Raw genomic sequence first — 110,551 nt, 5'->3', positions numbered from 1 at the left:
AAGCTGGGCATCAAGGATGTCCGGATCAAGGAGACCGCCGATTCCAGCGGCACCGTCGGCTCGCTGGTCGCCGACATCGACTGGAACACCGACGGCATCCGTCAGACCGTGGCCGACATGGTGCAGCTGCCGTTCATCGGCTCGGCGATCTCTGATGTGAAGACCAACCCGTCCAACGGCACCATCCAACTCAAGGGCCTGCTCGGCACCATCACCGCCAAGCCCACGGTGGTGAACAAGGGCATCTCGCTGCAGATCGTCGACCTGAGCGCGATCGGCATGTCCTGGCCGCGGGAGACCCTGCAGCCGATCCTGGACAAGTTCACGGCCCAGATCACCGAGAACTACCCGATGGGCATCCACGCCGACAGCGTGCAGGTGACCGACAACGGCGTGCTGGCGAAGTTCTCGACGACGAATGCGTCGATGCCCAAGCCCGCCGACGACCCCTGCTTCGGCAAGATCTGACGAGGCCGCACCGGGCCTAACCGGTGAGGCCGTCGAGCACCGCCCGGGTGCCCGACAGGCCGAGCCGGGTGGCCCCGGCGTCGAGCATCGCCACGGCCGCCTCGGCGGTCCGGATGCCGCCGCTGGCCTTGACCCCGACGCCGTCTCCGACCGCGCGGGCCATCAGTTCGACGGCCCGGGTGGAGGCACCGCCGCTGGGATGGAAGCCGGTGGAGGTCTTGACGAAGTCGGCCCCGGCGCTGACGGCCGCCCGGCAGACGTCCTGCAACAACTCCTCGCCCGCGAATTCCAGCAGCGCCGCGGACTCGACGATCACCTTGAGCGTGGCGCTGGGTACGGCGGCCCGCACCGCGGCGATCTCGGCCGCGGTGGCGCCCAGATCCTTGGTCAGCGCGGTTCCGACGTCGATCACCATGTCGATCTCGCCGGCACCTGCGGCCACGGCCAACTGCGATTCGCGGGCCTTGATCTCGGCCACGTGCTTGCCCGACGGGAAGCCGGAAACCGCGGCCACCGCCAGGTGGGGCGGAGCCGCCGCGGCCGCGGCGGCCACCAGCGACGGCGACACGCACACCGAGAAAACACCGAGGTCGACGGCCTCGGCCACCAGCTTCTCGACGTCGGCCACGGTGGCCTCGGGTTTGAGCAGGGTGTGGTCGACCAGCGCCGCCACCTGGGCGCGCGGGTAGCCGCCCATCAGAACGGTTCCTCGCTGCCGCCGGGATTGCATCCGCTGGCCAGCATCACCTCAGGGGCGACCTCGGGCCGCCACGGCTCCAGGTTCCAGCTGGTCTTGCCGGGCTCGGCGAGTTCGGCGAACGTCCAGTGGCACAGGAACTGCTCGCGCATCCCGGGCAGGTCGGCGTCCGGGGACAGGCTCAGCACCTCGGCCCAGGCCTGATCGGCCTGGGCTGCGCTGCCGGGCTGGTGGGTCAATGCGCGGGCCGCGTCGGTGGGATACACGCGCAGGCTCGACAGGTCGCCCCATTTGGCCCATTCGACGTGGTCGACGTACACGTGGTCGCCGGAGCCGGGGTCGGCGGCCGCGTCGGGAGCCCAGATCAGTACCGCGCCCAGCGCGATACCTGCCGCGCCGAGCGCGGCCAGTGGTGAGCGCATCGGGTCAGCGTGACTTTCCCTGGATGTCGAGCAGTTTCGGCCGCACGTCGACGAGGTAGATCCCGGCGGCGCAGGCGCAGATCGCGGCGCCGAAGGCGTCGCGCAGCAGCAGGGCCAGCAGCAGGCTCACTCCGAGGATCGCCAGCCACACCGGCTTCGTCAGCTTGCCCGTCGCCGTATAGGCATCCGGGCGCTGCACGGCGGCGTGCACGAACGCGTAGACACCCACGCAGAAGACGAGGACGACCAGTACAAAGACAATGACGCCCGCAAGGTTGGCAAGTTGCACCTCACCAGCCTATGCGGGCGTCATCACTGACGTCGACCGACAGGGCTCAGGTCCCCGTAGACATCACGGTCGACACCGGTATTACTTCTGGGTGACCTTCTTGGCCGGGGCGGCCGTGGTCTTCTTGGCAGCCGGAGCGGCCTTCTTGGCCGGAGCAGCCGGGGCGGCCTTCTTGGCGGCGGGGGCAGCCTTCTTGGCCGGAGCAGCAACCTTCGCCGCGGCGGTGTCGGTGGCCTTCTCGACCTTCTTGGGCAGCTCCACGCCGACCAGCTTGGCGGCGCGCTCGCCGACCGCGCGGGTCTGCGAGGCCACGGTGCCCAGCGCATCCTGGGTCAGCTCGGTGACCTGGTCGGTGTAGCCCTCGACCCGGCTGGCGGCTTCCTCGATGGCCGGCTGGTTGCGCAGGCGCTCCAGCGCCGCCTCGCCGCGCTCGACGAGCTTGTTGTAGGTGGCGGTGGCCTGATCGGCGTAGCCCTCGGCGGCCTTGCGCAGCTCGTCAGAGGACAGCTTGTCGCGCAGCTCGTCGAACTGGGCCGGCAGGTCTTCCTGCAGCTTGGTCAGGCGGGCGCGGCCTTCCTCGACGCGAGCCTCGGCGTCGGTACGCGCACCCTCGGCACGCTCACGCAGGCTGGCGACGATCTCGTTGACCGTGGCCAGGGCCAGGTCAGCGGCACCGACGGCGGCAAGCAGCGGGGCCTTGAGGTCTTCGATGGTGGGCTGAGTCTTCTCGGTCATGCGAATTCCTTTCTCAGGATGGGCTTTTCGTGCGAATGGTTATCGGGCAGCTGGTGAGGTGTCAGTCAGTGGTCGGCTCCTCACCGGCTTCGGCTTCGTTCTGCTGCCGAAACGATGTGTAGATATCGAGCAGCACCTGCTTCTGTCGCTCGGTGATCCCCACGTCGTTGACGATGGCGTCGCGGACCTCGCTGGGCTCGCTGGGCTCCAAGATCCCGGCGCGCACATAGAGGACTTCCGCAGACACCCGAAGCGCCTTCGCGATCTGGTTGAGCACGTCGGCGGAGGGTTTCCGCAATCCCCGTTCGATCTGGCTCAGATAGGGATTGCTGACGCCGGCCTTCTCGGCCAACTGCCGCACCGATACCTGCGCCGCCTCACGCTGGGCCCGGATGAAACTTCCGATGTCCTGCGCAGCGTTGGAGACGACAGCCGCGAGATTTTCGTCTTGCGCCATGTCCTTCCCCCTCGTAGGCCGTGTATCCGTTAACGACAAAATTCACGCTACGACGGGGTGCTAACTTTTGCAAGCACTAGTTAGCGCAGGTCAGAAGAGTAGTTGGGCTATCGAATAGATGATCAGACCGGCCAACGAGCCAACCACCGTGCCGTTGATCCGGATGAACTGCAGGTCACGGCCCACATGGAGCTCGATCCGGCGGCTCGCCTCGTCCGCATCCCAGCGCTCGATGGTCTCGGTGATGATTGCTGTGATCTCGGTCCCATACTCGGCGACCAGGTGTTTTGCCCCCCGAATGATCCAACTGTCGACCTTGTCGCGTAGCTCGGAGTCGTCACGCAACGACTCACCGATGCGCATCACCGAGTCGGCGATCCGGGTCCGCAGGGCCGAGGACGGGTCATCCACCGACTCGAGGATGATCCGCTTGGCGGCCGCCCACGCGGTCTCGGCCGCCCGGGCCACCTCGTCGCGGCCCATGAGCTGCTCCTTGACGTTCTCCGCTCGCTGAATCGTCGCCTCGTCGTGCTGCAGGTCGTCGGCGAACTCGAACAGGAACCTCGTGGCCGAACGCCGCAGCTCGTGGTCGGGGTTGCGGCGCACCTTGTCGGTGAAGTCCATCAGCTCGCGGTGGATCCGTTCCCCCACCAGGTGGTCCACCCAGCGCGGCGACCAGGTCGGCGAATCGCGCTCGATGACGCGTTCGATGACCTCGCCGGAGTTCAGCGACCACTGGAACGCGCGGTCGCACAGCAGCTGGATCAGCGCTTCCTGACGTCCCTCCTGCAGCAGCGTCGACAGCACCCGGCCGATCGGCGGGCCCCACTTCGGTTCGGCGATGCGCTTGACGATCATCCGGTCCAGCACGTGCTGAACGTCCTCGTCGCGCAGCATCTCCACGCCGACCCGCAGCACGGTCGACGCCTCGGCGGCCACCCGCTCGGCGTGCGAACGGTCGGACAGCCACTTACCGAACCGGCCCGCCACCTGGGCATCGTGCAGCTTGTTCGCGATCACCTCGGGAGACATGAAGTTCTCCCGGACGAACGTGCCCAGACCCTCCCCCAGCTGGTCCTTCTTGCGTTTGATGATCGCTGTGTGCGGGATCGGCACCCCGAGCGGATGCTTGAACAGGGCGGTCACCGCGAACCAGTCGGCGAGCGCGCCGACCATGCCGGCCTCGGCGGCAGCCCGCACGTAGCCCACCCAACCGGCGGCGCCCCGCGATTGCGCCCAGGTGCACAACAGGAAGATCACCGTCGCGCCGACCAGGAAGCCCAGCGCGACCAGCTTCATCCTCCGCAAACCCCGCTGGCGCTCGGCGTCGGCAGCGCTGTCCGCACCGGCCAGCGTCTCGGCAAAACTTGGCCGCGCGCCCGTAAGCGGGCGGGCTCCGGCGTCGGTTCGATGTGCCACCTTTCCATCTTGCGCTATCGCCGCGACTGACGGTCTGACCCACGGACCGGTATCCGCAGATTCGCCGTAGTATCAAGTGGAACTAGGGAATGGGACTACTGCGACTGTGGCACAGCAGACTCCGCCGGTGACGGTGAAGACCGATGGACGCAAGCGGCGTTGGCACCAGCACAAGGTGGAGCGGCGCAACGAGTTGGTCGACGGCACCCTCGAAGCGATCCGACGCCAGGGCAGCAACGTCAGCATGGACGAGATCGCCGCCGAGATCGGCGTGTCCAAGACTGTGCTGTACCGCTACTTCGTCGACAAGAACGACCTCACCACCGCAGTGATGATGCGGTTCGCCCAGACCACCCTGATCCCCAATATGGCTGCGGCACTGTCCTCGAACCTCGACGGTTTCGCACTCACCCGCGAGATCATCAAGGTGTACGTGGAAACGGTTGCGGCCGAACCGGAGATCTATCCGTTCGTGATGGCGAACAACTCGGCGAGCAAGAGCAAAGCCGTCGCCGATTCCGAGCAGATCATCGCCCGCATGCTGGCCGTCATGCTGCGCCGCCGGATGGCCCAGGTCGGCATGGACACCCGCGGCGCGGAAGCGTGGGCATTTCACACCGTCGGCGGTGTCCAGCTGGCCACCCACTCCTGGATGTCGAATCCGCGGATGACCGCCGACGAACTGATCGACTACCTGACCATGCTGTCCTGGAACGCGCTCTGCGGCATCGTCGAAGTGGGCGGCTCGCTGGAAAAGTTCAACTCACTGCCGCACCCGTCGCCGGTTTTGCCGCCGCAACTGCTTGACTGAGCGGGTGAGCGACAGAGATCTGCCTGCCCTGTGGACCCACGAACCACATGACCAGCTGGCTTTCCGCCCGGGCGACGAGGTCGCGCGAATCGACACCAACAGCACGCCGGGATTCCGCGGGAACAAGAGCGATGCACCCACCCTGCAGACCGAACGGAATCTGCGGCTCGCCTCGCTGCAGGAAATGCTCTACGCCCGCAGCAAGAGTGGCGACGACAACCGCTCGGTGCTGCTGATCCTGCAGGGCATGGACACCGCCGGCAAGGGTGGGATCGTCAAACATGTTGTGGGAGCGGCAAACCCACAGGGGATCCGGTACACCAGCTTCGGCAAGCCGACCGAGGAGGAGCGGGCCCACCACTACCTGTGGCGGATCCGCAACGCACTGCCGCCTGCCGGACACATCGGGGTGTTCGATCGCTCGCACTACGAGGACGTTCTCATCGTCCGCGTGCACAACCTGGTGCCGCCGGACGTCTGGGGCGCGCGCTACGACGAGATCAACGCCTTCGAACGCGAATTGGTCGATGCCGGCACCACACTGGTGAAGGTCGCCATGTTCGTCTCGCTGGCCGAGCAGAAGGCGCGCCTGTCCGAACGGCTGGAGCGGCCCGACAAGTATTGGAAGTACAACCCGGCCGACATCGACGAGCGGCTGCTGTGGCCCAAGTACCAGGAGGCCTACCAGGCCATGCTGGAGAAGACGTCGACCGATTACGCGCCATGGCACATCGTGCCGTGCGACAGGAAGTGGTACAGCCGCCTGGCCATCACCGAGCTGCTCATCGAGGCACTCAAGGGCCTCAACATGTCGTGGCCGCCGCCGGACTTCGACGTCGAGGCGGAGAAGAAGCGGCTGGCTTCCGCCTGAGCACTACTTAAAGCGCCGAGGGTGCACCCAGATCGCGATTTGTGTTGATCTCGCGATCTGAGCGCACCCTCGGCGCTTTTGGAAAGAACTACTTGACCAGCGTGAACTGGCCGATGTTGGTGATGCCGCGACGGAAGAAGTCGGCGCAACCGGTCAGGTACTTCATGAACCGGTCGTAGACCTCCTGGCCCTGCAGGGCGATGGCCTCGTCCTTGGCCGCCTCCAGGTTGGTCGCCCACATGTCCAGCGTGCGCGCGTAGTGCGGACGCAGCAGGTGGATGCGCTCCAGCTTGAAGCCCGAGCCGTCGGCGAGCTTCTCGATGTCCTCGACCGCAGGCAGCTGCCCACCGGGGAAGATCTCCTCACCGATGAACTTCATGAACTTCAGGTCGCTGATCGTCAGCTTGATGTTGTTCTCACGGAAGAACTGCTGGGTGTGCGCCAGGATCGTGTGCAGCAGCATCCGTCCGCCGTTGTCCGGCAGGATGCTGTAGGCGCGCTCGAAGAAGATCGGGTAGCGCTCCTGCTTGAAGGCTTCGAACGCGCCGATCGAGACGATGCGGTCGACGGGCTCGTTGAATTCTTCCCAGCCCTGCAGCCGGATCTCGATGTTGCGGTTGGTGTCGACCTTGGCCAGCCGCTTGCGGGCGTATTCCGACTGCTCCTTGCTCAGCGTGATACCGATGACGTTGACGTCGTGGTTGATCAACGCGCGCTCAAGGCAACCGCCCCAGCCGCAGCCGATGTCGAGCAGCGTCATACCCGGCTTGAGGTCGAGCTTGCCCAGCGCGAGGTCGAACTTGGCGTTCTGCGACTCCTCGAGGTTCATGTCCTCGCGCTCGTAGTAACCGCAGGTGTAACCCATGGTCGGCCCGAGGAAGAGTGCATAGAACTCATTCGAGATGTCGTAGATCGACTGCGACTCCTCGTAGTACGGAGCAAGATCGGACTCGACGTTAGACATGCGAAAAATTACCTCTTTGCGTTTTCTGCTGCTGACGACCGCTAGTTGCGGGCCGACACGTGTTCTTACATGCAGACTCTATAGAGCGAGCCAACAGGCCCTACTGTGGGTAGACTAGCTAAGCCTCGGCCATAGTGCCAGCGCGGGTCGATTCAGTACTTGTAGAAGCCCTGGCCCGATTTTTTGCCCAGTTGCCCGGCCTCCACCATGCGCAGCAGGAGCGGCGGCGCGGCGTACAAAGGCTCTTTGAACTCGTCAAACATCTTGTCAGCGATGAGCTTTAGGGTGTCCAAACCGACCAGATCGGACAGCCGCAGCGGCCCCATGGGGTGGGACAGTCCGGCCACCACAGCCTTGTCGACATCGTCAATTGTGGCAAAGCCACCCTCGACCATTCGGACCGCCGCCAAGAGGTACGGAACCAGCAACGCGTTGACCACGAAACCGGACCGGTCAGCACAACGGACAACCTGTTTTCCGAGAACCGTGCTGGCGAATTCCTCGACGCGCGCGGCGGCGGCCTCGTCGGTGGTCAGGGCACTGATCAATTCGACCAGCGGCAACACCGGAACCGGGTTGAAGAAGTGCAGACCGAGAACCCTGGCAGGATTCTGGGTAGCTGCTGCGAGTTTCATGATCGGGATGCTGGACGTGTTCGACGCCAGCACCGCATCGGGGTCGGTGACGATGCGATCCAGGTCGGCGAAGATCTTGGTCTTGACGGCCTCGTCCTCGATCACGGCCTCGATGACCAGCTGCCGATCGGCCAGATCGGCGAGTGTGGTGGTGAACTTCAGCTTGCCCAGCGCGGCGTCCTTCTCCCCCTCGGTGATCTTGCCCGCACTGACTCCGCGCTCGAGGGACTTGGTGATCCGGTTGCGTCCGGCGGTCACGAAGGCGTCGGCGGTGTCGAACACCAGCACGTCCACGCCCGCGCGCGCGGACACCTCGGCGATCCCGCCACCCATCTGGCCGGCGCCGATCACACCTACTCGTTCAATTTGATTGCTCACGACTTCACTCTCTCAATACGCGGACATGCGACAGGCCCCGCCCAAGAATTCTGAGCGGGGCCTGCTGCTGTCAAGCCGCTGGATTTAGTGGAACTGGCCCTCTTCGGTGGAACCGGCCAGCGCGGTGGTCGAGCTGTTCGGGTCCACGGTGGTGGCGATCCGGTCGAAGTAGCCGGCGCCAACCTCGCGCTGGTGCTTGGTGGCGGTGTAACCGCGCTCCTCGGCGGCGAACTCGCGCTCCTGCAGCTCGACGTAGGCCTTCATCTGCTCGCGGGCGTAGCCGTGGGCCAGGTCGAACATCGAGTAGTTGAGGGCGTGGAAGCCGGCCAGCGTGATGAACTGGAACTTGAAGCCCATCGCGCCCAGCTCGCGCTGGAACTTGGCGATGGTGTCGTCGTCCAGGTGCTGCTTCCAGTTGAAGGACGGCGAGCAGTTGTAGGACAGCATCTGGTCCGGGAACTCGCTCTTGACGCCCTCGGCGAACTTCTTGGCCAGCTCCAGGTCCGGGGTGCCGGTCTCCATCCAGATCAGGTCCGCGTACGGCGCGTAGGCCTTGGCGCGGGCGATGCACGGCTCCAGGCCGTTCTGCACCCGGTAGAAGCCCTCGTTGGTGCGCTCACCGGTGATGAACGGGCGGTCGCGCTCGTCCACATCGGAGGTGATCAGGGTGGCGGCCTCGGCGTCGGTGCGCGCGATGACCAGGGTCGGCACGTCGGCGACGTCAGCGGCCAGGCGGGCCGAGGTCAGGGTGCGGATGTGCTGCTGGGTGGGGATCAGCACCTTGCCACCGAGGTGGCCGCACTTCTTCTCCGAGGCCAGCTGGTCTTCCCAGTGCGAACCGGCGACACCGGCGGCGATCATGGCCTTCTGGAGCTCGTAGACGTTGAGCGCACCACCGAAGCCGGCCTCACCGTCGGCGACGATCGGGGCGAGCCAGTTCTCGACCGAGGTGTCGCCCTCGACCTTGGCGATCTGGTCGGCGCGCATCAGCGCGTTGTTGATGCGGCGGACGACCTGCGGCACCGAGTTGGCCGGGTAGAGGCTCTGGTCGGGGTAGGTGTGGCCGGACAGGTTGGCGTCACCGGCGACCTGCCACCCGGACAGGTAGATGGCCTTGAGGCCCGCGCGGACCTGCTGCACGGCCTGGTTACCGGTCAGCGCGCCGAGCGCGTTGACGAAGTCCATGTCGTGGAGCTGCTCCCACAGCACCTCGGCGCCGCGGCGGGCCAGGGTGTTCTCCTCGACGACGGAGCCCTGCAGGGCAACCACGTCGGCCGGGGTGTAGGTACGGGTGATGCCCTTCCAGCGGGGGTTGTGATCCCAATCGTGCTGGATCTGCTCCGGTGACTTGGGGGTGCCCACGGTCGACATAGGACTGCTCCTTCGGTTTGTTTCAGTCGCCTTGCTCCACCGCCGTGTCGTTCGCCTTGTTAATTGCTAACGCCGTGGCAGCTTCACTGATGTGCTAACCCGACGATGGCACAGCACATATCCGCAGGTCCACCCGTTTCAGTTGCCAAGTTTCGCCAAAGCGCTTAGTTAACTTGCAAAGGTTGCGAAGAAATATGATGGCTGTACCGGTTCAGAAGCTACCGACGAGTAGCCCAAAGGTGCAGGTCAGTACGCTCGTACTGTTAAACCGAGAGGGGTCAGAGCGAGAACAGTGATGCGATCGCTTTTGTCTCGTCGCCGACGGCATATGTGAGCGTTCTAACAGTGCGATCGGAGAGCTCTTCGCCGAATTTGTCGGTCGATCCGGCCGGGTGAACATGCGACAGGATCTCGAGCTTCTCGCCGAGGGCCACCGCGGCGTCGTGCTCGATGGTCACCCGCAGCGGCTTCTCCAGCAGCTCGGGATGGGAGTACAGGTAGTCCTCGACCACCGTCCAGTAGACCGAGTTGTTCATGTGATCGAACAGGTCGATGTCGGACACCCGCACCGGGTACTCGCGGATCTCGGCCGCATCCTCACGACTGCCGGCCTTCAGGTAGGACTTCCAGCGCAGACGGGATTCGTCGGTGGTGCGCCGCAGGCCCGACAGGAAGTCGTCGGAGATCCGGGAGGGGCCCTGCGTCTCCCGGTTGATGTGGATCCAGAACGCCTCGGACTCCATCAACCCGCCCTTGCGGCCGTCGATACGCACCCGCATCTCGCACCACCGGTTGGACGTACCCGAACACCACCGCCGCATCCGCAGGATGTCGCCGCCCTCGATGGGCCGGATCAGATCGATCATCGTGCGGCGGACGATCCATGCGGGGTGGACGTCCTCGTAGCCCATCTCCCGCAGCTGGTCCTGGCCGACGTCCTGAATGTGCCGGCAGGCGCCGTCGAACCGCAGTCGGCCGGCGCGGTCGACGTCGGCCATCCGCAGCGGCCATTCCCGGTCGAAGACATCGGGATGGGGATCGGGCACCGGCATCATCACCTTGTTCAGCCCGGTGGTCGAATTCTGCGCGGTTCCCGTCATGGTCATCTCCAGTCACTGTCGTCTGAGCCGATCATGCCAGGCAGCCCGATGCTGTCAGTAGTGACCGAACTGCCAAGAATGCAAAGACGGCCTTCGCACCCTTGTTAGGCTGTTTGACGTGGCAAAAACGTTCGTGGGGTCGCGGGTGCGGCAACTACGGAGCGAGCGTGGTTTCAGCCAGGCGGCGCTGGCCCAGATGCTGGAGATCTCCCCCAGTTATCTCAACCAGATCGAGCACGACGTACGCCCGCTGACCGTGGCGGTGCTGCTGCGCATCACCGAGGTGTTCGGGGTGGACGCGACGTTCTTCGCCTCCCACGACGACACCCGGCTGGTCGCCGAGATGCGCGAGGTCACGATGGACCGCGACCTCGGCGCGGACATGGACGTCGCCGAAGTCGCCGACATGGTCGCGGCGTATCCGAACTTCGCCCGCGCGATGGTCAACCTGCACCGTCGTTACCGGCTGACCACCACGCAATTGGCGGCCGCCACCGAGGACCGCTATTCCGACGGCAGCGGTAGCGGTTCGATCACCATGCCGCACGAGGAAGTGCGCGACTACTTCTACCAACGGCAGAACTATCTGCACGAACTCGACACCGCCGCCGAGGATCTGACCGCCAAGATCCGCATGCACCGCGGTGATCTGGCCGGGGAGCTGGCCAACCGGATGACCACGGTGCACGGCGTACGGATCGTGCGGCGCATCGACCTGGGCGACACCGTGCTGCACCGCTACGACCCGGCCACCAAGACCCTGGAGATGGGCAACCATCTCTCCAGCGGCCAGCAGGTCTTCAAGATGGCGGCCGAACTGGCCTTCCTGGAGTTCGGCGACCTCATCGACAAGATGGTCGACGAGGGCATGTTCACCAGCGACGAATCCCGCACCCTGGCCCGCCTCGGGCTGGCCAATTACTTCGCCGCGGCCACCGTCCTCCCCTACCGCCAGTTCCACGATGTGACGGAGAACTTCCGCTACGACGTGGAACGGCTGTCGGCGTTCTACTCGGTGAGCTACGAGACCATCGCGCACCGGCTGTCCACCCTGCAGCGCCCGTCGATGCGCGGAGTCCCGTTCTCCTTCGTCCGGGTCGACCGCGCGGGCAACATGTCAAAGCGCCAGTCCGCCACCGGCTTTCACTTCTCGTCTTCGGGAGGCACCTGCCCGCTGTGGAACGTCTACGAGACCTTCGGCAATCCCGGCAAGATCGGCGTGCAGATCGCCCAGATGCCCGACGGCCGCAACTACATGTGGGTGGCCCGCACCGTGGAGCGACGCGCGTCGCGCTACGGGCAGCCCGGCAAGACCTTTGCCATCGGGCTGGGATGCGAACTGCGCCATGCCCATCGGCTGGTGTACTCCGAGGGGCTGGACCTTTCCGGCGAGGTGGCCACGCCCATCGGCTCGGGCTGCCGCGTGTGTGAACGCGACAATTGCCCGCAACGCGCGTTCCCGGCGCTCGGCAAGGCGCTGGACCTCAACGAGCACCGCTCGACGGTGTCGCCGTACCTGGTGCGGCAGCCGTAGCCGCTGATATCCCACCGTTTTCTGCGCAGTGGTCGCTCGATGAACACCACCACCTGTGCCAGACTCGGCTGGGTGAGTGCACTCGAGCCGGCCCGCATCGCACCCGGCGGATTCCGTGAGCTGGGCCCGGTCAACTGGGCCATCGCCAAGCTGGGCGCCAGGGCCATCCGGGCGCCCCGTTTCACCTTGATGAACGTGCTGGGCCAGCACAAGCTGCTGTTCCTGGCGTGGCTGCCGTACTCCGGGCTGCTGCTCGGCCCCCTCGGCAAGATTCCGCGTCAGGACGCCGAGCTCGTCATCCTGCGGGTGGGACATCTGCGCGATTGCGAATACGAGTTGCAGCAGCACCGCCGGCTGGCCCGCAGCCGCGGCGTGGATGCCGAGACCCAGGCCCGCATCTTCGAGGGTCCCGACGCCGAGGGCCTGACCGACCGGCAGCGGGTTCTGGTCACCGCGACCGACGAGTTCGTCGTCACCCGGTCCATCTCGGCGGAGACCTGGGCCGCGCTCTCCGCGATTCTCACGAAGCAGCAGATCATCGAATTCTGCATGCTGGCAAGCCAATACGATGGCCTGGCCGCCACGATGACGACGCTGCGGATCCCGCTGGACTTCCCGGACTAGCAGTCGCCGCTAGCCAGAACGCACGGTTTCTCGGTCGGACGTGGTCTTGGCGTTGCAGGCCTCGCTCAAGGAGCGGCCGGCCGTTTCCACGCCCCACGCCACGGTGACGGCCAGCCCGACGAATGAGATGACCGCCCCGGCCAGCAGCACCCAGTTGACGCCCTTGTCGAGGGCGAACGGCATCAGGTAGACGGCCACCGCCGCACCGATCCGGCTGGCCGCAGTGCCGATGCCGACGGCCGTGGCGCGCACCTCCGTCGGGAACAACTCGTTGGGATAGACGATCTCGAGGAAGTTCGACGCCCCGGACAGCAGCGCGAAGGCGCACACGGCGGTGAAGACGATCATCACCGGCAGTCCGGGTATCAGACCCGCGATGCCCCAGATGATCCCGATACCGGCGAAGGTGTAGATCAGCAGGGCCTTGCGGCCGATCCGGTCGACCAGGAACAGCCCAGGGATGCCGCCGACCACGAACAGCGCGGCGAGGAACACCTCGGCGCCGTTACCGGTGATGCCGACCTCGCCCAGGATGTCGAAGGAGAACGAGTAGATGGACAGCAGCGGGATCACCTGACACATCCAGAACAGGCTGACGAACAGCGTCCGCTTCAGGTAGGGCGGCTTGAACACCGACCGCAACGTCGCGCGTTCCGCCGGCTCCGGCTCACCGAGATCCTCCACCCCGTAGTCGGGTCCGAAGACCTGCTTGATGGCTCGGTCGGCTTCCTCGACCCGTCCCTTGCTGATCAGCCATCGCGGCGATTCCGGTGTCCCCAATCGCAGGAACAGCGTGACGAGTGCGAAGACGGCCGGGCTGGCCAGCATCCACCGCCAGGCATTGTCGCCGGCCAGGTGCGTGCACACCATTGCCACGGCCGGGGCGGCAGTCGCACCGACGGCCCACACGACGAATGTCGCGCCGAGCATGCGGCCGCGATACTTGGCGGGCAGGTATTCGGCGAGCAGTGAGGTGGCTATCGGATAGTCGGCGCCGATCGCCATGCCGATGAGGAATCTCAGCAGGATCAGTTGCCAGACCTCGGTGGCGAACATGCAGCCCACCGAAAAGACGGCCAGGGCAAGCAGATCCAGGATGTACATCATGTGGCGGCCGACCTTGTCGGTCACCCAGCCGAACAGGCCGCCGCCGACGAAGATCCCGACGAGGACCGCGGCGGCGATCATCCCCTTGTCGGCTGTCGTGACGTCGAACGACGTGCTCATGGTGGCCCAGGTGAACCCGATGATCGCAATGGCATAGCCGTCGATGAACGGTCCGCCCGACGAGTACAGCGTCAGTTTCTTGTGGAATGCCGTCAGCGGCGCGTCATCGATCAGTCCACTGCTAGATGCCATTGGGTTCCCTGTGCTGCCGATGTGGACGGGCCGCGGCCCGATCTGTTCACATCGACATTCGTCCAGGGTCCGCCGGTCCTGCAGAGGAAAATCGCTCGAAACGCGCGCCCTGTCGTTGTGCGATCACACAAACCTAGAGGTACGTAACTCCGAGCAACACGAGCGAGAACAGCACCGGGGACACCGGCAGTGCCCACAGGAACGCCGCCCACGTATGTGATTTCTGCTGGTACTTCCGCCAGCCGAAGTATCCACCCGCGGCGCCGCCGATGAGCGACAGGCCTGCGACCAGCAGCACCCAGATGTTCACCCGGGAGCCCTCGGTCGCCAACGTGATGGCGGCCAGCCACAGAATGTGGCCGACCACCAATCCGGCTATGCCGGCGACGATTTCGTTTCTCAAAAGTTGATCATGTGGCCGGCCAGACCGTGGAAGCACTCCTGCAGCGCCTCCGACAGGGTCGGGTGGGTGTGCACGTTGCGGGCCAGCTCGTTGGCTGTCAGATCCCACTTCTGCGCCAGCGTCAGCTCGGGCAGCAGCTCGGACACGTCGGGCCCGATCAGGTGTCCACCGATCAGCTCGAGGTGCTTCTTGTCCGCGATGAGCTTCACGAAGCCGGTCGGGTCGGCCAGGCCGTGGGCCTTGCCGTTGGCGGTGAACGGGAACTTGGCGACGACAACGTCGTATCCCTCGGCCTTGGCCTGCTCTTCGGTCAGGCCGAAGCTCGCCACCTGCGGCTGGCAGAACGTCGCGCGCGGCATCATCCGGTAGTCGCCGAGCGCGAGAGTCTCGGCGCCGCCGATGGTTTCGGCTGCGACGACGCCCTGCGCCTCGGCGACGTGGGCCAGCTGCAGCTTGCTGGTGACGTCACCGATGGCGTAGATGCCCGGCACATTGGTGCGCATGTAGTCGTCGATCGCGATGGCCCCGCGGTCGGTGAGTGCGACACCGGCGGCCTCCAGGCCAAAGCCCTCGACATTGGGCGCGAAGCCGATGGCCTCCAGCACCTTGTCGGCCTTGAGCTCTTCGGTGTTGCCGTCCTTGCTGACCGTGACCTTGACCGTCGAACCATCATCCACGATGCCCTCGACCTTGGTCCCGGTGAGGATCTTCACGCCGAGCTTCTTGTACTGCTTCTCGATCTCCTTGGAGACCTCGGCGTCCTCGTTCGGCAGGGCGCGCGGCAGGAACTCGACGATGGTGACGTCGACGCCGTAGTTCTTCAGCACGTAGGCGAACTCCATGCCGATCGCGCCCGCGCCGGCGATGATGATCGAGCCCGGCAGGTCGCGCGAGAGAATCTGGGTTTCGTAGGTGACCACGTTGTCGGACAGCGAGGTACCCGGAACCAGGCGGGTCGACGATCCGGTCGCGATGATCGCGTTGTCGAAGGTCAGCTCCTCGGTGCCGCCCTCGTTGAGCTTGACCGTCATCGACTTGGGCCCGGTGAAGGTGCCGTAGCCGTGGACCTCGGTGATCTTGTTCTTCTTCATCAAGAAGTGCACGCCGGCGACGCGGCCGTCGGCGACCTTGCGGCTGCGATCGAAGGCGGCACCGTAGTCGAAGGTGGCCTCACCGCTGATGCCGAAGGTCTTGGCTTCCTTGTTGAAGATGTGCGCGAGTTCCGCATTGCGCAGCAACGCCTTGGACGGGATACACCCGACATTGAGGCACACGCCACCCCAGTATTTGGGTTCGACAATGGCGGTGCTCAGGCCCAGTTGGGCGGCACGAATGGCCGCGACGTATCCACCGGGGCCAGCTCCGAGAACGACGACGTCAAAGTGGGTCACGACCCCACCCTAGTGGTCGGCGCAATGGTCCTACCGGGCGATCCAGCCGAACACGTAGGCGCCGTAGAAAACCGCGGCGGCGGCCATCGCCGCCAGCGGCGCCGACATCAGTGCGATGGCCAGGGCCGATATCAGGGGTTTGCGCTGGGCGGTCGACGCCACCAGGGCGCCGACCGTGGTCGCGACGATGTAGCCGAGTACGACGAACACCGGCCAGGTCTTGTCCGCCGATTGGTACCAGTAGTAGTACAGGCCTGCCCCCGCGGCCGCGGAGACGAACCACACCCCGGCCAGTACCCCGACGAACGTCCACCACTTCATGGACAGATAGGTCCCCTCCACCACGATGGGTGGGACCGGAGCGGGCAGCGGTGCCGAGGGCGCGTCGTCGGAGGCCGTCTCGTCCGGGGTCATGTCTTCCGCGGACGTCGTCTGGAGCGACAGCTCCTCGTCGAGGATCTCGTTCTCCCCCGTGTCGAACAACGGGGCGAAGTCCGCGGTGGAGGTGTCGACGTTCTCAGGCATGGGTTGCCACCTGGATGATCGCGAGAGCGGCGAACCAGCCGGGCGCGATGGCCAGTACCGCCGCGCCGAGCGCGGTAACCCACCGCCGCCCCGAAACCAGGACGGTCAATACTCCGAGGGCACCGGGTACCCCGAGAACGAGCGCGATCACCACGTCGGGCCTGACAGTTACCGTCACCAGCAATGTCGTGGCGATCCCCGCCAGCAGCCCGACCGCTACGCCGACCAACATGACGCTGGTCAGCAGCCACGCCCGTGGCAGCGGAATCACTCTTCGACGATAACGCCGCGACGCCTTACGTCGGCGTCACCGGCACGGCGCGTCCCCCTGGAACCGGGCAGGCGTCGGCGGCTTCCTCGACGATGTGGCTGCCGGTATCGGGCGGTCGGGCACCGGCGCTGTACTGCGCGCCGGTTACCGGGGGCTGCTCGGTCAGCAGGTCGTTCTCGGCGTCGGTGAAGGCCCGGCCGCGGGACAGGAACCGCATCCCTTCGGGTGCCTCCAGACTGAAACCACCGCCGCGGCCTGCGACGACGTCGATCACCAACTGGGTGTGCTTCCACGCCTCGAACTGTGGGCCGGAGATCCACACCGGCACCCCGGCGCCACCCACGTCGAGAACCGCCAGCAGGACATCGCGGTCACCGACGATGAACTCACCGTCGGGGTAGCACATCGGCGAGGAGCCGTCACAGCAGCCGCCGGACTGGTGGAACATCAGCGCACCGTGGCGCTGCTGTAGCCGCGACAGCAGATCGGCGGCGGCCGCGGTGATCAGGGCCCGCGCCGGTGCCTGGCCCATCACGTCCTCGTTTCTTCGGCCATTGGTGTAGTTCAGCTCACAGTACGCGCGCGGTAACAATGTGGGGGTGACGAAGGACCCTTACCTGTGGCTTGAGGACATCACCGGCGACGACGCGTTGGCGTGGGTGCGGGCGCACAACGAGCCGACGATCGAGGAGTTGAGCGGCGAGCGTTTCGACGCGATGCGCTCCGAGGTGTTGGAGATCCTCGACACCGATGCGCGGATCCCGTATCCGGGCCGGCGCGGTGAGTACCTGTACAACTTCTGGCGCGACGAGGCCAACCCGCGCGGCCTGTGGCGGCGCACCACGTTGGAGAGTTACCGGACCGACGATCCGGACTGGGACGTGATCCTGGACCTGGACGAGTTGGCCCGTTTCGAGGACGAGAACTGGGTGTGGGCCGGGCCCGAGGTGATCGAGCCGGACCACACCCTGGCCATGATCAGCCTGTCCCGAGGCGGTGCCGATGCCACCGTGGTCCGCGAGTTCGACATGCGGACACGGGAATTCGTCTCCGGCGGATTCGAGCTGGCCGAAGCGAAGTCATCGGTGTCCTGGGAGGACGAGGACACCCTGCTGGTGTGCACCGACTTCGGCGAAGGATCGATGACCGAGTCCGGTTATCCGCGTATCGCCAAGCGCTGGCGCCGCGGTGAGCCGTTGGCCGACGCCGAGACGGTGTATGAGGCCGAACCGACCGACGTCCGGGTGATCGCGTCGATCGACCGGACCCCGGGCTTCGAGCACACCCGCCTGGGCCGCTACACCGACTTCTACCACCGCATCCGTTACGAGGTGCGTGACGGCGAGCTCATCGAGCTTCAGGTGCCGACCGACTCGTCACTGTCGCTGCACCGCGAGTGGCTGCTGATCTCGCTGCGAACCGACTGGCAGGTGGGTGAGGTCACCTACCCCGCAGGTGCGCTGTTGGGCACCAAGTTCGATGATTTTCTCGACGGCACAGCAGATCTCGCGATGATCTACGAGCCGGACGAGCACAGCAGCCTGTCGAGTGTGCAGTGGACCAAAGAGAAGCTGATCCTCATCACCCTGCGGGATGTCGCCAGCCACGTCGAGGTCGTCACCCCCGGGACGTGGGAGCGCAGGGACGCACCGGACATTCCGCCGGCGACGGACACCATCGTCGTCGACATCGACCACTTCGGCGACGAGGTGTTCTACAACTCAAGCGGGTTCACCGCTCCCTCGCGGCTGCTGTACGGCACCGCGGGCGGCCCGCTCGTCGAGGTCAAGTCCGCACCGGCGTTCTACGACGCCGACGGCATCGGCGTCGAGCAGTTCTTCGCCACGTCCAAGGACGGCACGAAGGTCCCGTATTTCGTCGTCGGACGCCGCGAGCAACCGAGCCCGACCTACCTCTACGGCTATGGGGGATTTCAGAACTCGTTGACCCCGGGCTACATCGGCGGGGTCGGCCGGGCCTGGCTGGAGCGCGGTGGCACCTACGTGCAGGCCAACATCCGCGGCGGCGGCGAGTACGGCCCGGGCTGGCACAAACAGGCGATGCGGGAGAACCGCCACCTGGTGTACGAGGATTTCGCCGCCGTCGCCGCGGATCTCGTGCACCGTGGCATCACCACCGTCGAGCAGCTCGGTGCCGGCGGCGGCAGCAACGGCGGACTGCTGATGGGCGTGATGCTGACGCGGTACCCGGAGCTGTTCGGGGCACTGGTGTGCAGTGTTCCGTTGCTGGACATGAAGCGTTTCCACCTGCTGCTCGCGGGCGCGTCATGGGTGGCCGAGTACGGCAATCCCGACGATCCGGCTGACTGGGAGTTCATGTCGAAATATTCTCCCTACCAGAATATTTCAGACTCTGCGAAGTATCCGCCGATCCTGATCACCACCTCGACCCGTGATGACCGGGTGCACCCCGGGCATGCCAGGAAGATGACGGCCGCCCTCGAGGAGGCCGGGCACCGGGTGCTGTACTACGAGAACATCGAGGGTGGCCACGGCGGCGCGGCCGACAACAAGCAGTCCGCGTTCAAGGCGGCGCTGACCTACGAGTTCCTCTGGCAGACCATCGGCTCCTAGCCCAGCACGCCCCGTCCGGCGATCATCGGCAGGTCCAGGAAGGTCCGGATTCCGGGAGCGGCCGCACACACCGGCGCGATGGCGTGCACCGCATGCATCGCGGTGCCCAGGCAGCCCTGCTCGGTCTCGTCTTCACCGTGGGTGGCGATCTGGGATTTGAGCTCCATCGACGGGTTGCCCTCGACGGTGACGTGCCAGCCGCGCCCGGACGGCCAGTCGGGCGCCTGATCGTCGCCGAGCCGGGTGATGTGTTCGACGGTCAGCGCGGGCCGCCCGTTGACGACTGCGGTGTAGGAAAACCGTTGCGCTGACACGGTTCCGGCCTCGACGCGGCCGGATTTGATGTCGAACGCCTCGGTCGCGACGGCCACCCGGCGGTCGAAGACGAAGTCATCGATGGTGGCGCCGAGTCCTTCGGCCAGCAGCATCAGTGGCGCCTTGAAGGTCAGCCCGGCCAGTGCGGGATCGGCCATCGGCACCGGCTCGTCGGGACTCTTGCCGAAGCCCATGATGTCGAACATCATCTCGGGGCTGTCGTAGGTGCTGTAGTCCATCAACTCCTGCACCAGCAGGGTGTCGATCCGCTGGAACAGCCCGGACATGGTCAACGGCAGAACCTCCGCGGCCCAACCGGGTTCGATACCTGTGGCATGAAATGAGGACTGCCCCTGGACGCGGGCTGCTTCCAGTTTGTCCACCACGCGCTGCCCCATGCTCAACGGGTAGATCAGCCCGGTGACGGCGGTGGACACCACGTTCTTGCCCGAGCCCAGCAGGCGGCAGATGTCGTCGACCGCGCCCATCGGGTTCATCTCGCCCTGCGGCATGTACAGGACACAGTCGGCGTCGGTCGCCACGATCTCGTCCCGATCGGCGGTGGCGGCGACGCCGATGTCGCCGATGCCGCAGATTTCTCCGACGTCGCGACCGGCCTTGGCATCGCTGTAGACCAGGGCGCCGACCAGCTCGAGTTCGGGGTGGGCCTCGACCGCCGCCACCGCATGCTTGCCAACGGATCCGGTGGCCCACTGAATGACGCGCAGCATGCTGTGGACATTACTGTAACAACGACAGTTGGGTTGCCGGATCGGCCAGACCTCAATCCCGGCGGCGCAGCCCACCGAGCAGCGCCACGATGATCCCGAACACCACCAGCGCGCCGCCGGCGGCCAGGGTGAGGTTGAGCCATTGGTGCAGGCTGTCGATCGCGTGACCGGCCATGGCGTCGGCGATCTGGCGGATGTCCCCGCTGGTGTGGTTGAGGGCCTCGTTGAGATAGCGCCGGCCCACCTCCAAGCCCGCCCACCCGGCGGCACCCACCAGTAACGCGGAAATCCCCAGTGCGGCAATGGTTTTACCGCGGGCGCGGGCGGCGGCCAGCGTCAGCAGGGCGAAAACGCCGGCCAGCACCGTCACGCCCACACTGACCCATGGGCCCCACACGGCCAGCGGACGCAGGATCCCTGGTCGCAGACTGTCCGGCGCCGACGAGGCGATGGGAACCGTAAGCGTCTGTGGCACTTCGATACCGAAGTTGGTCAGGGTTTCGTGGAACGAGGCATCCGAGAGCATCGGTGCCACATCGATCACCCAACTGCCGTTCTCGTTCCGCGACAACCGGTCGGTGAACATCCAGGTGTGTGCGAGTTGATTGGCCAGCGCGAACTGCCCGGGGAAGTCCGGGCCCGTGGTGTAGGCACCCGCCGCGGCACGGATCCGCCGCGAGTCCACGTCTGCCCCGTTCTGCGCGGCCAGGGATTGCACCTGGGTGGTGAGTTCACCGGCCACCGCCTGCTGCAACTGCGGATCCTCCGCCGCGGCCGCCGCGAACGCCGAGTAGCCCTGCTGGTCGATGATGTTCTTCTGCACCCACGCCGACGGCACCGCCGCAGCGAGCAGGATCGTCGTCAGCACCCACAGGAACAGCGTCATGACGAAGCGCACGCCGTCCTCCTAGTTCTCGGGCGGCGGCCAGACTGCTCAGTCCGACAGGGCACGCCCCACGATCAGCGGATCGGCGTGGCCGACCACGTCAAAATCCTTGTTGTCGTAGTCGAACTTACCGAGAACATGGCGCATGGCGTTGATGCGGGCGCGTTTCTTGTCGTTGCTCTTGACCACGGTCCAGGGCGCCATCTCGGTGTCGGTCCAGGCGAACATGTCTTCCTTGGCCGCGGTGTAGTCCTCCCATTTGTCCAGCGACGCGAGGTCGGTGGGTGAGAGTTTCCACTGCCGCACCGGGTCGACCTGGCGGATGGTGAACCGGGTGCGCTGCTCGGATTGCGTGACGGAGAACCACAGCTTGGTGAGGCTGATGCCGTCGTTGACCAGCATCTGCTCGAACAACGGGGCCTGGCGGATGAATTCGGCGTGCTGCTTGGGCGAGCAGTAGCCCATCACGCGCTCCACTCCGGCGCGGTTGTACCAGGAGCGGTCGAACAGCACGATCTCACCGGCAGCGGGCAGGTGCTGCACGTAGCGCTGGAAGTACCACTGGGTGCGTTCTTTTTCGGTCGGCTTCTCCAGGGCGACCACCCGGGCCCCGCGGGGGTTGAGGTGCTCCATGAACCGCTTGATGGTGCCGCCCTTGCCGGCCGCGTCGCGTCCCTCGAAGACGATGACGTGCCGCAGCCCGTTGCCCTGGCTCCACTTCTGCAGCTTCAGCAGTTCGATCTGCAGCAGCCGCTTCTGCTCCTCGTACTCTTGGCGCGACATGCGGTCCTCGTACGGGTAGTTCTCCCGCCAGGTGTCCACGACCTCGCCGCCGGGTTCCAGCAGCAGTTCAGGGTCGTCATCGTCGTCGTCACGGACCGTGTAGCCGGTGATGTCCAGAGTCACCGGCCGACGGTATCCACCCCGGCGAACACGAAGGTGTCGCCGGGGTGAACGGCTGGTACGTCGTTACTTGGCCTTACGGCGCGGACGAGCCAATGCCAGCTTGGTCAGGAGCTTGTTCATCCTGACGATGGCCTTCTCCGAGTTGTTGTAGTAGCTGCCACCGGCGCCGACGCTGGTGCGCGGCACCACCACGGTCTCCTGCTTGCAGAACTTGCGCACCCCGTCGATTCCGCCGAAGCGGGCGCCGATGCCCGAGGTCTTCCAGCCGCCCATCGGCGCCGTCGTGCACATCAGGTTGGAGATCACGTCGTTGACGTTGACCGCACCGCAATCGAGCTGCAGCGCAATGGCCTTGGCCCGCTCGACGTCCTTGGAGAACACCGAGGCGCTCAGGCCGTAGGCGCTGTCGTTGGCCAGCCGGACGGCTTCCTCGACCGAGGACACCCGCATGATCGGCAGGGTCGGTCCGAACGTCTCCTGGGTCATGCACGCCATCGAGTGGTCGACGTCGACGAGCACGGTCGGCTCGAAGAAGCTGCCTCCGCCCTCGGGGCGCTTGCCGCCGGTCAGCGCCTTTGCGCCGGCGGCGAGGGCCTCGTTGACGTGCCGTTCGGTGATCGCGACCTGGCTGTCGTCGATCTGGGAACCGAAGTGGTAGCCCTCCCCGGTGCCCATCTTGAGGTTCTCGACAGCTTTGACGGTGGCGGCGACGAACTGGTCGTAGACCGGATCGAGCACGTAGACCCGCTCGACGGAGACGCAGGTCTGGCCCGCGTTGAACATCGCACCCCACACAGCGGCGTTGGCGGCCAGCTCGACGTCGGCGTCCTCGAGCACGATCATCGGGTCCTTGCCGCCGAGCTCCAGGCTCACCGGGGTCAGGCGACGCGCGGCGCGTTCCATCACCTTGGCGCCGGTCGCGCAGGAGCCGGTGAACTGGATGTAGTCGGCGTTGTCGATGACGGCCTCGGACACCGCGCGGGCGCCTTGCGCCAGGGCGAACACCTCGGGGGCACCGGAATCCAGCCAACCGCGCAGCAGCACCTCAGCAGTGAGCGGGGTGCGCTCGGACGGCTTGAGCAGCACCGCGCACCCGGCGGCCAGGGCGCCGATGGCATCCATCATCGCGTTGGCCACGGGGTAGTTCCACGGCGCGATGATCCCGACCACGGGACGCGGCCGGTAGTGCACCGAGATCTTCTTGATGGACATGATGGGCAGCGCGGCGGGTCGCGAGTCCGGCGCCATCGCCTGCTCGACGACCTTGATGTAGTACGACAGGATCATGATCAGCAGCGGGACCTCTTGCGCGGCGTCCATGGCCGACTTGCCGGTCTCGGCGATCAGGAGTTTTTCGATCTCGTCGCGGTGGTCCCCCAGCCACACCGCGTAGCGGGACAGCACCTTGGCGCGGCCTTTGGCGCCGCGTGCCTCCCACTCCCTCTGCGCTTCCCGCAGCCCGGCCGCGATACGCGGCACGTCGGCCGCGTCGGTCCAGGTCACCTGGCCGGCGACGGCACCGGTGGCGGGGTTGTGAATAGTGCCGGAACCCGTGAACTCTCCGGTCAGAGCTACATCTGGCGTCGCAGTCATGGGCCTATGTTAACCACCGTGTGTGACGCACGTCGCACCGGGGTTGACACCTGTCAAGTGAACGACAGCAACGGTGGCCCGATCACGCGCCCCAGATCAAATGCGACGGCGTGTGACGACCCCCCAAGTCGCCACACGCCGCCTCTCCCCCGAAACTTCAGTCCTCTGAGCTCGCCTTCTTCGGGCTGAGCTTCTTGGCCGTCTTTTCGGCGGCTTGCTTGACCTTCTTCACAACCCGGTCCACGTTCGCCTTGGCCTTGTCCGCCCGTTTCCCGGCCTTGTCCTTGGTGTCGTTGAGCTGGGCGTTGAGGGTGGTGACGTGAGGCTTGAGGTTGTTCGCCTTCGAGTCGGTGTCGGACTTGTCGTCGGTGGCCGACAGCAGCTGGCTCCGGTTGAGATTGTTGGTGATCACGTTGCCGGTGCTGTCCACTTTGTCTCCGACGCCGAGCACCTTGGCGGCGGCAACCCGGACGGAATCGCGTGCACCGATCAGTTGCGTGTTGCGGAACTGCATCAGGGCGCCATCGCCGGTCGGGTCGGTCGGGTCGTGATTCGTGCCGCCACCGAGCGACACCGGGAGCGCTTCGGCAAGCCCCTCGATGACCGGATCCGCGGCCCACATCGGGGCGTCGATGTACTCCTTCACAGCCTTGTAGACCTCAAGGTTGTCGCCGGACGCCATCGCCTGCGCGACGGCCACCAGGCCGACCGCCCCGAGCACGACGCCGTTGACGCTGCGCACCGCCGACTCCTGCACGCCGCCGGCGAGTTCCGCGGCGTAGTTGTCGTTGAGCACTGTCGGGCTTACCCCGAGCGCTCCGGCGACCTGGGCATTGACGGCATCCCGGAACCCGAGGAGTTCGTTGTTGCGGAACTGCATGAAGGCGCCGTCTCCGGCCGAGGTGTTGGTCACGTGATCCGAGCCCCCGCCGAACCCTTCGGGCAACGTGATCGCGATCGCCTCGATGACGGGATCGGCGACGTACACCGGCGAGTCGACGATCTGCCGGATCTGTGAGTACAGCCTCGCGTTGTCGCCGGCCGCGAGCTGCGCGGCAAGGACCAGCGGGACGAACGGCGCCTGCACGAGCTGATCGGCCAGACGTTGAGCGGCCAGGAACGCCAATCCCGCTTGATTCATGCCGGTGAAGTCGGCCATCAGCGCGGCCTGGGCATCGACGACGCGCGGCGGCGTAGGCGTCGACGCCACCACCGGAGTGATCGCGATGGCGCCGGCGCCGGCAATGGCAACGCACGCGGTCAGGCCGCTCGAGACACGACTGTTCATAGATGAAACCCCCTCGTTGACTTGCGATTTGGGCTGGCCGTCGGCCCGCTCCCGCAGCAAATTACGCCGACGAAAACGATTTCTCAGGTTTTTCTCAGGGTGTCTTTGCGTATGCAACTAAGCGGTCGTTCAGCACTGTTGCCGCAACGTCTCAGATGTAGCCATCAAGCCAGCTCACCCATCGATCTTGAAGTTTGCTACCGCACCGAAGGGAAAGCGAAAGTCTTGCAGCACGCAACCGTGCGGGTCGGCCAGCTCATTCGAATGATCAAGTGATACTTGGCAGTTAGGCCGCCGCCGAAATTCAAGATCACCGACACTCACGGCGTCGTGATCGTGATTTGTGTGACGCAAGTTGCCGATACGCCAAAAAGTCCGGACCAGACAGGTGATCGCTCAGCGAAAATCCGGAGAGGCGCTGCTCACCTGGTCGCCCTGCCCATCACCTGCGAAAACCGCGGCGGTGCACACCACCGAAGTGCCCAGCAACACTCCGCCGACGGTGTCCGTGAAGTAGTGAAAAGTCATTGCCAGGCCGACCATGCCGAGCAGGATGGCGCCCGCCGCGAGGACAAGCGACCACAGCCCCACGCCTGCCACCAGGACGAGCAGCCCCGCCACCACCACGAGGAAGGTGGTGTGGCCGCTGGGGTAGGCCAGCGCACCCCCCTTCTCCCTGCCGAAGATGGGCTTGCAGACCCGCACGATGGCGATGGCCACCAGGGGGCTCACCACCATGGCGAGCGCCAGCCGCTTCCGGTGCTGCCGGATGGCCACGACGATGCCGACGAGCAACGCGACAATCAGCACCGCCGGTGTGGTGATGCCGAGGAAAACCGTCGCACGCGAACCCAAGTCGCTGCCGAGCCGTTGAAACCAGCTGTCGACCGGTTGCGGTGCGCCGCGGACCGCCCAGCCGAGCAGCACCATCCCGGTGACGCCGATCAGCGGCCACCACCGGGTGATCAAGGGATGATGCCGCGCAGGTACGCCGCCTGGCCGAGATGCTGAGCGCAGTCGTCGATGATGCTGACCAACCGCGCGCTCGCCGTCACCGGCGGATCCCATCGCGTATCGACGATGCGGCCGAGATCTTCGGAGGTCACGCCGGCGATGTAGGCCAGCGTCACCTTGTGCACCGCCAGGTAGTACCCCGCCAGCAGTTCGGCGGATGCGTGCACCTTCGCAACGTCGTCGGGGGTGTGCCCGTACCCGATGTCACCGGCCGGCAGGTCCAGCCCGAACCGGTCCTTCCAGCCATCACGCGTCCAGACCTGCTCGATGCCGGCGACGTCACACAACTGCAGGTCCTGGCAGCGGGCGCTGTGCCAGATCAGCCACGCGATGCTGTTGGCCTGCGGGGTGGGGCGGTAACTCGAGACCTCTTCTGTCAGCCCATCGGTGAGATCGTCGACATGCTCGATGAGCCGGGTGAACGCGTCGCGCAGCAATTCTCGGACGGCATCGGAATCAGCGGCAGCCATGACCTCGACGCTACTCGCGAACCGCCCCGGCACCGTCCCGACTACGATCACGGGCATGCCGTTGAATACCGGCGACGTGTTCGCCGGGTACACGATTCAGCGTCTACTCGGCTCAGGCGGCATGGGCGAGGTGTATCTGGCGCAGCATCCGCGCCTACCCCGCGAAGACGCGCTCAAGATCCTGCCGGCCTCGCTCACCGGCGACGCCCAGTACCGTGACCGGTTCAACCGCGAAGCCGACATCGCCTCCTCGCTCTGGCATCCCCACATCGTGGGCCTGCACGATCGCGGCGAGTACGAGGGGCAGCTGTGGATCGCGATGGACTACGTCGACGGCACCGACGCCGCCCGGTACGTACGCGATCGGCACCCCTCCGGCATGCCCCTGCCCGAGGCCGTCGAGATCGTCACCGCGATCGCCGAAGCTCTCGACTACGCACACGACCGCCACCTGTTACACCGCGACGTCAAGCCCGCCAACATCCTGCTGACCGGGCCGGAAGTCGCTCGCCGACGAATTCTGTTGGCCGACTTCGGTGTTGCTCGCCGGATCGACGACATCAGCGGGATCACCGCCACCAACATGGCCGTCGGCTCGATGGCCTACTCCGCCCCCGAGCAGCTCCTGGGGCAGACGATGGACGGACGGGCCGACCAATACGCCTTGGCGGCCAGTGCATTTCAGCTCCTGGCCGGGCATTCGCCGTTCCACCATTCCAATCCCGCCGTGGTCATCAGCAAGCAACTCAACGAGCTCCCGCCCAGCCTGCGCAGCAATCGTCCCGAACTGGCCTACCTGGACGAGGTGATGCTCAAGGGCATGGCCAAGGACCGCGACGGCCGCTATGCGCGGTGCGGCGATTTCGCGAAGGCGCTCGCCGACGCCCGCGCGACCGCCCCGGTCACGCAGCGCCCGCCCACGGTGCAGCCGGTGTCGCCGCGACCGGTGTCGACGGAACCCCCGCGGGTCTTCACGGCTCCGGCCTTCACGGCACCCGGGCCCCCGGTGGTCAGCGCGCCGCACCAGTCCCCCACCTGGTCGGGCCCCAGCCCGATCCCTCAACCCCGCCACCCCCAGAAGCCCACCGCCGCAAGGCGTGTGGTGCCGGGTGTGCTGGCGGTACTGCTGGTGTGTGCCCTCGGCTTCGCGATCAGCCAGTTCGTCCGGGCCGCCCCGGCGCCGCGCAGCACACCGTCGTGGCAGCCGTACCTCGACGCAGCTCAGACCTTCGCGCTGCACACCGTCACCGTCAGCGCCGACACGGCCGACAGCGATCTCCAGGCGATCATGGACGGCGCCACCGATGAGTTTCGCGCCGACCTGAAGAGCCAGGCGCCGCAGATCAAACGCAAGGCCCAGGAACTGGGCGTCAAGACCGACGGGACGGTCACGGGGGCCGGCGTCGAATCGCTGTTCTCCGATGAAGCGGTCGTGCTCGTCACCGTCGACACCAAGGTGACCGTCACGAGCAACCGGGTCGGCGTGGTCTCACTGCAACGGGTGCGGGTCACCGTCGAACATGTCGACGGCGCCTACAAGGCCTCGAAGCTGGAGTTCGTGAACTGATGGGGACACGCACACGCGGCTGGACGCTGCTGGTCGCCGGCCTCGTCGTCGGCATCATCGTCGCCATCGGCCTGGGTTCCTGGCAGCTGTCGGTCAAGAGCCGGCCGGCGCCCGCGCCCGTCGCCGACGACGACCATGCGCGCGAGCAGGTCACCGAGTTCGTGGCCACCAACGTGGTCAAGGTGCTGAGCTTCACTCCCACGACCAGCCGGGGTGACATCGATACGGTCAGCGAACTGCTGACCGGCTCGGCGGTCGACGACTACCGCAAGACGATCCGCACGAAGCCGGACAACGTCACCCAGACCGCGACGGTCCGTAACACCGGCGTGGAGTCGCTGTCTGCCGACGAGGCCATGGTGGTGGCGTTCGTCGACCAGAAGACCGAGACCGCGGGTGGCGGCGAACCGACCAAGGACGCGCTGGCGTACCGGGTCAGCCTCACCCGCGTCGACGGTGACTGGCTGATCTCGGAGCTGGAGCAGCTCTAGCGGCTACTGCGCGGCGGCTCCGTGGAACACCGCCTCGACGTTGTTACCGTCGGGATCGCGGACGAACGCGCCGTAATAGCCCGGGTGGTACTCGGGCCACAGACGTGGCGCGTGCAGCGACTCGGCCCCCAGTTTCAGCGCGGCGTCATAGAACGCCTGGACCGCATCGGTGTCGGCCGCATGGAACGCCACATGGATCTCCCGGTTGGGCCCGCCGGCCTCGCCGGCGCTGGCGTCGGCGATCCAGAAGTCGGGCTTGCCTTCACTGCCGTAGCCGATGGCCACGCCGTAGTCCATCTGCCGGGAGTAGCCCAGGACACCCAGCACGGTGTCGTAGAACTCGCTGGCCTTGGTGAAATCGGTGCAGTTGATGCCGAAGTGATCGATCACTCGCTGATCCTGGCACGGCCCACCGACAAAGCCGCGAAGTGTCACGAATTTCGGCCAACCCCATGGGCATTCACAGCTGGGAGTCGTAGGTTAGTTAGATGAGCTACGACCTGTGTATCCGCGGCGGCACCATCGTCGATGGCCTGGGTGGCGAGCCCTACGTGGGCGATGTCGCGGTGCGCGACGGCGTCATCGTCGAGATCGGGTCCGTGGCCGGGACCGCCGACCGCGAGATCGATGCCACCGGGCTCTTGGTCACCCCCGGTTTCGTCGACCTGCACACGCACTACGACGGTCAGGCGATCTGGTCGGACCGGCTCAACCCGTCCTCGGCGCACGGGGTCACCACGGCCGTGATGGGCAACTGCGGCGTCGGGTTCGCTCCGTGCCGCCCCGACGATCACGACGTGCTGGTCGACGTGATGGCCGGTGTGGAGGACATCCCCGGGGTCGTCATGGTCGACGGTCTGCCGTGGACGTGGGAGACGTTCCCCGAGTTCCTCGACGCCTTGGGGTCCCGCCGGCTCGACATCGACGTGGCGGCGTTCCTGCCGCACTCCCCGCTGCGGGTGTACGTGATGGGCCGGCGCGGCGTCGACCGGGAACCGGCCACGACCGAGGATCTGGCGCTCATGCGCAAGCTCGCCGCCGAGGCCGTGAACTGCGGAGCACTGGGATTCGCCTCGTCGAGGCTGACGATCCACAAGACCGAGAGCGGCAGGCCGATTCCCAGTTACGACGCCGGCTACGCGGAGATCGAGGCGATCGCCCGGGGCGTGGACGACGCCGGTGGCGGCCTGATCCAGTTCGTGCCCGATCTGGTCGCGGGCGACTACGAACCGGCACTGCAGACGGTTTTCGACGTCGCCGCCGACGTGGGCTTGCCCGTCACGTTCACGCTGGCGATCGGCAATGCCGGGCCGCCGTTCTTCGAGGACGCGCTGCGGATGGTGGAGAAGGCAAACAACAACGGCGGCAGTATCTCTGCACAGATCTTTCCCCGGCCGATCGGGCTGGTGCTCGGCCTAGAGCTGTCGGGCAATCCGTTCGTGCTCTACCCGAGCTACCGCGAGATCGCCCACCTGCCGCTTTCCGAGCGGGTCGCCGAGATGCGTAAACCCGAAGTCCGCCAACGGATTCTGAGCGATTCCGCGGCCAGCGACGGGCACCCGCTGATGTTCGCGGTGCAGGCCTGGGACTACATGTACCCGCTGGGTGAGCAGCCCGACTACGAGCCCGATCCGTCGAACTCGATCGGTGCCCGCGCGCGGGCCCGCGACGTCGACCCGCTCGAGGAGGCCTACGACCGCCTGCTCGACGACGACGGGCACGCGATGCTGCTGGTCACGCTGGCCAACTTCCGTGACAACTCCCTCGACACCGTCGCCGAGTTGATCCGCCGCGACGACGTCATCCTCGGCCTCGGCGACGGCGGCGCGCATTACGGGATGATCTGCGACGCGAGCTTCCCCACCTACCTGCTGACGCACTGGGTACGTGACCGGGGTGCGGGGATGCTGACCGTCGCGGATGCCGTTCGGGAACTGACATCGGTGCCGGCCCGGGTGGCCGGGCTGGCCGATCGCGGTCGAATTGCTTTGGGCTACAAGGCTGATTTCAACGTCATCGACCATGCGGCGCTGCGGTTGCACCGGCCGGTCGTCGCCTATGACCTGCCCGGCGGCGGGCGGCGCCTCGACCAGACGGCGGACGGTTACGTCGCGACCGTCGTGTCCGGTGAGATCATCGCCGAGAACGGTGTCCCCACGGAGGCGCGTCCCGGTCGGCTCGTCCGCGGCAAACAACCTGCACCCATGTGACAGGTCTCCCACGACGGCGCGCGTACCGGCCTATTCTCACGTCATGAGCGTGAAAGTGGATCTCAACCAGCTGGCCGACAAGCTGGCGGACTACACGTTCGCCTACCTCGTCACGGTCGACGACAACTACCACGCACACACCGTCGCGGTGGAGCCACACCTGGTCAACGGGGTAATTCACGTCGGCCCGGTCGGAGGGCACACCCGTAGAAACCTCGCGTCCCACGAGCACGCGACGCTGGTCTGCCCGCCGCGTCAGCCCGGTGGGTATTCGTTGATCGTGGACGGGCGTGGCCAGGCCGGCACCGCCGGGGACGAGACGCATCAGATCGTGCCCAGCCGCGCGGTACTGCATCGCCGGGCGGCCCAGCCCGGCCCACCCGGCAAATGCGACAGCGACTGCATCGTCCTGTCGGAGAACTGACACCACGGTTTCGTGCCGAGCGTGGCGTTTATGCCCGCATTTGCGCCAAAATCCGTGCACAGGAGTCACACTCGTCGTCAGACCGGGCAGCCGGCGGCCCGCAGCTTCGCCCGCACGCGTTCGACGATGACGTGCGGGCGGGACATCATCTCCGCGCTGACCCGCACAACGGCCCATCCGGCCTCCTCCAGCAACGCGATGCGGTCGATGTCCCAGGATCGCTGCCGCCGATCAGTCCAGTGTTGAACGCCGTCATACTCGACGGCCACCTTCCATTCCCGCCACCCCAGGTCAACCCGGATGCGCAGGTCACGAAACTCGATCTGGGTCTCAGGAGTCGGTAAGCCGCCGCGAACGATGATCAGCCGCAGCCTGCTCTCCTGAGGGGACTCGGCACCACCGTCGAACAAGGGCAGCACCGAACGTAATCGCGCGACACCTCGGCAGCCCGGATGAGCATCGGCCACGGCGAGCACGTCGGCAGGTTTGATGCTCGTGGCGTTGAGCAGCGCGTCCACGAGGGGCACCGCGAGTTCGGGACGGTACAGCCGACCGAGGTCGAAGGCCGTGCGAGCCGGGGTCGTGACATCCATTCCGGCGACCGTGCACGTCTCAGCGGGGCCGAGTGCCCAGGAGTGCACGACCATCCCCGCGGGCGCGCGCCGGTCAGCGCGAATGATCTCCGCAGGCCCATCGGGCCTCAGCCACTTGGTGCCCAGCACCGCCGCGGCAGAGAGCCCGGCGAGCGTCGCACCGGTGGACAGCCAGGCCGCTTGTGCTCTGATCCGGGCGGTCAGTTCGAGGTCGCTCCTGACATACACGTCCCGGTACAGCGCGACGTGACGGCGGGCCAGCCCCCGACGAGTCAATTCGCCCCGGCGCACCGCGGCACTTCCGATGAAGGGTTCCATGGCCGCAGGCTTGCGAACCATGCCGACGAATGTGACGCCCGTGCACGGAAATTCGCGGATTGCTGTGCATGAACGCCACGCTGGGGATACGCAACGAAACAGCCCTGGCACGCGGAGCGCGCCAGGGCTGTTTACGTTGCGACTTCTTAGAAGTCCATACCGCCCATGCCACCGGTCGGATCGCCCGCGGGCGCTCCGGCCTTCTCCGGCTTGTCGGCGACGACAGCCTCGGTGGTGAGGAACAGCGCCGCGATGGACGCCGCGTTCTGCAGCGCCGAGCGGGTGACCTTGACCGGGTCGGCAACGCCGGCGGCCAGCAGGTCCTCGTACTCACCGGTCGCGGCGTTCAGGCCGTGACCCGCAGGCAGGTTCGACACCTTCTCGGCGACGACGCCCGGCTCCAGACCACCGTTGAAGGCGATCTGCTTCAGCGGGGCCGACAGCGAGACGCGCACGATGTTGGCGCCAGTGGCCTCATCACCGGTGAGCGAAAGCTCCTCCAGCGACGGAGCCGACTGCAGCAGGGCCACGCCACCACCGGCGACGATGCCCTCTTCGACGGCAGCCTTCGCATTGCGAACGGCGTCCTCGATGCGGTGCTTGCGCTCCTTGAGCTCCACCTCGGTGGCAGCTCCGGCCTTGATCACCGCAACACCGCCGGCCAGCTTGGCCAGGCGCTCCTGCAGCTTCTCGCGGTCGTAGTCGGAGTCGCTGTTCTCGATCTCGGCGCGGATCTGGGCGACACGGCCCTGGATCGCGTCGGCATCGCCGGCACCCTCGATGACGGTGGTCTCGTCCTTGGTGACGACGACCTTGCGGGCCTGGCCCAGCAGCGCGACATCGGCGGTCTCCAGCGAGAGGCCGACCTCTTCGCTGATGACCTGGCCACCGGTGAGGATGGCGATGTCCTGCAGCATGGCCTTGCGGCGGTCACCGAAGCCCGGAGCCTTGACGGCCACAGACTTGAAGGTGCCACGGATCTTGTTGACCACCAGGGTCGACAGGGCTTCGCCCTCGACGTCCTCGGCGATGATCAGCAGCGGCTTGCCGGACTGGATGACCTTCTCCAGCAGGGGCAGCAGGTCCTTGACGGTCGAGACCTTCGAGGAGACCAGCAGGATGTAGGGATCCTCGAGGACCGCTTCCTGACGCTCGGCGTCGGTCACGAAGTAACCCGAGATGTAGCCCTTGTCGAAGCGCATGCCCTCGGTGAGCTCCAGCTGGAGACCGAAGGTGTTGCTCTCCTCGACGGTGATGACACCCTCGTTGCCGACCTTGTCCATGGCCTCGGCGATCAGGTCGCCGATGGACTGGTCTCCGGCGGAGATACCGGCGGTGGCAGCGATCTGCTCCTTGGTCTCCACCTCCTTGGCGGACTTCAGGAGGGTCTCGGTGACCTTCTCGACGGCCTTCTCGATGCCGCGCTTCAGGCCGAGCGGGTTGGCGCCGGCAGCGACGTTGCGCAGACCTTCGCGAACCAGGGCCTGGGCCAGAACGGTGGCGGTGGTGGTGCCGTCGCCCGCGACGTCGTCAGTCTTCTTGGCGACCTCTTTGACCAGCTCGGCGCCGATCTTCTCGTACGGGTCCTCCAGCTCGATCTCCTTGGCGATGGACACACCATCGTTGGTGATCGTGGGGGCGCCCCACTTCTTCTCCAGGACGACGTTGCGACCCTTAGGGCCCAGCGTCACCTTTACCGCGTCGGCGAGGCTGTTCAAGCCCCGCTCGAGGCCGCGACGGGCCTCTTCGTCATACGCAATTGTCTTAGCCATTGCGAAGTGATTCCTCCGGATAGGGGATCGCACGTTCATTGGTCGGGTTCAGTGCCCGCGACGGACGACTGGGGTGTGCTCCCGCAGGTGCGGCCCCGGCCTCACCGGCCCGACCTAGCACTCACTGATCGAGAGTGCCAACTGCATTCTTAGCACTCGACCAGGGCGAGTGCAAGGTTGTCGGGCGGTTGCTCCGGCTTCCGGCCTTCGCCCGTGGCGAAACTGCGTCAGGCCCGACCGGTCGGTGTGACGAACTGCCAGCCCGCGGCCTGCATGGCGGGGATCGCGTCGGCGAATCCGGCATGCGTGCCGGACTGGGGATGGTTCATGTGGGCGATCACGATGGACCCCGGGGCCGCATTCATCACGTTGGACCGCACCGCCGCGGCGGACGCCGTCGCTCCGTTGTCCGCGTTGAGGGTGAACCCCAACGGCTGCTCACCGAGTTCGTGCACGATCTCGACGGCCACGTCGTCGTAGTGCGCGGTACCGGGACGGAACCAGGTCGGGGCCCGACCGGTCAGCGCCGTCAACCGCTGGTGATTGCCCCACACCTCATTGACCACTTCATCGGCCGAACGGGTCCCGGCGATGCCATAGGCGGACCGGCCGGTCACCGACAGCGGCACATGTCGGGTGCCGTGGTTCCCGATCTCGAACAACGGGTTGCCGGCCAACTGCCGCGCCCGGTCCGGATTCCTGTCGAGCCATTTCGAGTTGAGCATCAACACTGCGGGCACGCCGTTGCGCTGCAGCGTGTCGAGCAGTGCGTCGTCGCAGGCACCGTCACAGGCGTCGAAGGTCAACGCGATCTGGCGGCCGACGGCAGCGAAGGACGTGGTGATCCCGGGCAGCGCCATCCCCCACTGGGTGGGGGTGCGTCGCTTGTTCGTCATCGCGACCGACGGCGGGTCGATCGCGTTCGGGTCGGCGTGCGCAGTGGAGATCCCGGGACGCAGCGCGTACCCGGCTGCGATCGAACCGACCGCGGTCGCCGCCAGCAATGTGCGCCTGGTGATCACATTTGCCGACGGTAGGAGCGCTTCTTGATGACAGCCGACCGATCAGCTGTGGGTTGGCTGCGGACGCGGCGCGTGGACTAGCCGGTCGTCGCTTGGTACTCCTGCACCTTTGCCGCGAAGTCGTCGAGCAGCCGCAGCGACTCGTCCTTTCCGACGGACGGCAGGAACAGCCCCAGCTGACCGAAGCCGAGATCCTCAGCGGCACGCCAGTAGTCGGGCTTGATGGGTGCACCGAACATCATCAACGGCACGTCCTGCGCGCCGCCGTCGTGCATCTGTCCGATGCGCTTGGCCAACACGTCCCTCGGTAGCGGGTTGGAAATCCAGCCCGCGCCATGGCGAATCACGCGTTTGACGGTGGCATCGGAATTGCCGCCGATGTAGATGGGCGGGTGCGGTTTCCGGACCGGCTTGGGCCGGCAATAGGACGACTCGAAATTGATGTACTTACCGTGATACTCGGCCGGCTCGTCGGTCCACAGCGCCTTGACCGCCTCGATGCTCTCGTCCAGCCGTGCGCCACGGGTTTTCGGATCGGTGCCGTGATCGCGCATCTCCTCGAGGTTCCAGCCGGCCCCGACACCGAAGACGAACCGCCCACCGGAGATGAGGTCGATGCTCGCGCCTTCCTTGGCGGCGTGGATCGGGTCACGCTGGATGAGCAGTGCGACCCCGGTGACGAGTTCGATCGTGGAGGTCACCGCGGCCGCGGCGGCGAGCGTGACGAACGGATCGAGCGTGTTGTAGTACCACGGCGGCAGATCGCCGCCGTTCGGATACGGGGATTCCCGGCTCACGGGGATGTGGCTGTGTTCGGCGACGATCAGTGAGGCGAGTCCGCGCTCCTCGATCGCGCGGGCCAGTGATGCCGGATCAATGCTGTCGTCGTCGACGAAAGTCGCGATTCCGAACTTCATTCGGCCGACGCTACTCCCGCGCGCGACCGAGCGCCGTCACCGTCTTCCTTTCGCCCGCAACCCGTCGAACACCACCGAGGTGACCCGTTCGGCCACGTCGTCGTTGTAGGCCTGCATGGCCTGACATCCGACCAGAAGTGCCTTCACGTCCGAGACCGTGACATCACGCCGGACCGTGCCCGCCTTCTGCCCCACGGCCAGCAGGTCCCCGAGGACTGACAGGTACTCGTCCTCGGCCTCGGGAACCACTGTGTTGACGTCGATCCCCGATCCGGCGAGTGCGTCGACCAGTCCCCGGTCGGCGGCGCCCCACTGCAACACCATCGACCGCAGGAACATGAACAGCGCGTCGGCGGGATCGGCCTCGGCGAGCAAGCTTCGCCCCTCGTCGACGACGCCGCGGATCCGCTCGGCGATCACCGCCTGGAACAACGCGTCCTTCGTCGGAAAGTGTCGGTAGATGGTTCCCGCGCCGACCCCGGCCCGGCGCGCGATCTCGTCGATGGGTACGGACAGTCCATCGGCGGCGAACGTTTCGTAGGCCACCTCCAGCACCCGGGCACGGTTCCGCGCCGCATCCGCACGCATTCGCCATCACCTCACAAATCCGTCGGCGACAAATCATTGACAAAGCGGGGCGCACGTTCCGTATATTCGTACACAACCGGAGTGCTCACTCCGCTTAGCCCTACTAGGAGTCTCTCATGACCAACTGGACCACCGCCAACATTCCGAATCAATCGGGCCGCACGGCCATCGTGACCGGCGCCAACACCGGTCTCGGGCTCGAGACCGCCAAGGCCCTGGCCGCCAAGGGCGCCCACGTCGTACTCGCCGTTCGCAACCTGGAAAAGGGAGAGGCCGCCGTCGAGTGGATCTCGCGGTCGGTGCCGAACGCCGACCTCGAACTGCAGCGCCTCGACCTGGGCTCCCTGAAATCGGTGCGGGAGGCCGCTGACGAGATCAGGGCCGGGCACGACACCATCGACCTGCTGATCAACAACGCCGGCGTGATGACCCCGCCGAAGGAGACCACCGAAGACGGGTTCGAGCTGCAGTTCGGCACCAACCACCTCGGCCACTTCGCCCTCACCGGCCTGCTTCTCGACCGCCTGCTGCCGGTTGCCGGCTCACGCATCGTGACCGTCAGCAGCATCGGCCACCGCTTCTCGCGCGGCATCCGGTTCGACGATCTGCAGTGGGAACGCAGCTACAACCGCCTCCAGGCCTACGGTCAGTCCAAGCTCGCCAACCTGCTGTTCACCTACGAACTGCAGCGCCGCCTGATCGGGCAGAACACCACAGCCCTGGCCGCGCACCCCGGCGGATCCGACACCGAATTGGCCCGCCACCTTCCCCGCGCCGCACAGCGCGCGGTCCCCCTGCTGCGTCCGTTCTTCCAGGAGGCCGCCATGGGCGCGCTGCCGACGCTGCGGGCGGCGACGGATCCGGGCGCGCTCGGCGGTCAGTACTACGGCCCCGACGGGCTCGGCGAGCAGAAGGGCCACCCGAAGCTGGTGACCTCCAACGAGCGGTCCTACGACATCGAGCTCCAGCGCCGGCTGTGGTCGGTGTCCGAGGACCTGACGGGCGTCACCTTCCCGGTCCTGCAGGACGCGCGCGCCTGACGCGATGGCCCGTCGCCGCAACTAGGCTGGCGGGGTGTCGCTCTGGGATCCCAGGAATGTGCCCCCTTATCCCCCGCCCCGCTACACCGAGAACGAGCCTGAGGTCAGCGCGCGGCTCAGACGCGGCGACGGGCCGCCCGACTACGACTCCCAGGGCCTGGTGAAATACCACTACCTGGCCAACCAGCAGCAGACCGGCGGCGATTACGGTCTCTACCGCGTCGACATCAGCCCGCAGGGCGGCGGGCCCGGCCCGCATTTTCACCGGACCATGTCGGAGGCATTCTTCGTCCTGTCGGGCACCGTCGAGCTCTACGACGGAAACGACTGGGTCGACGGCAACCACGGCGACTTCCTGTATGTTCCACCGGGCGGAATCCACGGCTTCCGCAATGTGACCGACGCGCCGACATCGCTTTTGATGTTGTTTGCTCCGGGCGCGCCGCGCGAGGCGTATTTCGAAGGGTTCGCCCAGTTGGCCGACCTCGACGACGAGGAACGCGCCGAGTGGTTCGTCAAGAACGACAACTACTTCCTCTGAGCGACACGCCCGGCGCTTTCCTGCAGAGATGCGCCGGCGTAACGCGCTGGCCTAGACTGCATTCCGACTGAGAGGAGTCCTCGGGTGCGGGCTGATGCAGCGCCCAGCACCCAGGCACTTCGGGGCTGGCAGCGCAAGGCGCTGGTGCGGTATTTGACCGCCAAACCGCGGGACTACCTGGCGGTCGCCACCCCAGGCGCGGGTAAGACGACGTTTGCGCTGCGGATCGCGGCGGAGCTGCTCAACGACCGCACGGTCGACGCGGTCACCGTGGTGGTGCCCACCGAGCACCTCAAGATCCAGTGGGCGCAGTCGGCAGCGCGAAGCGGCATCGCACTCGATCCGAAGTTCAGCAATTCCAACTCGCAGACCTCCGCGGAGTACCACGGCGTCGTCGTCACCTATGCCCAGGTGGCCAGCCATCCCACCCGGCACCGCGTACGCACCGAGAACCGCAAGACCCTCGTCATCTTCGATGAGATCCACCACGGCGGTGACTCGAAGAGCTGGGGCGACGCCATGCGCGAAGCCTTTGACGACGCGACCCGGCGGCTGTCTCTCACCGGTACCCCGTTCCGCAGCGGCGACAGCCCGATCCCCTTCGTGAACTACGAAACCGACAGCGCCGGTTTCCAGCAATCGAAGGCCGACCACGTGTACGGCTATTCCGATGCGTTGGCCGACGGAGTGGTCCGGCCCGTGGTGTTCCTCGCCTATTCGGGCGAGGCACGCTGGCGTGACAGCGCCGGTGACGAGCATTCGGCCCGGCTCGGTGAGCCGCTGACCGCCGAGCAGACCGCACGCGCCTGGCGTACCGCGCTGAACCCGACCGGCGAGTGGATGCCTGCCGTTATCGCGGCCGCCGACAAACGGTTGCAGCAGAAGCGCCAGCATGTGCCCGATGCCGGCGGCATGATCATCGCCACCAACCAGACCACGGCACGGGCCTATGCCGACCTGCTCATCAAGATCACCGGCGAGGCACCCACCGTGGTGCTCTCCGATGATCCCGGCGCCTCTGACCGGATCAGTCAGTACTCGGAGGGCACCAGCCGTTGGCTCGTCGCGGTCCGCATGGTGTCCGAGGGCGTCGACGTGCCGCGGCTGTCGGTCGGTGTGTATGCGACGAGTGCGTCGACGCCGCTGTTCTTCGCCCAGGCCATCGGCCGGTTCGTGCGCTCGCGCCGGGCCGGCGAGACCGCCAGCATCTTCCTGCCGTCGGTGCCCAATCTGCTGCTGCTGGCCAGCGAGATGGAAGCCCAGCGCAATCATGTGCTGGGCAAGCCGCACCGGGAGTCCGACGGACTCGATGACGAGGCGCTCGAAGCCGCCGAGAAGCGCAAGGACGAGAAGAGCGAACTCGAGAACGGTTTCGAGTCCCTCGGCGCGGACGCCGAGTTGGACCAGGTCATCTTCGACGGCTCGTCCTTCGGCACCGCAACCCCGGCCGGCAGCGACGAGGAAGCCGACTACCTGGGCATCCCCGGCCTGCTCGACGCCTCGCAGATGCGAGATCTGTTGCGGCGCAGGCAGGATGAGCAACTCACCAAACGCACGGCCGAGGCCGCGGTGTCGGGCGGTCCGCCGCCGCCGCGCACCACGCACGGTCAGATCCGCGAGTTGCGCCGTGAACTCAACGCGTTGGTCACCATCGCCCATCACCGCACCGGCAAGCCGCACGGCTGGATCCACAACGAGCTACGCCGCATCTGCGGCGGGCCCCCGGTGGCGGCCGCGACCACCGATCAGCTCAAGGCACGCATCGAAGCCGTGCGCGACCTGAAGGCCTGACAGCCGCCCGCACGACAAAAAATCAGAGTCCCGCCAAACTCGCCCGAGACCGAACTGGAACTTGTTACAGTCGGCCAATTGCGTTCTGTTGCAGCCAGAACAGTTGGGGGAGAGCACATGACGACGACGTCCGCTACCGCTGGAGGGGCACGATTCATCGGGCGGGTGGGCGCTCTCGCCGTCACCCTGGGAATCGGAGTGGCGGTTGCCAACGGCACCGCGATCGCCTCCGCCGGGACCGGTGGCGACTCGTCCGGAACGTCTTCAGGGGCGACCAACAGTCCGAAGTCCGATAGCTCGACCCCCAAGCGAGGCCCCCGCAAGCCATCGGTCTCGGGCCCGGAGAAGCTGGCCAAACGACTCGGCGAGGTGTCCGCCAAGGTGGAGTCCGCCCTGGACAACTCGAAGGCCGGCGAGCGTCGGTCGTCAGCAGCATCGACCGACCGGAAGACCGATGGGAAGGACGGCAAGTCCGCGGTCGAGACCGCCGTCGGCAATGTCCGGCAGGCGGTCTCCCGCGCCATCGGCACGACAGCCGATGCACCCCGCAAACGGCCGGCCACGCTGGACACCAGGCCCGTGGAATCGCTGACCGTCGTCACCAAGACCGTGACGAATGATGTTGTGAGCAAGGCAATTCCGGCGTTGACTCCCCACATCCAGGCGCCATCCGCCCAGGCCATACCCGAGCTGGTGGCCAACGTGACGGAGCGCCTCAAACCGCGCATCCCGGAATCACCGGTGAACCCGGTCCAGGACCTCGGCCTGGCGGCACTGCTGGGCTGGTCGCGCCGCGATGGCCAGGCCCCGTCGATCGACCTCTTCGGCCGGTCGCGGGAGACCCAACAGGTCGAAAGCAGCGTCACCGCCTCGGAAGTCACCACCTCGGAAGTGGCCGCCGCGGCGACGAGCACACTGGCCACCGAGGACCAGCTTGAGGCCGAACAGCAGGTCAGCCAGATCGTGAACACGCCGATCGTCCAGCTGGCCAAGGTGGTGCTGATGGCGGCCTGGTACGTCGAGGCGGCCAAGAACTTCGCGACCGTCGGTGGCCCCGACTTCACGAACCTCTCACAGCTGAACCAGGCCGCCACCGAGTTCGCCAACCAGTCGGCAACCGAGTTCCTGCTGCTGAATTCGAACGATCCGAAGCTGCTGCTCCAGGTCAACCCGCCGCACAGCTGGAACGGGCAGAACGCGGGCGGCACCCGGATCTGGTACGACAACCCCGACACCGTCTACCGGTTCACGGGCATCAACGGCGCGTCCACCTACCGGATCGAGGGGACGGTCGCCGGATACGACCCGGCCGACCCGAGCACGCACCCCACGTCCGCCAACGCCAATTTCAGTGTGCTGACGGGCATCAACGGCGTCACCGCAGCCAATCTCAGCGGCGAGGATCTCAGCATCAGGGACGACGGGACGTTCACCATCGTGGTGAGCCCGGACGCGGCGCCGGCCAACCCCGAGCAGGGCATGAACTACATCCAGGCCCCGTCCAACTCGACCATCCTGGCCACCCGAAACACCTTGGGGGACTGGAACACCGAGACGCCCATGACGCTGACCATCGAGAAGACCGCCGGACCGCCGAGCAGCCTGTTCAGCCAGATCGGCGGGTTCGCCATCCCGTTCATCGGCCAGACGGTCGTGGAGAACCCGGCCCTGATGAGCCTGGTGTCGGTCATCCCGGCATTCGACAGGGTGCCGCTGCTGCTGTCTTCCACCGAGACCGCCCTGCTGATGCTGGTCACCGGCATCAGCGGTGAGAACACCTACATGTCGGTGGCCACCGCCACAGGCGCACCTAACACCTTGTCGCAGCCCGCTCACAACGCACAGTTCCTCTCCACCCAGTTGCAGAGCGCCGGCTACTTCCAACTCAAAGACGACGAGGCGATGATCATCACCGTCGATCCGGGTGACGCCGAGTACTTCGTGGTGCCGGTGACCAACGACTGGACCATCACCAACGACACCCGCAACGAGCAGACCAGCCTCAACAACAGTCAGGCCATCAAGAACGCGGACGGTACCTACACGATCGTGGTGTCCAAAAACGATCCAGGCGTGGCCAACTGGGTGTCCACCGGCGGGCTGAACCAGGGCACCATCTCCATGCGGTTCCAGGGCGTCGACCCGGATTCCACCAGCAACCCGACGGTGAAGACGCAGGTGGTGAAGATCTCGGAAGTCCAGGGGATCGTGAACGACCCGAATGACCCCAACTACAACCCCGAGCAGCTCAACTACGACCGCGACCAGCAGATCGCCGAGCGCCAGGCCGGGTACGACAGGCGCTACACGGTGTAACGGGCACCGCAGCCGCGACGACGTTCGCCGATTTCTACGTGAGGGTCGCCCTCGCCGAAAAATACGACCCTGGTGCAGAAAACGACGCTGCCCTACAACTCCAGCAGTTCGGGAAGGTCGGCGACGGAGTCGATGACGTAGTTGGGTTGCATCGCGAATTCGTCTGCGGCCCAACGGTCCAGCGTCGACTGACGGAACTTGCCGGTCCGCACCAGCACCCCGGCCATCCCCACCACCTGCGCCGCCAGGACGTCGTTGTTGAGGTCGTCGCCGATCATGTACATCTCCTCGGGGTCGACGCCGAGGCGGTTGGCGGCGGCCAGGAACCCTTCCGGAGCGGGCTTTCCCACGGCCGTGGCCTTGCGGCCCGACGTCTCCTCCATGCCGGTCAGGTACATGCCGGTGTCCACCCGCAGTCCGTCGGTGGTGGTCCACGCGGTGCTGCGGTGCATCGCCACCACCGGCACCCCCTGAGCCATCCAGTCGTACACCCAGCTGAGCGTGAGGTGGTTGTACTCCGGTCCGGCCCCGCCGAGCAGCACCACGTCCGGGGTGTCCGGTGCGGCCGGTCCGGTGAAGTCACTGGAGTACACGACGTCGACGCCGGGCATGTCCTCGCCGATCTGCCCGCTGTTGACGAGGAAACATCGGGCGCCGGGGTAACGGTCGCGCACGTACTCGGCGGTCAGCGCCGCCGCGGTGATCACCTCGTCGGCGGCGACGTCCATGCCGGCCGCGGTCAGCAGATCGGCGATCTGGGCGCGGGTGCGCGTGGTGGTGTTGGTCAGGTAGGAGCGGGCGATCTGATTCTCGGCCAGCACCCGCAACGTCTGCGCCGCGCCGTCGATGGGCTGCCAGGAGGTCACCAGCACACCATCGATGTCGAACAACACTCCACCGATAGCCATGCAGCGACAGTAAACGTCCGCAAATTCAGCGCAACTCGGGGCCTGCCGCACCGGATGCCCACGCGTTGTCGGCCACCCACGGTGAGGCGGCCACGGCAACCGACCAGGCCTGTGCCGCCGGGACATCGATCACGGCGTAGCGCTTCTCCCCCGCGGCGGTCGCCGCGATCAGGGTGGCCACCCCGGCGCGGCGCTGAAAGAACGTCTGTCGCACCGTCCATCCGATGATCCCGGCAGCGTCCAGGTGGTCGCGGCGGCGCTCGATGCTCCCGGCGCGGGCGACCAGCCAGCCGTCACGCACCAGATGACCGAGGGAGCTGGCCCGGTCCGCGGCCAGCAGCGCGGCGCCCCCGACCAACAGTGCCCACAGCACCCACACCCACACCGGCACCCCGACCACCAGGATCACCGCACCCAGGAGGAGGGGCGGCGTCAGAGCACGAGTCCAGCGCCGGCGCACCGCCGCCGGTCCGTGGGCCACCAGCGGTGCCTGCACGACGCCGGGATTGTCGATCAGCTCGGCCAGCACCGCCGTGGCGGTGGAGGAAGGGCAGGGCGGCAGCAGGAGCGAGGCCTCCCCCTCGCCGCCGACGCCGGTCATCACCGCGTCGAGGCGCGCACCGCCGAAGGCCCGCACCAGCAGTGGCTCACGCAGGGTGCCGCCACGCATCCGTCGCATGTCGTAGGTGTGCTCCCGCAGCCGAAGCAGGCCGTGTTGCAGGTGCAGCACGTCAGAATCTCTGCGCAGCACCAGATTCCCGTAGGTGAGTAAGGACCTCAGCACGGAGAGCACCACCGAAAGCGTCAGGACCACCACCGCACCGAGAACCACACTGATCAGGACGCCGAGGCGTTCTGCTACCGCGATTCCGGACTGGGCCAGATCCGAGTTCTGCAGCGCCGCACCCGCTCCCGCCTGGTAGACCACCCCCACCGCGGCCGCGATCATGGCCAGACCCGTGAGACTCAGCGGGCTGTAGCTCAGCCACGAGGGCTGCCAGCGGGCCAGTTCCCGGCCCGCCGGTGCATCCTCGACCGGGACGGCGTCGGCCAGCAGGATCGCGCGCAGCCGGGGCACCTGCTGCGCCTCGACCGCGTCGAGGGCAAACACGGTGTCCCCCTTGGCCTCCTGGCCGGTGCTGATCCGCAGCACGGTCAGGCCGAGCATCCGGTGCAGCAGCCGGGCATCGGTGGACACCGACCGGATCCGGTTGCGCGGCACTGACAGCACCTTGCGCTGCAACAACCCGGTGCGCAGTTGCACCTCATCCGGTTCGATGCGGTAGCTGGTGGTGAACCAGCGCGCCAGGCCGACGGCGACGGTCAGCGCGATCGCCGCGATGGTCCAGCCCGAGTTGCCGGTCGCCGAGCCCAGCACCACCGCACCGATCAGCAGCGGGATCTGTTGCAGCACTTCATGGACCGGGTGGACCAGCAGCATGCGCGGGCTCAGCCGCTGCCACGGCGGCCGGATGGCCGGCTCGGCCGGCGTGGTCACGTGGCGTCCTGTTCACCGATCGCCGCGATGTCGGTCAGCTGCGCCACCACCCGCTCGGCGACGTCGTCGTCGAGGGCCACGATCCGCACGGCCCCGGCCGAGGACGCCGTCGTCACCGTCACGTTGGCCAGGCCGAACAGCCGGTCCAGTGGGCCGCGGTAGGTGTCCACGGTCTGGACCCGGGAGATCGGGGCGATGCGGCGCTCCTGCACCAGCCACCCGGTGCGGGTGTACACCGCGGGCGTGCCGGATCCGACGTTGATGTCCCAGCGGTGCACGCGGTAGCGCCAGATCGGGACCACCACGACGAACAGGACGGCGCCCAGCACCGTGACGATCGCGGCCGCACCGTGCAGCCAGAGCATCCGGGAGTCGAGAGCGAACCAGACCATCTGGACCAGGGCCAGTACCACCCACGGGATGGCTGCGCTCAATGCCCACACCAGTGGCGCCTTACTGCTGGGCGGCTGGGCCGGATCGATCAATTTCACTGCGCGAACACCGTCTTCCAGTCGTTCTTCATATCGACGACGGTCCAGCCGTCGGGCCCGGCCTGCTGCAGTGCGGTGACCAGTTTTCCCGAAGACGGCGGGTTGGCGTCGTAGGCGTATTCGCGCTCGGCGTCGGTGTGGTGGACCAGCACGCCGAGGCTGGGGCGCGGGTTGTCGATCGTGGTGTACTCCAGCATCGCCTGGTCACCGTCGCTGTTGCCGACGGCGAGGATCGGTCGCCTGCCGATGAACTCGTGGATTCCCGACGGCTTACCGACGGTGTCGTCGACGAAGACGTAGTCGAGGGTTTTCACGAGCACCGGCTTACCGTCCCGCAGTTCGTATTTCGTGGTGCCGGTGGAGCCGACCACCTGCTCGGGCGGGATGCCGTACACCCGCTGGGAGAACACCCGCATGAAATCCGCGCCGCCGCCGGAAACGATGAAAGTACGGAACCCGTTGTCCCGCAGGTAGGACAGCAACTGTTGTTGCGGTTCGTAGGTCAGCTGGTCGTAGGGCCGGTCGAATCGGGGATGCTTGGCGGTCGCCATCCAGTCGGTCACCCGCTGGTTGAACTCGTCGGTGGTCATCCCGGAGTGGGTGAGCGCCAGGACGCGCAGTAATCCTTCGTGCCGGTCACCAGCGAGCAGGGTCGCCACGTCGCCTTTCAGCGCCGCCTGCACCATGGGGTCGGCGGCCAGCGCCGGCTCCTGCGGTGCCCGGCGTTTGAGCTCGTCGACGACGAACGCCGCCTGGAACGGCAGGGGCGCCTCGGCCCAGAGCGTGCCGTCGTTGTCGAACACCGCGATGCGGTCCTCCGGCGCGACGAAATCGGGTGTGTCGGCGGTGGTGACCCGCTTGACGAACTCGGTGATCGAACTCTTCGCCGATGTGTCGTTCCACGCGGACAATGGATCTGCGGCAGCTTCGTTCGACGAACACCCGGTCATGGCCAGCAACACGGTGAGCAGGACAGCCATCAGGTTGCGCATGGCTCCCAGACTGCTATGGCGTCGGGGCGCCGTCCAGCACCGGACCTATCGAGCCGGATACTCGTCCGTGATCTTCCGCAGGTACGGACAGTCCTCGGCGGGATTCTCGTCCGGACAGGTCAGTAGGTGCTCAAGGTGCGCCTTGGCTTCGGCCAGCCGATCTTGTTGCCGCTCAATCGCCCCGAGGCGATCGAGCACCGCATCGCGCCAGTCGTGGTTGCCCGCGGTGAGAATGGTCTCGATCTCGTCGAGGCTCAGGAGGCCGCTTTCCCGCCACACCTTGATCAGCCCGATCCGGTGGAGTTGCTCGGGGCCGTACAACCGCCAACTGGACCGGCGCTGGGCCGGGTGGAGCAGGCCTCGTTTCTCCCAGTACCGCAGGGCCGATTCGGCCAGACCGAACCGGCGCGCGGCCGCACCGATGCCGATGAAGTCGTCACTCATGCCACCCACCCCATTCACGGCCTTGATCTAAAGCCGACTTGAAGTGCTCTTGTTAGGTCACCCTAACTAACTTGGCGCGGAAAGAAAGGCCCTCCCATGGGGAACGAATACATCGAGACCGTCATCGTCGGCGCCGGCCAGCAAGGCTGCGGAGTGGCCGGAGCGCTACAGGAAATCGGGCGCGAGGCGATCGTGTTCGAGAAGGGCGAGGTCGGCCAGCGGTGGGCACACGAACGGTGGGACAGCCTGCTCGTCGGGAGCGGCAACCGGTCGATCCGGCTGCCCGGGTGGGACTACGACGGCGACGACCCGTTCGCCCTGCCATCGGGACCGCAGGTAGCCGGCCACCTGCGGCGTTATGTGCGGGACCGCAACCTGACCGTCCGTGAGCACACGCCGGTGCAGGCCGTCGAGGGTCGGTTCGGCGGATCCGACGACGACGTGCGGTTCAGGACCCGCCTGCACGACGGCGAGACGGTCGAATCGCGCAACCTCGTCGCGGCCGTCGGCGGCTATGCGCAACCGCGCAAGCCCATCCTGGCGTGCGACATCGATTCGGCCATCCACCAAACCCATTCGTCCGACTACCGCAATCCCGACGCGCTTCCGGGCGGGACGGTCCTGGTGGTCGGTGCGGGCATCAGCGGTCAGCAGATCGCCGACGAACTGGTGGATGCCGGCCGACGGGTCTTCCTGTCCGTGGGACGGCACCGAGCCTGGCCCCGGCACTACCGCGGTCGCACCATCCACGAATGGATGCACGTGTTCTCACTGTACGACGACTTCGTCACCGCAGGCGCCGGCCACCGCTCACGGCTCCCCGGATTGCCGGTGTGCGGCAACAGGCTTGGCACCGCCGAACTCAATCTCGGCACGTTGGCCGAAAAGGGCGTCGTCCTGGTCGGGTCGGCCCGCGGGGCACGTGGCAGCGTGCTGATGCTGGAGGACAACGTCATCGACATCGCCGAGGAATCCGCGCTCTCGTTCCGAGAGGTGATCAACAAGATCGACGCCGGACTGCGCGCCCGCGGCTTCGTCGCCCCCGAAGCTGCGACGGCACCCGTCGTGAATCTCGACGCGATCGCGGGTTTCGATACGCGGCTCGACCTGGTTCGCCACGACATCTCAACCATCGTGTGGTGCACCGGATTCCGCCCCGACTACCGGATCCTGCCCGCACACGCGCTCGACGAGAACGGGGTGCCACTTCAGCAGGGCGGCATCCTGGGCGCACTCCCCGGCCTGTACTACGCGGGGCTGCCCGACGGGGACTCGCTGGCCCGGACGGGTCTGGCCGCTGTCGCGGACAACGGGCGGTACATCGCCGGCCAGATCCACATCGATCACGTGATGCGGTCGAGGCCCTCGGCCTCGGTGATCGCAACAGTGTGAGGCACAACGGCACACCCGTAGAGTTCGAACCATGAGCGCCAATTCCAAGTGGACCGAGGCCGACGTTCCCGATCAGTCCGGCCGGATCGCGATCGTCACCGGCTCCAACACCGGTCTGGGCTACGAGACCGCCCGCGTGCTCGCCGCCAGGGGCGCGCATGTCGTCATCGCGGTACGCAACCTGGACAAGGGCCGTCAGGCCGTCGACCGGATCACCGCCGCCGTGCCCAAGGCGGACCTCAAGCTGCAGCAGCTGGATGTGGGCTCGCTGGATTCGGTCCGCACCGGCGCCGACGAAATCAGGGCCGCCTATCCGCGCATCGATCTGCTTATCAACAACGCTGGGGTGATGTACCCGCCCAAGCAGACCACCGTGGACGGTTTCGAGCTGCAGTTCGGCACCAACCACCTCGGGGCGTTCGCCCTGACCGGTCTGCTGCTGGATCACCTGCTCCCGGTCGACGGGTCACGCGTCGTCGCGGTCGCCAGCATCGCCCACAACATCCAGGCCGGCATCCACTTCGACGACCTGCAGTGGGAACGCAGCTACAACCGGGTCGCCGCGTACGGGCAGTCCAAGCTGTCGAACCTGCTGTTCACCTATGAGCTGCAGCGGCGTCTGGCCGCCAAGAACGAGCCGACGATCGCGGTGGCTGCCCACCCCGGTGTCTCGGACACCGAACTGACGCGGCACATCCCCGGCGCCGGGCTGCCGGGCGTCAGCCGGGTCACCTCCCTCCTCGTCAACAGCGCGGTGAAGGGCGCCCTGGCCACCTTGCGCGCCGCAACCGACCCCGGCGTGCGGGGCGGCCAGTACTACGGACCGGACGGATTCCGGGAACTGCGCGGCTACCCCGAGCTCGTGACCTCCAGCAAGCAGTCGCATGACGAGGAGCTGCAGCGCCGGCTATGGGCGGTGTCCGAAGAGCTCACCGGCGTCACGTTCCCGGTGTGATGATGCGGACCGTCGAAGAACACCAGAAGGTGGTCGCCGAGCTGATCAAAGCCCGCGCCCCACAAGATGTTCCACTGAACGACACCCTCGGCCTGGTGCTGGCCGCCGATGTCGTCGCCCCGCTGTCACTGCCCGGCTTCGACAACTCCGCGATGGACGGCTACGCCGTCGTCGCCGACGACGTCGCAGGCGCCACCGAGGACGCCCCGGTGCGGTTGCCCGTCGCCGAGGACATCCCGGCGGGCCGCACCGACCCGTTGACGCTGCAACCCGGAACCGCGCACCGCATCATGACCGGGGCCCCGCTGCCGTCCGGCGCCACCGCGGTGGTCCCGGTCGAGGCCACCGACGGGGCGACCGACACGGTGACGATCCGCGCGGCCGCCCGGGGTGGCCAGCACATCCGCCGCGCCGGTGAGGACGTCACCGCAGGCACCACCGTGCTGCGGGCCGGCCAGGTGATCAGCCCGGCCGCCCTCGGGCTGGCCGCGGCACTGGGACTGGCCACACTGCCCGTGCTGCCGCCGCAGCGCGTGATGGTGATGTCGACCGGCACCGAACTCGTGGCCCCGGGCACCGAACTGCAGCCAGGCCAGATCTACGAGTCCAATGCGGTCATGCTGGCGGCGGCGGTCCGCGACGCCGGAGCGCAGGCCACCATCGCCCCGATGTCCGCCGACGACGTCGACGCGTTCCGGGCCGCGCTGGCCGCGCATGCCGTCGACGCCGACCTCATCATCACCACCGGCGGGGTGAGCGCGGGCGCATACGAAGTGGTCAAGGACTCGCTGTCGGATCAGGTGGAGTTCGTCAAGGTGGCGATGCAGCCCGGGATGCCGCAGGGGGCGGGGACGGTCGACGGTGTTCCCATCGTCACGCTGCCCGGCAATCCGGTCAGTGCCCTGGTTTCGTTCGAGGTGTTCGTCCGCGCACCGCTGCGCGCCGCGATGGGCCTCGCCGAACCCGACCGGCCGCGGCGCACCGCGCAGCTGACCGAGGATCTGACCTCGCCGCGCGGAAAACGGCAGTTCCGGCGGGGTGTGCTGACCGGGGATTCGGTGAGCAGCTACGGTCCCCCGGCCTCACATCATCTGCGCTGGCTCGCCTCGGCGAACTGTCTGCTGGAGATAGCCGAGGACGTCACCGAACTTACGGCGGGGTCGACGGTTCCCGTCTGGGACCTGAGCTAGCAATTCCGACTCCACCCGCACGTAGAATCCTCCCGATGGCCAGACGCCCCGACCTCCAGTCCGGACCAGAACGCCTTGCGGCGCTGGTGCGATCCAGTGTTCCGCCGATGCATTCGGCGGGCCTCCCGTTCGTCGGCGCCAGCCTCGCCGTCGCGGCCCTGGGCCGCAAGCACCGTTGGGTGCGCCGGGCCGGCCTGCTGGCCGCCGGGGCGAACGCGGCGTTCTTCCGGCACCCGCCCCGGGTGGCGCCGACGCGCCCCGGCGTGGTGGTCGCCCCCGCCGACGGGCTGGTGTGCCTGATCGAGGACGCCGTCCCGCCCGCCGAGCTGGGCTTGTCCGACACCCCGCGGCCGCGGATCAGCATCTTCCTGTCGGTTCTCGACGCACACGTGCAGCGGGCACCGATCGGTGGTGACGTGGTGGCCGTGCAGCACCGCCCCGGACGTTTCCATTCGGCCGAGCTCGAAGCCGCGAGCGAGGACAACGAACGCAACAGCGTCGTCATCCGCACCCCCGAGGGCACCGAGGTGATCGCCGTACAGATCGCCGGGCTGATCGCGCGACGCATCGTGTGCAACGCGCACGTCGGAGACAAGCTCGACATCGGCGAGACCTACGGACTGATCCGGTTCGGCTCCCGACTCGACACCTATCTCCCTGCTGGTTCGAAACTGCTCGTCACCCGGGGCCAGCGGACGCTGGCCGGAGAAACCGTCCTGGCGGAGTTGCCATGATCAAACCCCGCGTGCGGCCCCCGTCGTTGATCAAGGGACGCATGAAACCGCCGCCGTTCAGCGTGCGGATGCTGCCCAGTGCCATGACGGTGGCCGCCATCTGCCTGGGCTTGTCGGCGATCAAGATGGCGCTGGACAACCGGCCCACCGAGTCGATGGCGTTCCTGGCGGTCGCAGCGATCCTCGACGCGCTGGACGGCAGGGTCGCGCGGATGCTCAATGCCACCTCCAAGATGGGCGAGGAGATCGACTCCCTGGCCGACGCGGTGAATTTCGGTGTCGCCCCGGCCCTCATCGTCTACGGCACCCTGCTGTCGCACTCGCGGGTCGGGTGGATCGTGGTGCTGCTCTACGCGGTGTGCATCGTGTTGCGGCTGGCCCGGTTCAACGCATTGCTCGACGTGGATCAGCCTGCGTACGAGAAGGAGTACTTCGTCGGCATGCCCGCCCCGGCGGGTGCGCTCGGCGCCATCGGACCGCTCGCGGCCAAGATGCAGTTCGGCGACGGTTGGTGGACCAGCGAGTGGGCCGTGTCGATCTGGATGATCGGCGTCTCGCTGCTGGTGGTCAGCCGGATCCCGATGCGCAAGATCCACACCTTCGCGGTGCCGCCGAACATGGTGGCGCCCTTGCTCGCCCTGGTCGCGATCGGCGTGGCGGCGTCCGTCTTCTACGGCTACATCGTGATCATGGTGATCATCGTGGCCTACGTGATCCACATCCCGTTCGCGATACGCACCAAGAAATGGGTGGCCAGCCACCCCGAATCATGGGACGACAAGCCACAGCAGCGCCGTGCGACGCGGCGCGCGATTCGCCGGGCGCAGCCGCACCGGCGGTCGATGGCCCGTCTGGGACTGCGGAAGCCGGGGCGCTGACATGTCGCAGCTCGAGGTCGACGAGGATCACGCGCTCGGGCATCTGCGCCTGACGGCCCGGCTGAACACCTCAGCCCTCGACTCACGTCGCGGCGTGGTCCGGCTGCATCCGGAGGCGATCGCCGCCCTCGGGCTGCGCGAGTGGGATGCGATCTCGTTGACCGGATCTCGTACCACCGCCGCCGTCGTCGGCGTTGCGCCCGGCGGCACCCCGACCGGGACCGCCCTGCTCGACGACGTCACGTTGTCCAACGCCGGGGTACGGGAAACCGCGACAGTGATCGTGGCGCCGGTGACGGTGTACGGCGCCCGGGCGGTCACGGTGAGCGGGTCGAAGCTGGCGACCGATTCGATTTCGTCGGCGACGCTGCGCCAGGCACTGCTGGGCAAGGTCATGACGGTCGGCGACACCGTGTCGCTGCTCCCCCGCGATCTGGGGCCGGGCACCTCGACATCGGCGGCCACCGCTGCGCTGGCATCGTCCGTGGGCATCACGTGGACCTCGGAGCTGCTGACGGTGACCGGCGTCGATCCGTCCGGACCCGTGAGCATTCAACCGAATTCGGTGGTGTCGTGGGGATCGGGCCTCGAGCCGAGTACGTCGGACTCCACCGGCGCCCATACGATCAGCCCCGCACGCGCCGAGCCGGCGGTCAGCTTCGACGATCTGAAGGGCTCCCATACCCAGGCCGGCAAGCTCACCGAATGGCTCAAGCTGTCGCTCGACGAACCTCAACTCCTCGAAACCCTGGGCGCCAAACCGAATCTCGGCGTCCTGGTGACCGGTCCCGCCGGCGTCGGCAAGGCCACCATGGTGCGGACGGTGTGCGCCGAGCGGCGGTTGGTGGAACTCGACGGGCCCGAGGTGGGTGCGCTGGCCGCCGACGACCGGTTGCGCCGGGTATCCGACGCGGTCGCCACGGTGCGCGACGGCGGCGGGGTGCTGCTGATCTCCGACGTCGACGCCCTGTTGCCCGCGACTGCCGCCGACCGGACTCCTGAACCCGTTGCGGCGTTGATCATCGCCGAACTTCGTGACGCCGTGGCCACCCGCGGCGTGGCGTTCATCGCCACCTCTGCCGTGCCCATCGGGGTGGATACCCGCCTGCGGGCGCCGGATCTGTGCGACCGCGAACTCGCCCTGACGCTGCCCGATGCCGCCACCCGCAAAGCGCTGCTGGAGGTGTTGCTGCGCGGCGTTCCGGCCGCCGAATTGGATCTGGGCCAGATAGCCGACCGCACACCGGGTTTCGTCGTTGCCGATCTGGCCGCCCTGGTCCGCGAGGGCGCACTGCGGGCCGCGTCACGGGCCAGCGCCGACGGCAATGCACCGGTGCTGTGGCAGGAAGACCTGACCGGGGCGCTGACGGTGATCCGCCCGCTGTCGCGGTCCGCCGCCGAGGAGGTGTCGGTCGGCTCGGTGACGCTCGACGACGTCGGCGACATGGTCGAGACCAAACAGGCGCTGACCGAGGCCGTGCTGTGGCCGCTGCAGCATCCCGACACATTCCAGCGCCTCGGCGTCGAGCCTCCGCGCGGCGTGCTGTTGTACGGCCCGCCCGGCTGTGGAAAGACGTTCCTGGTGCGAGCCCTGGCCAGCTCAGGACGGCTCTCCGTGCACGCCGTCAAAGGCGCTGAGCTGATGGACAAATGGGTCGGTTCCTCGGAGAAGGCGGTGCGCGAGCTGTTCGCCCGGGCACGTGACTCGGCGCCGTCATTGGTGTTCCTGGACGAGATCGACGCCCTGGCCCCGCGACGCGGGCAGAGCTTCGACTCCGGGGTGACCGACCGCGTAGTGGCGTCCCTGCTTACCGAGCTCGACGGCATCGAACCGATGAACGACGTCGTCGTGCTGGGTGCGACCAACCGACCCGACCTCATCGATCCCGCGCTGCTGCGGCCGGGCCGGTTGGAGAAGCTGGTGTTCGTCGAGCCGCCCGACGCCGATGCGCGCCGCGAAATCCTGCGTACCGCAGGAAAATCCATTCCGCTCGCTCCGGATGTCGATCTCGACGCGCTGGCTTCCGATCTGGACGGCTACAGCGCGGCCGACTGTGTGGCGCTGCTGCGGGAGGCGGCGTTGACGGCGATGCGCCGGTCCATCGATGCGGCCGACGTCACCGCAGCCGATGTGGCCAAAGCGCGTGAGACCGTGCGCCCGTCTTTGGACGCCGCACAGGTGCAGTCGTTGCGGGAGTTCGCGGCCGGGCGCTGAGGCTGCCGATTACTCGGCGATCGCCGCCAGCCGGTCGATCGATCCCTGCAGCTTGTCCGCGGTGGTGGCGCGTGCGCGGATCAGCCGCTTCTCGTCGTCGAGCTGCGTCCAGTCGTAGGTGTGGGTGACCAGGGTTCGGTTGTCGCTCAACGGTTCCAGCTCCCAGCGCCACAGATGTCCGGGCGGCTCTTTCCCGATCTCCGACGGTCGCCAGGCGATACGCCGGCCTTCCTCGAACTCGACGATCCGGTTCTCCCGGTCGCCGCCCTGCTTGATCGTCATGGTGAAGACGTCGCCGACGGCGCGCACCCGCTGCCCGGTGGGAGCCTCGGCCAAGTTCTCATTGCCGTCCCAGCGAGGCTGCTGTGCCGGGTCCGCGATCAGCTCGAAGATCGTCTCGGCCGGTGCGGCAATCTCTCGACTGGCTGCGACCACCTTTGAGACTTCGGCCTTATCATCCATGAGCCAGACCATACCGACACATCGGCGGGGCGCAGACGAGGGGCGAGATGGAAAAATTCGCGAGACGATTCGGTATTGCGGTGACATTGGTGTTCATCGCAATGTTGTCCGTATGGGCGTTCAACGCGGCAAAGCAATTCTCAATTGTCACGATCCTCGTTGCGATCGGCCTGACGGTGACGTCCATATTCTCGATCACCATGATGCTGGAATCGAAAACCGTCTCATTTCAGGCCACATTCGACACCAGCGGAACTCGGATAATGCCCGATAAAAGAATCGAACGGAACTTGCACCGATTGATCGTTGCTGGAACCCTTTCCACATGGCTGATGTTCCTGGCCTGGGTCACCGGTGTGCTGTACCTTCCCCTCGGCTCATTTCGACATGTGTTTCCACTGTGTGCGGCCGCCGCCGGCGCGGTGCTGGCCTGGAGCTGGTTCAAATTGTCCACGCAAGGCAGCCTCAGCTATCTCGTCCTTCGCCCTGAGGGATTTGAATTCGCCACCTTGAGGGAGCCGAAAACCGGCAACTGGGACGCGATCGAAAACATCACCGACAGCTTGCCCGAACAAGGGCGACTCTGGAACCCGATGGTGGTGACCGTGACCGGTGGCGAAGCACTGGTGATGGAATCTGTCGGAATTTACACGCCGAAGGGCACAGCACTCATCGAATTGGTCAGGTTCTACTGGCAACACCCCGAGCTGCGCGACGAGCTCACCGACGGGCGGGCCGTGGATCGCCTGCGTGCGGCGTAGCCAGCTCGTCCGACCTGCGGCTTCACCCGCGATTTGGTGCGGGTACCCGCATAGAACCGGTGTTAGGCTCGGTCGAGTCTGGTCGAGTCGAACGGAATATTGGTATGGGTGTAGGCAGTTTCTATTACCTCAACGGCAACTACGTTTTCGGCATTGCCGACCACGCGAACGGCGTGAAGTCGAGCGTGCCGTGGGGTATGGCAGGCATCGGATCCGACTTGCTCGCGATCGGCCAACAGGTAGCAACCGAAGGCGCTTCGGCGCTGGCCAAATCAGCGGCCGCATCGGGCGCTACGTCTTCTGCCCAGTCCCTCAAGAACTTCGCCAAGGGGGCCGGCACACCGATTATCAATGCCGGACTCATCACCTTGACCATGGAAAGCAACATGTTGGGTTTTGGCCGGCCTGAGGACGGGGCACGGTTCACCGAAGGCGCCAATCATTTTGTGGATGCACATTCCACTCTGCTGAAGTCCGCACCACCCGGTGGCTGGACGGGTGACGCGTCGACTGCTTACAGCGATAGAAACAAAGAACAACAAGCACGTGCCGCCGATATGTCACATACGGATGAGGACCTTCAAAAGGTAATCGCCGAGGAAGCCGGCCAGGTCGACAAAACGCGCGAATTCGTCTCTAAATGTCAGACGGTTCTGAGCCTGAGCATTGTTCCGGCGCTGATCGCCAAAGCTATTCCCGTTGTCGGTCCAGAGATTTCCCTGGGAATCGAGATTGCCGCCGTCGCCGCCACCGTGCCCGCCGGCACCATCCAGGTTCACCAAATGGCCAGTCGTTCCGGAGACAACGCGGGCAAGATCAGGAGCTTGGCCTCGCAATACGAGTCGATCGGTTCGAATGCCGAGCTGCCGGGTGGCGGTTTCGGCAGCTGACATCCCGCCCCATCGCCCCGCCCGAATCCGACGAGAGAGCCTCGCATGACACTGACTGTTTCCGACCAGATCCGTTCGACCGCAACCGTGCAGGGACAAGCCGCCTCGCTGATCGAGACAGCCCAGTCGGCGCCGGACGGAACCGCGGGCCATGTCTTCCAGACACACGGCCTGGTGTGCTCCCCCACCGCGATGGCGCTCAAGTCTGCAGAACTGTCCCGCCGCGCAGCAGCCGGGAAGATGCACCTGATCTCGACCGACCTATCGGTCAAACTGAACAAGGCAGCCACCGACTACGACCGCAGCGACCAACACGAGGGCGGCAACCTCGACGGTCAGATGCACCCGCGCTGACCCGAAGCCCCTACCTGGTCAACAACTTCCGGATGGCATCGGCCAAGTCCTCCTCCATCCACGCCGGCAGCTCGGCATCGTTGGCATGCCGACGCACCATCGCATAGGGCAGATCGACGACCGCCCGGGACATGGCATCCATCGTGCGCGCATCGTCATTGCCGTAGATCCCACGCGCCAACTCGCGTAACCGTTCGATGAGTGGCACGTTCATCGCCGCCAGCGTCGCAGTGAACTCCGCATCGGGTGCGCCGTCGAGCAGGTCGCTCGGACGGATGGTCAGCAGAAATCGGGCGTCCTCGGGAACCTCGCGGGCGAAGTCCACAGCAGCGACGCCCATCGCAACCGCCGCCTCCACCGCGTCGTCCGCTGTTGCCGCCATCGCGCGGGATTGAAAACGCTCCAGCGCCCGGAGCCAGGCCGCCGTCAGCACCCCGTTGCGATTGCCGAACCGGTGGTACAGCGTGCCCGCCGGGGCCCCGCTGACCTTGGCAATCGCCGCAACGCTTGCCGCCCTTGGTCCTTCGGCAAGCACCAACGCCCGCGTCGCATCCAGAATCGCGTCGGTTTCATGCTTCCGCGGAGGCGCCATGATCTAGTACAGTCCTTCTATATGGAACGTTTACCCTATATCGATGAGCATGCCATAACCGTCGACGCCGACGCCGCCACGACATGGGCCGCCGTCCTGCGAGCGATGTGCGGTAACCCCGCCGAACCGCGCGCCCCATTCGGATTCGCGATCGGCGAGTGCACCCCGCGCGAACGCCTGGTCCTCAAGGGTCGCCATCCCTTCTCGATCTACGAGTGGGTCTTCGAGCTGGACGACCTCGGCCCGCATCGCACCCGGGTGCGCTCACAAACCTGGGCAGCCTTCCCGGGTATCCACGGCAAGATCTACCGCGCCCTGGTGATCGGCTCGGGCGGCCACGCGGTGGCGGTGCGCCAGGTCCTCAAACGCATTGCGGGACAACTGCGCCCACGCCCGGATGTCCTGGCGTGATCCTGAACTGGGGCGCCACGGCCCAGGAGCGCAACGCCGCCCTGCCGTGCGACGTCCTGACCGAGGTCACCGCACTCTGCGCCGACCGGGCGATCAGCATCGACGCGCCAGTGTCGACGGTGTTCGGCTGGCTCTGCCAGCTACGGGTCGCACCGTACAGCTACGACCTGCTCGACAACTTCGGCCGGCGCAGTCCGCGCAGCCGGAACCCGGAACTGACCCAGCTCCGCACCGGCCAACGCTTCATGCAGATTTTCACGCTGTGCTCATTCATCGACGGCGAACACGTAACGCTGCAGTCCGGGAAGGTTGCGGTCACCTACGCCGTGCGCAGCGAAACCGGCGGCACCCGGCTACACGTGCGGGTGCGCTTCGACGGTCCACGGATCATCGGGTGGGCGATGGCGGCGGGCGACGTCGTAATGATGCGAAAACAGCTGCTCACCCTGCGCGATCTGGCCGAACGGGAAGCAAGCGGAATTACATCTTGACGCTGACAAGTTCAGGTGGGATAGTTCAACTAGTCACTGACTAGATTCACGGGAGTTCAAGATGGCCGACACCGCCTTACACACCGTTGAAACCGCCCGCGCCGGCGACCGGGAGCGGGAACGCACTGCCAACGATCTCGGCCAGGCCCTCACCCAGGGCTACCTGGCGATGCCCGAGTACGAGGATCGGCTGCAGTCGGCGTTCCGGGCCCAGACCACCGACGAGCTACATGCGCTCGTCAAAGACTTACCCGTCAACCGTCTGCGGCGTCACGATCCCCGACGCCACGCCGCCCAGCAGCGGGCCGCCCGGATGAGCGTCAAGATCCACCTCGCCGCCTACGTCGCCGGATCCCTGCTGATGTTGGGCATCTGGATGGCCGTCGGGTTCGGCGGTGGCGGCTGGTACTTCTGGCCCGTCTGGCCGATCATGGGCTGGGGCATCGGCGTTGCGTCACATGCCATTCCGATCTGGGCTCACGGTTCGATGAGCCCGGCGCGGATCGCGTAGCGCGTCAGCGCCAACCGGTCTCGCAGGCCGAGCTTGGCCAGGATGTTGGTCCGGTGCCGGTCCACCGTCTTGGCGCTGATGGTCAGTGTCGCGGCGATCTCGCGGGTCGAGTAGCCCTCGGCGATCAACTTGAGGACCTCCTCCTCCCGTGGCGTGAGGATGGTGTCCGGCAACTCACCGCCCTGGCGTGACCGGTGCAGATAGTCACGGATCAGCGCCGTCACCGCGCCGGCGTACAGGAACGGCTCCCCGCGCATGGTCGCCCGGCAGGCTTCGAGCAGATCGCGGTCGGCCACCGACTTCAGCACATAGCCCGACGCCCCGGCCTTGAGCGCCTCGAAGAAATACTGCTCGTTGTCGTACATCGACAGGATCAGGATCCGCACGTTCGGATGAGTCCGGTTGATCTCACGCGCGGCCTGCAACCCGGTCATCCGCGGCATCGCGATGTCGAGGATCGCCAGGTCCACCGGCGTCGTTTCCAGTGCGGTCAGCGCCTCGTGCCCGTCGGCGGCCTCGGCCACCACCTGCAGATCGGATTCCGCATCGATGATCATCCGCAGCCCGCTACGGACCAGGGCGTGATCATCGGCGAGCAGGATCCGGGCCGGCATGTCAGGCGCCCCGCAACGGGATGACCAACCGCACTTCGGTGCCCCCACCCGGCGGTGAGCTGATCGTCAGCGCGGCATTCACCAACAGTGCCCGCTCACGCATGCCGTTGATGCCCGCGCCCTCCCGCATCGGTTCGGTCGCGATACCGCCGCAGCCGTCGTCGGCCACCCGCAACGTGAGTTCACCTTCACCGGTGTGCAGATCCACCCACACCTTTCGCGCCCCGGAGTGACGCGCCACATTGGTCAGCCCCTCCTGGGCGATCCGGTAGCACACCAGCTCGACGTCGGGCCTCAACCGGTCCGATTGCAGCGCAATGTGTTTGACCACGGCGATGCCGGACGCCTGGGCGAAGTCGTTGCACAGCGCGTTCAGTGCACTGTGCAGCCCGAGGTCCTCCAGAGCGTCCGGGCGCAGCCGTCGGGCGATCTCGCGGACCTCGTCGAGACTGGCCCGCACGATCTCCTGGGCGTCGGCGAGTTCAGCATGGATCGCGGCGGGGGCCCGATCGACGGCGCGCTTGAGAGTGAGCAGCGCGACGGTGAGTGTCTGGCCTATCTCGTCGTGCAATTCCCGTGCGATGCGCTGGCGTTCGTTCTCCTGGGCGGCCAACGCCGACGCGCTCGCGGTGGTCCGTTCGGTCTCCAACCGATCGAGCATGGCGTTGAACGACTCGATCAGGTGCTGCAGATCGCCGCTGTCACGGCCGTCGACACGGTCGCTGCGCTTGGGCGGATCGACTCGCCGCATTGACGCGGCGAGCCGATCCAGTGGGGCAAGACTCGATCTCAGAAGAAGTGCGTTGGCAGTCAGGATAATCGCCAAACCTACGACCAAAACTGGGATTTCGGTGAGTTTTATCCGTGAGGACACCGAGGCCGGGGACAGCGCAAGGATCAGGGTGCCCAGCGTGAAGATCAACCCGTTGATCAGGAAAACCCGACGGAACAACGCGGCCGCCGGGGTGCGCGCCGGTTTCACCCCACCAGCGTGACCCGGGACCAGCGGTGTTGTCCATACAGGCAACACCCCCCGCGGAATGGGTGTCAGCCCCGATGGTCACCCACCCCCTGGTCACCCACACTGGCAGCCACCACCGGAGCCGACATGAAATCGGACCGCCAGCTGGCTCTGGCATTGCGCACAGCCGTCCCGAATTGATCGGAGAACGAGGACGATGACACTAGCGACGCATTGGAACGAACTCATGCAGGCACATGAAATCGCGGCCCACCTGCCGACGGTGCGGATCGACGACCCGGTCTCGAAGGCCGTCCAGCTGATGGTGGTCAACCGGCTTCCCGGCCTGGTAGTCGTCGATGACGACGACCGCCCGGTGGCGGTGCTGCCGGGAACTCAGGTGTTGCGCTTGGCGATTCCCGAGTCCTACCAAGAGGATCCGGCCCTGGTCCGCACAGTCGACGAGATTCACGCCGACCTGTTCTGGCACGGGCCGGGCAAGCTCACGGTCGGTGACTGTCTCCCGGGGCCCGCGACCAAGCCGGCGACCGTGACGCCGGACGCGACGCTGTTGGAGATCGCCACCGTGATGGCCAACAAGCGCAGTCCGCTCATCGCCGTCGTCGACCGCAACGGCCGGCTCACCGGGGCCGTCACGCTCGAGCGGCTACTGACCAGCCTTGCGGTCGCCGGGCCCGGCGACTGACCCCCTGAGCCCGTGCTGGCTCCGGTTCTGGCGCTGACGATCTTCGTCGTCGCCTTCTGGTTCATCGCCACCGAACGAGCCGACAAGGTCAAGACCGTCCTGGTCGCTGCCGGCCTGATGGCCCTGCTCGGATTGATCCCCGGGGCCGAGGTGTTCCACTCCGAGCACCAGGGCATCGACTGGAACGTCATCTTCCTGCTGCTCGGGATGATGGTCATCGTCGGCGTCATCAAGCAGACCGGGCTCTTCGATTTCCTCGCGATCTGGGCCGCCAAGCGCTCCCGCGGCAATCCGTTCCGGCTGATGGTCATGCTGATGGCGATCACCGCCTTCGCCTCGCCGGTGCTCGACAACGTGACCATCATCCTGCTGATCGCCCCGGTGACCCTGGTGATCTGCGACCGGCTGCGTATCCCGCCGCAGCCCTATCTGATCGCCGAGGTGCTGGCCTCCAACATCGGCGGCGCCGCCACCCTGATCGGAGATCCGCCGAACATCATCATCGGCAGTCGCGCCGGCCTGACCTTCAACGACTTCCTGATCCACATGGCACCGGTCGTGATCATCATCTTCGCGCTGTTCGTTCTGTTCACCCGGGTGCTGTTCCACCGGGACCTGCGTGCCGACCAGATGCAGATCGACGAGGTGATGGCCCTGCAGGAACGACGAGCGATCAAGGACAAGCGCCTGCTGATCCGCTCGCTTCTGGTGCTCAACCTGGTGATCGTCGGGTTCGCGCTGCATTCGGTGTTGCACGTGGCGCCGTCGATCGTCGCGCTGCTGGGTGCCGGGGCGATGCTGCTGGTCACCGACATCGACGTGGCCGAGGTGCTGCCCGAGGTCGAGTGGCCCACCTTGGTGTTCTTCATGGGGCTGTTCGTCATGGTCGCCGGGTTGGTCCACACCGGTGTCATCGGTGCGCTCGGGTCGGTGGCCGAATCGGCATTCGGCGACAACTGGTTCGGGGCGGCGACGGCGCTGCTGTTCGGTTCGGCGATCGTCGGCGCATTCGTCGACAACATTCCCTACACCGCGACGATGACGCCGGTGGTGGAGGACATGGTGGCCCAGGTCCCGGAGGCGCAGACGGGCCAGGCGCTGTGGTGGGCGTTCGCGCTCGGCGCCTGTTTCAGCGGCAACGGCACCGCCATCGCGGCCAGCGCCAACGTGGTGGCCATCGGCATCGCCAAGCGGGCCGGGCATCCGATCAGCTTCTGGCGGTTCACCCGGTACGGGCTCGTGGTCACCGCGCTCAGTACCGCCCTGGCCTGGGTGTACGTCTGGCTGCGGTACTTCTGAGGTGGGCCTACCCAGCAGCGGACATCCAGTGCAGGATCGCCGCCCGCACCTCGGCCGCATGCGGCAACCGCTCGCTGGCCCAGGCCACATAGCCGTCCGGCCGGACCAGCACCGCATCGGGCAGTTCGGGGCGGTTGTCGATCGCCTGCACCACATCGCAGCCGGCGACGTCGACCGGTTCAGCCGTGACGAGAACGAACTTGCCTGCGCGCAGCAGCTCGTAGAGCCGGGTCCCGCCGCAGTCCACATCGGCCATCCGGCGGCCGACCAACCAGTCCTCGTCCTTCGACCGCGGATAGGCGATGCCGATACCGCTGAGCCGTTCGGCCACGAACCGTCGGGCGCGGGGTATCCGCAACACCGTCCCCAACGCGAGCACCCGCAGCCGGCGCGAGGCGGCCGAGCTCAGCACGATCTGGTTGAACGCATCGGTCAACCGGAGCACGCCGGCGCCGACGGGATGACGCTCGCGTTCGTAACTGTCCAGCAGCCACGACGGCGCCTGCCCGTGAACCGCCGACGCCAGCTTCCAGCCCAGGTTGAATGCGTCGCCGAGCCCAGTGTTCATGCCCTGCCCGCCCAGCGGGGAATGCACGTGTGCGGCGTCGCCGGCCAGGAACACCCGGCCCGACCGGTAGTGCCGGGCCTGGCGCCGCTCGCTGAGGAACCGCGAACTCCACCGCATATCGCTCATGCCGAAGTCGTCGCCGGCGATGCGGGTGAACGCGTCGCGCATCTCGTCGAGCGTCACCGGCTCGTCCAGCGGCGCCTGCTCGCGCAGCCGGTCCCACGCGATGGCGCGGAACCAGCCGTCGCCGAACGGCACGAACAACACCACGCCCTCGGTCCCGGTCCGGGCGAACAGCGTCTCCGCGGGCGGCGAGGCCAGCCGGACGTCGGCCAGCAGGATGTGTGTCTCGTACTGTTTGCCGACGAAGTCGATCCCGACCAGTCGTCGCACCGCGCTGTGGGCGCCGTCGCAGCCGACCACGTACTCGGCGCCCAGGCTCTCGCCGCCCGCCAGCTCGACGGTGACACCCTGGCCGTCCTGACGCAGCCCCACCACCTCGGCGCCGCGGCGCACCTGAACGCCCAGTTCCGCAGCCCTGGCCTCGAGCACGTGCTCGGTGCCGCTCTGGGGAACGATCAGCACCATCCCGAACCGGGTCGGCAGTTCCCGCAGATTCAGGGTGGCTCCGCCGGGCGGCGCCACCTCGTGCACCTCGATTCCGCGGCTCAGCAACTGATCGACCAGCCCGCGGCCGTCGAGCATTTCCAGGGTCCGGGCATGCACGGCAAAAGCCCGGGTGATGTTCGGCGTAGAGGTGCGTTCCTCCAGCACCGTGACCGGCGCTCCGCCGAGCGCGAGCTCACACGCCAGCATCAATCCGGTCGGACCGGCGCCGACCACCACGACCTCGCCGGGGGCCATCAGCCGATGCTAGCGATGACCCGCCACGTAGACTGCGTGTTAACCCAAAGCCCTAGCCATAAGGCTGACACCCCGACCCCAACCCGATCGGAGTGCCATGCTCGCCGTTCTGCTCGCCCACGCGGTCGCCACCGCGCTGGCGCCACTTCTGGTGGCCAAATGGGGCCGGCGAGCGTTCTATCCCTTGGCCTTGGTGCCGCTCGGCTCCCTGGTCTGGGTCGGCCTGAACTGGCCGAGCCACGACCGCGTCCCGACCCTGAGCATCCCGTGGGTGCACGAGCTGTCGATGGACATCACGCTGCGGTTCGACTCGCTCGCGGCCATCCTGAGTGTGCTGGTGCTGGCCATCGGAGCTCTCGTCCTCTTCTATTGCGGCGAGTACTTCCACCACCACGACGGCAAGATCGAGAAGCGGCTGCCCAGCTTCGCGGCCGAGCTCGTCGCCTTCTCCGGGTCCATGTTCGGCCTGGTGGTCAGCGACAACATGCTGGTTCTCTACATCTTCTGGGAAACCACCACGGTGTTGTCCTTCCTGCTGGTCGGTCACTACGCCGAACGGGCCACCAGCCGGCGGGCGGCCACCCAGGCATTGCTGGTGACCACGTTCGGCGGCCTGGCGATGCTGGTCGGCATCGTCGTGCTGGGCAACCTGTCGGGCACCTATCTGCTCTCGGAGTTGATCGCCTCCCCGCCGGGCGGCGCGGCGGCCGCGATCGGGGTGGCGCTGATCCTCGTCGGCGCATTGTCGAAATCGGCGATCGTGCCGATGCACTTCTGGCTGCCGGGCGCGATGGCCGCGCCCACTCCCGTCAGCGCGTATCTGCACGCCGCGGCGATGGTCAAGGCCGGTGTCTATCTGGTGGCCCGGATGGCGCCCGGCTTCGCCGAAACTTCGCTGTGGCGGCCGATGGTCGTCGGGCTGGGGTTGCTCACGATGCTGTTGGCCGGCTGGCGGGCAGTCCGTGAATATGACCTGAAACTCATCCTCGCCTTCGGCACGGTCAGCCAGCTCGGCCTGATCACCGTCATGGTCGGCACCGGCGGCAGCGACATGATGCTGGCCGGGCTGGCCATGCTGTGTGCGCACGCGATGTTCAAGGCCGCGCTGTTCATGGTGGTCGGCATCATCGACCACACCACCGGCACCCGCGACATCCGGCGCCTCGCCGGTCTGGGGCGCCACTGCAAGCCGCTGCTGATCATCGCCGCGTGCGCCACCGCGAGCATGGCCGCCCTGCCGCCGTTCTTCGGTTTCGTCGCCAAGGAAGCCGACCTGGAAACCGTGCTGCACAGCCCGGCGCTCGGCTCCGCGGCTCCATGGGTGCTGACCGGCATCGTGGTGGGCTCGGTGTTCACCACCATCTACAGCCTGCGCTTCGTGTGGGGCGCGTTCGCCGACAAAGGGTTGCCGAAACCGAGCACCCGCGTCGTTGAAATGCACCGTCCGTCAACCACTTTCCTGACCGCACCGGCAATCCTCGCCGCGGCAGGCCTGGCCTTCGGGCTGTGGCCCGCCGGAATGGACGCGGTGCTCGACGAATACGCCAACACCATGCCCGGCGGGTCCGGCTACCACCTGGCCCTGTGGCACGGATTCGGCCTGCCGCTGCTGCTCTCGGTGGTGGTGCTGGCCGTCGGTACCGTGGTGTTCTTCGGCCGGAACCGCCTGCCCCGCACCCGGTTCGCCTATCAGCCGCTGGGCAACGCCGACCGCATCTACGACGCGGTGATCCGCGGCCTGGATGTCGCCTCGGTGCGGCTGACCGGCGAGACCCAGCGCGGATCGCTGCCGGCCACACAGTCGGTGATCCTGTCGACACTGGTGGTGCTGCCCATCGTGATGCTGGCGCTGGGCGCCCGGGACCGGCCGGACTTTCAGCTGTGGGATTCCCCGCTGCAGGTGGTGGTCGGGTTGCTGATGCTGGCCGCCGCGATCGGGGCGACGGTGATGCGCAACCGCCTGGCCGCGGTCCTGCTGGTCGGGGTGACCGGCTACGGCTGCGGCGCGATCTTCGCCTTCCACGGCGCACCCGATCTGGCCCTGACCCAATTCCTGGTCGAGACACTGGTTTTGGTGATCTTCGTGCTGGTCCTGCGGATCCTTCCGGCCGAGGCCAACGCCACCAACATCAACCGTCACCGGCTGCCACGCGCCGCCCTGGCACTGGCGGTGGGCGCCGCGGTCACGACACTGGCGGTCTTCGCGATGGCCGCGCGCAACGGGGTGGGCATCGCCGAGCTGATCCCCGACGCGGCGTACTACCGCGGGCACGGCGCCAATGCGGTCAACGTGCTGCTGGTCGACATCCGTGCCTGGGACACCATGGGTGAAGTCATGGTGTTGCTGGTGGCCGCGACCGGGGTGGCGTCGCTGGTGTTCCGGCACCGTCGATTCGGTGCCGCGCCGCGCGTCAGCTCGGCGGTCGGCAGTACGGCGGTCGGCCAGCCCGACATCGGTCCCATCGGGGCGTACAGCCCGGCCGTCGGCGACGTCACCTGGTTGCGCGGCAGCGAGCTGCGCGACCCCCGGCACCGTTCGCTGGTGCTGGAGGTAGCGACCCGCGTCATCTTCCCGCTCATCATGGTGCTCTCGGCCTACTTCTTCTTCGCCGGCCACAACACCCCCGGCGGTGGCTTCGCCGGCGGGTTGACCGCGGGCCTGGCGCTCGTGCTGCGGTACCTGGCCGGCGGCCGCTATGAGCTCGGCGAGACGCTGCCGCTCGACGCGGGCAAGATCCTCGGCACCGGCCTAGGCCTCTCGGCGGGAACGGCGGTCGCGTCAATCCTGTTGGGAGCTCCCGCATTGTCCTCGGCCGTTCTGCATTTCGACGTGCCGGTACTCGGTTCGGTCAAGATGGTGACCGCGTTGTTCTTCGATCTGGGGGTGTATCTCATCGTCGTCGGTTTGGTGCTGGACATCTTGCGCAGCCTCGGCGCCCGCGTGGATGCGGAGATGGCCCGATGACGACATTCCTGGTGCCGCTGATCATCATCGGCGGCCTCACCAGCACCGGCGTGTACCTGCTGCTGGAACGCAACCTGACCCGGATGTTGTTGGGGCTGTTGCTGATCGGCAACGCGGTCAACCTGTTGATCCTGACCGTCGGTGGCAAGTCGGGTAATCCACCGATCCGCGGGCGCACCAGCAACGGCGCCACCACCGACGCCGATCCGCTGGCCCAGGGCATGATCCTCACCGCGATCGTCATCAGCATGGGGCTGGCCGCGTTCGTACTGGCGCTGGCATACCGCTCGTATCGCCTCACCACGGTCGAAGAAGTCAGCAACGATCCCGAGGACACCCGGGTGTCGCAACAGGCGGGCCCGGAGGAAGAAGTCATTCCGCTGGCCGATCCCAACCGCGACACCGACGCACCCGACGAACTCGATGCGCTGCCGGGATTCGAGGGGTCGAAGTGATCCAGCGAGAAGCGAAGGCGGATCGCGCATGAACGCCGCCCAGGCCCTGATCCCGTTGCCGGTGCTGATCCCGGCGCTCGCCGCGGCCGCGACGCTCGTGGCCGGGCGCCGGCCCCGGTTGCAGCGTCTCATCACCCAGTTCGCGCTGACGGCGGTGGTCGTGGTGTGCGCGGCGCTGGTGTACCTGGCCGACCGGGACGGCACGCTGGTCCTGCACGTCGGTGGCTGGGGTCAGAGCGTGCCGGGCATGGGGCCGTTGGGCATCACCCTGGTGGTGGACCGGCTTTCGGCGCTCATGCTCGTGGTGTCGGCCATCGTGCTGCTGGCAGTGGTCGCGTACGCCATCGGGCAGGGTATCCGCGACGGCGACGAACGCCAGCCGACCTCGATCTTCCTGCCCACCTATCTGGTGCTGTCGGCCGGTGTGTGCACCGCGTTCCTGGCGGGTGACCTGTTCAATCTGTTCGTCGGCTTCGAGGTGCTGCTGGCCGCGAGCTTCGTCCTGCTGACCATCGGTGCCAGCGAGGACCGCGTCCGGGCGGGCATCTCCTACGTGCTGGTGTCGATGGTGTCCTCGCTGATCTTCCTAATCGGCATCGCGCTGGTGTACGCGGCGACCGGGACGCTGAACATGGCCGAGCTGGCGTTGCGCCTCGACGACATCCCGTCGGGCACCCGCACCGCACTGTTCGCGGTGCTGCTCGTGGCGTTCGGCATCAAGGCCGCGGTGTTCCCGCTGTCGACGTGGCTACCCGACTCCTACCCCACCGCGCCTGCGCCGGTCACCGCGGTGTTCGCCGGCTTGCTGACGAAAGTCGGTGTGTACGCGATCATCCGGGCCCATTCGCTGCTGTTCCCGGGCGGCGGGCTGGACAACGTCCTCCTGGTGGCGGGCCTTCTCACCATGGTCATCGGCATCCTCGGTGCGATCGCCCAGAGCGACATCAAGCGACTGTTGTCCTTCACGCTCGTCAGCCACATCGGCTACATGGTGTTCGGTGTCGCGCTCGCCAACCAACTCGGCATGTCCGGTGCGATCTACTACGTGGCCCACCACATCGTCGTGCAGACGACGCTGTTCTTGGTCGTCGGTCTGATCGAGCGGCAGGCCGGGGCCTCGACGTTGCAACGACTGGGCGGGCTGGCCGCGGCGAGCCCGGTACTGGCGTTCGTGTTCGTGGTGCCTGCGCTCAACCTCGGAGGGATCCCGCCCTTCTCGGGATTCGTCGGCAAGGTGGCACTGCTGGAGGCGGGCGCCGAGAACGGTTCGCCACTGGCCTGGATCCTGGTGGCCGGCAGTGTGGTCACCAGCCTGCTGACGCTCTACGTGGTGGCGCGGGTGTGGACGAAGGCGTTCTGGCGGGCTCGCGCCGACGCACCCGAGGGACACCTGGCCGGGGCGGCACCGGCGGTGCTGCTCGACGACATCGAGGACATCGAATTCGCCGACCGGGACAGCGTGGGACGCATGCCGATGGGAATGTTGGCTCCGACAGGCCTTTTGATCGCGGTCGGGCTGGCGTTGACCGTGGCGGCCGGGCCGATCTTCTCCTACAGCGAGCGCGCGGCGGCCGAAGTGCTGGACCGTGGACAGTACATCTCGGCGGTGCTCGGAGGTGACGAGCGATGATGAGGTGGCTGCTGCTCCGGGCCTGGATCCTGTGCTGGCTGATGCTGGTATGGGTGCTGTTGTGGGGCAGCATCTCGGCGGCCAACGTGCTGTCGGGCCTGGCCATCGCCTTGGTGATCACCTTGCTGCTGCCGCTGCCCGCCGTGCCGGTGGAGGGCAAGGTCCATCTGTTGTCGCTGGCGCGGTTGGTCTTTCAGGTCTCCGTCTGGCTGGTGATGTCCTCGTTCCAGATGGCGTGGCTCGCGGTCAGGCCGGGGCCGCTGCCGGTCAACGCGGTGTTGCGGGCGCATCTGGCGATCAAGTCGGATCTGGTCCTGGCACTCGGCGTCAACATCATCAACCTGACCCCGGGAACCATCGTGCTGGAGATCGACCAGACGCGACGGCTTATCTACGTACACGTCGTCGACGTGGGTTCCGACCGGGCGATCAACCGGTTCCACAGCCAGATCACCACGCTGCAACGGCTTTTGGTGGCGGCCTTCGAGCGCGAGTCGGACTGGCGCCCTGCGGCCAACAAGGAGGGCACATGAGCACCGTATGGACGATTGCCGCGGTCATGCTGACGGCCGCCGCCGCGATCACGATGTTTCGCCTGCTGGCCGGGCCGAGCACCCTGGACCGGCTGGTCGCGCTGGACACCCTGGTGGCCGTCACACTGTGCGGTATCGGAACCTGGGCCGCGTACAGCCTCGACACCACGGTGACCTACAGCCTGACCGCGTTGGCGCTGATCAGCTTTGTCGGTTCGGTGAGCGTGGCGCGATTCCGCGTGCCCGATACCGATGAACCGCGGCAGAAGTGGGTGCCATGAACATCCTCGACATCGTCACCGCGGTCCTGATCCTGGCCGGGTCGACGCTGGCCTTGACCGCGGCGATCGGCATTGTGCGGTTCGGCGACACCATGTCGCGGATGCATTCGGCGACCAAGCCCCAGGTGCTCGGTCTGCTGCTGGTGCTGGTCGGCGCGGCGATCCGGCTCCGGGGCCACGCCGATGTCGGCATGTTGATCCTCACCGGTTTGTTCACGCTGATCACCGCGCCGGTGATCGCCAACCGGGTAGGACAGCTGGCCTACCGTGAGCAGCGCAACCGGGAGAACCTACTGACCCGCGACGAGATGGCGGAGTTCGGGGAGACTGAAGGCGATGGCCAGAACTGACGACGACAGCTGGGATGTCACCGAGAGCGTGGGTGCGACCGCGCTCGCGGTCGCCATGGCACGCGCCAACGAGACCGTCTCGGAAACCCCGTTGTTCACCGACCCGTACGCACAGATGTTCCTCGATGCGGCAGCAGCACGGGGGTGGCGCCCACCCACCGGCGCGATGGCCCAGCGGATCCGCGCCATCGGGAATTACGCCGCGTCCCGGACCAAGTGGTTCGACGAGTTCTTCCTCGCCGCCGGCGCAGCGGGTATCCGTCAGTCGGTGATCCTGGCGGCCGGTCTGGATGCCCGCGCGTGGCGGCTGCCCTGGATCCACGACAGCGTGGTGTTCGAGATCGACCAACCGCAGGTGCTGCAGTTCAAGGAGGAGGTTCTGACCTCCCACCGGGTTACGCCCAAGGCCCGGCACGTCGCCGTCCCGGTCGACCTGCGCCAGGATTGGCCGAAGGCCTTGCGGGATGCGGGTTTCGACGCGAGCGAGCCCACGGCGTGGTCGGTCGAAGGGCTGCTGCCCTACCTGCCCGCCGACGCGCAGGACCTGCTGTTCGAGCGCATCACCGAACTGTCGGCACGGGACAGCCGGATCGCGGTCGAGGCGTTCACCGCCGGGTTCTTCTCCGAAGATCACCTGGCCCAGCGCCGTGAGCGCATCGCGCAGATGCGCGCTGAGGCCGCCGAGGCCGGTGATGACCTGCCTGACCCGGAACGGCTGTGGTTCGTCGAGGACCGCGCCCACGTCCCCGACTGGCTCAACGAACACTGCTGGGACGTCGGGGCACTGCCCGCCGATGACCTGATGGCGCGCTACCACCGCTCCCTGCCTGCCGATACCACCGAGGGCACCATGTCCACGGAGTTCGTCGAAGGCGTTCTGCTCGAAAAATAGTCGGGACGACCGAGATTCGGCAGCGAGTGGTTGCCGCTTCGACCACGCTCACTCCGAAAGCTGGAACTCCACCATCGCGGTGACGGTGTCCACAGCCTCGCTGAGTACCTCGACGCGTGCCGCCTCCGACGGCGCGGCCAACAGCGCGTAGCGGTCGGCCTGGCCCATGGGCAACCGAGCCGCCAAGGCGTACAAGTGGTTCTCCGAGTCGACGCTGGCCGACTCGACGATCTCGCGGCTGCGGATCGGTGTCCCGCGAGCCTCCCCGATGCGGTCCAGCAGCGCCACCATCCGGTCCTCCACGTTGCTGATGCGGGCGGCGTCCGCCGCGCCGTCGGGTTCGTCGGGCCACAGCTCGATCTCGGCGCGCGGATACGGATCGTCGTCGAGCCAGCGCTGCACCCGGATGCGGTCACCCATCACGCACAGCAGTCGGTACTTGCCGACACCGAACTCCTGGCAGTCCACGATCTTGGCCAGCGCCCCGACGTCGCACCGCCGGTCACCGCCGCCCACCTCGCGGCCGGCAGAGATCAGCACGACCCCGAAAGACGGCTCCGACATGGCCATACAGTCGCCCACCATCGCCACATAGCGCGGTTCGAAGATCCGCAACGGCAACTCCTGGCCGGGCAACATGGCCACTTCGAGTGGAAACATCGGTGAGACCGTCATGAGGCCAGGATCGTCCTCGCCCTTGGGTTGGTCAATGCGCCCGAGCCGGTAACCTCGGATGATGCCACCGTCAGCGGAGCTTGAGGCAACCCGCACGCTGCTGTCCGATCCGGGGTACACCGACCTCGACGCGGTCGACCGCCAACTGATCGAATTGCTGCAGGCTGACGGCCGCATTCCCTACGCGGAGCTGGGCCGCAGGGCGGGCATCACGGAAAAGACTGCACGCCGCCGAGTTTCGAGATTGCTGGACGAGGGCTACATCACCATCGCCGCCATCACCGATCCGGCGGTCCTCGGGTTCGGCTCGCTGGGGCTGGCCCTGTTGACCGTCGACGGATCGCGCACGCCCGTCGAACTCGCCGCCGAACTCGCCCTGCTGGCCGAATCCGATTACGTGACGGCGACGACGGGGCCGTATGGCGTGGTGCTGGAGTTGGTCTGCACCGACCCTCGCGAACTTCACGATGTGGCGTTCGGCAAGATCGCGACGCTGCCGGGGGTGCGCTCGGTCGAACTGCTTCCCTACCTGCGGTTGCACTATCAGCAGGCCCGGCTGTCCGGGGTGCTGGCCGACGGCGCGGTGCGGCCGCGTGCGCTCGACGACATCGACCGCGCGATCCTGACGCGCCTCGCCGTCGACGGCCGCGCCGCCTTCCGCGACTTCGCTTCCGCGCTGGGCTTGTCCGAGACCACCATCCGGTCGCGCTACAGCCGGATGGTGGAGACGGGTGCGGCCCGGGTGATGTGCATCGCCAACCCGCTACGGCTGGGCTACCGCCACAGCAGCTGGGTGGCGCTCCGCGCCGACGGCTGGGCCGGCGCCCAGAAGGTCGCCGAGGCGCTGACCCGGGTGGAAGGAGTGTCGTATGTGGCGCTGACGGCCGGTCGTTGGGATGTCCTGGCCGAGGTGGTCACCGCCCGGGGCGAGGACCTGCTCACCGTGCTCGACGAGAGCATCCGTGGCCTGGACGGAGTCACCGCGATGCAGGCCTGGCCCTACTTCACGGTGCACTACAAGGCAATTCATCCCCGAGATGTCAGCCCGGCACCTTTTTGTTGATCGCGTCGACCACGGTCGCGTCCCGGTCACCCAGCACGCACATGGCACCGATGAACGAGGTCCAGATGTACGGATTCTTCTTCATCCCCGCATAGCCGTTCTCCGCCAGCAACTCGACCATGCCGAGCTGGGTCGCCTCATCCATCGACGCGTATTCCCGGCAGGTGGTCGACATCCCGTTGGGTGGCGGGGTGCTGGCCCTGCCACTGGTCCCGGGGGACGGGAAAACCGGGGTCGACGGCGACGCCGTTCCGCTCGGCCGGCGTGTGGTGGTCGTGGTGGTGGAGATCCCGGTCTGATCCGGATCGGCCATCGGTGTTCCGGCCGTGACTGTGCCGCAGCCCGAGAGGGCGAAGCCCGCAACAACGATCCCCGTCACGATCCGCAGCCGCATAGCCCTCATCCTTACAGTTGGAGTTCACCGATCAGGGCGTCGACGACTGCGCGGAGGTCGCCGTCGTTCTCCTCGGCCACCCGGCGCTGTCGTTGGTACGAGCCGCCGCCGCGGTAGATGTCGGTCACCGCGGCGAGCTCATCGGCACACCCCAGTGACTTGGCAACCGGCTCAAGGTGATTCAGCAGTTCATCGAGGTCCTCGGTGACCAACCGCTCGTTGCTGTCCGCGTCCAGGATGATCACGGCGTCCAGGCCATAGCGGGCCGCGCGCCACTTGTTCTCCTGCACATGCCAGGGCGGCATGGTCGGCAACTGTTCACCGGCGTCGAGCCTGCGGTCCAGATCAACGATCAGGCAGTGGGTCAGCGCGACCAGCGCGCCCAGCTCACGCACATTCGACACTCCGTCGAAGATCCGCACCTCGATCGTGCCGAGGTGCGGCGACGGTCTGATGTCCCAACGAATCTCGTTGAGGTGGTCGATGATGCCGGTCTTCTTCTGATCGTGGACGAAGCCCTCGAACTCCGACCAGGTCTGGAATTGGAACGGCAGACCCGCAGTGGGCAGCTGCTGGAACATCATCGCCCGATTGCTCGCGTACCCGGTGTCCTCGCCTTCCCAGAACGGGGACGACGCCGAGAGTGCCAGCAGATGCGGGTACTGATTCAGCAGCGAGGAGATGATCGGCATCACCTTGTGCGCCGAGGAGATCCCGACGTGCACGTGCACACCCCAGATCGTCATCTGCCGGCCCCACCACTGGGTGCGCTTGATCAGCTCGGCATATCGCGGCGCGTCGGTCAGCTGCTGTGCCGACCATTTCGCGAACGGATGGGTACCCGCGCAGAACAGCTCCATGCCGCGGTCGTGCACGATCTTGCGCACGGGGCCCAGGGTGCCGCGCAGGTCATCCATCGCCTCACCGGTGTTCTCACAGATTCCGGTGACGATCTCGATGGTGTTGCGCAGCAACTCCTTGTGCACGTGCGGGCTCTCGCCGACCTCGGCGATCACCTCGGCAGCGCCGTTGCTCAGATCACGAGTGTCGGCGTCGACGAGAGCGAACTCCCATTCGACGCCGACAGTGGGCCGGGGCGACCCGGCGAAATCGATACGGCTGTCAGCCGGCGCCGATAACACCGCACGCCACCCGGCTTCCGGCGTCGCCGGTGGCCATGGTCGCCTGATCGGGACCAGGTGCGCCGCCGACAACCTGCTGGTACTTCTCCGGCGGGATGTTGGCGAAGTTGTCCGCCTTCTCGTGGATGATGATGGCGGTCTTCGTGCCGCCGAGCAGATCCTCGGCAGTGAACGCGTCAGTGGTGGTCACCAGCTTGCCCGAGCCGTCGGCGCGGACCTGCAGGGAGCTCAGGTCTCCGCTGGAGGGGTGCCCCGAGTGTCCGGAAACCTGGAAATGGCCGCCGGCCGAGTTGAAGTCGCCGGGCGCGCCGCCGGTCGGGGCCACCGAGTTGGCCTCGCACTTACCGACCGAGTGGATGTGCAGGCCGTGGAACCCGGGTGCCAGCTTGCCCGGAGAGGTGGTCTCGACCGTCACGGTCGCGAAGCCGTCGGCGAACTGGAAGTCGGCCGTTGCCACGGACGTTCCGTCGGCGGTCTTGATCTCCGCGGTGAGGGTCTCTCCGCCACTGGTGCCCTGCGCGCCACTCCCGCCGTGCTCACCGGGAGCAGCCGACGGGGACGGCGATCCGGTCCAGATCGCCGGAGTGGTACCGGGCGTGTCGGACGGCACCTGACCGGGAGGGCTGCAGGCGCTCAGCGCGACAACAGGGGCGGCAAACAGTATGGCAACACTGACGGGCTTCAGCATGGCCCAAAGCCTAGCCGGTGACTACTACGATCACGCCCGGTGGTTGCTCGAGAAGTTCCGGACGCCGCGGTTCGACCGGCGCCTGGATCGCTTTGCCCACCGATTCGGCGGCTTCCTTCTCGCCCGGCGCCTCACCGAAGAACACCGTGGTGCCTGCGACACCCTCCAGCGTCAGGTTGCCGGTCTCGGTGACATTCCAGTGCGCCTCGCGCAGCCGGTTGGCCGTGGTCTCGGCCGCGCCCGGGACGTCGGAGATGTTGTACACGCGCACGTCGGCCTTGACCTCTGGTGCGGGTTCGGCCTTTGCCGAGGTCTTCGTGGTGGTCGTCGCGGCGGTCGTGGACACGGACGACGACTGATCCGAAGAGTCGTCGTCTGAGCCGAGCGCCTGGAAACCGACCAGCAGGAACACGACCCCGAGGAACAACAGCACCATGACCATGGCACGAAGGGGCAACCCGGAGGAGTCTCGCTGATTCATCGCCACCACTGTATCGAGCGAACGGCCCGATCCCTCACCGCGTGACCTTTAGGTAGTGATATCGAAGCCGAGCCGCCGCGCAGCCCGGGCCTTCTGCCGCGTGGCCCGCATCCGCCGCAGCCGCTTGACCAGCATCGGGTCGGCAGCCAGCGCCTCGGGGCGGTCCACCAACGCGTTGAGCACCTGGTAGTACCGCGTGGCCGACATCGAGAAGAGCTCTTTGATCGCGTCTTCCTTGCTGCCGGCGTACTTCCACCATTGGCGTTCGAAGGCCAAAATATCGTGCTCTCGCCGGGTGAGCCCATCGCTCAGGTCAGAGTCGTCCCCGGATTGCTCAGTCCGCGCCATGGCGCCGTCCATATTGCTCCCTGGACCCTTCCGACACGTGAGAAATAACATCGCTGTGGTTCGGCGATTATTCAACCACGGCTTGCTGGGTCTGGGTGACACATAAACCCGCGAGTCGGCTCACATAAGCTTTCCCACCATGGCTGTCGTTCCGATTTGCATCGTCGGGGATCCCGTTCTGCACACGCCGACCGAACCGGTGCCTGTTGGCCCGGACGGTTCGCTGCCCGCGGACCTGCCCGAACTCATCCAGAACATGTTCGACACCATGGACGCCGCGAACGGGGTTGGCTTGGCCGCCAACCAGATCGGTGTGGCCAAGCGGTTGTTCGTCTATGACTGCGCCCCGACCCGCGGCCACACGACGCGTCGCCGCGGGGTCGTCATCAACCCGGTGCTGGAGACCTCCGAGGTTCCCGAGACGATGCCGGACCCCGACGATGACGACGAAGGCTGCCTGTCCGTGCCGGGTGAGAATTTCCCGACCGGACGGGCCGACTGGGCGCGGGTCACGGGCCTCGATGCGGACGGTTCACCGGTCACTCTCGAAGGCACCGACTTGTTTGCCCGGATGCTCCAGCACGAGACCGGGCACCTCGACGGATTCCTCTACATCGACCGGCTCGTGGGCCGCTATGCGCGGGCAGCCAAGAAGACCGTCAAGCGCAACGGCTGGGGTGTACCCGGTCTGTCCTGGATGCCCGGCGAGGTCCCGGACCCGTTCGGCCACTGATGCCGGCATTGCCCGCACTCGGATCCCGGGTCAGCCTGCGTTACCGGCTGCCCGCCGGGTCGGCCAAGCCGCTCACCGATGTCATCGGGCATCTGGAGCGCCTCGACCCGACGCTGCTGATCCGCACCAAGGACGGTGAGCTCGTCGACGTCTCTCCTGCCGACATCGTCAGCGTCCGGGAGTTGTCGCACGCACCGGTGCGGGCCTCCGAAATCCGTGCGCTCGAACACGCGGCGGCGCTGGCGTGGCCCGGCGTCGAGCAGCAATGGCTGGGCGGTTGGCTGCTGCGTGCCGGGCACGGCGTCACCAGCCGGGCCAATTCGGCGATCCCGCTGGGCGTGTCGGCGCAGATCGCCGATCTGTCCGCGGTGCGCGACTGGTACCGCGAGCGCGACCTGCCGGCGTGGCTGGCCCTGCCGGAGCGGCTGCTGCCCATCCGCACCCCGGGCATCAAGCCGGCCCGGGTGATGGTGCGTGAGCTGCCCGCCGCCGACGCCTCTCAACCGGCCGGTGTCACGCTGGCACAGCAACCGGACGCGCAGTGGCTGACGATCTACGAGCGCGAGGTACCCGCCGACGTACTGACGGCGGTGGTCGACGGAGTGCTCACCTTCGCAACCGTTCCCGACTGCGCCGTCGGCCGGGGCGCCGTCACGACGGCCCCGGACGGCGTGGCGTGGCTGGGTATCTCGTCGGTCCGCGTCTCCCCTGCCCACCGCAGGCGCGGCCACGCCCGGGCGGTGTGCGAGGCACTGCTGGCGTGGGGCGCCCAGACGGGCGCCGGGAAGGCCTACGTCCAGGTGGAGGTCGACAACCACGCGGCCATCGCGCTCTACACCGCGCTGGGTTTCCGGCTGCACCACCAAACCCGTTATGTCGCGGCCGAGGATGTCCTCGGTTCGCGCTGACCGTAACCTCTAACCCCATGCGCCTGGCCACCTGGAACGTCAATTCGATCCGAACCCGAGTGGACCGCGTGGTCGACTGGCTGGAGCGTGCAGACGTCGACGTGCTGGCGATGCAGGAAACCAAGTGCACCGACGCGCAGTTCCCGATGATGCCGTTCGCGGCCCTGGGCTACGAGGTCGCGCACATCGGACTCAACCAGTGGAACGGCGTGGCCATCGCCTCGCGGGTCGGCCTCGACGACGTCGAGATCGGGTTCGCGGGACAACCGACCTGGAGCAGCAAGCCCGAGGAAGAGGCCATCGCCGAGGCCCGAGCGTTGGGAGCGACCTGCGGCGGGGTGCGGGTGTGGAGCCTGTACGTGCCCAACGGCCGCACGCTGGCCGATCCGCATTACGCCTACAAGCTGGATTGGCTTGCCGCCCTGCGGGATACGGCCTCCGGCTGGTTGAAGGACGAGCCGGAGAAGCCCATCGCGCTGGTAGGCGACTGGAACATCGCACCCAAGGACGAGGACGTCTGGGACATGGCCGCGTTCGACGGCAGCACGCATGTGTCCGAGCCCGAGCGGGCAGCGTTCCAGGCCATGCACGACGCCCAATTCACCGATGTGGTACGACCTTTCACGGAAGGCCCGGGGATCTACACCTACTGGGATTACACCCAGCTGGCATTCCAGAAGCGCAGGGGCATGCGCATCGACTTCATCCTCGGCTCCCCCGGCCTGGCCTCGCGCGTCACCGGCGCCGAGATCGTGAAGGACGAGCGACGCCCCAAGAAGGGCACCACCGCACCCAGCGATCACGCTCCGGTCGTGGTCGAGCTGGGCTGACGCTCAGGGCACTTATCGCGCCGACGCTGCGATGAGGTCCACGGCCTCGGCCACGCTGTCGGTGCAGTGGATGAGGGCGAGGTCGGATTCATCGATCTTGCCGCCCGGCAGCACGGTGTTGCGGATCCAGTCGATCAGACCCGACCAGTAGTCGACGCCCAGCAGGATGATCGGGAACTGGGTGACCTTGTGGGTCTGCACGAGGGTCAGCGCCTCGAACAGTTCGTCGAGCGTGCCGAATCCGCCCGGCAGGCACACGAATGCCTGCGCGTATTTGACGAACATGGTCTTGCGGACGAAGAAGTAGCGGAAGTTGATGCCGAGATCGACCCAGTGGTTGAGGCGCTGCTCGAAGGGCAGTTCTATACCGAGTCCGACGGAGTAGCCGCCGGACTCGCTGGCCCCGCGGTTGGCCGCCTCCATCGAGCCAGGACCGCCCCCGGTGATCACCGCATAGCCCGCTCGCACCAGCGCGATGCCCAGTTCCTCGCCCAGCCGGTACTCCGGCGAATGCGGTTCCGTCCGGGCCGATCCGAAAACTGTTACAGCCCTGGGCATTTCGGATAAGGCATCGAAACCGTCGACGAACTCGCCCTGGATGCGCATCACTCGCCACGGATCGGTGTGCACCCAATCGGTGGGGCCGCGCCGGTCCAGCAGGCGCTGGTCGGCGGTCGAGGTGGCGCAGCGGTCCCGGCGCAATTGCACCGAACCGCGAATCTGGAGCTCGCTGTCGTCGTTCTCGGTCACGTCGGTTTGACCCCCACGGTGATGACGTCGGAGATCGGTGTCCACACCGCCCGGCGCACCCGGTGTTGTTCGGCCACGGTGAATCCGGCCGCCTCGAAGAGCGCGCGCATCTCCTTCTCGGTGGGACTGTGCGCGGGAGCGCCCAGGCCGGCCGACAGGGCGTGCAGCGGCAGGAAGGTCCGACGGGGGCTCATCGTCGTCACCGCCACCATGCCGCCGGGCGCCAGCGCCCGATGGAACTCCGCGAGTGCGGCGGGCTGGTCGAAGAAATGGAATGCCGAGGTCGTCACCACCGCGTCCAGGAAGCCGTCCTGGAAGGGCAGTTCCTCGGCAGGGGCCGACTTCCACCGCACCCGGTCGGAACGCTTGCGCGCCTGGGCGAGCATGCCGTCGGACATATCGAGGCCGTACACCTCGTCGGGTTGCAGTTCTCGCTGGATGCGATCGGCCAGGATGCCGGTACCGCAGGCGATATCTGCGATCGTACGGGCACCGCGCTCCTTCAGCTGCGCGATCACCTCATCCTGGGCGGGTCGGTACACCCACCGCTGGAGGCAGCCCTGGTCGTAGGCCGGTGCGGCGAAACTCCAGAAGCTCGTGATGGCGTCGTTGAACCCGCGGCGCTGTGTGGTGGTCACGGGCCCGAGTGTAGGTCGGCCCGCACGCTCGATGCCTGACGGCTACGACGGCTTCCCCCCGCAGTAGACCCGCGCCGGCTCGGGGAAGGCCACCGCGTTTGAGCCTGAATCACAGACACCGGGGTCGGTTGAACCGTCGACCCGCTTGACGATCTTGATGGATGCCTTCGGGTCGGAGCATTCCACCGCGGTGATGAGCTTGTCGTCGATGTTGAAGCACGCGCCTTCCGCGAGGTCGGGGATGAAGCAATAGGTGCGGGTCTCGTCCATGAGCACGTTGTAGTCGGAGTCGGCCCGTTTGCCGTCCGGGCACGTCGCGGATCCGCCACCTTTGGACACCAACTCGTAAATGGCGTCCGGGTTGCTGCAGTCGGTCGGGGTGAGATCGCTGCCCGCCGTGGCGTACTGAACGCCGGTGATGCACTCCCCGACCGCCAAATCACCAGAGCCCCCGGACTTCGAAGACCCGGAATCTGAGCTCGCGCTCGGCGCCGAGCTCGACACGGATCTGGAACTCGAGCTCGACTCCGACGCGCGGGTGGCCATCCGCCCCGCCAATCCCAACAGGCCGAGCACCAGCAGAACCGCACCGATCACGATCATTGCGGTGCCCGACTTCTTGGGTGGCGCGCCATAGGACTGTGGCGGTGCCGGCGGGTAGCCGGGCTGCTGCGGGTAGCCGGGTTGCGGGTAGTAGCCCTGTTGGGGATACCCCTGCGGATACCCAGGTTGCGGATAGGCGCCCGGCGGGTACCCGGGCTGGCCGCTCGGCTTCGACGACGACGAACGCCGAACCAGGCCGAGGATCAGCAGCAGCAGCCCCAACCCGGGGATGAGCAGCGTGCCGATGACGTAGCCCGCGGATTCTGCGGCGCTTCCGGCGGCGGCCAGTGTCTGAGCGACCATGGCGGCGAGTATCCCACGGGGCGACCAGAAATCGGTTTGCTGACAGGCCTCTCAGGCCTCGTTGTCAGCCCCGGCCTCCGTGCCATATCGGCCCGCGCTGAACATCGACGCCACCGCACCGATCACCATCATCACGGCCGCGGCGGTGAACACCACTGTCAGGCCGGAATGGAACGGCTCGGTGATCAGCTGCGGAAAGAATGTCTGCCCGGTGATCACGTCCGCATTCACGCCCGGCTGATGCAGCGCGTCGTACGGCGCGAGCAGTTCGGCCATCGGGTTGTAGCCGAGGAAGGCCGCGAACAGGCTGCCGACCGGGGGCAGGTTCGCCACGTCGTGGGCCACCGAGGCCGAAACACCTTGCTGCGTCAGGCCGGTGGTCAATGCCGTCGGCAGTGTGTTGGCGAGCCCGACGATCATCAGTGAGAAGAAGATGCCGATCGACAGCGAGTTGCCGGCGTTGAAGAAGGTGGACCGCACGCCGGAGGCCGCACCACGCTGATCGGCAGGCACGCTCGACATGATGGCCGCGGTATTGGGGGCGGTGAAGATGCCGCCGCCCAGGCCGTTGAGGAACACCAGGATCGCGAACACCCAGTAGTCGAAGTTGACCGGGATGAGCAGGAGCGCCACGAAGGTGGCCGCCATCAGCAGCATGCCGCCGACGGTCAGCGGCCGCGCGCCGATGCGGTCGGACAGCGACCCGGCGATGGGTGCGGCAACCAGGAATCCGACGGTGACCGGCAACAGGTAGATGCCCGCCCACAGCGGGGTGGACTCGAAGCTGTAGCCGTGCAGCGGCAGCCAGATGCCCTGCAACCAGATGATGAGCATGAACTGCAGCCCGCCGCGGCCCACCGAGGACATGAGCCCGGCCAGGTTGCCCATCCCGAACGCGGCCGATTTGAACAACCGGACGTCGACCATGGGCGACGACACCTTCAGCTCGACGATGCAGAACGCCACCAGCAGCAGCAGGCCGACGACGATGGAGCCCAGTACCCACGGGCTGGTCCAGCCGGTGGTGGAGTCACCGTAGGGCTGGATCCCGTAGGTGATGCCGATCAGCAGCACCGTCAGGCCCAGCCCGAAGGTCAGCGTGCCGGCCCAGTCGAGCCGTCCGGCGGTGCGGACACCGAGTTCTTTCAGGGAGCGGTAGCTCCAGATGGTGCCGATGATGCCGATCGGGACACCCACCCAGAAGATGGCCTTCCAATGCCATTCGGACAGGAAGCCGCCGATCAGCAGCCCGAGGAACGACCCGGCGACGGCGGCGACCATGTTGGTGCCCAGCGCCATGCCGCGCTGATTGGCGGGGAAGGCGTCGGTGAGGATGGCCGACGACGATGCCATCAGCATCGCGCCGCCGATGCCCTGGATGACGCGCCAGCCGATCAGCCAGACGGCGCCGCCACCGAGTTGGAACGGATCGAAGGACAGGGCGATCGCGGCCAGGGTGAACACCACGAAGCCGAGGTTGTAGATGCGGACCCGGCCAAACATGTCGCCGAGACGTCCGAACGGCACGACGAGCACCGCCGTCACCACGAGGTAGCCCATCAACATCCACAGCAGATAGCTGACGTTGCCGGGGGCGAGCGGGTTCAGCCCGATGCCGCGGAAGATCGCCGGCAGCGAGATCAACACGATCGAGGCATTGATGGACGCCAGCAGGATGCCCAACGTGGTGTTGGACAGCACCACCCACTTGTAGAACGGGTGGTCGTGATCCATCCGTCTGCGCCGGTCGGCGGTCTCGACCTGGGCGGCGTCGCCGCCGCCGGCGGCGTTCCTGATCTCAGTCGTCATTCCGTCTTCGCTCTAGTCATGTGCAAAACACATATATTAGCTATACAAATCATGTGCGGGCAATCGGAGCGGGCCACGAATCTCTCGCGATCGCCGATTTCCACGTCAGGGACGTAGACCGGCCCGACACACAGCCCTGGTGTCGGAAACGGCGGCCTCCGGGGTTCCCCGCCCCCGACGTCTGCGCTAGGTTGGGGCCTGCAAACCACACACGCGGGAGTGCGCACGAGCGCGCTGAGAGGACGGGTACGCCCGTCGACCGTACGAACCTGACCGGGTAATGCCGGCGTAGGGAGATTTTCATGACCGACCTTTTTGTCGACCCTTCTGTGACCACCGGTCCGATCACCGGAAGCACCAAGGTCTACCGCGAGATCGACGGGATGCGGGTGCCGTTCCGGCGGGTCAATCTCACCAACGGTGAACACGTTGACCTGTACGACACCTCGGGCCCGTACACCGACGACGATGCGGTGATCGACCTGAACACCGGTCTTCCGCCGCGTCCCAACGTGATCCACGACCGCGGCACCCAGCTGCAGCGGGCCCGCGCCGGGGAGATCACCGCCGAGATGGCGTATATCGCTGAACGCGAAGGAGTTTCGCCGGAGCTGGTGCGCGACGAGGTCGCACGGGGCCGCGCGGTGATTCCGGCCAACCACAACCACCCCGAGGCCGAGCCGATGATCATCGGCAAGGCGTTCGGCGTGAAAGTCAATGCCAATATCGGCAATTCGGCTGTCACCTCCTCGATCGGCGAGGAGGTGGACAAGATGGTGTGGGCCACCCGGTGGGGCGCTGACACCATCATGGACCTTTCCACCGGGCGCAACATCCACGAGACGCGGGAATGGATCCTGCGCAACTCGCCGGTTCCGGTCGGCACCGTGCCGATCTACCAGGCACTGGAGAAGGTCAACGGCGACCCGACCAAGTTGACGTGGGAGATGTACCGCGACACCGTGATCGAGCAGTGCGAGCAGGGTGTCGACTACATGACCGTGCATGCCGGGGTGCTGCTGCGCTACATCCCCCTGACCGTCAAGCGGGTCACCGGGATCGTGTCCCGGGGCGGGTCGATCATGGCGGCCTGGTGCCTGGCACATCACACCGAGTCGTTCCTCTACACCCACTTCGAGGAACTCTGCGAGATCCTGGCCCGCTACGACGTGACGTTCTCGCTCGGCGACGGGCTGCGGCCCGGGTCGATCGCCGACGCCAACGACGAGGCCCAGTTCGCCGAGCTGCGCACCCTGGGCGAGCTGACCGGGATCGCGAAATCCCATGGCGTGCAGGTGATGATCGAAGGCCCGGGCCACGTCCCGATGCACAAGATCGTCGAGAACGTGCGCCTGGAGGAAGAGCTCTGCGAGGAAGCGCCGTTCTACACGCTCGGCCCGCTGGCCACCGACATCGCCCCGGCCTACGACCACATCACCTCGGCGATCGGCGCGGCCATCATCGCCCAGGCCGGCACCGCGATGCTGTGCTACGTCACGCCCAAGGAACACCTGGGTCTGCCCGACCGCAAGGACGTCAAGGACGGGGTGATCGCCTACAAGATCGCCGCGCACGCCGCCGATCTCGCCAAGGGGCACCCGCGGGCGCAGCAGCGTGACGACGCGCTCTCGAAAGCGCGGTTCGAGTTCCGCTGGCACGATCAGTTCGCGTTGTCGCTGGATCCCGACACTGCCCGCGAGTTCCACGACGAGACGTTGCCCGCCGAACCGGCCAAGACGGCGCACTTCTGCTCGATGTGCGGCCCCAAGTTCTGCTCGATGCGCATCACGCAGGACATCAGGGACGCCTATCCCGACGGCGTGCCCGACGACATCGCGGCGGGCATGGCAGCCAAGTCCCAGGAGTTCGCCGACCACGGCAACCGCGTCTATCTACCCTTGACGACGTGAACTACTTGCCGTTGACGCCTGCGGGTGGCACCCCGCTGCGGGTGATGACCATCGCCGGGTCCGACTCCGGCGGTGGTGCCGGGATCCAGGCCGACATGCGGACCTTCGCGATGCTCGGCCTGCACGGCTGTGTCGCGGTCACCGCGGTGACCGTGCAGAACTCGGTCGGCGTCAAGGGTTTCCACGAGATCCCGCTCGACGTCGTCTCGGGCCAGATCTCGGCGGTGACCTCCGATATCGGCATCCAGGCCGCCAAGACGGGGATGCTGGCCTCCTCGGAGATCATCACCACGATCGCCGAGACCTGGCGGGCCGAGGGGCTGTCCGGAACCGTGCCGTTGGTCGTCGACCCGGTGTGCGCATCGATGCACGGTGATCCCCTGCTGCATCACAGTGCACTGGACGCGCTGCGCACGGAACTGTTCCCGCTGGCCACGCTGGTCACCCCGAACCTCGACGAGGTGCGATTGCTGGTGGACTTCGAGGTCGTCGACCAAGCATCGCAACGGGACGCGGCACGCGCCCTGCATGCCCTCGGCCCACAGTGGGCGCTGGTCAAGGGTGGGCACCTGCGCTCGTCATCGGCAAGCCCGGACCTCCTGTTCGACGGCACCGATTTCCACGAGTTCCGGGCGCCGCGGGTCGATACCGGCAACGACCACGGTGCCGGCGATACCCTCGCCGCCGCGACGGCTTGCGCTCTGGCACATGGCTATTCAGTTCCCCAGGCGGTGGAGTTCGGCAAGGCCTGGGTGACCGAATGTATCCGCGCGGCCTATCCGCTGGGTCATGGCCATGGCCCGGTGAACGCGCTGTTCCGGTTGCAGTCGTGAACCTCGAGGCGATCGCGGGCGTCGCGCACGAGCCGGAGGGGCCCGCGCAGGGCGTCGTCGTCCTCACCCACGGGGCCGGCGGTAATCGCGACTCGGCGATGCTGGTCAAGCTCTGCGACGAGTGGGCCTCTCGCGGCTGGCTGGCCATCCGCTACAACCTTCCGTACCGCCGTCGCAGGCCGAAGGGACCACCGACGGGATCGGCGGCCGGTGACCAGGAAGGGATCGCCGAGGCGATCGCGCTGGCCCGCACCCTGGCCGATGGTCCCGTGATCGCGGGCGGGCATTCCTACGGCGGCCGGATGACCTCGATGGTGACGGCAGACGGGGCAGGCCCCGACGTGCTGACGCTGTTCTCCTACCCGCTGCATCCGCCCGGCAAGCCGGAACGCGCCCGCACCGAGCATCTGTCCCGCATCACGGTGCCGACGGTGTTCACCCACGGCACCTCCGACCCGTTCGGCACGATCGAGGAACTCACGGCCGCCGCGGCTTTGGTGAGCGGACCGACCGAGCTCGTCGTCATCGAGGGTGCCCGCCACGACCTCGGATCCAAGCGCCTGGACGTGCCCGCCCTCGCGGTGGATGCGGCGTTACGGGCAGTCGATATCGTCGAACCATGACCTACCCGCCCGGTCCCCACGGCCCGCAGGGCCACAACTACCCGCCCCCGCCTCCGCAGCCGTATTCCACCGGTCCTGACCAGTTCTCGGCGCTGCCGAAGAAATCCTCGGCGCCCAAGTGGGCGCTGCTGGGTGTCGTGGTGTTGGCGGCGATCGTGGTCGCCGCGGGTGCGGTGTTCTACTTCGCGCGGGACCGAGGCACCACCGAGGCGAGCCAGGTCCGGTCGGGCGATTGTCTTACCGAGATCCCCGACAGCAGCCGCGTGCTGTACGTCAAGACGGTGAGTTGCGATCAGCCGCACAAGGGTGAGGTGTTCGCAGTGCTGCCACTGCCCGACGGGGCTTTCCCCGGCGACGCCGCGGTGGTCAAGTACGCCGACAAGTGCGCGCCGGCACTCAATGAGTACGCCCCGAACGCCAACTCGGAATCGGGCATCCAGCTCTTCGTCTTGTACCCGACGGCGGACTCCTGGCAACGCGGGGACCGCAGCGTGACATGCATCGCTACCAGCAAGAATCCCCGCACGGGAAAAATAGAGTAACGCGCTACTCTAGGCCGCCCAGACCGCGCGGCCAGACACTCGACGCATGGTCGAGATCGATACGCGGACGGCCGCAGCCACCCTGCCGCTCGCACCGCGCAATCCCCTGTCCTACCGACAAACAATCAAGTCGATGCGGTCCTTCATCGAGGGGCATCAGCGGCTCCGCGACGCCGGAGGCCCCGTCAGCCGGATGGTGCTGGGCCCCCGGTGGCTGATCCCCCCGGTGCTGTTGGTCACCTCCCCGCAGGGAGCCCGGGATGTCCTGGGTCGCCGCGATTCGGTCGCCGATCGCGGCACCGCCATCAACATGGTGGAACTGCGCCGGCTCATGGGCGGCAACCTGCTGAATCTGCCGCATGAGCGCTGGCTGCCGCGCCGGCGCACGCTGCAGCCGATGTTCACCAAGCGGAACGTCCCGCAGTACGCGGGGCACATGGCCGCCGCGGCGCACACGATCGCCGATGGCTGGCGCGACGGTACGACCGTCGATCTGGATGTCGCGTGCCGAGCACTCACGCTGCGGGCGCTGGGCCGGTCGGTGTTCGGCGTCGATCTCGACGAGCGGGCCGATGAGGTGGGCCCGGCGCTGCGTACCGCCTTGTCCTGGATTTCCGATCGGTCGGTCCGGCCGGTCAACTTCCCGCAGTGGGTGCCCACCGGCGGCCAGCGCCGGGCCAAGGCGGCCAACGCCCGCCTGCATCGGCTGGGCGCCGAGATCCTCGCCGCCGTGCGGACCGATCCCGATCGGGACGCGCCGCTGGTGCGCGCGCTCATCCAGGCCCGCGACCCGGATACCGGCCGGCAGCTGACCGACGACGAAATCTGCGATGAATTGGTGCTTTTCATGCTGGCCGGGCATGACACCACCTCGACGACGCTGTGCTACTCGCTGTGGGCGCTGGGCCGCAACCCCGGGCTGCAGTCTCGCGTGTACGAAGAAGTCGCGGCACTGGGCGACCGCACGCCGACCCCCGAGGACGTGCCGCACCTCGAGCACACCGTGCGGGTGCTGCACGAGGCGTTGCGGCTGTGCCCGCCCGGCGCCGGCACGCCTCGGATGCTCAACGAGGAGGTGACGGTCGACGGCTACCGCGCCGAGGCCGGCACGATGGCGATGGTCAACTTCTATGTCATGCATCGCGACCCGACGCTGTGGGACGATCCGCTGACCTTCGACCCGGACCGATTCACCCCCGAGCGCTCGGCCGGTCGAAACCGTTGGCAGTACCTGCCTTTCGGCGGTGGTCCGCGATCCTGCGTCGGCGATCACTTCGCCATGCTGGAGGCCACCTTGGCGCTGGCGACCATCGTGCGCGAGGTCTCCGTGACCTCCCTGCACGACGACTTCCCGGTGGAGACCCCCTTCACCGTCATCGCCGCGGGGCCGATCCCGGCCCGCATCACCAGAAGGAGTACGCCATGAAATTCATAGTGCACTGGACTCAGTCGCAGGCGAACTACCGGGATGGGATCGAGAAGTTCAAGAAGACCGGCGGCCAGGTTCCGGAAGGATCGACGATGCTGGGCCGTTGGTGGGGGATGAACGGCCAGGGCTTCGCCATCGTGGAGACCGACGACGCCAAGCTGATGTTCGAGTCGGTGGCGGAATGGGGCGAGTTCCTCACCTTCGACGTCACGCCCTGCGTGGAGGACACCGAGGCCGGCGAGGTGATCGCCAAGCTGTTCTGACCTCCTGGCCAGCGCTGCCTGCCTTTCCGCCGGTGAGCAGACCGGCGCGCAGCTATGCTCGCGGTGCCGCCTGCTGAGCGGTGGTGCGGCGGGAAGGCAGGTAGCTGGCCCATGAGCACACCGTCCGACAACGCCTGGCCCGCACTGCGGGTATCGGATTGGGGACCGACGCGCGACACCCTTCACATGTGGACGCAGATCGTCGGGAAGATCCGCCTGACGTACTCGCCGCTGCTCAACCACTGGTGGGAGGTCACGCTGTATGTGAGTCCGCGCGGGCTGACCACGTCATCGATTCCGTATCGAAACCGGCTGTGCGACATGGAGTTCGATTTCATCGACCACGTACTCGCGATCCGCACGAGCGACGGCGGGTCGGGCAGCGTCGCGCTGGCTCCCAAAACGGTCGCCGAGTTCTACGCCGAAACCCTGTCCGTACTGGATCAATTGGGCATCGAGGCGCGAATCCATGCCCGGCCCAACGAGGTTGACCCCGCCATACCGTTCGCCGAAGATCACCAACACGCGTCGTACGACCCGCACGCCGCCAACCTGTTCTGGCGACAGTTGGTGCAGGCGCACCGGGTGATCAGCGACTTCCGGGCCTATTTCATCGGCAAGGCCAGTCCCGTGCACTTCTTCTGGGGGTCGTTCGACCTGGCTTGCACCAGATTCTCCGGCCGGCCCGCGCCCGAGCACCCCGGCGGCGCACCCAACTGCCCCACCGGCGTGATGGTGGAAGGGTATTCGCACGAGTTGAGCAGTTGCGGCTTCTGGCCGGGCGGTGGCGAGGAGGGTGCGTTCTACGCGTACGCCTATCCCGAGCCGGACGGATTCGCCGATTACCGCATCCGCCCGGACGCGGCGTTCTACAGCGATGACTTCAAACAGTTCCTGTTGCCCTACGAGGCGGTGCGGACCTCCGCCGATCCCGACCGGGCGCTGATGGAATTCCTTCAGTCCACCTACGCCGCCGCGGCCGACCGGGCCGACTGGGACCGCGCGAGTCTCGAGTGCGATCCGAAGCGCTGGAGCTGACCTCTCGACAAAGTACCCGGTACCTGCGGTACTGTCTGCAGCATGAGCCCGGGGGAATACGAGGCAGTCATCGTCGGCGCCGGCTTCGCCGGCATCGGCGCTGCCATCCAGCTCAAACGGCTGGGCATCGATGACTTCGTGATCCTGGACCGCGAGGACGACCTGGGCGGCACCTGGTACGTCAACCACTACCCCGGTCTGGCCGTCGACGTGCCCACCACCACCTACTCGTACTTCTTCGAACCGAATCCGAACTGGTCACGACTGTTCTCCACCGGCTCCGAGATCAAGCGCTACGCCGATGACGTCGCCGACAAGTACGACGTGCGCCGCCACATCCGGTTCAACGCAACCGTCGAAGGTGCCCGCTGGGATGACGAGGCTTCGCGCTGGCGGGTCGCCCTGACGGGCGGCGAAGCGATCAGCGCGCGGTTCCTGTTCACCGCCACCGGCTTCCTGTCCCAGCCGCACACTCCCGACATCCCCGGCATCGCCGACTTCACCGGCAAGGTCATCCACACCACGGACTGGGACGAGAGCTACCGGCCCGACGGCCGCCGGATCGCGATCATCGGCACGGGCGCCACCGCCGTTCAGCTCATCCCGGAGTTGGCGAAGAAGGCCGCGGACCTGACCGTCTACCAGCGCACCCCGATCTGGGTGGTGCCCAAGATCGACCTGAAGTTCCCGCCGCAGGTACGCCGCCTGTTCGCCCGTGTGCCGGCGGCCCAACGGGCGATCCGCACCGTCACCGACACCATCTACGCGTTCATGGTCGACACCGCGGTGCTCAAGCACCGGTACTTCCGCCGGTTCAACATCGCCGCGTCCGACCTGGCCAAGCTGCACCGGTTCGCCTCCATCCGCGACCCGGAGCTGCGCCGCAAGCTGACCCCGGACTACGACTTCGGCTGCAAGCGCCCGACCTTCTCGAACGGCTACTACCGCACATTCACCAAACCGCACGTGCATCTGCAGGCCGACGGAATCGAGCGGATCGAGCCCGACGGCATCGTCAATGCGGACGGGACCAGGACGGCCATCGACACGCTGGTCCTGGCCACCGGGTTCGACCTGTGGGACGCGAACTTTCCGGCCATCGAGGTGATCGGGCGCGACGGCCGCAACCTCGGAAAGTGGTGGCGGGAGACCCGGTTCCAGGCCTATCAGGGCGTCTCGATGCCGTACTTCCCGAACTACCTGAGCCTGGCCAGTCCGTACGCCTTCCTTGGCCTGAACTTCTTCAACACGATGGAGTATCAGATGCGCCTGATGGACCGCCTGTTCAGCGAGGTCAAACGCCGGAAGGCGACCACCTTCGAGGTCACCGAAGAGGCCAACACCCTGTACCTGGACCGAATGACCGAAGCGCTGGGCGACTCGTTGTTCACCCTCGGAAACTGCGCATCGGCACGGTCGTACTATTTCAACCCGAGCGGTGAGGCAACGCTGCTCCGGCCGATGACGACCCGCCGGGCCGTCGCGGAAGCTTCACGATTCCCGTTGAGCGACTACACATTTGCCTGATCAGAGAGGATCACACATGGCAGAGGGCAAGAACTCCAAGCTGGTCAGGCTCGTCGGCCTCAGCGTGGCCGGCGCCGGTGTCTCACATTTCGTGAAGCCGCAGCTGTTCGAGTCGATCACCAAGCCGGCGTTCCCCAAGGACACGCAGAAGCACATCTACACCAACGGCGGCATCGAGACCGCGATCGGCCTGGGCCTGCTGCTGCCCAAGACCCGCAAGCTGGCCACCATCGGAACGCTCGGCTACGTGGCCTACCTGGCCGGCAACGCCGTCCGTAACCGGTAGCGGCCCAGCAGGGTCAGATCGATCAGGACCGCGACGACGGCTCGGGTCTGCTCTGAATTCTCATAGTTCATGAGCCGGCCCAAGTCGATCACCAAGGCCATCGCAGCATGAACCGCGAAGCGCGCCTGCCCCGCACTCCACCCGGGGCGTACCGGCATGACGACCTCGACCCACGATTCCACGGCCGCCCGTTGCAGGTCGCGCAGGATCTTCTGGTCGGCGGGCGTCATGTTCAGGCGCTCGGTGTAGTAGACGTAATCGAGCTCCGGGCGGTCGAAGGATCGGGCCACGTAGTCGTCGATGAGGGCACCCAGCGCCTGTTCGGGGTCCGACACCGCGCCGAGGACCTCCGACATGTCCGCCGACAACCGGTCGGCGGCGCGCCGGAACCCGGCGGCCAGGATGTCGGATTTGCCGGAGAAGTATCGGTAGATCCCCGAGGCGGGCATGCCGACCGCGGCGGCGATGTCCTCCATCGTGGTGTCGCGGTAGCCGTTCCGGTTGAACAGCCGCATCGATTCGGTCAGCAGCGCTTCGTATTTCGTGACGCTCGCGGCGGCGGGGGGCGTCGTCACGGCATCGGCCGGACCGGGGAACTCGGGCAGCTCGGCTGCCAGCATGGTGTCGCAGATATCGGCGAGCAGCTCGCGGATCTGACCGGCAGGCAGTTTGGACCGATGATCGACGACGCTGCCGATCACGCCGAGCACCGCGGTCGACAGGGTCCAGCGGGCCCGCGAGCTGAGTTCGGGCCGCAGTTCCATCAGCGGCCGGTGAATCCGGCGGTGCACGGTGCGTACCTGCGCATCGAGGATGCTCTGGTCGTCACCGCGCAGATAACGCGCCTCCCAGCGGTAGAGCCCGCCGGATTCGCGGTTAACCAACGCGGTGTCGCTGAGCGCCGCGACGAGCCTGCGCAACTGCTCGCGCGGGTCCCCGTCGGGCTCGTCGGCGAACGCCGTTCCGTCGACGAGTTGCTGGCTGAGGTTCAGTACGGCGTCGCGGAACAATTCGTACTTGCTCGAATAGTGCCGGTACAACGCGGCCGCCGAGATCCCGACCCGCGAGGCAATGGCCTCCATGCTCACGCCGTGATATCCCAGCGCGCTGAAAGACTCCGCCGAGGCCCGCGCTATCTGGGCCTTTCGGTCTTTCGGACGGCGTCGCACACCATTGGCACCACTGTCGATCGACCGGGGCGAGATGCGCGCCATTCCGTCACACTAACCGACCGAACAGCCGGGTCAAAATGGTAGTTCGACAGAGAATAGTCATTAACATAGACGGCAATAAGTTCGGATGGGGGTCCAGTGCTTGTCAGGTTGCGGAGGTTGCTGGCCTATCGCGTCGCACTCGGCGAACTGATCGTCGTCGCTGTGGTGCTGGGTGTGCCGTATCTGCTGATCGGCACCTTCTGGTCCGGCACGCACACAGACCACCTGCAAGAGATGGGCGGCCTCGACGCGGTGGTGTCCTTCCTGGGGGCGATCGTCTCGTGGCCGGTGTTGTTGTTCACCGACGTATGCATGACATGAAGGGGGAACGGTGAGCTATCGCGCCGTGTACATCGGAATCGCCGGAGCAGTGGTGCTCGCCATCGGGCTGTATCTGCTGAGCCTGCCGGTCTATCTGGACGACTTCGACAAGTTCGGCATGCAGATCCCCTGCGGCTCCGGCTACGGCGCACACCTGGTGCAGGCCGGCGCCGCCGGCCAGGAGTACGTGGACAAGTGCGGGTCGGCACTGACGATGCGCCGGTTGTGGACCATCCCGGTGGCCGCACTCGGCGCGCTGGCCTTGATCGCGGTGTTGTTCCGCGCCGCAACGTCTTCGGCCCACGAGACACTGCTGCCCAACCGCGATACGCCCTAGCCTCCGGGCCGCCGGCCGGCTAGATGGGGGTGAACGATGAGATCAGCCAATTCCCATCGACTTTCGTGAGCCCGACCTTCACGGCGCTGGCCGCCTGTGCCGGTTCGGGGTTGTCGCGGCTGGTTGTCGCCTGGTTCAGGTAGACCAACACCTCCGCGGTGTCGGACTGCACGGTGATCGGAGCGGCGCGAACCACCGAGGCGCTGGCCCGGATGTCTTTCTGTTTGGCCGCCGGCGCCACGAACTTGTCGGCGAACTCGCTGTAGTACGCCAGGAAATCACCGGTCAAACGGGATCGCGCGTCGGCGAAGTCCTTGTCCAAACTGTCTGGAGCGTAGGACAACAACGCCACCGAACCGTCGGACGCCGCGTCGATCACCGTCGTGGAGGCCCCGGCATTCCCGTGATCCACGCGGTACACGCCGAAATAGAGTGCAGCTGCCGAACTCGCCGTGGCCAGCAGGACACCGACGACCGCGATCGGGCGCCATCGCCGGGAAATGCGGTGGATCCACCGCTCCTGGGGTTCGGAACCCTCGTCAGTGACGGCCTGCTCGGCCTCGATCTCAGTGACGTCGGCGGTGTTCTCGGTATCTGCTTCAGCTGTGCCTGTGCTCACGGGACGAACTCCACCTTCGACATCTTGATCTGTTCCCCGTCTTTGACCATGGTGAGGCTCAAGCGCCAGTTGCGCGGCTGCTGATTCGCCCCGGCCGAGTTGCTGACGGTGGTCGCCGTACCGACGAGGACGACTGCGGAGTCCGCATCCATCGACTGCACCGCGGAAGCCTTCACGGTCGCCTTCGTCGTCGCCTTCGAGTCCTGCGCCGCTTTCACCAGATCCTCTGCGGAGGACTGGATGTCGTCCTTGAACTGGCCGGTCGAGTTGTCGATGATCTGCCGTACGTTGTCCTGTGCCGTGGCACTGTCGATCGACATCAGGGTGACGGCGGCTTGCGATGCTGCCGCCGAGAACTCCGCGCGGCGCTGCTGCTCACGGTCAGCCTGCTGGTGGTACCAGATCACGTATCCGCTTGCCGCCAGCAACGCCCCGCTGACCAGGATCGCAACGCCGGCGAGCAACGTCGCCAGTCTCGGACGCCACCTGCGCTTGGCAACCAAGTCGGGGTCGTCATCGCTGCGCTGCGGGTCGACGTCGTCGGCCGGTTCGAGCACGGCTGTCTCAGTTTCCTGGTCGGAGCGGCTGAGTAACCGCATGGTGCACCTCCTCATGGCCGATGTGACTGCTGCCGCACGCTAATGCGGCAGCAGACCGCGTCGGCACCGCTGTCCCACCCAGCGGTCACCAGTGCGCCGCGGTCACCAGTTCCGCAGCGAACACAACGCGCCCTTGGCTCCGGCCGCACGATTGACGACGACTCCGTCGATCGCCATTTCGCAACTCAAGGTCCGTGGCGTCTGCGGAGCCAACCCGCCGGTGCTGACGGTGACCATGGCCCACTTCATCGGATCGGCGAGCATGACCTCGCGGATCCAGGGCTTGCCCGGTTCCAGCGTGAGATCGTCCTTGGGGCTGAACTCGTACGGATTGTGGCTGTAGTCCGCCCATGTGGGCGGGTCGACCTCGCGGAAGTAGATGCCGACGGTCGTCGGTTCCTCGGCGGTGACTGTGTAGGTCACGCGGTGCATCATCGGGTCGTCGTCCGCGTGCGCCGGTATCGCCAGGGGAAGGCACGCACCGACGGCGGCGGCGGCGAGCATTGCGCTCAGTGCGACCGCACGCTCAGAGATCGCCACGAAGCCACCTGCTCGATCCGTCACTGGACACACAACTCAGGAAGAGGCCGTCGGGCGCCTGCGCGACGGAATTCTCGAAGCCTGTGCATGAGGTGTTCTCCTCGCGAATGCCTTTCAGCGGCGGCGACCGGAAGTACCGCGGCTCGTAACGGCGCGGCGACCCGCAGAAGACCAGCCGGCCCCACGAGGTGGTGCCGAAGACGTAGTACGCCGTATCCGAACACGGCGCGCCGAGCACGACGCCGCCGGTGATCCCGGGTACGCACGAGGGTTCACTGCATCCGGCAGGTTCTGCCCTCGCTGGGGCTGGGGCGGTCATCGCCGCCGCGACAAGCAGCCCTGCCATGGCTGCCACCGGTATCCGCACGCACGACACTGTGGCACGGCTCAATCCGGCTGCCATTGCAATGCCCACTAGATGGGAGGTTGTCCGTCAAAAGGCGGAAGAAGCTGGAAAGTGAAGGCTGCCACGGCGACCGCCCGTGGCCGGTGTACGGAGGAGTCTGGTCATGCGGGTGTCGACGGCAGTCATCGGGGCAGGGGTGCTCACCGCCGCTGCAGTGGGCGGTTTGTGCAGCCCCGTCGCCGGGGCATCTCCGAGTAACTGGGGTCTCAACGGCACCTACGTCGCCACGTCGAACGGTGAGTGGGCCAAGTCGAACGACATCTTCCACGACGAGGCCAGCATTCGTGGCACCTGGACGATCTCCACGACCTGCAGTTACCCCAGCGAGTGCACCGGCACGGTCGACACCGACTGGGGTTGGAGCGCACCGATCTACAAGAAGAGCGGCGTCTGGTACGTCAAGAAGACGGTGGACAACTGGCAGCCGTGCGGCGACGGCACCGCGGGCCCGGGTCTGCAGGTCTACCGCTTCTTCCCGGCGAACGAGACCGCCACCGCAGTCGATCCGGCGTCGACGACATTGATGGGCGAGGATTCGACGACGGGCGTCAGCGGGTCGTGCGGCACCAGCAAGGTGGTCTTCATCACGATGCCGTTCAAGCTCGTGAAAACGGCTTGACCGGGCGGCTTTTCAGCTGCCCGGTCAGATCTGCCCGAGGCCCCGCGATGGATTCCATCGCGGGGCCTTTCGGCTCAGGTGGTGAAGAGGTCTTCCCATGTCTGGGCCCCGGTGTGCGGCACGAGATCGGCTTGCCGGTACACCTTTCCGTCCGGTGTCGCGTACCGGCCCGTCTTCGGGTCGTAGGTGGCAATCGCAACCGACGGACCATCGGATCCGCCTGCGTTGAACGCACTCGGCGCCACCGTCGGCGCCTCCGGGACCGGCGGCGCCTCGACCGGCGGGACCTCCCCCGGCGGCACGGCGGCCGGCGGAAGTGGGGTGCCCTCGATCGGGCCGTGGATGAACTTGTCATGATCCACGCGGGAGTCCGGCGCGATGCCCTGAGCAAGCAGGTTGGGGTCGATCGGGTAGGGGCCGGTCGCGTGCTGGCGCATCGCCAAGGGCTCGTAGGGCCGGTCGCTGTTACAGATCTCGACTGTGGGAGCACGCTTTCCCGGCTGGCCCATGCACGGGTAGTTGCGGGCGCCGCGGACACCGATCGCCGAATCCTGCGGCAGTTTGCAGTACAGCCCGTCGGGGGTGTCGATGTCGGTGGTGTCCTCCGGAGACCGCCACGACGACGGCGGCAGGAACCCGACCGTGCATGCCGGCGGGTCGCCCATCGTAAGAGTGAAGTCGCCCAACGTCATACCGACCGGATTGTTCTTCGGCGCACCGTACGACTGTGTCGCGGAGATGGACGGCGGCAGGAGCACCAGCAGTTGCTCAAGCGAGGGGTGGTAGGTCACCCCGACCTGGCCCAGGCTGGTGAGGTTGGCCAGCAACAGCGGCAGGGTGGGCTTGACTTGATTGAACAAGCGGGAGGCTTCGTCGGCGGCTCCCGACCCGTCCTTGAGCAGGGTGCGCACGTGCTGGTCGTCGGCGGCGACCTGCTTGGTGACTCCGGCCATGCTGCGGGCCCACGTGCGGATCGCATCGACGGATTCAGCCTGTCCATCGAGGAGCGGCGCCCCGTCGTCGATGAGCGCACGGGACTGATCGGAGGCGGCGTTCGCTTCGGCGATCAGTCTCGACGAGGAGTCCAGGAGCGCGCCCATGTCGGTTCCAGAGCCGTTGAAGGCCTTGAAGGTTTCGTCGAGCAGCGGGCTGATCTTGTCCTTGGGGATGCTGCCCATGAGTGAACTGACCTGATCGAGCATCGGCCCCACGGCCTGAGGGATCGAAGTGTTCGACGCCGGGATGACCGACCCGTCGTGCAGATACGGTCCCGAGTCGTTGCGGGGTTGCAGATCGACGTACTGCTCGCCCACAGCCGACACGCTCAGGACCGCGGCGTGCAGGTCTGCCGGCACCTTGGGTGACGTATTCAGCGACAGTGTCGCTTCCGCACCGTCACGGGTGGGCCGCACCTCGGTGACCTTGCCCATCTGCACACCGCGATAGGTCACGTTCGAGAACTGGTACAGCCCACCGGTTCCGGGCAGCTGCAGGGTCACGGTCATCCGCCCGATACCCAACAGGGTCGGGGCCTGCATGTACACGATGCCCATCAGGGCGATGCCGATCACCGACGCCACCGCGAAGATCGCCAGCTGGATTCGGACAAAACGGGTGAGCATCAGTTGCCACCTCCGTTCGGCTCGACGGCGTCAGAAGGCGCCACTGCGGCAGGCGTTTCGGGCTGCGGTTCCGGTGCGGGCGCCGAAGCCTGGTCCACCGGGGCCGCCGGAGCGGGCTGACCATCTGCCGGAGCCGGGTCGACCAGCGGCGGAATCGTGGCCACGGACGCGGGTGGCGGTGTCAGCGGCATGCCCAGTGGGTCCTTCGTGTAGTTGGCGTAGAAGGGGTCCCCTGGCGCTGGGGTGAGGGGCAGTCCCTCCTGACCCCACCGGGTGCCCAGGAACAATCCCCTCTTCAGCCTGGGAACGGTGAAGTCGAAGGTGATGAACTGGTTGAGGTAGTCCCCACGGATCGCCCGGTCGATGAAGTTCTGCGGGTAGGGATATGTCGGCGCGAATGCCAGCACAGTGCCCAGATTCGGCCCGACGTCGGCCAGTGCCTTCACCGTCGGCTCGAGGTTGCGCAGGTTGGTGAGCAGATCGTCTCGAGTCGCGTTGACGAGATTGGTCGCAGTGTCGCTGAACCGCCCGAACTTCTCCAACGCCGTGGTGATGCGAGGGCGCTCCTTGACCAGGATGTCCAGTGCCGGCGGGATCCGTTGCAGCGCGGTGGTGATCACCTCCTGCTGTCCGGACAGCGTGCCGGCCAACCGGTTCAGTGCGGTGATCGAGGCGTTGATGTCGTCGCGCTGGTTGGCGAACATCCCGACGATGTTGTCGAGCTGGGTGAGGAGGTCGCGGATCTTGTCTTCCCGGCCGTTGAGCGCGGCGTTGAATTCGGTGACCAGGTCGCCGATCTTGCCCAGTCCTCCGCCGTTGACGAGCACGGACAGCGACGACAGGGTCTGTTCGGTCGACGGATATGTCGAAGTCTGGTTGAGCTCGAGGGTGGCGCCCGGGGACAGCCGCCCCGACGGAGACTGCCCCAGCGGTGGATCGAGCGCGATGTGCATCGAGCCCAGCAAGCTGGTCTGGCCGACGGTGGCGACCGCATTGGCCGGAACGACGACGTCGGGCTTGACCGAGACCTCCACGTCCGCGTGCCAGCCTTTGACCACCATGCGCGAGACACTGCCCACGATGACGTCACTGATCATCACGGGCGAATTGGCTTCCAGTGTCCCGATATTGGCGAGTTCGACGTGGTAGACGGTCGCGTCTGCCCCACGTCCGACTGTGCCGGGCAGAGGTAGCGAATTCAACCCGTGGAACGCACAGCCGGTCAGCGTCGCCACCGAGCAGGCGGCTACCGCAGTCAGTCGTGTCAGCGACCGCCGATTGATCATGGGGTGCCTCCTGGGGCCGGCGGTGCGGGGGCGGGCGCAGCTTCAGCTGGAAGAAGCATGTCCCGCAATGTCTTTGGTGCTTGTACCGGCGGGTCCGAGACGATCGGCGATCCGGGATAGGCCGCGGGCGAGGTGTTCGCGGGCAGCCCGTCGGGTGTGTACGCACCGGGCGGCCCCGGAGGCGCACCCCATCCGGCCGGTGGCGGCACGTCATTGGCGCCGGTGTAGGCGGATACGGCCGGGGGCAGATCTTGGTACGGCTGCGGACGCCCACCGGCCCCACCCGGTGCCAGGTTCGGATCGGTGTACACCAGGTTCTCCGGACTGGGCGACTTCTTCAGATAGGCGTTGAAGGGCATCGGCATGTGGTTGAAGTTGAGCAACGACAGCGCCGGGCCGAGGTACTGCGCGCACAGCTTGGACGATTCCGCTGCGGTGGCATTCTTGATCGCCCCGATCGCCGAACACACCACCGACAACGGGTCGGAGAAGTTCGCCAACGCGAACGCACCGACGGCGGTGCCGCTGTCGGGGTTGTAGATGTTGTAGCCGTTGGCGATTGCGTTGGGTGCGACGTGCAGGACGTTCTCGAGCTTGGTCTTGTTGTCCACCAGATTCTGCGTGACGTTGTTCAGCCGCTCCAGCTGTTCGGCGGTCTGGTCGCGGCTGCCTGCGACGAATCGCCGAACGTTGCCGACGGCGTCCGCCAGGTTGGTCAGGGCGCCGTCCAGATCGGAGCGGCTCCCGTCGACGACGCTGGTGACATCGGCGAGATGACCCTGGAACTCCACGATCTGGGCGTTGCTGTCTCGCAGCGCCGTCACGAAGACCTGCAGGTTCTTGATGATGCCGACGACATCGCCGCTCCCCTGCCCCAGAATCTTTGCGACACCGGACAACTGGCTGATCGCCTCGTGCAGCTTCTCGCCGTTGCCGTTCATGGCCGCGGCGGCGCTGTCGACGAAGCGGCTCAGCGAGGTGGCCGACGCCCCGTTGATCGGTCCCAGATCGGACGCCAACCGCATCAGCTGGTCCTTGACCTGATCCCACTCGACGGGCACGGCAGTCCGCTCGACCCCGATCTGCGCGCCGTCGGCCATCGTCGGACCCTCGTCTTCATAGGCCGGGGTCAGCTGGACATACCGGGCCGCAACCAGGTTCTGCGCCATGAGGATCGCCTTGGCATCGGCCGGGATCTTCACGCCGTGGTCGACGGCGAGGGTGATCCGTGCCTGTCCGCCGACCGGCTCGATGTTCTCGATGGAACCGACCTTGACCCCCGCGACTCGCACCTCGTCGCCCGGGTAGATCGCGGTGGCCGAGGTGAAGTACGCGGTGATGGTGGTCGGCTTGAAGACGGTCTGCCGCACGATCACCGCCGTACCGGCCACGGCCAGCACAGCGAGCAGCACCAGCGCGATGCGGCCGATCCGCTTGCGGTTGCGGGCGATCATCGACTTCCTCCGGGAATGCCGTTGTAGGGGAGCGGGAATTCGGCGCGCGGGCCGGCATTGTCCGGCGGTTGCCCGGCGTTGGTTCCCCGCCGGAAGCCGAACGCGTAGTCGAGGAAGGGCTGGATGGTCTGCGCCGGATTCAGGTTCGCGACAAAGGCGTTGTAGTAGAAGCCGTTGTTCACCGATTCGCCTTGGGTGACCTGGTATTTGGCGAGACCGGCCAGGGCGCCCGCGATGTTGTCGCGGTTCTTCTCCAGCATCGCCGTCACCGAGTTGAGCTGCTTGAGCGTGGGCGCGAGCTCTTCCTCGTTGTCGTGGACGAGCCCGGAGAGCTGCTGGGACAGCGCAGAGGTATTGGCCAGCAGGTTGACGATCGCGTACCGGCGCTGGTCGAGCACCCCGGTCAGCGCGTTCGCGTCCAGCAGCAGGGTGTTGACCTGCTCGCTGCGCTTCGACAGGATGCCGGTCACGTCGGCGGCACTCTTGAGCAGGTTGGACAGAGACTCGTTGCGACTGTTCAGCGTTTCCGACAGCCGGGACAGACCCTCGAACGTCGGCCCCAGCTGTGGCGCCATCCGATCGATGGTGTCCGACAACGTATCCAGGGACTGCGTGAGCGCCGCGGTGTCGGTGCCGGCGGTGTTGTTCGTGAAGTCGCCGACGGCGTTGGTCAACGAATACGGCGAAGCCGTCCTGGTGATGGGGATCGTGTCCGAGGCGCGCATCGTGCCCGCGCCGGCCGGTTCCAGGGTGAGCATCCGGGCACCGAGCATCGTCCCGGTGCGGATGTGCGCGGTGGTGTCGGAGCCCAGACGCACCGTGCTGTCGAGGGTGAAAGTCACCAGCGCCTTGCCGTGGCTCAGGCTGACATCGGTGACCAGGCCCTTGGTGACCCCGGAGATCTTGACGTCGTTACCGGTGGTGAGCCCACCCGCCTCGGCGAACAGTGCGTTGTATTTGACCGACGTGGCCCACGACCACAGCGCCTGCGGCTGGAGTCCGACCGCGATGATCATCGCGATCAGCACGATGCCGATGAGTCCGCTCCGGATGAGGTGCGATCCACGGTATTTCAGCATCAGGGCTCCCCACAGCGTCCGGTGTTCTGCATGATCCACGGGAAGTACGCGGTGCGCCCCTGCAGGTCGGTGACCCTGACATTCATGCCGCACACGTACTGGTTGATGAAGCTGCCGTAAGCACCCAGCCGGACCAGCTTGCGGTAGTTCTTGGGCGCGTTCTGCAACGACAGATCCAGGCGCGCCATGTCGTCCCCATTGGAGAGCAGCGGTGCCAGCCGGGTGAGTTGATCCACCGTGCCCGACAGGGGCGGCCTGGCCTGAGTCATCAGATCGGCGAGGGAGGCGGTGCCGTTGTCCAGGGCGTTGATGGCCTCCCCGATGGGATCGCGTTCTTGGGACAAGCCGGTGATGAGTTGTTGCAGTTGCTCGACGGCGCCCGAGAATTTGTCGCCGTCCTTGGCCACCGTTGCCACGGTGGTCTTCAGGTTGTCGATCAGCTGCTGCACGGTCTGTCCGTTGTCGGCGAGCGCCTGGGTGAACGAAGTCGTATGGGACAGCAGTGATTCCACCGTGCCACTCTGGCCCTGAAGGATCTGGATCAGCGAGTTCGTCAAGGCGTTGACGTTCTGGGCGTTGAGCCCCTGGATGACGGGTTTGAGCCCGCCGAGGAGAAGGTCGAGATCCAGCGCGGGCTCGGTGCGCTCGACCGGTATCCGTGAACCCACCGGCTGGATCTTCGTCGATCCGGGGCTGTCGAGAAGCTCCAGATAGCGGTTGCCGACCAGGTCCAGGTAGCGCACCGCGATCTTGGTGGCAGTCGTCATGACGACTTCGCGGTCGGCATCGAAGTGCACCAGGACTGTGTTGTCGGGCTGCAGGGCAACGTCATTGACCGTGCCGATGCGGATCCCGGCGACGCGCACCGAGTCACCGGCCTTCAGGCTGGACGCGTCGGTGAACACGGCCGAATAGCCGTTGGTGGAGCCCGTGCGGTATTGGCCCATGATCGCGAACAGCGCTCCGGTGAGGAGCAGCATCGTCAGTCCGAACACGCCGAACTTGACAGCGGTCCCGCGGCTGCGCGTCATCCCGGTTGTCCTATCTGGGTGGTGTTGCGTGGCGGACCGTCGAGCGGGCCGTACAGCGCTTGCTTGAGTGCGTCGGAGTTCAGCAGGATCCCCTGATTGCCGTACTGCGCGGGGTTGGCGTCGATGTCGGTGACGATGAACGGCGGCCGCTTCTCGAAACCGACCTCCGGCAGGCCCTGGCACTGCGGACCACCGCCGGCGGCCACCTTCGGCAGGTTGCCCGGGTAGCGGTAGCGTTCGGTGCCCAGCAGGAACGAGTCCAGCAGCATGACGCCCGGCAGTGGCGTCGGCGGGCCGAGAGCCAAGGGCTCCAAGCCCTTCAGTGCGCAGTTGAGCGCCGGGTTGTACTGGTTGAGCAGGTTCGTGGTCGGCACCAGCAGGCGCATCGCGTCGGTCACCGCGGCACTGTTGGTCGCGACCACGTCGTTGCCGACGTCGGCCAACCCGATCGCGCTGACGAGCAACGCGTCCAGGTCATTTCGGCGATCGACGAGCGTGTCGCTGAGCTGTGTCGCACTGCGAACGGTGTCCATCAAGTCCGGTCCGGCGTCCGCGTAGGCGTTGAACACCTGTGGCGCGACGGCCATCTCATGGCTCATCGTCGGCAGGCTGGGGGCGATCTTGGCCAGCAGGGCATCCAGGTCGACCATCGTCTGGCCGAGCTTGTCGCCGCGGCCGTCGACCGCCTGGGCCATCGCGCCGAGTGTCTCGTTCAGCTTTTCCGGCTGGATCTGGGCCAGCACCGACACCAGTTGCTCGAAGACCGTGTTGATCTCGACGGTGGTGTGGGTCGCGTCGAGGACCTGTCCGGCGTACATCGACTTCTGCGACGGCTCCGCCGGCGGGACGAGCTGGACGAACTTGGCACCGAACACGGTGCTCGAGGCGATCTCCACCCCCGTGTTGGCCGGAATCAGTTGCAGGTCATCCGGGTTCATCGCCAGCTTCAGGGCTGCCTGCCCGTCGGGCAGCACGTCGATGGCGACGACCTTGCCGACCTGCGCACCGTGCAGTTTCACCTTGGCGTCGGGGTTCATCACCAGGCCCGCCCGCGGCGAGATCACGGTCACCGAGGCGGTGGGTGCGACCCCACCGCGGAACATCACGATGGCGCCGGTGATGATCGCGGCGATCACCACCACCGTGGCAAGTCCGCTCAGTTGGCGTTTAGCGTCACGCGACATCAGATGCCTTCTCTAGCCGGAGAGGTTGAAGTTGCCGTTGGAGCCGTAGACGGCCAGCGAGATCAGCAGCGTGATCGAGACGACGACGATCAGCGACGTCCGGACCGCGTTTCCGACCGCCACGCCCACACCCGCCGGGCCGCCGGTGGCGAAGAAGCCGTAGTAGGTGTGCACCAGCAGGATCGCCAGCGCCATCAGCAGCGCCTGCAGGAACGACCAGAGCAGGTCGATCGGGTTGAGGAACGTGCTGAAGTAGTGGCCGTACAGGCCGCCCGACTGCCCGAGCAGCACGACGGTGGTGAACTGGCTGGCCAAAAACGACAGGATCACCGCGATCGAGTACAGGGGCGTGATGGCGATCATCCCGGCCACGATGCGGGTGGACACCAGGTACTCGACGGGCCGGATCGCCATCGCTTCCAGCGCGTCGACCTCTTCGTTGATCCGCATCGCACCGAGCTGTGCGGTCACACCGGCACCGAAGGTGGCGGCCAGGCCGATGCCGGCGACGATGGGCGCCGAGATCCGGACATTGATGAAGGCAGCCAGGAATCCGGTGAGCGCTTCGATGCCGATGTTGCCCAGCGAGCTGTAGCCCTGGATGGCCAGCACCCCGCCGGTGGCCAGGGTCAGGAACCCGACGATGACGACGGTTCCGCCGATCATCGCCAATGTCCCTGCACCCATGCTGATTTCGGCTATCAGCCGGACGACTTCCTTGCGGTAGTGCGCAGCCGCAAAGGGCATGCCCGCCAGGGCGCGGCCGTAGAACAGGACATGGTCACCGATGCTGCTCAGCACGGCCCCTGGCCGTCGCACGGCCCGGGACAGGCGCGGGTAGGCCGACTGGAGTACCGCCGTCGTCGCTGTCATCGCGTGGTCATCTGGATGCCGATGGCGGTGACCACCACGTTGACCACGAACAACGCCATGAAGGCATACACGACTGTTTCGTTGACGGCGTTGCCCACCGCTTTGGCACCTCCACCCGAGACGGTCAGCCCGCGGTAGCAGGCGACCAGCCCGGCGATCAGGCCGAACAACGCCGCCTTGACACAGGAGATGACGACCTCCGGGATGCCGGTGAGCAGGGTGATGCCCGCTGCGAACGCGCCGGGATTGACGTCTTGCACGAACACCGAGAACAGGTATCCGCCAAGGATTCCGATGATCACGACGACGCTGTTGAGCAGCAGCGCCACCAGACCCGAGGCCAGCATCCGCGGGGTGACCAGACGCTGGATCGGGTTGATGCCGAGGACCTCCATGGCATCGATCTCTTCGCGGACGGTGCGCGACCCCAGGTCGGCACACATAGCGGTGGCCCCGGCGCCGGCGACGATCAGCACCGTCACCATGGGCCCGACCTGGGTCACGGCGCCGAATGCCGCGCCCGCCCCGGAGAGATCTGCCGCGCCGAGTTCGCGAAGGAGGATGTTCAAGGTGAACGACACCAGGACGGTGAACGGGATCGCCACCAGAAGGGTCGGCGCCATGGAAACCCTTGCCACGAACCAGGATTGGTCAAGGAACTCACGCCATTGGAATGGCCTGCGCACCACGAATCTGGCGGCATCCACCGACATGGCGAACAACCCACCCACGCCCTCGAGTGGGCCGGCGAGTTGTCGCTGCAGCATCGGATTCTCCGTTCTGAGTGTGGTTCACCGCGAGAGTCGTATGACCTGGACCACTCGTCTCGACCGGGAACAATCGCAGTTAATTTCGGGGCCTGCCATCCCGCGTCCCGCCTACCGGGAGACCGGCACGACGCGGGCGTCGCCGGCTCCGAAGGCACACCGGCGACGCGATGTGAGCAACAAATTTCACTCACTGAGACTCAGCCCACATCACGGGCGCGAGGAGGTACACCATTTGTGAGAGCCCTCGACGAATAGGACCAGATGATGACCGACCGGGTGATCGACCGGGTGCGCGAGAACGCCGAGCAGTTACGGAGCCAGGGCCCCGAGGCCGAGAAGATCGGCAAGCTCACCGACGAGACGGTCAAGCTGATGAAGTCGGCCGGCAACATCCGGCTGCTGCAGCCGAAGGCTTACAGCGGCTTGGAGGTCCATCCGCGCGAGTTCGCCGAGACCGTGATGGCTACCGCCGCGCTCGACCCGGCCGCCGGCTGGATCAACGGTGTGGTGGGCGTCCACCCCTATCAATTGGCCTACGCCGACCCAAGGGCCGCCGCCGAGATCTGGGCCGATGACGTCGACACCTGGGTCGCCTCCCCCTACGCACCCCAGGGTGTGGCCACGCCGGTCGACGGCGGCTACATGTTCAACGGACGCTGGCAATTCAGCTCGGGCACCGACCACTGCGACTGGATCTTCCTGGGCGCGATGTTGGGCGGTCCCGACGGCAAACCGTTGATGCCGCCGCAGATGCTGCACATGATCCTGCCGCGCCGGGACTACGAGATCGTCGAGGACTCGTGGAACGTGGTGGGTCTGCGCGGAACCGGATCCAAGGATGTCATCGTCAACGACGCCTTCGTGCCGTCGTACCGGACAATGGACGCGACGAAGGTGATGGACGGCACCGCTCAGCGCGAGGCGGGGATGACCGAGACGCTCTATCTGATGCCGTGGTCGACGATGTTCCCGCTGGGCATCAGTGCGGCGACGATCGGGATCGCCGAGGGTGCGCTCGCGGCCGCACTGGATTACCAACGCGAACGGGTGAATTCCAGCGGAGTGGCGATCAAGGACGACCCGTACGTCATGTACGCGATCGGCGAGGCCGCCGCGGACATCAACGCCGCCCGCCAGGAATTGCTGGCCAACGTCGACCGCATCTACGACATCGTCGATTCCGGCAGCGAAGTGTCCTTCGAGGACCGGGCCGCGGGCCGGCGGACCCAGGTACGTGCGGTGTGGCGGGCCGTATCCGCGGTCGACGAGATCTTCGCCCGCTGCGGCGGGAACGCCGCCCGGATGGACAAGCCACTGCAGCGGTACTGGCGCGATGTCCACGTCGGGCAGGCACATGCCATTCACGTTCCGGGCACCGTCTATCACGCATCGGCCCTGAGCTCACTGGGCGTGGATCCACAGGGCCCGCTGCGCGCGATGATCTGAGCGAGACGCTTACCAATCTCGTCAATTATGTGACAGCAGCCACATTGGCATGTTACAAACAGTCATATTCCTAATAGTCATATTCCTGTCAGTCATGCAGCCGAAGGTGGGAGGTCCCTGATGACAACCGCTGCCGAAAAGGCGGGCGAGACGCCCAGCGCCGTCATCGACCGGATTTCGCTGGTCCTCGACGCCTTCGACGGACCCGGACGTCTGACGCTGGCCCAGATCGTGCGCCGAACCGGTCTGCCGCGGTCGTCGGCGCACCGCATGCTCGAACGTCTCGTGCAGCTGCGGTGGCTTCGCCGCGACGGCCGCGACTACGAGCTGGGCATGCGCCTGATCGAGCTGGGATCACTCGCGCTGCACCAGGACCGCATTCACCGGGCAGCCATTCCTCTGATGCGTGATCTGCACCGGGCCACCGGACTGGTGGTCCACCTGGCCGTCCTCAGCGGTGCTGACGTGGTGTACCTGGAGAAGATCGGCGGTCAGATGGTGGCCGCGATCCCCACCCGCGTCGGCGGACGCCAACCGGCGCACTGCACGGCGGTCGGCAAGGCGATCCTGGCCGACAACCCTCCGGCCGAGGTCAGCTTGAACTCACGCAAGACGCGGTTCTCGATCGCGACGGAACAGCAACTGGCGGCAGATCTGGCGAAGACCCGCGCCCGCGGGGTGGCGTTCGAGCGGGAGGAATCGCTGCCGGGATTCGGTTGCGTGGCGGCACCGATCGGTCCGGTCGGCGCGGCCGTTGCGGCGGTGTCGGTGTGCGGTCCGATGAGCCGGATGACATTCGACCAGCGGCTGACCGCTCCGGTGCGGATGACGGCGATGGGCATCTGGCGCAGTGCCGAAGATGGTCCCGACCGGGCGGCACCGACCTTGCAGCCGCTGCGTCCGCTGCGCGGCGGGGCTACTCTGCAGCTGGCCTAGGCCTGCGCCGCTCCTCGGCTGATTTGCGGCTCTCGGCGGCCACCCGCTTCTCGAACTCTTCCCAATATTCGGGGCCGGGCAACGGAATTCCCTCACCCGCCTTCGGGAAATTCGCGTCGGCGTCGTCGAGATCCTTGATCATCCTCAAGGTGAGCTCCCGCTCGGACGCGTAATAGCGTTCCGCCCAATCCAGCGCGATCCGGGCGTAGGTCCACTTCGGATCGGCCGCGGCCCACCGAGCGCCCTTCGCGGCGTCCCGGTGCATCTCATCGACGTAGGCGATGTGCTCCTCGAGCATCTGCTTGAGGGAGGCGGGATCACTGAGGTGCCCCAGGGTCACCCGCATGATCGCCGCGTGCTTCAGCGTCGGAGGATCTGCCGGCGTATCCCGTGCCCATCGGGTGACAGCATCCAGGCCCGCTTCGGTGATCTTGTACAGGCGGCGGTTTCGCGGGCCGCTGCCGTCCTCACGAGAGGTCAGGTAGCCCATCTTCTCGAGCTTCTTCAGATCGGAGTAGATCTGACTGAAAGCCGGGCTGCCGTAGTAGTAGCGCACGCCGTAGTGGAGCCATTTGCGGATGTCGTAACCGGAGAGCTCGCGCTGGTAGGACAACATCCCGAGCAGCGCCCAACTGTTGGCGGCAAGCGCCGGCGCGGCTGCTGATTCGGGATCTCCCACTACTTGAGGGTAACAACCGAGGTCACAACGTGGTTACCCGTGAACCGCTGGCCGGGAGACTAGCGTGCGGTCCGGTCCTAACCCACGATGCGCGGAGCAAGAACGCACCTTAATATCGCCGGGTGACCACGCCCGGCGGGCTGCAGCGCAGGCTCGGGACAACTGACGCCGTGGTGATCGGCCTCGGATCGATGGTGGGGGCGGGCATTTTCGCCGCCCTGGCCCCCGCGGCGGCCGCGGCCGGAAGCGGGCTGCTCATCGGCCTCGCTGTCGCCGCCGTCGTCGCCTACTGCAACGCGACATCCTCGGCACGACTGGCAGCGCGCTACCCGCAATCCGGCGGCACCTACGTCTACGGGCGCGAACGGCTCGGCGAGTTCTGGGGCTACACGGCCGGGTGGAGCTTCATCGTCGGCAAGACCGCGTCGTGCGCGGCGATGGCGCTGACGGTCGGGATGTACGTGTGGCCGCAATGGGCGCATGCGGTGGCAGTCGCCGCGGTGGTGGCCCTGACGGCGGTGAACTACGCCGGAATCCAGAAGTCGGCATTGCTGACCCGCGTCATCGTCGCGTGCGTGCTGGCGGTTCTGGCCGCGGTGGTGGTGATCATCGCCGGATCCGGCGCCGCCGACCCCGCCCGCCTGGGTATCGGCGACGGCGTCGGTGTCGGTGGCGTACTCCAGGCCGCGGGGCTGCTGTTCTTCGCGTTCGCCGGATACGCCCGGATCGCCACCCTGGGGGAAGAGGTCCGTGACCCGGCCCGCACCATTCCGCGCGCGATCCCGATCGCGCTGGGTATCGCGCTGGTGATCTATGCCGTGGTGGCGGTCGCCGTGCTGTCGGTGCTCGGCGGATCCGGGTTGGCGTCCGCACCCGCACCGCTGGCCGACGCGGTCGCGGCGGCCGGCGCACCGCAGTGGCAGCCGGTGGTGCGGGCCGGGGCCGCGGTGGCAGCGCTGGGCTCCCTGCTGGCCCTGATCCTCGGCGTATCGCGCACCACCCTGGCGATGGCCCGCGACCACCATCTGCCCCACCGGCTGGCCGCCGTGCATCCCCGGTTCGCCGTCCCGCACCGGGCCGAGGTGGTGGTCGGCATCGCGGTGGCAGTGCTGACCGCGGTGGCGGATCTCCGTGGGGCGATCGGGTTTTCATCGTTCGCGGTCCTGCTGTACTACGCCATCGCGAATGTCTCGGCGTGGACGCTGCGGACCGAGAACCGGTGGCCACGCGTGGTTCCGGCCGTCGGCCTGATCGGCTGCCTGGTGCTGGCCTTCTCGCTGCCCCTGGCTTCGGTGCTCGCCGGGCTGGTCGTCGTCGCCGTGGGGGTGGCGATCTACGCGGTGAGGTCGTACACGTAGCGACTGGTCGGCACCGAGTCCAGGTTCTCGTGCGCCCCGAAACGGGTGACGCTCTCGATCATCAGGGTGAGCCGCCGCCGGAGTTCGGCGTCGTCGCCACCGCTGCCGTAGAAGGCGTGCATATCCGTCATGGCCGCCATCGGGAACAGTTCCTCGACCACGGCGTCGACCCGGTCGCTCCCGAGAACCGTTCGCAGGACCCGGTTCTGGACGTAACCGAAGGTCGACTGCGTCTCGATGGCCACATCGGTGTGCAGCCCCTGCCAGATGCGCAACCATTCCGCGGCGTCCAGTTCCGCTGGGATTCGCAGGAACCCGATCTGGGCCAGGGCCGGGGCGCGGACGCCGTCGGCCGTATCCGGCGGAACCAATGGCGTCCGCTCCTCGACCTCCCAGCCCGCGGACCGCTCGGCCAGCCCGGACAACAGCGCCGAGATGTCGGCGGGCTCCGACTCGGTCCAGACGGTCACCACTGCGGGGACCGGGGAATCGAACGTGGTGATGCGCAGCGTCGCGGGCGCGACGTCTGCGTCGTCGACGTTGACCTGCAGCCTGCTCACGCCTGCGGCCCGCATCGCCTCGCGGAACTCAGCGGTTCGCAGGGCGGTGTCGAGCCCCGGGCCCCACAGCGCATAGATGAACTTCTCAGCCATAACTAGATCGAATTTCAGGCGTGCTTCGCGGCGGGCACCTCGCCGAGCATGACCCCGCCGGCCTTCAACCACGCACCGACCGTGCGTGGTGCGTCCCGGTTGGGGTTGTAGACGTCTTCCTCGCTGGAGAACAGGTTGTCCCCGGCGTAGACGAGGCGGGTGACGTTGGGGAAGCCGAATTCCTTCCCGGGCTCGGTCGGGTGGTCGAGGACGTTCAGGATCTCCATCACGACGGCGCCGTTTTCCTCGTCGAAGGCCACCCAGGTGTGTGGGAAGCGCATGTGCGGGAACGGCGCCATGGTGGCGGTGATCCACTCCCTGACCGCCTCGCGGCCTTCGAAGACGCCGTAGGCGTGCTCGATGTAGGTGACGTCCTCGGTGAACAGGTCCGCGAACGGAGCCCAGTCGCCCGTCTTCGAGCAGACCTCGACGGTCTTGGTGTAGTGGTCGAGCGCGGCGGCCAGCTCATCACGGGTGAATTTCGGCATGTCGAACCCCTCTCCATGGAACTAGAATGAATTTCAGTTTTGGCTGAGGTTACAGCGCAAGCGGACTGTGTTCTAGTGTGAATTCGCCATCGACAGGGAGAAGCAGCATTGCCGAGGATCGGGGAACCACGGCCCGCAGCGGAGCCCAGTTCGGAGCTCCAGCAGGAGCGGCGTGAGGCGATCCTGCGCGCAGCCGGTGTACTGGGGGCGCTGCGACCGGCCGAGCAGGTCCAGATGCAGGAGGTCGCGAAGTCGGCAGGGGTGGCGCTGGGCACGCTGTACCGGTACTTCCCGTCCAAGACGCACCTGTTCCTTGCCGTGATGGCCGACCGGGTCGAGGGGATGCAGGACGGTATCCATCGCCGGTCCACCCCATCGGGGTCGGCGGCCGACCGGGTCTTCGATGTACTGGAGCGGGCCACCCGCACGATGCTGCGCCAACCTCACCTGAGCGCCGCCATGCTCAACTCCCTCAACGCCGCCGATGGGGCCGTGGTCGCCGAGGTGGGCAGGATCGATCAGCTGGTACGCACCATGCTGTTGGACGCCTCCGGCGTCAACGACCCAAGCCCACAACAGATCTCGTTGGTGCGTCTCGTCCAGCAGACCTGGCACGGGATCCTGCAGTCCAGCCTGAACGGGCGCATGTCCGTCGCCGAGGCGCAGGACAGCCTCAAGACGGCCTGCGCGCTTCTGCTCGCGCCGTTATGAGGGCAGGCACGCTCCGGTTTGCCCGCCTGGCGGGCGACCTTCGGCGACAACCTGAAAAACGTTGCCGACGTGCCAATTCACGACTACAATCGAACATATGTTCGAATCACTG

Annotated in this window: 121 protein-coding genes and 1 riboswitch (1 of these 122 running past the window's edge); of the genes, 56 read left to right on the top strand and 65 right to left on the bottom strand. The window is 66.7% G+C overall.

Features of this window, described 5'->3' with window-relative positions:
- On the top strand, positions 1-468 hold the 3' portion of the coding sequence (locus TX88_RS06985; RefSeq protein ID WP_044515644.1) for an LmeA family phospholipid-binding protein. The gene continues 426 nt to the left of window position 1, outside the view; 468 of the gene's 894 nt are visible here — the last part of the coding sequence; the start codon falls outside the window, past its left edge; it ends in the stop codon at positions 466-468.
- A gap of 16 nt (positions 469-484) precedes the next feature.
- Here TX88_RS06985 and deoC read toward each other — a convergent pair whose 3' ends face one another.
- The 6 genes from deoC to TX88_RS06955 form a co-directional block, all read right to left on the bottom strand.
- Positions 485-1,165 (bottom strand): deoxyribose-phosphate aldolase, encoded by a 681-nt coding sequence (gene deoC / locus TX88_RS06980; protein ID WP_044515642.1) that lies wholly within the window; start codon positions 1,163-1,165, stop codon positions 485-487.
- Positions 1,165-1,587: a DUF2599 domain-containing protein gene (locus TX88_RS06975; RefSeq protein WP_044515641.1), complete on the bottom strand. Its 423-nt coding sequence runs from the start codon at positions 1,585-1,587 to the stop codon at positions 1,165-1,167. Before TX88_RS06975 ends, deoC begins: the two co-directional genes overlap by 1 nt.
- Positions 1,588-1,591: 4 nt before the next feature.
- A complete protein-coding gene (locus TX88_RS06970; protein ID WP_044515639.1) occupies positions 1,592-1,876 on the bottom strand; it encodes a DUF2516 family protein in 285 nt (94 codons plus the stop codon).
- Between the two features lie 81 nt (positions 1,877-1,957).
- The gene (locus TX88_RS06965; RefSeq protein WP_044515638.1) at positions 1,958-2,611 is read right to left on the bottom strand and encodes a hypothetical protein; all 654 of its coding nucleotides are present in this window, start codon (positions 2,609-2,611) and stop codon (positions 1,958-1,960) included.
- A gap of 61 nt (positions 2,612-2,672) precedes the next feature.
- Entirely contained in the window at positions 2,673-3,068 is a 396-nt protein-coding gene (locus tag TX88_RS06960; protein ID WP_044515636.1) for a helix-turn-helix domain-containing protein, read from the bottom strand.
- Between the two features lie 90 nt (positions 3,069-3,158).
- Positions 3,159-4,487 carry a DUF445 domain-containing protein gene (locus TX88_RS06955; RefSeq protein WP_044515635.1) on the bottom strand — a complete coding sequence of 443 codons (1,329 nt, stop codon included), beginning with the start codon at positions 4,485-4,487 and terminating at the stop codon, positions 3,159-3,161.
- Positions 4,488-4,593: 106 nt separating this feature from the next.
- Here TX88_RS06955 and TX88_RS06950 point away from each other — a divergent pair, with 106 nt between their 5' ends.
- A complete protein-coding gene (locus TX88_RS06950) occupies positions 4,594-5,298 on the top strand; it encodes a TetR/AcrR family transcriptional regulator (RefSeq protein ID WP_044515633.1) in 705 nt (234 codons plus the stop codon).
- A 4-nt stretch (positions 5,299-5,302) separates the two neighbouring features.
- Positions 5,303-6,169: a polyphosphate kinase 2 family protein gene (locus TX88_RS06945; RefSeq protein ID WP_044515632.1), complete on the top strand. Its 867-nt coding sequence runs from the start codon at positions 5,303-5,305 to the stop codon at positions 6,167-6,169.
- A gap of 88 nt (positions 6,170-6,257) precedes the next feature.
- Here TX88_RS06945 and TX88_RS06940 read toward each other — a convergent pair whose 3' ends face one another.
- From TX88_RS06940 to TX88_RS06925, 4 genes are all read right to left on the bottom strand, one after another.
- Positions 6,258-7,133, bottom strand: coding sequence for a cyclopropane mycolic acid synthase family methyltransferase (locus tag TX88_RS06940; protein ID WP_044515630.1), 876 nt, complete (start codon positions 7,131-7,133; stop codon positions 6,258-6,260).
- A gap of 152 nt (positions 7,134-7,285) precedes the next feature.
- Positions 7,286-8,146: a 3-hydroxybutyryl-CoA dehydrogenase gene (locus tag TX88_RS06935; RefSeq protein WP_084621827.1), complete on the bottom strand. Its 861-nt coding sequence runs from the start codon at positions 8,144-8,146 to the stop codon at positions 7,286-7,288.
- A gap of 84 nt (positions 8,147-8,230) precedes the next feature.
- Complete coding sequence (aceA, locus tag TX88_RS06930) at positions 8,231-9,517, bottom strand: isocitrate lyase (protein WP_039314369.1); 1,287 nt, start codon at positions 9,515-9,517, stop codon at positions 8,231-8,233.
- A 278-nt stretch (positions 9,518-9,795) separates the two neighbouring features.
- Complete coding sequence (locus TX88_RS06925; RefSeq protein ID WP_044519164.1) at positions 9,796-10,617, bottom strand: acyl-[acyl-carrier-protein] thioesterase; 822 nt, start codon at positions 10,615-10,617, stop codon at positions 9,796-9,798.
- A 118-nt stretch (positions 10,618-10,735) separates the two neighbouring features.
- On the opposite strand from TX88_RS06925, the gene ramB reads away from it, so the two are divergent.
- Together ramB and TX88_RS06915 are read left to right on the top strand one after the other, a co-directional pair.
- Positions 10,736-12,151 (top strand): acetate metabolism transcriptional regulator RamB, encoded by a 1,416-nt coding sequence (gene ramB, locus TX88_RS06920; protein WP_044515625.1) that lies wholly within the window; start codon positions 10,736-10,738, stop codon positions 12,149-12,151.
- Positions 12,152-12,223: 72 nt separating this feature from the next.
- Entirely contained in the window at positions 12,224-12,775 is a 552-nt protein-coding gene (locus tag TX88_RS06915) for a carboxymuconolactone decarboxylase family protein (protein ID WP_044519163.1), read from the top strand.
- 9 nt (positions 12,776-12,784) lie between these two features.
- On the opposite strand, the gene TX88_RS06910 is transcribed toward TX88_RS06915, so the two are convergent.
- From TX88_RS06910 to TX88_RS06885, 6 genes are all read right to left on the bottom strand, one after another.
- Positions 12,785-14,134 carry an MFS transporter gene (locus TX88_RS06910; protein ID WP_044515623.1) on the bottom strand — a complete coding sequence of 450 codons (1,350 nt, stop codon included), beginning with the start codon at positions 14,132-14,134 and terminating at the stop codon, positions 12,785-12,787.
- A 133-nt stretch (positions 14,135-14,267) separates the two neighbouring features.
- On the bottom strand, positions 14,268-14,537 hold the full coding sequence (locus tag TX88_RS06905) for a flagellar basal body-associated FliL family protein (protein ID WP_044515621.1): 270 nt from the start codon (positions 14,535-14,537) through the stop codon (positions 14,268-14,270).
- The gene (gene lpdA, locus TX88_RS06900) at positions 14,534-15,928 is read right to left on the bottom strand and encodes a dihydrolipoyl dehydrogenase (protein ID WP_044515619.1); all 1,395 of its coding nucleotides are present in this window, start codon (positions 15,926-15,928) and stop codon (positions 14,534-14,536) included. The genes TX88_RS06905 and lpdA overlap by 4 nt, the downstream gene beginning before the upstream one ends.
- A gap of 30 nt (positions 15,929-15,958) precedes the next feature.
- Positions 15,959-16,453 carry a hypothetical protein gene (locus TX88_RS06895; protein ID WP_044515618.1) on the bottom strand — a complete coding sequence of 165 codons (495 nt, stop codon included), beginning with the start codon at positions 16,451-16,453 and terminating at the stop codon, positions 15,959-15,961.
- Entirely contained in the window at positions 16,446-16,724 is a 279-nt protein-coding gene (locus TX88_RS06890; RefSeq protein WP_044515616.1) for a putative holin, read from the bottom strand. Before TX88_RS06890 ends, TX88_RS06895 begins: the two co-directional genes overlap by 8 nt.
- Positions 16,725-16,749: 25 nt before the next feature.
- Positions 16,750-17,256: a DUF779 domain-containing protein gene (locus TX88_RS06885; RefSeq protein ID WP_044515614.1), complete on the bottom strand. Its 507-nt coding sequence runs from the start codon at positions 17,254-17,256 to the stop codon at positions 16,750-16,752.
- 67 nt (positions 17,257-17,323) lie between these two features.
- Here TX88_RS06885 and TX88_RS06880 point away from each other — a divergent pair, with 67 nt between their 5' ends.
- Positions 17,324-19,318 carry a prolyl oligopeptidase family serine peptidase gene (locus tag TX88_RS06880; RefSeq protein ID WP_044519162.1) on the top strand — a complete coding sequence of 665 codons (1,995 nt, stop codon included), beginning with the start codon at positions 17,324-17,326 and terminating at the stop codon, positions 19,316-19,318.
- On the opposite strand, the gene TX88_RS06875 is transcribed toward TX88_RS06880, so the two are convergent.
- From TX88_RS06875 to TX88_RS06845, 7 genes are all read right to left on the bottom strand, one after another.
- Entirely contained in the window at positions 19,315-20,364 is a 1,050-nt protein-coding gene (locus TX88_RS06875) for an NAD(P)H-dependent amine dehydrogenase family protein (RefSeq protein ID WP_044515613.1), read from the bottom strand. The two genes, TX88_RS06880 and TX88_RS06875, sit on opposite strands and share 4 nt — an antisense overlap.
- A 52-nt stretch (positions 20,365-20,416) precedes the next feature.
- Positions 20,417-21,262 (bottom strand): hypothetical protein, encoded by an 846-nt coding sequence (locus TX88_RS06870; protein ID WP_044515611.1) that lies wholly within the window; start codon positions 21,260-21,262, stop codon positions 20,417-20,419.
- A gap of 36 nt (positions 21,263-21,298) precedes the next feature.
- Positions 21,299-22,156, bottom strand: coding sequence for a polyphosphate kinase 2 (gene ppk2 / locus TX88_RS06865; protein WP_044515608.1), 858 nt, complete (start codon positions 22,154-22,156; stop codon positions 21,299-21,301).
- A gap of 63 nt (positions 22,157-22,219) precedes the next feature.
- Entirely contained in the window at positions 22,220-23,749 is a 1,530-nt protein-coding gene (locus TX88_RS06860; RefSeq protein ID WP_044515607.1) for an aldehyde dehydrogenase family protein, read from the bottom strand.
- 157 nt (positions 23,750-23,906) lie between these two features.
- Positions 23,907-25,037, bottom strand: coding sequence for a hypothetical protein (locus tag TX88_RS06855; RefSeq protein ID WP_044515605.1), 1,131 nt, complete (start codon positions 25,035-25,037; stop codon positions 23,907-23,909).
- A 396-nt stretch (positions 25,038-25,433) separates the two neighbouring features.
- Entirely contained in the window at positions 25,434-25,967 is a 534-nt protein-coding gene (locus tag TX88_RS06850) for a phosphatase PAP2 family protein (RefSeq protein ID WP_044519161.1), read from the bottom strand.
- A gap of 35 nt (positions 25,968-26,002) precedes the next feature.
- Positions 26,003-26,521 carry a mycothiol transferase gene (locus tag TX88_RS06845; protein WP_044519160.1) on the bottom strand — a complete coding sequence of 173 codons (519 nt, stop codon included), beginning with the start codon at positions 26,519-26,521 and terminating at the stop codon, positions 26,003-26,005.
- A gap of 55 nt (positions 26,522-26,576) precedes the next feature.
- Between TX88_RS06845 and TX88_RS06840 the strand changes: the two genes are divergently transcribed.
- Both TX88_RS06840 and TX88_RS06835 read left to right on the top strand, forming a co-directional pair.
- The gene (locus tag TX88_RS06840) at positions 26,577-28,088 is read left to right on the top strand and encodes a serine/threonine-protein kinase (RefSeq protein WP_044515603.1); all 1,512 of its coding nucleotides are present in this window, start codon (positions 26,577-26,579) and stop codon (positions 28,086-28,088) included.
- Positions 28,088-28,579, top strand: a complete 492-nt coding sequence (locus TX88_RS06835) for a hypothetical protein (RefSeq protein WP_044515601.1) — start codon at positions 28,088-28,090, stop codon at positions 28,577-28,579. Before TX88_RS06840 ends, TX88_RS06835 begins: the two co-directional genes overlap by 1 nt.
- Positions 28,580-28,582: 3 nt before the next feature.
- On the opposite strand, the gene TX88_RS06830 is transcribed toward TX88_RS06835, so the two are convergent.
- The gene (locus TX88_RS06830) at positions 28,583-28,969 is read right to left on the bottom strand and encodes a VOC family protein (protein WP_044515600.1); all 387 of its coding nucleotides are present in this window, start codon (positions 28,967-28,969) and stop codon (positions 28,583-28,585) included.
- A 98-nt stretch (positions 28,970-29,067) separates the two neighbouring features.
- Between TX88_RS06830 and TX88_RS06825 the strand changes: the two genes are divergently transcribed.
- Together TX88_RS06825 and TX88_RS06820 are read left to right on the top strand one after the other, a co-directional pair.
- On the top strand, positions 29,068-30,789 hold the full coding sequence (locus TX88_RS06825) for an N-acyl-D-amino-acid deacylase family protein (protein ID WP_044515598.1): 1,722 nt from the start codon (positions 29,068-29,070) through the stop codon (positions 30,787-30,789).
- Positions 30,790-30,832: 43 nt separating this feature from the next.
- Positions 30,833-31,213: a hypothetical protein gene (locus TX88_RS06820; protein WP_044515596.1), complete on the top strand. Its 381-nt coding sequence runs from the start codon at positions 30,833-30,835 to the stop codon at positions 31,211-31,213.
- A gap of 77 nt (positions 31,214-31,290) precedes the next feature.
- On the opposite strand, the gene TX88_RS06815 is transcribed toward TX88_RS06820, so the two are convergent.
- The 5 genes from TX88_RS06815 to TX88_RS06795 all read right to left on the bottom strand — a co-directional run bounded on the left by TX88_RS06815 (position 31,291) and on the right by TX88_RS06795 (position 36,423).
- Entirely contained in the window at positions 31,291-32,124 is an 834-nt protein-coding gene (locus TX88_RS06815) for an endonuclease domain-containing protein (protein ID WP_044515595.1), read from the bottom strand.
- 146 nt (positions 32,125-32,270) lie between these two features.
- Positions 32,271-33,896, bottom strand: a complete 1,626-nt coding sequence (gene groL, locus TX88_RS06810; protein ID WP_044515593.1) for a chaperonin GroEL — start codon at positions 33,894-33,896, stop codon at positions 32,271-32,273.
- 227 nt (positions 33,897-34,123) lie between these two features.
- Entirely contained in the window at positions 34,124-34,918 is a 795-nt protein-coding gene (locus TX88_RS06805) for a polysaccharide deacetylase family protein (protein WP_044515592.1), read from the bottom strand.
- Between the two features lie 77 nt (positions 34,919-34,995).
- Positions 34,996-35,835, bottom strand: a complete 840-nt coding sequence (locus TX88_RS06800) for an LLM class F420-dependent oxidoreductase (protein ID WP_044515590.1) — start codon at positions 35,833-35,835, stop codon at positions 34,996-34,998.
- A gap of 36 nt (positions 35,836-35,871) precedes the next feature.
- Positions 35,872-36,423 carry a TetR/AcrR family transcriptional regulator gene (locus tag TX88_RS06795; protein WP_044515589.1) on the bottom strand — a complete coding sequence of 184 codons (552 nt, stop codon included), beginning with the start codon at positions 36,421-36,423 and terminating at the stop codon, positions 35,872-35,874.
- Positions 36,424-36,539: 116 nt separating this feature from the next.
- Here TX88_RS06795 and TX88_RS06790 point away from each other — a divergent pair, with 116 nt between their 5' ends.
- The 4 genes from TX88_RS06790 to TX88_RS06775 all read left to right on the top strand — a co-directional run bounded on the left by TX88_RS06790 (position 36,540) and on the right by TX88_RS06775 (position 42,111).
- Entirely contained in the window at positions 36,540-37,463 is a 924-nt protein-coding gene (locus TX88_RS06790; RefSeq protein WP_044515587.1) for an SDR family NAD(P)-dependent oxidoreductase, read from the top strand.
- A gap of 34 nt (positions 37,464-37,497) precedes the next feature.
- Complete coding sequence (locus TX88_RS06785) at positions 37,498-38,004, top strand: cupin domain-containing protein (RefSeq protein WP_084621826.1); 507 nt, start codon at positions 37,498-37,500, stop codon at positions 38,002-38,004.
- An 84-nt stretch (positions 38,005-38,088) separates the two neighbouring features.
- Positions 38,089-39,795, top strand: a complete 1,707-nt coding sequence (locus TX88_RS06780; RefSeq protein ID WP_044515585.1) for a DEAD/DEAH box helicase — start codon at positions 38,089-38,091, stop codon at positions 39,793-39,795.
- 117 nt (positions 39,796-39,912) lie between these two features.
- Positions 39,913-42,111 (top strand): DUF1214 domain-containing protein, encoded by a 2,199-nt coding sequence (locus tag TX88_RS06775; protein WP_044515584.1) that lies wholly within the window; start codon positions 39,913-39,915, stop codon positions 42,109-42,111.
- A 92-nt stretch (positions 42,112-42,203) separates the two neighbouring features.
- Here TX88_RS06775 and TX88_RS06770 read toward each other — a convergent pair whose 3' ends face one another.
- Genes TX88_RS06770 through TX88_RS06750 form a run of 5 tightly spaced genes read right to left on the bottom strand, consistent with a single transcriptional unit; the run spans position 42,204 to position 46,444 of the window.
- Positions 42,204-43,019, bottom strand: coding sequence for an HAD-IIA family hydrolase (locus tag TX88_RS06770; protein WP_044515582.1), 816 nt, complete (start codon positions 43,017-43,019; stop codon positions 42,204-42,206).
- Positions 43,020-43,044: 25 nt separating this feature from the next.
- The gene (locus TX88_RS06765) at positions 43,045-44,460 is read right to left on the bottom strand and encodes a PH domain-containing protein (protein WP_110918023.1); all 1,416 of its coding nucleotides are present in this window, start codon (positions 44,458-44,460) and stop codon (positions 43,045-43,047) included.
- 53 nt (positions 44,461-44,513) lie between these two features.
- A complete protein-coding gene (locus TX88_RS06760; RefSeq protein ID WP_044515579.1) occupies positions 44,514-45,008 on the bottom strand; it encodes a PH domain-containing protein in 495 nt (164 codons plus the stop codon).
- Positions 45,005-46,000 carry an HAD family hydrolase gene (locus TX88_RS06755; RefSeq protein WP_044515578.1) on the bottom strand — a complete coding sequence of 332 codons (996 nt, stop codon included), beginning with the start codon at positions 45,998-46,000 and terminating at the stop codon, positions 45,005-45,007. The genes TX88_RS06760 and TX88_RS06755 overlap by 4 nt, the downstream gene beginning before the upstream one ends.
- Before the next feature lie 45 nt (positions 46,001-46,045).
- On the bottom strand, positions 46,046-46,444 hold the full coding sequence (locus TX88_RS06750; RefSeq protein ID WP_044515577.1) for a MerR family transcriptional regulator: 399 nt from the start codon (positions 46,442-46,444) through the stop codon (positions 46,046-46,048).
- A gap of 96 nt (positions 46,445-46,540) precedes the next feature.
- On the opposite strand from TX88_RS06750, the gene TX88_RS06745 reads away from it, so the two are divergent.
- The 6 genes from TX88_RS06745 to TX88_RS06720 are packed head-to-tail and all read left to right on the top strand — an operon-like array spanning position 46,541 to position 53,808.
- Positions 46,541-47,836, top strand: a complete 1,296-nt coding sequence (locus TX88_RS06745; protein WP_044515575.1) for a flavin-containing monooxygenase — start codon at positions 46,541-46,543, stop codon at positions 47,834-47,836.
- A gap of 31 nt (positions 47,837-47,867) precedes the next feature.
- Positions 47,868-48,791, top strand: coding sequence for an SDR family NAD(P)-dependent oxidoreductase (locus TX88_RS06740; protein WP_044515574.1), 924 nt, complete (start codon positions 47,868-47,870; stop codon positions 48,789-48,791).
- A gap of 2 nt (positions 48,792-48,793) precedes the next feature.
- Complete coding sequence (gene moeA / locus TX88_RS06735) at positions 48,794-49,981, top strand: molybdopterin molybdotransferase MoeA (protein WP_044519159.1); 1,188 nt, start codon at positions 48,794-48,796, stop codon at positions 49,979-49,981.
- A gap of 35 nt (positions 49,982-50,016) precedes the next feature.
- A complete protein-coding gene (locus TX88_RS06730) occupies positions 50,017-50,715 on the top strand; it encodes a phosphatidylserine decarboxylase (RefSeq protein ID WP_044515572.1) in 699 nt (232 codons plus the stop codon).
- Positions 50,712-51,593 (top strand): CDP-diacylglycerol--serine O-phosphatidyltransferase, encoded by an 882-nt coding sequence (pssA, locus tag TX88_RS06725; RefSeq protein WP_044515571.1) that lies wholly within the window; start codon positions 50,712-50,714, stop codon positions 51,591-51,593. Before TX88_RS06730 ends, pssA begins: the two co-directional genes overlap by 4 nt.
- Before the next feature lies 1 nt (position 51,594).
- Positions 51,595-53,808 (top strand): AAA family ATPase, encoded by a 2,214-nt coding sequence (locus tag TX88_RS06720; protein ID WP_044515569.1) that lies wholly within the window; start codon positions 51,595-51,597, stop codon positions 53,806-53,808.
- A 9-nt stretch (positions 53,809-53,817) separates the two neighbouring features.
- Here TX88_RS06720 and TX88_RS06715 read toward each other — a convergent pair whose 3' ends face one another.
- Positions 53,818-54,270 carry an SRPBCC family protein gene (locus TX88_RS06715; RefSeq protein ID WP_044519158.1) on the bottom strand — a complete coding sequence of 151 codons (453 nt, stop codon included), beginning with the start codon at positions 54,268-54,270 and terminating at the stop codon, positions 53,818-53,820.
- Positions 54,271-54,317: 47 nt separating this feature from the next.
- Here TX88_RS06715 and TX88_RS06710 point away from each other — a divergent pair, with 47 nt between their 5' ends.
- The 3 genes from TX88_RS06710 (at position 54,318) to TX88_RS34965 (ending at position 56,275) form a co-directional block, all read left to right on the top strand.
- The gene (locus TX88_RS06710; protein WP_044515567.1) at positions 54,318-55,031 is read left to right on the top strand and encodes a hypothetical protein; all 714 of its coding nucleotides are present in this window, start codon (positions 54,318-54,320) and stop codon (positions 55,029-55,031) included.
- Positions 55,032-55,135: 104 nt separating this feature from the next.
- Positions 55,136-55,921 carry an EspA/EspE family type VII secretion system effector gene (locus tag TX88_RS06705; protein WP_049924861.1) on the top strand — a complete coding sequence of 262 codons (786 nt, stop codon included), beginning with the start codon at positions 55,136-55,138 and terminating at the stop codon, positions 55,919-55,921.
- A 45-nt stretch (positions 55,922-55,966) separates the two neighbouring features.
- Entirely contained in the window at positions 55,967-56,275 is a 309-nt protein-coding gene (locus TX88_RS34965) for an ESX-1 secretion-associated protein (protein WP_049924860.1), read from the top strand.
- Positions 56,276-56,285: 10 nt separating this feature from the next.
- On the opposite strand, the gene TX88_RS06700 is transcribed toward TX88_RS34965, so the two are convergent.
- Positions 56,286-56,867: a TetR/AcrR family transcriptional regulator gene (locus TX88_RS06700; protein ID WP_044515566.1), complete on the bottom strand. Its 582-nt coding sequence runs from the start codon at positions 56,865-56,867 to the stop codon at positions 56,286-56,288.
- Positions 56,868-56,888: 21 nt separating this feature from the next.
- Here TX88_RS06700 and TX88_RS06695 point away from each other — a divergent pair, with 21 nt between their 5' ends.
- From TX88_RS06695 to TX88_RS06685, 3 genes are all read left to right on the top strand, one after another.
- Entirely contained in the window at positions 56,889-57,278 is a 390-nt protein-coding gene (locus TX88_RS06695; RefSeq protein WP_044515564.1) for a hypothetical protein, read from the top strand.
- Positions 57,275-57,769 carry a hypothetical protein gene (locus TX88_RS06690; protein ID WP_044515563.1) on the top strand — a complete coding sequence of 165 codons (495 nt, stop codon included), beginning with the start codon at positions 57,275-57,277 and terminating at the stop codon, positions 57,767-57,769. The genes TX88_RS06695 and TX88_RS06690 overlap by 4 nt, the downstream gene beginning before the upstream one ends.
- 61 nt (positions 57,770-57,830) lie before the next feature.
- Positions 57,831-58,280 (top strand): DUF1707 domain-containing protein, encoded by a 450-nt coding sequence (locus TX88_RS06685; protein ID WP_044515561.1) that lies wholly within the window; start codon positions 57,831-57,833, stop codon positions 58,278-58,280.
- Here TX88_RS06685 and TX88_RS06680 read toward each other — a convergent pair.
- Together TX88_RS06680 and TX88_RS06675 are read right to left on the bottom strand one after the other, a co-directional pair.
- Positions 58,247-58,894, bottom strand: coding sequence for a response regulator (locus tag TX88_RS06680; protein ID WP_044515559.1), 648 nt, complete (start codon positions 58,892-58,894; stop codon positions 58,247-58,249). The genes TX88_RS06685 and TX88_RS06680 overlap by 34 nt on opposite strands.
- 1 nt (position 58,895) lies before the next feature.
- Positions 58,896-59,876 (bottom strand): sensor histidine kinase, encoded by a 981-nt coding sequence (locus TX88_RS06675; protein WP_044515558.1) that lies wholly within the window; start codon positions 59,874-59,876, stop codon positions 58,896-58,898.
- Positions 59,877-60,072: 196 nt separating this feature from the next.
- Between TX88_RS06675 and TX88_RS06670 the strand changes: the two genes are divergently transcribed.
- Together TX88_RS06670 and TX88_RS06665 are read left to right on the top strand one after the other, a co-directional pair.
- Complete coding sequence (locus tag TX88_RS06670; RefSeq protein WP_234927405.1) at positions 60,073-60,561, top strand: CBS domain-containing protein; 489 nt, start codon at positions 60,073-60,075, stop codon at positions 60,559-60,561.
- Positions 60,562-60,573: 12 nt separating this feature from the next.
- Entirely contained in the window at positions 60,574-61,860 is a 1,287-nt protein-coding gene (locus TX88_RS06665) for an ArsB/NhaD family transporter (RefSeq protein WP_044515556.1), read from the top strand.
- A 7-nt stretch (positions 61,861-61,867) separates the two neighbouring features.
- Here TX88_RS06665 and TX88_RS06660 read toward each other — a convergent pair whose 3' ends face one another.
- Positions 61,868-63,292 (bottom strand): FAD-dependent monooxygenase, encoded by a 1,425-nt coding sequence (locus TX88_RS06660; protein WP_044515555.1) that lies wholly within the window; start codon positions 63,290-63,292, stop codon positions 61,868-61,870.
- 97 nt (positions 63,293-63,389) lie between these two features.
- Between TX88_RS06660 and TX88_RS06655 the strand changes: the two genes are divergently transcribed.
- From TX88_RS06655 to TX88_RS06625, 7 genes are read left to right on the top strand one after another with little or no spacing between them, the layout of a single operon-like run.
- Positions 63,390-66,257, top strand: a complete 2,868-nt coding sequence (locus TX88_RS06655) for a Na+/H+ antiporter subunit A (protein ID WP_044515553.1) — start codon at positions 63,390-63,392, stop codon at positions 66,255-66,257.
- On the top strand, positions 66,254-66,712 hold the full coding sequence (locus tag TX88_RS06650) for a Na(+)/H(+) antiporter subunit C (RefSeq protein ID WP_044515551.1): 459 nt from the start codon (positions 66,254-66,256) through the stop codon (positions 66,710-66,712). The genes TX88_RS06655 and TX88_RS06650 overlap by 4 nt, the downstream gene beginning before the upstream one ends.
- Before the next feature lie 28 nt (positions 66,713-66,740).
- Positions 66,741-68,342, top strand: coding sequence for a Na+/H+ antiporter subunit D (locus TX88_RS06645; protein WP_044515550.1), 1,602 nt, complete (start codon positions 66,741-66,743; stop codon positions 68,340-68,342).
- The gene (locus TX88_RS06640; RefSeq protein WP_044515549.1) at positions 68,342-68,875 is read left to right on the top strand and encodes a Na+/H+ antiporter subunit E; all 534 of its coding nucleotides are present in this window, start codon (positions 68,342-68,344) and stop codon (positions 68,873-68,875) included. Before TX88_RS06645 ends, TX88_RS06640 begins: the two co-directional genes overlap by 1 nt.
- Positions 68,872-69,156, top strand: coding sequence for a monovalent cation/H+ antiporter complex subunit F (locus TX88_RS06635; RefSeq protein WP_044515547.1), 285 nt, complete (start codon positions 68,872-68,874; stop codon positions 69,154-69,156). Before TX88_RS06640 ends, TX88_RS06635 begins: the two co-directional genes overlap by 4 nt.
- Complete coding sequence (gene mnhG, locus TX88_RS06630; RefSeq protein WP_044515545.1) at positions 69,153-69,506, top strand: monovalent cation/H(+) antiporter subunit G; 354 nt, start codon at positions 69,153-69,155, stop codon at positions 69,504-69,506. The genes TX88_RS06635 and mnhG overlap by 4 nt, the downstream gene beginning before the upstream one ends.
- Positions 69,493-70,398, top strand: coding sequence for an SAM-dependent methyltransferase (locus TX88_RS06625; RefSeq protein ID WP_044515544.1), 906 nt, complete (start codon positions 69,493-69,495; stop codon positions 70,396-70,398). The genes mnhG and TX88_RS06625 overlap by 14 nt, the downstream gene beginning before the upstream one ends.
- Positions 70,399-70,446: 48 nt before the next feature.
- On the opposite strand, the gene TX88_RS06620 is transcribed toward TX88_RS06625, so the two are convergent.
- Positions 70,447-71,073 carry an LON peptidase substrate-binding domain-containing protein gene (locus tag TX88_RS06620; protein WP_044515543.1) on the bottom strand — a complete coding sequence of 209 codons (627 nt, stop codon included), beginning with the start codon at positions 71,071-71,073 and terminating at the stop codon, positions 70,447-70,449.
- 61 nt (positions 71,074-71,134) lie between these two features.
- Here TX88_RS06620 and TX88_RS06615 point away from each other — a divergent pair, with 61 nt between their 5' ends.
- Positions 71,135-72,136, top strand: a complete 1,002-nt coding sequence (locus TX88_RS06615; protein ID WP_044519156.1) for an Lrp/AsnC family transcriptional regulator — start codon at positions 71,135-71,137, stop codon at positions 72,134-72,136.
- On the opposite strand, the gene TX88_RS34960 is transcribed toward TX88_RS06615, so the two are convergent.
- Positions 72,114-72,257 carry a hypothetical protein gene (locus tag TX88_RS34960; protein ID WP_244438375.1) on the bottom strand — a complete coding sequence of 48 codons (144 nt, stop codon included), beginning with the start codon at positions 72,255-72,257 and terminating at the stop codon, positions 72,114-72,116. The genes TX88_RS06615 and TX88_RS34960 overlap by 23 nt on opposite strands.
- On the opposite strand from TX88_RS34960, the gene TX88_RS34955 reads away from it, so the two are divergent.
- Positions 72,256-72,435 (top strand): hypothetical protein, encoded by a 180-nt coding sequence (locus tag TX88_RS34955; protein ID WP_244438374.1) that lies wholly within the window; start codon positions 72,256-72,258, stop codon positions 72,433-72,435. The two genes, TX88_RS34960 and TX88_RS34955, sit on opposite strands and share 2 nt — an antisense overlap.
- A gap of 106 nt (positions 72,436-72,541) precedes the next feature.
- Here TX88_RS34955 and TX88_RS06605 read toward each other — a convergent pair whose 3' ends face one another.
- From TX88_RS06605 to TX88_RS06590, 4 genes are read right to left on the bottom strand one after another with little or no spacing between them, the layout of a single operon-like run.
- A complete protein-coding gene (locus TX88_RS06605; protein WP_044515541.1) occupies positions 72,542-73,672 on the bottom strand; it encodes a glutamate--cysteine ligase in 1,131 nt (376 codons plus the stop codon).
- Entirely contained in the window at positions 73,653-74,360 is a 708-nt protein-coding gene (gene sodC, locus TX88_RS06600; RefSeq protein WP_044515538.1) for a superoxide dismutase[Cu-Zn], read from the bottom strand. The genes TX88_RS06605 and sodC overlap by 20 nt, the downstream gene beginning before the upstream one ends.
- Positions 74,361-74,370: 10 nt before the next feature.
- On the bottom strand, positions 74,371-74,841 hold the full coding sequence (locus TX88_RS06595) for a LytR C-terminal domain-containing protein (protein ID WP_084621825.1): 471 nt from the start codon (positions 74,839-74,841) through the stop codon (positions 74,371-74,373).
- A gap of 48 nt (positions 74,842-74,889) precedes the next feature.
- Positions 74,890-75,201, bottom strand: coding sequence for a nucleoid-associated protein NapA (locus TX88_RS06590; RefSeq protein WP_044515534.1), 312 nt, complete (start codon positions 75,199-75,201; stop codon positions 74,890-74,892).
- 127 nt (positions 75,202-75,328) lie between these two features.
- On the opposite strand from TX88_RS06590, the gene TX88_RS06585 reads away from it, so the two are divergent.
- From TX88_RS06585 to TX88_RS06575, 3 genes are read left to right on the top strand one after another with little or no spacing between them, the layout of a single operon-like run.
- Positions 75,329-75,922, top strand: a complete 594-nt coding sequence (locus TX88_RS06585; RefSeq protein WP_044515530.1) for a peptide deformylase — start codon at positions 75,329-75,331, stop codon at positions 75,920-75,922.
- On the top strand, positions 75,922-76,830 hold the full coding sequence (locus tag TX88_RS06580; protein WP_044515528.1) for an N-acetylglutamate synthase, CG3035 family: 909 nt from the start codon (positions 75,922-75,924) through the stop codon (positions 76,828-76,830). Before TX88_RS06585 ends, TX88_RS06580 begins: the two co-directional genes overlap by 1 nt.
- 17 nt (positions 76,831-76,847) lie before the next feature.
- Complete coding sequence (locus tag TX88_RS06575; protein ID WP_044515526.1) at positions 76,848-77,660, top strand: exodeoxyribonuclease III; 813 nt, start codon at positions 76,848-76,850, stop codon at positions 77,658-77,660.
- Between the two features lie 12 nt (positions 77,661-77,672).
- Here TX88_RS06575 and TX88_RS06570 read toward each other — a convergent pair whose 3' ends face one another.
- Genes TX88_RS06570 through TX88_RS06555 form a run of 4 tightly spaced genes read right to left on the bottom strand, consistent with a single transcriptional unit; the run spans position 77,673 to position 81,763 of the window.
- Positions 77,673-78,410: an LOG family protein gene (locus tag TX88_RS06570; protein WP_044515525.1), complete on the bottom strand. Its 738-nt coding sequence runs from the start codon at positions 78,408-78,410 to the stop codon at positions 77,673-77,675.
- On the bottom strand, positions 78,407-79,048 hold the full coding sequence (locus tag TX88_RS06565) for a class I SAM-dependent methyltransferase (RefSeq protein WP_044515523.1): 642 nt from the start codon (positions 79,046-79,048) through the stop codon (positions 78,407-78,409). Before TX88_RS06565 ends, TX88_RS06570 begins: the two co-directional genes overlap by 4 nt.
- 42 nt (positions 79,049-79,090) lie before the next feature.
- Complete coding sequence (locus TX88_RS34665; RefSeq protein WP_044515522.1) at positions 79,091-79,954, bottom strand: LppU/SCO3897 family protein; 864 nt, start codon at positions 79,952-79,954, stop codon at positions 79,091-79,093.
- A gap of 51 nt (positions 79,955-80,005) precedes the next feature.
- Entirely contained in the window at positions 80,006-81,763 is a 1,758-nt protein-coding gene (locus tag TX88_RS06555; protein WP_044515521.1) for an MFS transporter, read from the bottom strand.
- A gap of 203 nt (positions 81,764-81,966) precedes the next feature.
- Positions 81,967-82,075, top strand: a riboswitch (TPP riboswitch).
- Here TX88_RS06555 and thiC point away from each other — a divergent pair.
- The 9 genes from thiC (at position 82,066) to TX88_RS06510 (ending at position 90,214) form a co-directional block, all read left to right on the top strand.
- Positions 82,066-83,673: a phosphomethylpyrimidine synthase ThiC gene (gene thiC, locus TX88_RS06550; protein WP_044515519.1), complete on the top strand. Its 1,608-nt coding sequence runs from the start codon at positions 82,066-82,068 to the stop codon at positions 83,671-83,673. It overlaps the preceding riboswitch by 10 nt.
- Complete coding sequence (gene thiD, locus TX88_RS06545) at positions 83,670-84,506, top strand: bifunctional hydroxymethylpyrimidine kinase/phosphomethylpyrimidine kinase (protein ID WP_044515518.1); 837 nt, start codon at positions 83,670-83,672, stop codon at positions 84,504-84,506. The genes thiC and thiD overlap by 4 nt, the downstream gene beginning before the upstream one ends.
- On the top strand, positions 84,503-85,129 hold the full coding sequence (locus TX88_RS06540) for an alpha/beta hydrolase family protein (protein ID WP_044515517.1): 627 nt from the start codon (positions 84,503-84,505) through the stop codon (positions 85,127-85,129). The genes thiD and TX88_RS06540 overlap by 4 nt, the downstream gene beginning before the upstream one ends.
- A complete protein-coding gene (locus tag TX88_RS06535) occupies positions 85,126-85,671 on the top strand; it encodes a septum formation family protein (RefSeq protein ID WP_044515516.1) in 546 nt (181 codons plus the stop codon). The genes TX88_RS06540 and TX88_RS06535 overlap by 4 nt, the downstream gene beginning before the upstream one ends.
- 46 nt (positions 85,672-85,717) lie before the next feature.
- Positions 85,718-87,097: a cytochrome P450 gene (locus TX88_RS06530; RefSeq protein ID WP_044515514.1), complete on the top strand. Its 1,380-nt coding sequence runs from the start codon at positions 85,718-85,720 to the stop codon at positions 87,095-87,097.
- Entirely contained in the window at positions 87,094-87,363 is a 270-nt protein-coding gene (locus tag TX88_RS06525) for a DUF3303 domain-containing protein (protein WP_044515513.1), read from the top strand. The genes TX88_RS06530 and TX88_RS06525 overlap by 4 nt, the downstream gene beginning before the upstream one ends.
- Before the next feature lie 111 nt (positions 87,364-87,474).
- Complete coding sequence (locus tag TX88_RS06520; RefSeq protein WP_044515512.1) at positions 87,475-88,401, top strand: DUF5996 family protein; 927 nt, start codon at positions 87,475-87,477, stop codon at positions 88,399-88,401.
- Positions 88,402-88,443: 42 nt separating this feature from the next.
- Positions 88,444-89,928 (top strand): flavin-containing monooxygenase, encoded by a 1,485-nt coding sequence (locus tag TX88_RS06515; RefSeq protein ID WP_044515511.1) that lies wholly within the window; start codon positions 88,444-88,446, stop codon positions 89,926-89,928.
- A gap of 16 nt (positions 89,929-89,944) precedes the next feature.
- A complete protein-coding gene (locus TX88_RS06510) occupies positions 89,945-90,214 on the top strand; it encodes a DoxX-related protein (RefSeq protein WP_044515510.1) in 270 nt (89 codons plus the stop codon).
- On the opposite strand, the gene TX88_RS06505 is transcribed toward TX88_RS06510, so the two are convergent.
- Positions 90,181-91,428, bottom strand: a complete 1,248-nt coding sequence (locus tag TX88_RS06505; RefSeq protein ID WP_044515508.1) for a TetR/AcrR family transcriptional regulator — start codon at positions 91,426-91,428, stop codon at positions 90,181-90,183. The two genes, TX88_RS06510 and TX88_RS06505, sit on opposite strands and share 34 nt — an antisense overlap.
- Positions 91,429-91,524: 96 nt before the next feature.
- Between TX88_RS06505 and TX88_RS06500 the strand changes: the two genes are divergently transcribed.
- Positions 91,525-91,749 (top strand): hypothetical protein, encoded by a 225-nt coding sequence (locus tag TX88_RS06500; RefSeq protein WP_044515506.1) that lies wholly within the window; start codon positions 91,525-91,527, stop codon positions 91,747-91,749.
- 10 nt (positions 91,750-91,759) lie between these two features.
- Complete coding sequence (locus TX88_RS06495; RefSeq protein WP_044515504.1) at positions 91,760-92,086, top strand: hypothetical protein; 327 nt, start codon at positions 91,760-91,762, stop codon at positions 92,084-92,086.
- Positions 92,087-92,105: 19 nt separating this feature from the next.
- Here the strand turns inward: TX88_RS06495 and TX88_RS06490 are convergent, their stop codons facing one another.
- The 4 genes from TX88_RS06490 to TX88_RS06475 all read right to left on the bottom strand — a co-directional run bounded on the left by TX88_RS06490 (position 92,106) and on the right by TX88_RS06475 (position 94,190).
- A complete protein-coding gene (locus TX88_RS06490; protein WP_044515502.1) occupies positions 92,106-92,705 on the bottom strand; it encodes a hypothetical protein in 600 nt (199 codons plus the stop codon).
- Positions 92,702-93,304, bottom strand: coding sequence for an Rv1363c family protein (locus tag TX88_RS06485; RefSeq protein WP_210742774.1), 603 nt, complete (start codon positions 93,302-93,304; stop codon positions 92,702-92,704). Before TX88_RS06485 ends, TX88_RS06490 begins: the two co-directional genes overlap by 4 nt.
- 102 nt (positions 93,305-93,406) lie before the next feature.
- Positions 93,407-93,808 carry an Rv2576c family protein gene (locus TX88_RS06480; protein ID WP_049925140.1) on the bottom strand — a complete coding sequence of 134 codons (402 nt, stop codon included), beginning with the start codon at positions 93,806-93,808 and terminating at the stop codon, positions 93,407-93,409.
- Between the two features lie 22 nt (positions 93,809-93,830).
- Positions 93,831-94,190 (bottom strand): hypothetical protein, encoded by a 360-nt coding sequence (locus TX88_RS06475; RefSeq protein WP_110918021.1) that lies wholly within the window; start codon positions 94,188-94,190, stop codon positions 93,831-93,833.
- A gap of 163 nt (positions 94,191-94,353) precedes the next feature.
- On the opposite strand from TX88_RS06475, the gene TX88_RS06470 reads away from it, so the two are divergent.
- Complete coding sequence (locus tag TX88_RS06470; RefSeq protein ID WP_044515500.1) at positions 94,354-94,869, top strand: Rv2253/PknI dimerization domain-containing protein; 516 nt, start codon at positions 94,354-94,356, stop codon at positions 94,867-94,869.
- Between the two features lie 74 nt (positions 94,870-94,943).
- Here TX88_RS06470 and TX88_RS06465 read toward each other — a convergent pair whose 3' ends face one another.
- Genes TX88_RS06465 through TX88_RS06430 form a run of 8 tightly spaced genes read right to left on the bottom strand, consistent with a single transcriptional unit; the run spans position 94,944 to position 104,165 of the window.
- Positions 94,944-96,491 (bottom strand): MCE family protein, encoded by a 1,548-nt coding sequence (locus TX88_RS06465; protein ID WP_044515499.1) that lies wholly within the window; start codon positions 96,489-96,491, stop codon positions 94,944-94,946.
- Positions 96,491-97,777 (bottom strand): MCE family protein, encoded by a 1,287-nt coding sequence (locus TX88_RS06460; RefSeq protein WP_044515498.1) that lies wholly within the window; start codon positions 97,775-97,777, stop codon positions 96,491-96,493. The genes TX88_RS06465 and TX88_RS06460 overlap by 1 nt, the downstream gene beginning before the upstream one ends.
- Positions 97,774-99,231, bottom strand: coding sequence for an MCE family protein (locus TX88_RS06455; protein WP_044515495.1), 1,458 nt, complete (start codon positions 99,229-99,231; stop codon positions 97,774-97,776). The genes TX88_RS06460 and TX88_RS06455 overlap by 4 nt, the downstream gene beginning before the upstream one ends.
- A complete protein-coding gene (locus tag TX88_RS06450) occupies positions 99,228-100,310 on the bottom strand; it encodes an MCE family protein (RefSeq protein WP_044515494.1) in 1,083 nt (360 codons plus the stop codon). The genes TX88_RS06455 and TX88_RS06450 overlap by 4 nt, the downstream gene beginning before the upstream one ends.
- The gene (locus TX88_RS06445) at positions 100,310-101,341 is read right to left on the bottom strand and encodes an MCE family protein (protein ID WP_044515493.1); all 1,032 of its coding nucleotides are present in this window, start codon (positions 101,339-101,341) and stop codon (positions 100,310-100,312) included. The genes TX88_RS06450 and TX88_RS06445 overlap by 1 nt, the downstream gene beginning before the upstream one ends.
- The gene (locus TX88_RS06440; RefSeq protein ID WP_044515491.1) at positions 101,338-102,525 is read right to left on the bottom strand and encodes an MCE family protein; all 1,188 of its coding nucleotides are present in this window, start codon (positions 102,523-102,525) and stop codon (positions 101,338-101,340) included. Before TX88_RS06440 ends, TX88_RS06445 begins: the two co-directional genes overlap by 4 nt.
- A 12-nt stretch (positions 102,526-102,537) precedes the next feature.
- Positions 102,538-103,398: an MlaE family ABC transporter permease gene (locus tag TX88_RS06435; protein WP_044515489.1), complete on the bottom strand. Its 861-nt coding sequence runs from the start codon at positions 103,396-103,398 to the stop codon at positions 102,538-102,540.
- Entirely contained in the window at positions 103,395-104,165 is a 771-nt protein-coding gene (locus TX88_RS06430; RefSeq protein ID WP_029110801.1) for an MlaE family ABC transporter permease, read from the bottom strand. Before TX88_RS06430 ends, TX88_RS06435 begins: the two co-directional genes overlap by 4 nt.
- A 267-nt stretch (positions 104,166-104,432) precedes the next feature.
- Between TX88_RS06430 and TX88_RS06425 the strand changes: the two genes are divergently transcribed.
- Together TX88_RS06425 and TX88_RS06420 are read left to right on the top strand one after the other, a co-directional pair.
- Complete coding sequence (locus TX88_RS06425) at positions 104,433-105,614, top strand: acyl-CoA dehydrogenase family protein (protein WP_044519153.1); 1,182 nt, start codon at positions 104,433-104,435, stop codon at positions 105,612-105,614.
- A gap of 120 nt (positions 105,615-105,734) precedes the next feature.
- A complete protein-coding gene (locus TX88_RS06420) occupies positions 105,735-106,550 on the top strand; it encodes an IclR family transcriptional regulator (protein ID WP_044515488.1) in 816 nt (271 codons plus the stop codon).
- On the opposite strand, the gene TX88_RS06415 is transcribed toward TX88_RS06420, so the two are convergent.
- Positions 106,531-107,229 carry a PadR family transcriptional regulator gene (locus TX88_RS06415; protein ID WP_044515486.1) on the bottom strand — a complete coding sequence of 233 codons (699 nt, stop codon included), beginning with the start codon at positions 107,227-107,229 and terminating at the stop codon, positions 106,531-106,533. The genes TX88_RS06420 and TX88_RS06415 overlap by 20 nt on opposite strands.
- 191 nt (positions 107,230-107,420) lie before the next feature.
- Between TX88_RS06415 and TX88_RS06410 the strand changes: the two genes are divergently transcribed.
- Entirely contained in the window at positions 107,421-108,587 is a 1,167-nt protein-coding gene (locus TX88_RS06410) for an APC family permease (protein WP_244438475.1), read from the top strand.
- Here the strand turns inward: TX88_RS06410 and TX88_RS06405 are convergent.
- Positions 108,563-109,240, bottom strand: a complete 678-nt coding sequence (locus TX88_RS06405) for a hypothetical protein (protein WP_044515483.1) — start codon at positions 109,238-109,240, stop codon at positions 108,563-108,565. The genes TX88_RS06410 and TX88_RS06405 overlap by 25 nt on opposite strands.
- A gap of 14 nt (positions 109,241-109,254) precedes the next feature.
- Positions 109,255-109,728: a nuclear transport factor 2 family protein gene (locus TX88_RS06400; protein ID WP_044515481.1), complete on the bottom strand. Its 474-nt coding sequence runs from the start codon at positions 109,726-109,728 to the stop codon at positions 109,255-109,257.
- 108 nt (positions 109,729-109,836) lie between these two features.
- Between TX88_RS06400 and TX88_RS06395 the strand changes: the two genes are divergently transcribed.
- Positions 109,837-110,439 (top strand): TetR/AcrR family transcriptional regulator, encoded by a 603-nt coding sequence (locus tag TX88_RS06395; RefSeq protein WP_044515479.1) that lies wholly within the window; start codon positions 109,837-109,839, stop codon positions 110,437-110,439.
- Positions 110,440-110,551: the final 112 nt, after the last annotated feature.

The sequence above is a fragment of the Mycolicibacterium septicum DSM 44393 genome, from assembly GCF_000455325.1.
GTDB classification, from domain to species: domain Bacteria; phylum Actinomycetota; class Actinomycetes; order Mycobacteriales; family Mycobacteriaceae; genus Mycobacterium; species Mycobacterium septicum.
Note: the sequence above shows the minus strand (reverse complement) of the source record. Positions and strands in the feature narration are given on the sequence as shown.

Coding starts and splice junctions, on each gene's coding strand:
- TX88_RS06800 (WP_044515590.1), bottom strand. CDS start 35,835: ATGAAGTTCGGAATCGCGACTTTCGTCGACGACGACAGCATTGATCCG.
- aceA (WP_039314369.1), bottom strand. CDS start 9,517: ATGTCGACCGTGGGCACCCCCAAGTCACCGGAGCAGATCCAGCACGAT.
- sodC (WP_044515538.1), bottom strand. CDS start 74,360: ATGCTGAAGCCCGTCAGTGTTGCCATACTGTTTGCCGCCCCTGTTGTC.
- TX88_RS06895 (WP_044515618.1), bottom strand. CDS start 16,453: ATGCCTGAGAACGTCGACACCTCCACCGCGGACTTCGCCCCGTTGTTC.
- TX88_RS06840 (WP_044515603.1), top strand. CDS start 26,577: ATGCCGTTGAATACCGGCGACGTGTTCGCCGGGTACACGATTCAGCGT.
- TX88_RS06620 (WP_044515543.1), bottom strand. CDS start 71,073: ATGACGGTCTCACCGATGTTTCCACTCGAAGTGGCCATGTTGCCCGGC.
- TX88_RS06445 (WP_044515493.1), bottom strand. CDS start 101,341: ATGACGCGCAGCCGCGGGACCGCTGTCAAGTTCGGCGTGTTCGGACTG.
- TX88_RS06795 (WP_044515589.1), bottom strand. CDS start 36,423: ATGCGTGCGGATGCGGCGCGGAACCGTGCCCGGGTGCTGGAGGTGGCC.
- TX88_RS06815 (WP_044515595.1), bottom strand. CDS start 32,124: ATGGAACCCTTCATCGGAAGTGCCGCGGTGCGCCGGGGCGAATTGACT.
- TX88_RS06770 (WP_044515582.1), bottom strand. CDS start 43,019: ATGGCTATCGGTGGAGTGTTGTTCGACATCGATGGTGTGCTGGTGACC.
- TX88_RS06520 (WP_044515512.1), top strand. CDS start 87,475: ATGAGCACACCGTCCGACAACGCCTGGCCCGCACTGCGGGTATCGGAT.
- TX88_RS06755 (WP_044515578.1), bottom strand. CDS start 46,000: ATGCGCAACCTGATGGCTGTCCTGCTCACCGTGTTGCTGGCCATGACC.
- TX88_RS06410 (WP_244438475.1), top strand. CDS start 107,421: ATGGTGGGGGCGGGCATTTTCGCCGCCCTGGCCCCCGCGGCGGCCGCG.
- TX88_RS06975 (WP_044515641.1), bottom strand. CDS start 1,587: ATGCGCTCACCACTGGCCGCGCTCGGCGCGGCAGGTATCGCGCTGGGC.
- TX88_RS34965 (WP_049924860.1), top strand. CDS start 55,967: ATGACACTGACTGTTTCCGACCAGATCCGTTCGACCGCAACCGTGCAG.
- TX88_RS06885 (WP_044515614.1), bottom strand. CDS start 17,256: ATGGGCCAGGCACCGGCGCGGGCCCTGATCACCGCGGCCGCCGCCGAT.
- TX88_RS06720 (WP_044515569.1), top strand. CDS start 51,595: ATGTCGCAGCTCGAGGTCGACGAGGATCACGCGCTCGGGCATCTGCGC.
- TX88_RS06750 (WP_044515577.1), bottom strand. CDS start 46,444: ATGAGTGACGACTTCATCGGCATCGGTGCGGCCGCGCGCCGGTTCGGT.
- TX88_RS06400 (WP_044515481.1), bottom strand. CDS start 109,728: ATGCCGAAATTCACCCGTGATGAGCTGGCCGCCGCGCTCGACCACTAC.
- TX88_RS06875 (WP_044515613.1), bottom strand. CDS start 20,364: ATGCTGCGCGTCATTCAGTGGGCCACCGGATCCGTTGGCAAGCATGCG.
- TX88_RS06505 (WP_044515508.1), bottom strand. CDS start 91,428: ATGGCGCGCATCTCGCCCCGGTCGATCGACAGTGGTGCCAATGGTGTG.
- TX88_RS06825 (WP_044515598.1), top strand. CDS start 29,068: ATGAGCTACGACCTGTGTATCCGCGGCGGCACCATCGTCGATGGCCTG.
- TX88_RS06515 (WP_044515511.1), top strand. CDS start 88,444: ATGAGCCCGGGGGAATACGAGGCAGTCATCGTCGGCGCCGGCTTCGCC.
- pssA (WP_044515571.1), top strand. CDS start 50,712: ATGATCAAACCCCGCGTGCGGCCCCCGTCGTTGATCAAGGGACGCATG.
- TX88_RS06525 (WP_044515513.1), top strand. CDS start 87,094: ATGAAATTCATAGTGCACTGGACTCAGTCGCAGGCGAACTACCGGGAT.
- TX88_RS06925 (WP_044519164.1), bottom strand. CDS start 10,617: ATGACGGGAACCGCGCAGAATTCGACCACCGGGCTGAACAAGGTGATG.
- TX88_RS06555 (WP_044515521.1), bottom strand. CDS start 81,763: ATGACGACTGAGATCAGGAACGCCGCCGGCGGCGGCGACGCCGCCCAG.
- TX88_RS06440 (WP_044515491.1), bottom strand. CDS start 102,525: ATGTCGCGTGACGCTAAACGCCAACTGAGCGGACTTGCCACGGTGGTG.
- TX88_RS34960 (WP_244438375.1), bottom strand. CDS start 72,257: ATGGTCGAGTTGCTGGCGGAGAACGGCTATGCGGGGATGAAGAAGAAT.
- TX88_RS06940 (WP_044515630.1), bottom strand. CDS start 7,133: ATGTCTAACGTCGAGTCCGATCTTGCTCCGTACTACGAGGAGTCGCAG.
- TX88_RS06765 (WP_110918023.1), bottom strand. CDS start 44,460: ATGCTGCTGGTCCACCCGGTCCATGAAGTGCTGCAACAGATCCCGCTG.
- moeA (WP_044519159.1), top strand. CDS start 48,794: ATGCGGACCGTCGAAGAACACCAGAAGGTGGTCGCCGAGCTGATCAAA.
- TX88_RS06455 (WP_044515495.1), bottom strand. CDS start 99,231: ATGATCGCCCGCAACCGCAAGCGGATCGGCCGCATCGCGCTGGTGCTG.
- TX88_RS06435 (WP_044515489.1), bottom strand. CDS start 103,398: ATGACAGCGACGACGGCGGTACTCCAGTCGGCCTACCCGCGCCTGTCC.
- TX88_RS06595 (WP_084621825.1), bottom strand. CDS start 74,841: ATGAATCAGCGAGACTCCTCCGGGTTGCCCCTTCGTGCCATGGTCATG.
- TX88_RS06460 (WP_044515498.1), bottom strand. CDS start 97,777: ATGATCAATCGGCGGTCGCTGACACGACTGACTGCGGTAGCCGCCTGC.
- TX88_RS06640 (WP_044515549.1), top strand. CDS start 68,342: ATGAGGTGGCTGCTGCTCCGGGCCTGGATCCTGTGCTGGCTGATGCTG.
- TX88_RS06655 (WP_044515553.1), top strand. CDS start 63,390: ATGCTCGCCGTTCTGCTCGCCCACGCGGTCGCCACCGCGCTGGCGCCA.
- TX88_RS06470 (WP_044515500.1), top strand. CDS start 94,354: ATGCGGGTGTCGACGGCAGTCATCGGGGCAGGGGTGCTCACCGCCGCT.
- TX88_RS06960 (WP_044515636.1), bottom strand. CDS start 3,068: ATGGCGCAAGACGAAAATCTCGCGGCTGTCGTCTCCAACGCTGCGCAG.
- TX88_RS06965 (WP_044515638.1), bottom strand. CDS start 2,611: ATGACCGAGAAGACTCAGCCCACCATCGAAGACCTCAAGGCCCCGCTG.
- TX88_RS06465 (WP_044515499.1), bottom strand. CDS start 96,491: ATGCTCACCCGTTTTGTCCGAATCCAGCTGGCGATCTTCGCGGTGGCG.
- TX88_RS06700 (WP_044515566.1), bottom strand. CDS start 56,867: ATGGCGCCTCCGCGGAAGCATGAAACCGACGCGATTCTGGATGCGACG.
- TX88_RS06645 (WP_044515550.1), top strand. CDS start 66,741: ATGAACGCCGCCCAGGCCCTGATCCCGTTGCCGGTGCTGATCCCGGCG.
- TX88_RS06425 (WP_044519153.1), top strand. CDS start 104,433: ATGACCGACCGGGTGATCGACCGGGTGCGCGAGAACGCCGAGCAGTTA.
- TX88_RS06790 (WP_044515587.1), top strand. CDS start 36,540: ATGACCAACTGGACCACCGCCAACATTCCGAATCAATCGGGCCGCACG.
- TX88_RS06480 (WP_049925140.1), bottom strand. CDS start 93,808: ATGCTCGCCGCCGCCGCCGTCGGTGCGTGCCTTCCCCTGGCGATACCG.
- TX88_RS06860 (WP_044515607.1), bottom strand. CDS start 23,749: ATGACTGCGACGCCAGATGTAGCTCTGACCGGAGAGTTCACGGGTTCC.
- mnhG (WP_044515545.1), top strand. CDS start 69,153: ATGAACATCCTCGACATCGTCACCGCGGTCCTGATCCTGGCCGGGTCG.
- TX88_RS06615 (WP_044519156.1), top strand. CDS start 71,135: ATGCCACCGTCAGCGGAGCTTGAGGCAACCCGCACGCTGCTGTCCGAT.
- TX88_RS06695 (WP_044515564.1), top strand. CDS start 56,889: ATGGAACGTTTACCCTATATCGATGAGCATGCCATAACCGTCGACGCC.
- TX88_RS06745 (WP_044515575.1), top strand. CDS start 46,541: ATGGGGAACGAATACATCGAGACCGTCATCGTCGGCGCCGGCCAGCAA.
- TX88_RS06580 (WP_044515528.1), top strand. CDS start 75,922: ATGCCGGCATTGCCCGCACTCGGATCCCGGGTCAGCCTGCGTTACCGG.
- TX88_RS06650 (WP_044515551.1), top strand. CDS start 66,254: ATGACGACATTCCTGGTGCCGCTGATCATCATCGGCGGCCTCACCAGC.
- TX88_RS06530 (WP_044515514.1), top strand. CDS start 85,718: ATGGTCGAGATCGATACGCGGACGGCCGCAGCCACCCTGCCGCTCGCA.
- TX88_RS06590 (WP_044515534.1), bottom strand. CDS start 75,201: ATGGACGGCGCCATGGCGCGGACTGAGCAATCCGGGGACGACTCTGAC.
- TX88_RS06535 (WP_044515516.1), top strand. CDS start 85,126: ATGACCTACCCGCCCGGTCCCCACGGCCCGCAGGGCCACAACTACCCG.
- TX88_RS06405 (WP_044515483.1), bottom strand. CDS start 109,240: ATGGCTGAGAAGTTCATCTATGCGCTGTGGGGCCCGGGGCTCGACACC.
- TX88_RS06820 (WP_044515596.1), top strand. CDS start 30,833: ATGAGCGTGAAAGTGGATCTCAACCAGCTGGCCGACAAGCTGGCGGAC.
- TX88_RS06850 (WP_044519161.1), bottom strand. CDS start 25,967: ATGGTGCTGCTCGGCTGGGCGGTCCGCGGCGCACCGCAACCGGTCGAC.
- TX88_RS06510 (WP_044515510.1), top strand. CDS start 89,945: ATGGCAGAGGGCAAGAACTCCAAGCTGGTCAGGCTCGTCGGCCTCAGC.
- TX88_RS34955 (WP_244438374.1), top strand. CDS start 72,256: ATGCCGAGCTGGGTCGCCTCATCCATCGACGCGTATTCCCGGCAGGTG.
- TX88_RS06660 (WP_044515555.1), bottom strand. CDS start 63,292: ATGGCCCCCGGCGAGGTCGTGGTGGTCGGCGCCGGTCCGACCGGATTG.
- TX88_RS06485 (WP_210742774.1), bottom strand. CDS start 93,304: ATGCGGTTACTCAGCCGCTCCGACCAGGAAACTGAGACAGCCGTGCTC.
- TX88_RS06710 (WP_044515567.1), top strand. CDS start 54,318: ATGGAAAAATTCGCGAGACGATTCGGTATTGCGGTGACATTGGTGTTC.
- TX88_RS06715 (WP_044519158.1), bottom strand. CDS start 54,270: ATGGATGATAAGGCCGAAGTCTCAAAGGTGGTCGCAGCCAGTCGAGAG.
- deoC (WP_044515642.1), bottom strand. CDS start 1,165: ATGGGCGGCTACCCGCGCGCCCAGGTGGCGGCGCTGGTCGACCACACC.
- TX88_RS06475 (WP_110918021.1), bottom strand. CDS start 94,190: ATGGCAGGGCTGCTTGTCGCGGCGGCGATGACCGCCCCAGCCCCAGCG.
- TX88_RS06420 (WP_044515488.1), top strand. CDS start 105,735: ATGACAACCGCTGCCGAAAAGGCGGGCGAGACGCCCAGCGCCGTCATC.
- TX88_RS06430 (WP_029110801.1), bottom strand. CDS start 104,165: ATGCTGCAGCGACAACTCGCCGGCCCACTCGAGGGCGTGGGTGGGTTG.
- TX88_RS06450 (WP_044515494.1), bottom strand. CDS start 100,310: ATGCTGAAATACCGTGGATCGCACCTCATCCGGAGCGGACTCATCGGC.
- TX88_RS06855 (WP_044515605.1), bottom strand. CDS start 25,037: ATGAACAGTCGTGTCTCGAGCGGCCTGACCGCGTGCGTTGCCATTGCC.
- TX88_RS06835 (WP_044515601.1), top strand. CDS start 28,088: ATGGGGACACGCACACGCGGCTGGACGCTGCTGGTCGCCGGCCTCGTC.
- TX88_RS06575 (WP_044515526.1), top strand. CDS start 76,848: ATGCGCCTGGCCACCTGGAACGTCAATTCGATCCGAACCCGAGTGGAC.
- TX88_RS06585 (WP_044515530.1), top strand. CDS start 75,329: ATGGCTGTCGTTCCGATTTGCATCGTCGGGGATCCCGTTCTGCACACG.
- TX88_RS06680 (WP_044515559.1), bottom strand. CDS start 58,894: ATGCCGGCCCGGATCCTGCTCGCCGATGATCACGCCCTGGTCCGTAGC.
- TX88_RS06845 (WP_044519160.1), bottom strand. CDS start 26,521: ATGGCTGCCGCTGATTCCGATGCCGTCCGAGAATTGCTGCGCGACGCG.
- TX88_RS06910 (WP_044515623.1), bottom strand. CDS start 14,134: ATGGCATCTAGCAGTGGACTGATCGATGACGCGCCGCTGACGGCATTC.
- TX88_RS06625 (WP_044515544.1), top strand. CDS start 69,493: ATGGCCAGAACTGACGACGACAGCTGGGATGTCACCGAGAGCGTGGGT.
- TX88_RS06775 (WP_044515584.1), top strand. CDS start 39,913: ATGACGACGACGTCCGCTACCGCTGGAGGGGCACGATTCATCGGGCGG.
- TX88_RS06635 (WP_044515547.1), top strand. CDS start 68,872: ATGAGCACCGTATGGACGATTGCCGCGGTCATGCTGACGGCCGCCGCC.
- thiC (WP_044515519.1), top strand. CDS start 82,066: ATGACCGACCTTTTTGTCGACCCTTCTGTGACCACCGGTCCGATCACC.
- TX88_RS06705 (WP_049924861.1), top strand. CDS start 55,136: ATGGGTGTAGGCAGTTTCTATTACCTCAACGGCAACTACGTTTTCGGC.
- TX88_RS06730 (WP_044515572.1), top strand. CDS start 50,017: ATGGCCAGACGCCCCGACCTCCAGTCCGGACCAGAACGCCTTGCGGCG.
- TX88_RS34665 (WP_044515522.1), bottom strand. CDS start 79,954: ATGGTCGCTCAGACACTGGCCGCCGCCGGAAGCGCCGCAGAATCCGCG.
- TX88_RS06670 (WP_234927405.1), top strand. CDS start 60,073: ATGACACTAGCGACGCATTGGAACGAACTCATGCAGGCACATGAAATC.
- TX88_RS06685 (WP_044515561.1), top strand. CDS start 57,831: ATGGCCGACACCGCCTTACACACCGTTGAAACCGCCCGCGCCGGCGAC.
- TX88_RS06740 (WP_044515574.1), top strand. CDS start 47,868: ATGAGCGCCAATTCCAAGTGGACCGAGGCCGACGTTCCCGATCAGTCC.
- groL (WP_044515593.1), bottom strand. CDS start 33,896: ATGGCTAAGACAATTGCGTATGACGAAGAGGCCCGTCGCGGCCTCGAG.